At 44.7% G+C, this 115,343-nt stretch carries 105 protein-coding genes and 1 tRNA gene (2 of these 106 cut by a window edge); 48 read left to right on the top strand and 58 right to left on the bottom strand.

From position 1 onward, the window contains the following. On the top strand, nucleotides 1–465 hold the 3' end of the coding sequence (porN, locus tag B5X68_RS17705) for a type IX secretion system ring subunit PorN/GldN (RefSeq protein WP_170916673.1). 603 nt of this gene lie to the left of the window's left edge; 465 of the gene's 1,068 nt are visible here — the last part of the coding sequence; the start codon falls outside the window, past its left edge; its stop codon occupies nucleotides 463–465. Between the two features lie 66 nt (nucleotides 466–531). Here the strand turns inward: porN and B5X68_RS28650 are convergent, their stop codons facing one another. After that, nucleotides 532–1,161 carry a hypothetical protein gene (locus B5X68_RS28650; protein WP_141110329.1) on the bottom strand — a complete coding sequence of 210 codons (630 nt, stop codon included), beginning with the start codon at nucleotides 1,159–1,161 and terminating at the stop codon, nucleotides 532–534. Nucleotides 1,162–1,422: 261 nt separating this feature from the next. Here B5X68_RS28650 and miaA point away from each other — a divergent pair, with 261 nt between their 5' ends. Further along, complete coding sequence (gene miaA / locus B5X68_RS17690; RefSeq protein WP_082216071.1) at nucleotides 1,423–2,352, top strand: tRNA (adenosine(37)-N6)-dimethylallyltransferase MiaA; 930 nt, start codon at nucleotides 1,423–1,425, stop codon at nucleotides 2,350–2,352. A gap of 8 nt (nucleotides 2,353–2,360) precedes the next feature. On the opposite strand, the gene B5X68_RS17685 is transcribed toward miaA, so the two are convergent. The 4 genes from B5X68_RS17685 to B5X68_RS17670 form a co-directional block, all read right to left on the bottom strand. Then, complete coding sequence (locus tag B5X68_RS17685) at nucleotides 2,361–2,657, bottom strand: rhodanese-like domain-containing protein (protein WP_082216070.1); 297 nt, start codon at nucleotides 2,655–2,657, stop codon at nucleotides 2,361–2,363. Between the two features lie 27 nt (nucleotides 2,658–2,684). Further along, a complete protein-coding gene (locus tag B5X68_RS17680) occupies nucleotides 2,685–4,544 on the bottom strand; it encodes a T9SS type A sorting domain-containing protein (protein WP_082216069.1) in 1,860 nt (619 codons plus the stop codon). Next, on the bottom strand, nucleotides 4,519–5,316 hold the full coding sequence (locus B5X68_RS17675) for a PASTA domain-containing protein (RefSeq protein WP_082216068.1): 798 nt from the start codon (nucleotides 5,314–5,316) through the stop codon (nucleotides 4,519–4,521). Before B5X68_RS17675 ends, B5X68_RS17680 begins: the two co-directional genes overlap by 26 nt. A 66-nt stretch (nucleotides 5,317–5,382) precedes the next feature. Next, complete coding sequence (locus tag B5X68_RS17670; RefSeq protein WP_082216067.1) at nucleotides 5,383–5,976, bottom strand: riboflavin synthase; 594 nt, start codon at nucleotides 5,974–5,976, stop codon at nucleotides 5,383–5,385. Nucleotides 5,977–6,145: 169 nt separating this feature from the next. Between B5X68_RS17670 and hisB the strand changes: the two genes are divergently transcribed. The 4 genes from hisB to B5X68_RS17650 all read left to right on the top strand — a co-directional run bounded on the left by hisB (nucleotide 6,146) and on the right by B5X68_RS17650 (nucleotide 10,166). After that, nucleotides 6,146–7,270 (top strand): bifunctional histidinol-phosphatase/imidazoleglycerol-phosphate dehydratase HisB, encoded by a 1,125-nt coding sequence (hisB, locus tag B5X68_RS17665; RefSeq protein WP_082216066.1) that lies wholly within the window; start codon nucleotides 6,146–6,148, stop codon nucleotides 7,268–7,270. A 212-nt stretch (nucleotides 7,271–7,482) separates the two neighbouring features. Beyond that, nucleotides 7,483–7,779: a hypothetical protein gene (locus tag B5X68_RS17660; RefSeq protein WP_082216065.1), complete on the top strand. Its 297-nt coding sequence runs from the start codon at nucleotides 7,483–7,485 to the stop codon at nucleotides 7,777–7,779. Between the two features lie 116 nt (nucleotides 7,780–7,895). Then, the gene (gene can / locus B5X68_RS17655; protein ID WP_082216064.1) at nucleotides 7,896–8,543 is read left to right on the top strand and encodes a carbonate dehydratase; all 648 of its coding nucleotides are present in this window, start codon (nucleotides 7,896–7,898) and stop codon (nucleotides 8,541–8,543) included. Nucleotides 8,544–8,588: 45 nt separating this feature from the next. Then, on the top strand, nucleotides 8,589–10,166 hold the full coding sequence (locus tag B5X68_RS17650; protein WP_082216063.1) for a SulP family inorganic anion transporter: 1,578 nt from the start codon (nucleotides 8,589–8,591) through the stop codon (nucleotides 10,164–10,166). A gap of 150 nt (nucleotides 10,167–10,316) precedes the next feature. Here B5X68_RS17650 and B5X68_RS17645 read toward each other — a convergent pair whose 3' ends face one another. The 8 genes from B5X68_RS17645 to B5X68_RS17610 form a co-directional block, all read right to left on the bottom strand. Next, complete coding sequence (locus B5X68_RS17645; RefSeq protein ID WP_082216062.1) at nucleotides 10,317–10,772, bottom strand: hypothetical protein; 456 nt, start codon at nucleotides 10,770–10,772, stop codon at nucleotides 10,317–10,319. A gap of 19 nt (nucleotides 10,773–10,791) precedes the next feature. Next, nucleotides 10,792–11,232: a hypothetical protein gene (locus tag B5X68_RS17640; protein ID WP_082216061.1), complete on the bottom strand. Its 441-nt coding sequence runs from the start codon at nucleotides 11,230–11,232 to the stop codon at nucleotides 10,792–10,794. 54 nt (nucleotides 11,233–11,286) lie between these two features. Further along, complete coding sequence (locus B5X68_RS17635; protein WP_026628471.1) at nucleotides 11,287–11,829, bottom strand: RNA polymerase sigma factor; 543 nt, start codon at nucleotides 11,827–11,829, stop codon at nucleotides 11,287–11,289. Between the two features lie 161 nt (nucleotides 11,830–11,990). Continuing rightward, nucleotides 11,991–12,947 (bottom strand): transketolase family protein, encoded by a 957-nt coding sequence (locus tag B5X68_RS17630; RefSeq protein WP_082216060.1) that lies wholly within the window; start codon nucleotides 12,945–12,947, stop codon nucleotides 11,991–11,993. Nucleotides 12,948–12,956: 9 nt separating this feature from the next. Further along, nucleotides 12,957–13,814: a transketolase gene (locus B5X68_RS17625; protein ID WP_170916672.1), complete on the bottom strand. Its 858-nt coding sequence runs from the start codon at nucleotides 13,812–13,814 to the stop codon at nucleotides 12,957–12,959. A 95-nt stretch (nucleotides 13,815–13,909) separates the two neighbouring features. Next, a complete protein-coding gene (gene bcp, locus B5X68_RS17620; RefSeq protein ID WP_082216171.1) occupies nucleotides 13,910–14,368 on the bottom strand; it encodes a thioredoxin-dependent thiol peroxidase in 459 nt (152 codons plus the stop codon). 4 nt (nucleotides 14,369–14,372) lie between these two features. Further along, nucleotides 14,373–16,331 (bottom strand): M23 family metallopeptidase, encoded by a 1,959-nt coding sequence (locus B5X68_RS17615; RefSeq protein ID WP_082216059.1) that lies wholly within the window; start codon nucleotides 16,329–16,331, stop codon nucleotides 14,373–14,375. 48 nt (nucleotides 16,332–16,379) lie between these two features. Continuing rightward, nucleotides 16,380–16,991: a fumarylacetoacetate hydrolase family protein gene (locus B5X68_RS17610; protein ID WP_082216058.1), complete on the bottom strand. Its 612-nt coding sequence runs from the start codon at nucleotides 16,989–16,991 to the stop codon at nucleotides 16,380–16,382. A gap of 209 nt (nucleotides 16,992–17,200) precedes the next feature. Here B5X68_RS17610 and B5X68_RS17605 point away from each other — a divergent pair, with 209 nt between their 5' ends. From B5X68_RS17605 to B5X68_RS17595, 3 genes are all read left to right on the top strand, one after another. After that, nucleotides 17,201–17,836, top strand: coding sequence for a C40 family peptidase (locus B5X68_RS17605; protein ID WP_082216057.1), 636 nt, complete (start codon nucleotides 17,201–17,203; stop codon nucleotides 17,834–17,836). Between the two features lie 115 nt (nucleotides 17,837–17,951). Next, nucleotides 17,952–19,172: a hypothetical protein gene (locus B5X68_RS17600; protein WP_229208464.1), complete on the top strand. Its 1,221-nt coding sequence runs from the start codon at nucleotides 17,952–17,954 to the stop codon at nucleotides 19,170–19,172. Next, the gene (locus tag B5X68_RS17595; protein ID WP_082216055.1) at nucleotides 19,169–20,824 is read left to right on the top strand and encodes a DUF8832 domain-containing protein; all 1,656 of its coding nucleotides are present in this window, start codon (nucleotides 19,169–19,171) and stop codon (nucleotides 20,822–20,824) included. The genes B5X68_RS17600 and B5X68_RS17595 overlap by 4 nt, the downstream gene beginning before the upstream one ends. 5 nt (nucleotides 20,825–20,829) lie before the next feature. On the opposite strand, the gene B5X68_RS17590 is transcribed toward B5X68_RS17595, so the two are convergent. After that, nucleotides 20,830–21,486 carry an HAD family hydrolase gene (locus B5X68_RS17590; RefSeq protein ID WP_082216054.1) on the bottom strand — a complete coding sequence of 219 codons (657 nt, stop codon included), beginning with the start codon at nucleotides 21,484–21,486 and terminating at the stop codon, nucleotides 20,830–20,832. A gap of 311 nt (nucleotides 21,487–21,797) precedes the next feature. Between B5X68_RS17590 and B5X68_RS17585 the strand changes: the two genes are divergently transcribed. The 4 genes from B5X68_RS17585 to B5X68_RS17570 all read left to right on the top strand — a co-directional run bounded on the left by B5X68_RS17585 (nucleotide 21,798) and on the right by B5X68_RS17570 (nucleotide 24,599). Then, a complete protein-coding gene (locus B5X68_RS17585) occupies nucleotides 21,798–22,238 on the top strand; it encodes a hypothetical protein (RefSeq protein ID WP_082216053.1) in 441 nt (146 codons plus the stop codon). Between the two features lie 15 nt (nucleotides 22,239–22,253). Further along, a complete protein-coding gene (locus B5X68_RS17580) occupies nucleotides 22,254–22,724 on the top strand; it encodes a hypothetical protein (RefSeq protein ID WP_229208463.1) in 471 nt (156 codons plus the stop codon). Between the two features lie 208 nt (nucleotides 22,725–22,932). Then, complete coding sequence (ispF, locus tag B5X68_RS17575; RefSeq protein ID WP_082216169.1) at nucleotides 22,933–23,442, top strand: 2-C-methyl-D-erythritol 2,4-cyclodiphosphate synthase; 510 nt, start codon at nucleotides 22,933–22,935, stop codon at nucleotides 23,440–23,442. Nucleotides 23,443–23,465: 23 nt separating this feature from the next. Then, complete coding sequence (locus tag B5X68_RS17570; protein ID WP_082216052.1) at nucleotides 23,466–24,599, top strand: amidohydrolase family protein; 1,134 nt, start codon at nucleotides 23,466–23,468, stop codon at nucleotides 24,597–24,599. Nucleotides 24,600–24,604: 5 nt separating this feature from the next. On the opposite strand, the gene B5X68_RS17565 is transcribed toward B5X68_RS17570, so the two are convergent. Then, nucleotides 24,605–25,720, bottom strand: coding sequence for a tetratricopeptide repeat protein (locus tag B5X68_RS17565; protein ID WP_082216051.1), 1,116 nt, complete (start codon nucleotides 25,718–25,720; stop codon nucleotides 24,605–24,607). A gap of 144 nt (nucleotides 25,721–25,864) precedes the next feature. Here B5X68_RS17565 and B5X68_RS17560 point away from each other — a divergent pair, with 144 nt between their 5' ends. Beyond that, entirely contained in the window at nucleotides 25,865–27,121 is a 1,257-nt protein-coding gene (locus B5X68_RS17560) for a M16 family metallopeptidase (protein WP_082216050.1), read from the top strand. Nucleotides 27,122–27,123: 2 nt separating this feature from the next. Here B5X68_RS17560 and B5X68_RS17555 read toward each other — a convergent pair whose 3' ends face one another. Beyond that, nucleotides 27,124–28,056, bottom strand: coding sequence for a glycoside hydrolase family protein (locus B5X68_RS17555; RefSeq protein ID WP_229208462.1), 933 nt, complete (start codon nucleotides 28,054–28,056; stop codon nucleotides 27,124–27,126). A gap of 24 nt (nucleotides 28,057–28,080) precedes the next feature. Continuing rightward, nucleotides 28,081–29,373: a M16 family metallopeptidase gene (locus B5X68_RS17550; RefSeq protein WP_082216049.1), complete on the bottom strand. Its 1,293-nt coding sequence runs from the start codon at nucleotides 29,371–29,373 to the stop codon at nucleotides 28,081–28,083. A gap of 91 nt (nucleotides 29,374–29,464) precedes the next feature. Between B5X68_RS17550 and B5X68_RS17545 the strand changes: the two genes are divergently transcribed. Next, a complete protein-coding gene (locus B5X68_RS17545; RefSeq protein WP_082216048.1) occupies nucleotides 29,465–30,583 on the top strand; it encodes a glycosyltransferase family 4 protein in 1,119 nt (372 codons plus the stop codon). Here B5X68_RS17545 and B5X68_RS17540 read toward each other — a convergent pair whose 3' ends face one another. From B5X68_RS17540 to B5X68_RS29485, 5 genes are all read right to left on the bottom strand, one after another. After that, entirely contained in the window at nucleotides 30,584–31,990 is a 1,407-nt protein-coding gene (locus B5X68_RS17540) for a tetratricopeptide repeat protein (protein ID WP_082216047.1), read from the bottom strand. 77 nt (nucleotides 31,991–32,067) lie between these two features. Then, nucleotides 32,068–33,066: an SDR family NAD(P)-dependent oxidoreductase gene (locus B5X68_RS17535; RefSeq protein WP_082216046.1), complete on the bottom strand. Its 999-nt coding sequence runs from the start codon at nucleotides 33,064–33,066 to the stop codon at nucleotides 32,068–32,070. Between the two features lie 127 nt (nucleotides 33,067–33,193). Further along, nucleotides 33,194–33,949, bottom strand: coding sequence for a hypothetical protein (locus B5X68_RS17530; RefSeq protein WP_082216045.1), 756 nt, complete (start codon nucleotides 33,947–33,949; stop codon nucleotides 33,194–33,196). A 38-nt stretch (nucleotides 33,950–33,987) separates the two neighbouring features. Further along, on the bottom strand, nucleotides 33,988–34,281 hold the full coding sequence (locus B5X68_RS17525; protein WP_082216044.1) for a hypothetical protein: 294 nt from the start codon (nucleotides 34,279–34,281) through the stop codon (nucleotides 33,988–33,990). 125 nt (nucleotides 34,282–34,406) lie between these two features. Beyond that, entirely contained in the window at nucleotides 34,407–34,565 is a 159-nt protein-coding gene (locus tag B5X68_RS29485; protein WP_141110328.1) for a helix-turn-helix domain-containing protein, read from the bottom strand. A gap of 128 nt (nucleotides 34,566–34,693) precedes the next feature. Here B5X68_RS29485 and metG point away from each other — a divergent pair, with 128 nt between their 5' ends. After that, complete coding sequence (gene metG, locus B5X68_RS17520) at nucleotides 34,694–36,763, top strand: methionine--tRNA ligase (protein ID WP_082216043.1); 2,070 nt, start codon at nucleotides 34,694–34,696, stop codon at nucleotides 36,761–36,763. Nucleotides 36,764–36,826: 63 nt separating this feature from the next. Here metG and B5X68_RS17515 read toward each other — a convergent pair whose 3' ends face one another. From B5X68_RS17515 to B5X68_RS17505, 3 genes are all read right to left on the bottom strand, one after another. Next, nucleotides 36,827–37,162 carry a hypothetical protein gene (locus B5X68_RS17515; RefSeq protein ID WP_082216042.1) on the bottom strand — a complete coding sequence of 112 codons (336 nt, stop codon included), beginning with the start codon at nucleotides 37,160–37,162 and terminating at the stop codon, nucleotides 36,827–36,829. 269 nt (nucleotides 37,163–37,431) lie between these two features. Further along, on the bottom strand, nucleotides 37,432–37,854 hold the full coding sequence (locus B5X68_RS17510) for an Hsp20/alpha crystallin family protein (protein WP_082216041.1): 423 nt from the start codon (nucleotides 37,852–37,854) through the stop codon (nucleotides 37,432–37,434). Between the two features lie 255 nt (nucleotides 37,855–38,109). Next, the gene (locus B5X68_RS17505) at nucleotides 38,110–38,385 is read right to left on the bottom strand and encodes an Rdx family protein (RefSeq protein WP_082216040.1); all 276 of its coding nucleotides are present in this window, start codon (nucleotides 38,383–38,385) and stop codon (nucleotides 38,110–38,112) included. Nucleotides 38,386–38,789: 404 nt separating this feature from the next. On the opposite strand from B5X68_RS17505, the gene B5X68_RS17500 reads away from it, so the two are divergent. The 4 genes from B5X68_RS17500 (at nucleotide 38,790) to B5X68_RS17480 (ending at nucleotide 42,269) form a co-directional block, all read left to right on the top strand. Further along, nucleotides 38,790–39,203: a hypothetical protein gene (locus B5X68_RS17500; RefSeq protein ID WP_082216039.1), complete on the top strand. Its 414-nt coding sequence runs from the start codon at nucleotides 38,790–38,792 to the stop codon at nucleotides 39,201–39,203. A 732-nt stretch (nucleotides 39,204–39,935) separates the two neighbouring features. Next, complete coding sequence (locus B5X68_RS17490; protein ID WP_082216037.1) at nucleotides 39,936–40,799, top strand: sensor histidine kinase; 864 nt, start codon at nucleotides 39,936–39,938, stop codon at nucleotides 40,797–40,799. 6 nt (nucleotides 40,800–40,805) lie between these two features. Further along, the gene (locus B5X68_RS17485; RefSeq protein ID WP_082216036.1) at nucleotides 40,806–41,465 is read left to right on the top strand and encodes a response regulator transcription factor; all 660 of its coding nucleotides are present in this window, start codon (nucleotides 40,806–40,808) and stop codon (nucleotides 41,463–41,465) included. Between the two features lie 123 nt (nucleotides 41,466–41,588). Further along, nucleotides 41,589–42,269: a type 1 glutamine amidotransferase domain-containing protein gene (locus tag B5X68_RS17480; RefSeq protein ID WP_082216167.1), complete on the top strand. Its 681-nt coding sequence runs from the start codon at nucleotides 41,589–41,591 to the stop codon at nucleotides 42,267–42,269. Nucleotides 42,270–42,288: 19 nt separating this feature from the next. Here the strand turns inward: B5X68_RS17480 and rfbC are convergent, their stop codons facing one another. Beyond that, nucleotides 42,289–42,837: a dTDP-4-dehydrorhamnose 3,5-epimerase gene (gene rfbC / locus B5X68_RS17475; RefSeq protein WP_082216035.1), complete on the bottom strand. Its 549-nt coding sequence runs from the start codon at nucleotides 42,835–42,837 to the stop codon at nucleotides 42,289–42,291. 103 nt (nucleotides 42,838–42,940) lie between these two features. Between rfbC and pyrF the strand changes: the two genes are divergently transcribed. The 5 genes from pyrF (at nucleotide 42,941) to B5X68_RS17450 (ending at nucleotide 50,155) form a co-directional block, all read left to right on the top strand. After that, complete coding sequence (gene pyrF / locus B5X68_RS17470; RefSeq protein ID WP_082216034.1) at nucleotides 42,941–43,768, top strand: orotidine-5'-phosphate decarboxylase; 828 nt, start codon at nucleotides 42,941–42,943, stop codon at nucleotides 43,766–43,768. A gap of 51 nt (nucleotides 43,769–43,819) precedes the next feature. After that, entirely contained in the window at nucleotides 43,820–45,049 is a 1,230-nt protein-coding gene (gene lysA / locus B5X68_RS17465; RefSeq protein ID WP_082216033.1) for a diaminopimelate decarboxylase, read from the top strand. 120 nt (nucleotides 45,050–45,169) lie between these two features. Then, the gene (gene clpB / locus B5X68_RS17460) at nucleotides 45,170–47,773 is read left to right on the top strand and encodes an ATP-dependent chaperone ClpB (RefSeq protein ID WP_082216032.1); all 2,604 of its coding nucleotides are present in this window, start codon (nucleotides 45,170–45,172) and stop codon (nucleotides 47,771–47,773) included. 212 nt (nucleotides 47,774–47,985) lie between these two features. Beyond that, a complete protein-coding gene (locus B5X68_RS17455; protein ID WP_082216031.1) occupies nucleotides 47,986–48,537 on the top strand; it encodes a type 1 glutamine amidotransferase domain-containing protein in 552 nt (183 codons plus the stop codon). Nucleotides 48,538–48,658: 121 nt separating this feature from the next. Then, nucleotides 48,659–50,155, top strand: a complete 1,497-nt coding sequence (locus tag B5X68_RS17450; RefSeq protein ID WP_082216030.1) for an ATP-binding cassette domain-containing protein — start codon at nucleotides 48,659–48,661, stop codon at nucleotides 50,153–50,155. On the opposite strand, the gene B5X68_RS17445 is transcribed toward B5X68_RS17450, so the two are convergent. The 3 genes from B5X68_RS17445 to porQ all read right to left on the bottom strand — a co-directional run bounded on the left by B5X68_RS17445 (nucleotide 50,156) and on the right by porQ (nucleotide 54,650). After that, nucleotides 50,156–51,943, bottom strand: a complete 1,788-nt coding sequence (locus B5X68_RS17445; RefSeq protein ID WP_082216029.1) for a cytochrome-c peroxidase — start codon at nucleotides 51,941–51,943, stop codon at nucleotides 50,156–50,158. A gap of 59 nt (nucleotides 51,944–52,002) precedes the next feature. After that, nucleotides 52,003–53,469, bottom strand: a complete 1,467-nt coding sequence (locus B5X68_RS17440; RefSeq protein WP_212568014.1) for a PhoX family protein — start codon at nucleotides 53,467–53,469, stop codon at nucleotides 52,003–52,005. A gap of 107 nt (nucleotides 53,470–53,576) precedes the next feature. Next, nucleotides 53,577–54,650, bottom strand: a complete 1,074-nt coding sequence (gene porQ, locus B5X68_RS17435) for a type IX secretion system protein PorQ (RefSeq protein ID WP_082216027.1) — start codon at nucleotides 54,648–54,650, stop codon at nucleotides 53,577–53,579. An 85-nt stretch (nucleotides 54,651–54,735) separates the two neighbouring features. Here porQ and B5X68_RS17430 point away from each other — a divergent pair, with 85 nt between their 5' ends. The 7 genes from B5X68_RS17430 to rbp all read left to right on the top strand — a co-directional run bounded on the left by B5X68_RS17430 (nucleotide 54,736) and on the right by rbp (nucleotide 63,927). Next, complete coding sequence (locus B5X68_RS17430) at nucleotides 54,736–56,295, top strand: acyl-CoA carboxylase subunit beta (RefSeq protein ID WP_082216026.1); 1,560 nt, start codon at nucleotides 54,736–54,738, stop codon at nucleotides 56,293–56,295. Nucleotides 56,296–56,448: 153 nt separating this feature from the next. After that, nucleotides 56,449–57,723 (top strand): Gfo/Idh/MocA family oxidoreductase, encoded by a 1,275-nt coding sequence (locus B5X68_RS17425; protein WP_082216025.1) that lies wholly within the window; start codon nucleotides 56,449–56,451, stop codon nucleotides 57,721–57,723. 49 nt (nucleotides 57,724–57,772) lie between these two features. Continuing rightward, complete coding sequence (locus B5X68_RS17420) at nucleotides 57,773–61,210, top strand: DUF1080 domain-containing protein (protein WP_082216024.1); 3,438 nt, start codon at nucleotides 57,773–57,775, stop codon at nucleotides 61,208–61,210. Nucleotides 61,211–61,308: 98 nt separating this feature from the next. Next, complete coding sequence (locus B5X68_RS17415; protein ID WP_082216023.1) at nucleotides 61,309–61,821, top strand: Xre family toxin-antitoxin system antitoxin; 513 nt, start codon at nucleotides 61,309–61,311, stop codon at nucleotides 61,819–61,821. A gap of 6 nt (nucleotides 61,822–61,827) precedes the next feature. Then, entirely contained in the window at nucleotides 61,828–62,283 is a 456-nt protein-coding gene (locus B5X68_RS17410; protein WP_082216022.1) for an RES family NAD+ phosphorylase, read from the top strand. 146 nt (nucleotides 62,284–62,429) lie between these two features. Continuing rightward, nucleotides 62,430–63,260 carry a strictosidine synthase family protein gene (locus B5X68_RS17405; protein WP_082216021.1) on the top strand — a complete coding sequence of 277 codons (831 nt, stop codon included), beginning with the start codon at nucleotides 62,430–62,432 and terminating at the stop codon, nucleotides 63,258–63,260. Nucleotides 63,261–63,303: 43 nt separating this feature from the next. Next, nucleotides 63,304–63,927 carry an RNA-binding regulator gene (rbp, locus tag B5X68_RS17400; protein WP_082216020.1) on the top strand — a complete coding sequence of 208 codons (624 nt, stop codon included), beginning with the start codon at nucleotides 63,304–63,306 and terminating at the stop codon, nucleotides 63,925–63,927. A 66-nt stretch (nucleotides 63,928–63,993) separates the two neighbouring features. Here the strand turns inward: rbp and B5X68_RS17395 are convergent, their stop codons facing one another. The 7 genes from B5X68_RS17395 to B5X68_RS17365 form a co-directional block, all read right to left on the bottom strand. Beyond that, on the bottom strand, nucleotides 63,994–65,184 hold the full coding sequence (locus B5X68_RS17395; RefSeq protein WP_082216019.1) for an MFS transporter: 1,191 nt from the start codon (nucleotides 65,182–65,184) through the stop codon (nucleotides 63,994–63,996). A gap of 45 nt (nucleotides 65,185–65,229) precedes the next feature. Next, nucleotides 65,230–67,890, bottom strand: a complete 2,661-nt coding sequence (mutS, locus tag B5X68_RS17390; protein WP_082216018.1) for a DNA mismatch repair protein MutS — start codon at nucleotides 67,888–67,890, stop codon at nucleotides 65,230–65,232. A 97-nt stretch (nucleotides 67,891–67,987) separates the two neighbouring features. After that, entirely contained in the window at nucleotides 67,988–68,584 is a 597-nt protein-coding gene (locus B5X68_RS17385) for a pseudouridine synthase (protein ID WP_082216017.1), read from the bottom strand. A gap of 32 nt (nucleotides 68,585–68,616) precedes the next feature. Then, nucleotides 68,617–69,201, bottom strand: a complete 585-nt coding sequence (locus tag B5X68_RS17380) for a Uma2 family endonuclease (protein WP_082216016.1) — start codon at nucleotides 69,199–69,201, stop codon at nucleotides 68,617–68,619. Nucleotides 69,202–69,243: 42 nt separating this feature from the next. Then, a complete protein-coding gene (locus tag B5X68_RS17375) occupies nucleotides 69,244–70,032 on the bottom strand; it encodes an exodeoxyribonuclease III (protein WP_082216015.1) in 789 nt (262 codons plus the stop codon). Nucleotides 70,033–70,037: 5 nt separating this feature from the next. Continuing rightward, nucleotides 70,038–71,888: a hypothetical protein gene (locus B5X68_RS17370; RefSeq protein ID WP_229208461.1), complete on the bottom strand. Its 1,851-nt coding sequence runs from the start codon at nucleotides 71,886–71,888 to the stop codon at nucleotides 70,038–70,040. An 18-nt stretch (nucleotides 71,889–71,906) separates the two neighbouring features. Continuing rightward, nucleotides 71,907–72,533, bottom strand: a complete 627-nt coding sequence (locus tag B5X68_RS17365; protein WP_082216014.1) for a hypothetical protein — start codon at nucleotides 72,531–72,533, stop codon at nucleotides 71,907–71,909. Nucleotides 72,534–72,676: 143 nt separating this feature from the next. Between B5X68_RS17365 and B5X68_RS17360 the strand changes: the two genes are divergently transcribed. After that, nucleotides 72,677–73,189, top strand: a complete 513-nt coding sequence (locus tag B5X68_RS17360; RefSeq protein ID WP_082216013.1) for a DUF4494 domain-containing protein — start codon at nucleotides 72,677–72,679, stop codon at nucleotides 73,187–73,189. Nucleotides 73,190–73,230: 41 nt separating this feature from the next. On the opposite strand, the gene B5X68_RS17355 is transcribed toward B5X68_RS17360, so the two are convergent. Both B5X68_RS17355 and B5X68_RS17350 read right to left on the bottom strand, forming a co-directional pair. Beyond that, nucleotides 73,231–73,968, bottom strand: a complete 738-nt coding sequence (locus B5X68_RS17355; protein WP_082216012.1) for a hypothetical protein — start codon at nucleotides 73,966–73,968, stop codon at nucleotides 73,231–73,233. A 60-nt stretch (nucleotides 73,969–74,028) separates the two neighbouring features. Next, nucleotides 74,029–75,417 (bottom strand): OmpA family protein, encoded by a 1,389-nt coding sequence (locus B5X68_RS17350; protein ID WP_082216011.1) that lies wholly within the window; start codon nucleotides 75,415–75,417, stop codon nucleotides 74,029–74,031. Between the two features lie 159 nt (nucleotides 75,418–75,576). Between B5X68_RS17350 and B5X68_RS17345 the strand changes: the two genes are divergently transcribed. Next, the gene (locus tag B5X68_RS17345) at nucleotides 75,577–76,386 is read left to right on the top strand and encodes a UDP-2,3-diacylglucosamine diphosphatase (protein WP_082216010.1); all 810 of its coding nucleotides are present in this window, start codon (nucleotides 75,577–75,579) and stop codon (nucleotides 76,384–76,386) included. On the opposite strand, the gene B5X68_RS17340 is transcribed toward B5X68_RS17345, so the two are convergent. From B5X68_RS17340 to B5X68_RS17325, 4 genes are all read right to left on the bottom strand, one after another. After that, a complete protein-coding gene (locus tag B5X68_RS17340; RefSeq protein ID WP_082216009.1) occupies nucleotides 76,383–77,132 on the bottom strand; it encodes a carboxypeptidase-like regulatory domain-containing protein in 750 nt (249 codons plus the stop codon). The genes B5X68_RS17345 and B5X68_RS17340 overlap by 4 nt on opposite strands. A gap of 129 nt (nucleotides 77,133–77,261) precedes the next feature. Beyond that, the gene (locus B5X68_RS17335) at nucleotides 77,262–78,095 is read right to left on the bottom strand and encodes a phosphatidate cytidylyltransferase (protein WP_082216008.1); all 834 of its coding nucleotides are present in this window, start codon (nucleotides 78,093–78,095) and stop codon (nucleotides 77,262–77,264) included. Next, nucleotides 78,067–78,288, bottom strand: a complete 222-nt coding sequence (locus B5X68_RS17330; protein WP_082216007.1) for a putative signal transducing protein — start codon at nucleotides 78,286–78,288, stop codon at nucleotides 78,067–78,069. The genes B5X68_RS17335 and B5X68_RS17330 overlap by 29 nt, the downstream gene beginning before the upstream one ends. Nucleotides 78,289–78,309: 21 nt before the next feature. Beyond that, on the bottom strand, nucleotides 78,310–79,281 hold the full coding sequence (locus B5X68_RS17325; RefSeq protein ID WP_082216006.1) for a CPBP family intramembrane glutamic endopeptidase: 972 nt from the start codon (nucleotides 79,279–79,281) through the stop codon (nucleotides 78,310–78,312). Nucleotides 79,282–79,346: 65 nt separating this feature from the next. Between B5X68_RS17325 and dusB the strand changes: the two genes are divergently transcribed. The 4 genes from dusB to frr all read left to right on the top strand — a co-directional run bounded on the left by dusB (nucleotide 79,347) and on the right by frr (nucleotide 82,238). Next, entirely contained in the window at nucleotides 79,347–80,336 is a 990-nt protein-coding gene (dusB, locus tag B5X68_RS17320; protein ID WP_082216005.1) for a tRNA dihydrouridine synthase DusB, read from the top strand. Then, nucleotides 80,330–80,866 (top strand): acyl-CoA carboxylase biotin carboxyl carrier protein subunit, encoded by a 537-nt coding sequence (locus tag B5X68_RS17315; RefSeq protein ID WP_082216004.1) that lies wholly within the window; start codon nucleotides 80,330–80,332, stop codon nucleotides 80,864–80,866. The genes dusB and B5X68_RS17315 overlap by 7 nt, the downstream gene beginning before the upstream one ends. A gap of 63 nt (nucleotides 80,867–80,929) precedes the next feature. Continuing rightward, a complete protein-coding gene (gene pyrH, locus B5X68_RS17310) occupies nucleotides 80,930–81,649 on the top strand; it encodes a UMP kinase (protein ID WP_026628531.1) in 720 nt (239 codons plus the stop codon). A 28-nt stretch (nucleotides 81,650–81,677) separates the two neighbouring features. Further along, nucleotides 81,678–82,238 (top strand): ribosome recycling factor, encoded by a 561-nt coding sequence (gene frr / locus B5X68_RS17305; RefSeq protein ID WP_082216003.1) that lies wholly within the window; start codon nucleotides 81,678–81,680, stop codon nucleotides 82,236–82,238. Between the two features lie 83 nt (nucleotides 82,239–82,321). Here the strand turns inward: frr and B5X68_RS17300 are convergent, their stop codons facing one another. Both B5X68_RS17300 and B5X68_RS17295 read right to left on the bottom strand, forming a co-directional pair. Beyond that, complete coding sequence (locus tag B5X68_RS17300) at nucleotides 82,322–83,314, bottom strand: UDP-glucuronic acid decarboxylase family protein (protein WP_082216002.1); 993 nt, start codon at nucleotides 83,312–83,314, stop codon at nucleotides 82,322–82,324. Between the two features lie 40 nt (nucleotides 83,315–83,354). Continuing rightward, a complete protein-coding gene (locus tag B5X68_RS17295) occupies nucleotides 83,355–84,671 on the bottom strand; it encodes a UDP-glucose dehydrogenase family protein (RefSeq protein ID WP_082216001.1) in 1,317 nt (438 codons plus the stop codon). Between the two features lie 211 nt (nucleotides 84,672–84,882). Between B5X68_RS17295 and B5X68_RS17290 the strand changes: the two genes are divergently transcribed. The 3 genes from B5X68_RS17290 (at nucleotide 84,883) to B5X68_RS17280 (ending at nucleotide 87,522) form a co-directional block, all read left to right on the top strand. Further along, nucleotides 84,883–86,049 (top strand): acyl-CoA dehydrogenase family protein, encoded by a 1,167-nt coding sequence (locus tag B5X68_RS17290; RefSeq protein ID WP_082216000.1) that lies wholly within the window; start codon nucleotides 84,883–84,885, stop codon nucleotides 86,047–86,049. 125 nt (nucleotides 86,050–86,174) lie between these two features. Beyond that, nucleotides 86,175–87,086, top strand: coding sequence for an SPFH domain-containing protein (locus B5X68_RS17285; protein ID WP_082215999.1), 912 nt, complete (start codon nucleotides 86,175–86,177; stop codon nucleotides 87,084–87,086). A gap of 1 nt (nucleotide 87,087) precedes the next feature. Continuing rightward, nucleotides 87,088–87,522, top strand: coding sequence for an NfeD family protein (locus tag B5X68_RS17280; RefSeq protein ID WP_082215998.1), 435 nt, complete (start codon nucleotides 87,088–87,090; stop codon nucleotides 87,520–87,522). Nucleotides 87,523–87,590: 68 nt separating this feature from the next. On the opposite strand, the gene pafA (B5X68_RS17275) is transcribed toward B5X68_RS17280, so the two are convergent. From pafA (B5X68_RS17275) to B5X68_RS17265, 3 genes are all read right to left on the bottom strand, one after another. Next, entirely contained in the window at nucleotides 87,591–89,222 is a 1,632-nt protein-coding gene (gene pafA / locus B5X68_RS17275; protein WP_082215997.1) for an alkaline phosphatase PafA, read from the bottom strand. 83 nt (nucleotides 89,223–89,305) lie between these two features. After that, complete coding sequence (gene pafA, locus B5X68_RS17270) at nucleotides 89,306–90,982, bottom strand: alkaline phosphatase PafA (RefSeq protein WP_082215996.1); 1,677 nt, start codon at nucleotides 90,980–90,982, stop codon at nucleotides 89,306–89,308. Nucleotides 90,983–91,104: 122 nt separating this feature from the next. Next, nucleotides 91,105–93,915: a M16 family metallopeptidase gene (locus B5X68_RS17265; protein WP_082215995.1), complete on the bottom strand. Its 2,811-nt coding sequence runs from the start codon at nucleotides 93,913–93,915 to the stop codon at nucleotides 91,105–91,107. A gap of 214 nt (nucleotides 93,916–94,129) precedes the next feature. Between B5X68_RS17265 and B5X68_RS17260 the strand changes: the two genes are divergently transcribed. Continuing rightward, complete coding sequence (locus B5X68_RS17260; protein WP_082215994.1) at nucleotides 94,130–94,522, top strand: hypothetical protein; 393 nt, start codon at nucleotides 94,130–94,132, stop codon at nucleotides 94,520–94,522. Nucleotides 94,523–94,552: 30 nt separating this feature from the next. Here B5X68_RS17260 and B5X68_RS17255 read toward each other — a convergent pair whose 3' ends face one another. Next, entirely contained in the window at nucleotides 94,553–99,142 is a 4,590-nt protein-coding gene (locus B5X68_RS17255) for a translocation/assembly module TamB domain-containing protein (RefSeq protein WP_082215993.1), read from the bottom strand. A gap of 71 nt (nucleotides 99,143–99,213) precedes the next feature. On the opposite strand from B5X68_RS17255, the gene tsaD reads away from it, so the two are divergent. Together tsaD and B5X68_RS17245 are read left to right on the top strand one after the other, a co-directional pair. Next, a complete protein-coding gene (gene tsaD / locus B5X68_RS17250; protein ID WP_082215992.1) occupies nucleotides 99,214–100,212 on the top strand; it encodes a tRNA (adenosine(37)-N6)-threonylcarbamoyltransferase complex transferase subunit TsaD in 999 nt (332 codons plus the stop codon). 34 nt (nucleotides 100,213–100,246) lie between these two features. Then, nucleotides 100,247–101,044 carry an MOSC domain-containing protein gene (locus tag B5X68_RS17245; RefSeq protein ID WP_082215991.1) on the top strand — a complete coding sequence of 266 codons (798 nt, stop codon included), beginning with the start codon at nucleotides 100,247–100,249 and terminating at the stop codon, nucleotides 101,042–101,044. Nucleotides 101,045–101,118: 74 nt separating this feature from the next. On the opposite strand, the gene B5X68_RS17240 is transcribed toward B5X68_RS17245, so the two are convergent. The 5 genes from B5X68_RS17240 to B5X68_RS17220 all read right to left on the bottom strand — a co-directional run bounded on the left by B5X68_RS17240 (nucleotide 101,119) and on the right by B5X68_RS17220 (nucleotide 106,702). Next, nucleotides 101,119–101,892, bottom strand: a complete 774-nt coding sequence (locus tag B5X68_RS17240) for a hypothetical protein (protein ID WP_141110327.1) — start codon at nucleotides 101,890–101,892, stop codon at nucleotides 101,119–101,121. A gap of 212 nt (nucleotides 101,893–102,104) precedes the next feature. After that, entirely contained in the window at nucleotides 102,105–102,917 is an 813-nt protein-coding gene (lpxA, locus tag B5X68_RS17235; RefSeq protein ID WP_082215989.1) for an acyl-ACP--UDP-N-acetylglucosamine O-acyltransferase, read from the bottom strand. Next, nucleotides 102,914–104,305, bottom strand: a complete 1,392-nt coding sequence (locus tag B5X68_RS17230) for a bifunctional UDP-3-O-[3-hydroxymyristoyl] N-acetylglucosamine deacetylase/3-hydroxyacyl-ACP dehydratase (protein ID WP_082215988.1) — start codon at nucleotides 104,303–104,305, stop codon at nucleotides 102,914–102,916. Before B5X68_RS17230 ends, lpxA begins: the two co-directional genes overlap by 4 nt. 35 nt (nucleotides 104,306–104,340) lie before the next feature. Then, nucleotides 104,341–105,387: a UDP-3-O-(3-hydroxymyristoyl)glucosamine N-acyltransferase gene (lpxD, locus tag B5X68_RS17225; protein WP_082215987.1), complete on the bottom strand. Its 1,047-nt coding sequence runs from the start codon at nucleotides 105,385–105,387 to the stop codon at nucleotides 104,341–104,343. Between the two features lie 82 nt (nucleotides 105,388–105,469). Further along, nucleotides 105,470–106,702 (bottom strand): HD domain-containing protein, encoded by a 1,233-nt coding sequence (locus B5X68_RS17220; protein ID WP_170916671.1) that lies wholly within the window; start codon nucleotides 106,700–106,702, stop codon nucleotides 105,470–105,472. A 108-nt stretch (nucleotides 106,703–106,810) separates the two neighbouring features. Between B5X68_RS17220 and B5X68_RS17215 the strand changes: the two genes are divergently transcribed. The 4 genes from B5X68_RS17215 (at nucleotide 106,811) to B5X68_RS17200 (ending at nucleotide 109,746) form a co-directional block, all read left to right on the top strand. Next, a tRNA-Ile gene (locus tag B5X68_RS17215) sits at nucleotides 106,811–106,884 on the top strand. A gap of 133 nt (nucleotides 106,885–107,017) precedes the next feature. After that, nucleotides 107,018–108,598 carry a glycoside hydrolase family 43 protein gene (locus tag B5X68_RS17210; RefSeq protein WP_082215986.1) on the top strand — a complete coding sequence of 527 codons (1,581 nt, stop codon included), beginning with the start codon at nucleotides 107,018–107,020 and terminating at the stop codon, nucleotides 108,596–108,598. Nucleotides 108,599–108,663: 65 nt separating this feature from the next. After that, a complete protein-coding gene (locus tag B5X68_RS17205; protein ID WP_082215985.1) occupies nucleotides 108,664–109,125 on the top strand; it encodes a hypothetical protein in 462 nt (153 codons plus the stop codon). Between the two features lie 9 nt (nucleotides 109,126–109,134). Continuing rightward, entirely contained in the window at nucleotides 109,135–109,746 is a 612-nt protein-coding gene (locus tag B5X68_RS17200; RefSeq protein WP_082215984.1) for a TetR/AcrR family transcriptional regulator, read from the top strand. Between the two features lie 2 nt (nucleotides 109,747–109,748). Here the strand turns inward: B5X68_RS17200 and B5X68_RS17195 are convergent, their stop codons facing one another. The 5 genes from B5X68_RS17195 to B5X68_RS17175 form a co-directional block, all read right to left on the bottom strand. After that, on the bottom strand, nucleotides 109,749–110,789 hold the full coding sequence (locus tag B5X68_RS17195; protein ID WP_082215983.1) for an SDR family NAD(P)-dependent oxidoreductase: 1,041 nt from the start codon (nucleotides 110,787–110,789) through the stop codon (nucleotides 109,749–109,751). A 48-nt stretch (nucleotides 110,790–110,837) separates the two neighbouring features. Further along, nucleotides 110,838–112,010: a glucuronyl esterase domain-containing protein gene (locus tag B5X68_RS17190; RefSeq protein ID WP_082216165.1), complete on the bottom strand. Its 1,173-nt coding sequence runs from the start codon at nucleotides 112,008–112,010 to the stop codon at nucleotides 110,838–110,840. Nucleotides 112,011–112,075: 65 nt separating this feature from the next. Further along, nucleotides 112,076–112,492 (bottom strand): pyridoxamine 5'-phosphate oxidase family protein, encoded by a 417-nt coding sequence (locus B5X68_RS17185; RefSeq protein WP_082215982.1) that lies wholly within the window; start codon nucleotides 112,490–112,492, stop codon nucleotides 112,076–112,078. Between the two features lie 188 nt (nucleotides 112,493–112,680). Continuing rightward, on the bottom strand, nucleotides 112,681–114,894 hold the full coding sequence (locus B5X68_RS17180) for a TonB-dependent receptor family protein (protein ID WP_082215981.1): 2,214 nt from the start codon (nucleotides 114,892–114,894) through the stop codon (nucleotides 112,681–112,683). Between the two features lie 24 nt (nucleotides 114,895–114,918). After that, a protein-coding gene (locus tag B5X68_RS17175) for a DUF3179 domain-containing (seleno)protein (RefSeq protein WP_082215980.1) crosses the window boundary here: on the bottom strand, nucleotides 114,919–115,343 show its final stretch. 718 nt of this gene lie beyond the right edge of the window; only the last 425 of its 1,143 coding nucleotides appear in the window; its start codon lies beyond the right edge, outside the window; the stop codon is at nucleotides 114,919–114,921.

Raw genomic sequence — 115,343 nt, 5'->3', positions numbered from 1 at the left:
CAACCAAAAGTTGACAGCAGCTTTCAAACGCAGGTTGCATCTACCGAGGAAGAATATTTCCCTGATCAGTTAAGCATCCTTGAAGTTAAGGAAGATTGGACTTTTGACAAGAAGAGATCACGTTTGTACAATGACATTCAAACATTGACGATCATTCTTCCATCAGAACAAACTGCTACTGGTCTGGAATTGCCAGTTGCTTCATTCCGCTATAAAGATGTGGAAAGACTTTTCAGAAGTGATCCTAAGAAATATATCTGGTACAATACGCATAATACAGCTCAAAATAAGAACCTTGCTGATGCTTTCGATCTACGCCTTTTCTATGGCCGTATCACAAAGTTTTCCAATGCGAATGACAAAGCATTTTTGGACATTTACAACGGAGAAAAAGAAGCACTTATCAAGTCTCTGAACTACGAGCAGGAGTTAATGGAATTGGAACATGGACTTTGGGAATATTAATCTCAAATCTATTCCACAAAAAAAGGTTATCCGCATTGGATAACCTTTTTTGTGTCCATACTATTCCTATCTCCTGCCAATTTTAAATTTCAGCGGCTTCGACAACCTCGTTTTGTCTTCCGTCAGGCCCAATGCCGCAATAGTTCTCTCGTAGCTTTTAAGAATCTCCGCGTCCATTCTGCCGGCCATGATGCCTGGGATGATTACAACACGTACATCTTGAAAAGATCTGTCAGGTGCATTAGGAACATTCTCCTCAGACCATCCTCTTTGAAATATATCGACGAAAAATGTGCTTTCCTGAATTCCATGCACAAAAGTAAATTCACTCACTGCGCTAGTGGCACCAGATCCGAAAGCAACTACCCCAGGCAACGGCCAATATACATTTTGTGATTTGATATAAACTAATATCGCAGAAGATTGGAAAAGGCTGTCCTCAGCTGGTGTCAAATCGTTATAACCAAGGCTAAAGCTTCCGGAAGTATCTGTTTTAACAGCACCAGCAGATATTATAATGGCTCCCCCACCCGAGCCTGTTCCATCTTCACCAGCTGGTCCCGCAGGGCCTGCTGGTCCAGCTGGTCCGGCAACACCTGCATCACCTTTTGGTCCTACTTCACCCTGCTCGCCCTCGCAACCAACCAGAAAAGCCATCGATCCGATCCAGGCAAATAGTAATAATTTTTTGAACATAATGTTAATGGTTAAAATGTGAATTGATAATGTTTAGAAATTAGAAGAAAACTTTAAGAGTTAGTACGCTGGCCAATTCCAATTTGACGAGAACAAGGGCGTTTTTCCCATAAATTATGCAAAAAAATTTACTAATCCTTCTTGCTGCCAAAAGATTAAAAAGCCTGCACTGAGCGGCACCTTAAATATGAGAAAAAGTAGTGTGTTGAAATCTCTGATATGTAATTTCGCGACGAAATAAATTTGAAAGAAAAGCGCGGAATGTCTGAAAGACAAAAGAAATACCTAATCATCATTGCCGGGCCTACCGCGGTTGGAAAGACTGCGTTATCCATACAGATAGCCAAAGCGCTCAACACAGAAATCATATCTGCGGATTCCCGGCAATTTTTCAGGGAGCTGAACATTGGCACAGCTAAGCCCACGAATGAGGAGCTTGCGCATGTGAACCATCATTTTGTCAATTCGCATTCCATTTCGGAGATTTATAGCGCGGGTGACTTCGAGCGTGACGTTCTAAAACTGTTAGAGACGCTTTTTAAGGCCCACGATTACGTCGTAATGACAGGAGGTTCGGGATTTTACGTAAAAGCAGTTTCAGAGGGCCTGGATGAGCTTCCTGCGCCTTTGCCGGGCCTTAGAGAATCGTTGACTGAAAAGCTAAATGAAAAAGGGCTGGATGTTTTACAAGCCGAAATCCGTGACATCGATCCAACATTTGCCTCGACCCCTGAAATCAACAATCCGCAACGCGTAGTCAGGGCATTGGAAGTTTTTTATACAACCGGCACTCCAATCTCGCACTATCATTTAAAAAAAACGCAAAAACGGCCCTTTGAACAAATAATGATAGCGCTCGACCGGGATCGCTCGGAATTGTATAGCCGGATCGATCTTCGAATGGATATTATGCTGGGAAACGGGCTCGTTGCCGAGGCGAAAGACTTACTTCCTTACAGAGCACACCATGCGCTGCAAACCGTGGGTTATAAAGAAGTTTATGGCTTCTTAGACGACCAATATGACGAAAAGGAAATGATCAGGCTTCTGAAACAGAATTCACGGCGATATGCGAAGCGACAGCTGACCTGGTTTCGTCATCAGGGTAATTTCGAATGGTTCCAGGCCGATGAGTACGAAAAAATCCTGGCCTACATTCAGGCCAGGATTCATGACAATGCGGATCAGTAAGAAGTATTTTATTCCAACTCGCGATAGGCAAGAATTCCGCCTAACACGTTTCTGACATTATTAAAACCCTGCGACTCCAAAAAACGGGCTGCTTTTCCACTTCTGGCGCCTGAACGGCAATGAATGATGATTTCCTCGTCTTTCAAAGGTTCCAGTTCATCCAGATGATCCGGTAATTCTGCAAGCGGGATCAGCTTTGCGCCCAGGTTATCTTCTTCGTATTCGTGTTCTTCCCGAACGTCATAAAAATGCAGGTCTTCCCCTTTTTCAAGACGTTCTTTCAGTTCTTCCACGGTAATATCCATATTTTCTACTTTTTGTGATTGATAAAGTTATTGGACAAATAACATTTTTTGAGTGAATGATCGTTTCCCGTCAGACGATTTCACAATATAAATTCCTTCGTCTACATGAACTTCGGCAGAACGCTGACCCTTTTCCGGCACAATAGTCTTAACAAGATATCCTTGTATGGAATATATTTCAATTCGTTTTAGAGACGCATTATCCCAATTAATAATTCCTTTATTCGGGTTTGGAAAAAAATGACTTCCGGCGATGTCGACCAGCTCATTTCCGGTAACCACGCCCGCAGCTTTCTTTCCGAGATAAGGACGAATCATAATACTGCCATTCAGCGCCGTTTCCTTAGCCCACTCAGTTCCCAAATTATAAAAGACGGCATTCATGCCAAGCATAGAATTCCTGTCAAATCCAACAGTAACCGGCTGCTCGTTGAGTTGTAGCCAGCCGACGTAAAATGTATCCGGAACAGCAACAGGCGTGCTGAATGCATAATCAATAAAGCCGTTGCGCTGCGCGGGGTAACGGGCCCCAACAGATCTTTGCGCAATGACCCTGTCCGGCTTGCCATTTTTATTATCAAAAATCTGTATCGTAAACCCCTGCCCTGAAATGTCTTTATTGAACTGCACCATCGCCAGCCTGATCCCTCCGATCGTGTCCGGCTTTGCAAGTGCGAATTGCACAGCCACACGACCCAGCTTTTGATTAACCTGCACGCCATACTCTGCGCTGCCGTCATCGTAGGCATAATAATCGGTTAGGTCCACTCTCGAAGTGATAGAATCATTTGTCTTCAAATTAACACCGGGAATAGTGTCCGTTGTGGTCACAACAAATTTGGTGATCAGTTTTAAACTATCCAGATTGCTGCTAATGGTTAAAGGCGAAGTTCGGATCTGCAAAGACTTGGATTTCAGTGCTTCTACATAAATTGACCTTTGCACATTTCGGAACATTTCAGTGCCCCTGCCCGCTTCCCTGATCGTAAATGTGCTGGTTAATATGTTGAAGTTGTTGAAGTTGTTTACCACATCTGTTTTCACAGAATCAGAAAGTGCAGCCTGCGGGTTAGCTTGATATTGTCTGAGCGGCATGGCAGTATATTTTTTAAAAAATGGCGAAACAGCTTTGCGCACAGCAACATCAAAAATGTATGGCTGCTTTACCGATCGTTTTGCATTTAAATAAACGTAATCCAGATGCCAGGTGTCGTAATAGCCAGAATTGCGTCCATATGCACGGAATCTGAACTGAAACGCATCATGGAAGTAACCCGGATCAGCAATCTTTACAAACTGCATTTTATAAACCGTGTCCAGCTTGTAGCCAACCTGTTGCCAGGCTGTAACCCAGCCATTGGTCTTGCTAAAAAATTCCAGTTGAAAATAGTCACTTGAATCGGGCATCTCTCCCAAACCTTTCGCCATCCAGTGAAAACTAATGTAAAGCGAATCAGCGGCTTTTTTGCCAGCAAGATTGATCGGTTGTGAAGTTAATGTGTCTGTAAAATTTTGGGTAAGCGGATTTACAAGATTATAGGGCGTTCCGGTCCCGTTTAAACCATCGAAAGTGGCGATATTCAGTGATGGATGTGAATTGGAAAGCGTGTTGTTAATGTAAACGCCACTTCCGGGAAGCCAGTTTTTGGTATCTGGATTTGCCGTCTTCGTAGTAGAAAAATCATCAAAAAACGGCAGGTTTAATGTCGCTTCCGTGCGCAATGTGCTTTGCGTTTCGGCTTCTTCATCATTGTAATAACCGCTAATCGGAACGAGCCTTAACTGGGCATATAGCAACTGACACTGAAAAAGCGCGAACAGCAATGTCAGAATTATACGTTTTTTATTATAAAAATAAACTTTACTGTTCCGGTAATATATTCTCATTCCCAGTTGATTCAACTGCCTGTGGTGTGATCCAGAGATCGATTACATCTCCTATTCTTACATTATTTCCAGCGTCCGGATTTTGCCTGACCACCGTTCCTGCTGCTTGTCCTTCTTCTGCCGGAATCTCCATTTGCTGGCCTACTTTCAGCCCGGCGCCGATCAGCGCGATTTTGGCCTCATCCAATGGTAAGCCCAAAACAGAAGGAGCTTCAAATTGCGCAGTACCAAGCCCCTCACCCAATTCAAGATCTATTTTTGAGCCTTTCGCAATGGCTTGTCCCGGCAAAATCTCCTTACCGTTGTACATTTGCTTCAAAACCGCATTTTGCGCCATATCAGGCACATATGAAATATTTCCTTCTTCCAATCCTACGCTTTTTAGCAACATTTGCGCGCTGCGATGCGTCATATCCGTCAGCTTAGGCATTTTAATCAACGGAGCTGTGCGTGAGGAGACAGTAACATATATTTTGCGGCCTTCTTTTACCTTGGCACCCGGCAACGGATATTGTGAAATAATGGTCAGCGGAGGAACATTGGCCACGAAAGTACAATCCACCTCATAGCGCAGATCGCGGCTTTCGAGAAATTCTTCGAGTTCCGCCACATTCTTTTTCTTTAAATCCGGGATTGTCACGGCCTCCCCATGATTGGTCGTGAATGGCAGATAAACGAAAAAGAAACCCAGGAAAAGAACCAAAAGCAATGAGACTATAATTCCGATGTGTATAAAAAGATCCGTTCTGGACTGTGTACTTATTTTGGCCATGTATTATGAATGCTCGAAATGTATAGACGGGTAAAAATAAACGTAATATTTCAGGATGCCAATATACTACATTGTATAAGAGCCCAGAATTCTTTTAATGTATTTACCGAGGATATCAAATTCAAGATTGACCCGGTCACCTGCTTTCAGGCTATGAAAATTGGTAAATTCATAAGTATAAGGAATGATAGCAACCCGGAATGCATTCGTTTCAGAGTTAAAAACGGTGAGACTCACACCATTGATACATATAGAGCCTTTTTCAACGGTTAGGTTTCCGGTCGAAGCATCATATTCAAAATCAAAAAGCCAGCTTCCGTCACGTTCTTCGATGGCCGTGCACACGCCCGTTTGGTCCACATGCCCTTGCACAATGTGCCCGTCAAAACGACCATTCGCTGGCATACAGCGTTCTAAATTAATTTTATCTTTCACCGCCAGGTCGCCCAGGTTTGTCTTGATCAATGTTTCTTCAATGGCGGTCACTTGATAGGTGTCGCCTTCCACAGCCACCACAGTAAGGCAAACCCCATTATGATTTACACTCTGATCTATTTTGAGTTCGTTCGCAATCGGGGATTGAAACGAAAAAGTTTTATTGGTGCCTTCGGAATCTACTTTTAAAAGCGTTGCAACGGATTCTACTATTCCTGTAAACATTATCTTAGTCGAAATTTTAAGATACAAAGTTACAATTTATCATTACTCTTTTCTGTACAAAAGGTGCTATTGCTGTGGGTAAATCTTTTCAAATCCACATAGTTTGCGAACTTTGCAGGAACGCGGGAAACCAGCAAGCGCTTTGCCTACATATCTTTTATAACCATTAATGAAAAAAGTCTTATTTATTGATCGGGACGGAACGATCATCGTTGAACCTCCCACAGATTTTCAGGTAGACTCGTTAGAAAAACTCGAATTTTTACCAAAAGCGATATCCGCCCTGCGCAAAATTGCAGAAGAAACTGATTTCGAGCTGGTAATGGTGACAAATCAGGACGGCTTGGGAACAGATTCATTCCCTGAACCAACATTCTGGCCTGCACAAAACAAAATGTTGCAGACTCTGGCGGGAGAAAATATCCATTTTGCCAATATTCATGTGGACCGTAGCTTCCCCGAAGACAATCTCGCAACCCGCAAACCAGGCATTGGAATGCTTACCGAATATTTTTCGGAAGAATATGATCTGGCAAACAGTTACGTGATCGGCGACAGGCTTACAGATGTCCAATTGGCTGTAAATTTGGGTGCTAAGGCTATTTTATTTTTAGACCAAAAACCTGAAACAGGTTTGTCTGACAAAATGAATGAGGTTACCAGCTTCATTTCAAGGGACTGGGACGCGATTTATGAACATTTGAAGTTGCCGGCCAGAAAAGCATACGTAGAACGTAATACTAAGGAAACGCAGATAAGAGTTGAGCTGAACCTCGACGGAAGCGGCCGATCCGACATTCATACGGGCCTCGGATTTTTCGATCATATGTTGGACCAACTCGCAAGACATTCAGGCGCTGACCTCACCATTCACGTCGAAGGCGACCTGCACATTGATGAACACCACACCATCGAAGACACTGCACTGGCATTGGGCGAAGCTTACCGACAGGCGATCGGCGATAAGCGCGGCATCAGCAGATACGGGTTCCTGCTTCCTATGGACGAAGCGCTGGCTCAGGTTGCCATTGATTTCTCCGGTCGACCGTGGATTGTCTGGGATGCAGAGTTTAAAAGAGAGAAGATTGGTGAAATGCCTACGGAAATGTTTTTTCACTTTTTTAAATCTTTTTCGGACACCTCGCTATCTAATTTAAATATTCAGGTAAGCGGTGACAATGAGCACCATAAGATCGAATCGATATTTAAAGCCTTCGCGAAGGCAATAAAAATGGCCGTCAGACGTGATTTGAAGGCACTGGATTTCATGCCTTCGACCAAAGGAGTCCTTTAATTTTTCGATTAATTGAACTGGCTAAGACATTTTTTAGTTAATTTTGTTAACGTTAAGTAGTGTATTAATTGCTTTTTTATGGAAATGACAATCATAATGATCGTTTTTTATGTGGTTCTTCTCGGTTCTGCGTTCCTTGTCGGACGCTGGCTGGAAAACAATGAAAAACAATGGAAAGCTAAGTAAAAGCCTTTACCTAATCACATCTCAAGTTGCTTAAGTCACTCTGTCTCATATTACTTACGGCCTTCCTCATCTGTAAAGCCACAGATGTCGCCAGCCTCTTGCTGGCCAAGGAAAAGTCATCTGTGGTTTGCGATACCGGCACTTGCGATAATGAAAAAACAGAAGTTGAGAAAATCAACGACGACCAGTTGTTGATTTCTCATTCCCTACATTTTGATAAATACATTTTATCAATCCCGCTTAAAAAGACTTTCTCCTACTCTGCCGGATTTCAAAACGAAATCTCACTCAAGCTGCTCTCGCCGCCACCCGAATTGATCTGATTTTCTTGCATTATTTATTCTGTGAGCATGATGCTCCTGCGGATGTGTATTATTTCCATTCCGTCAGGCTCGTCGTCTAAGTTCTCCTATTCAATAAATTATCCTTAAAAGAAATCATGATCAGGTCATATAATCAACTTTTTGAAAACAATAAAAAATGGGTCGATGCAACAAACGAGCAGGATCCTGAATTCTTCAACAGACTGGCAAACGGGCAAAGTCCCAAATTTTTATGGATCGGCTGCTCTGATAGCCGCGTTCCTGCAAATGCCTTAACCGGCACAATGCCCGGCGATATTTTTGTACATCGCAACATTGCCAATATGGTCATTCATACGGATATGAGCATGCTAAGTGTGCTGGATTACTCTGTAAATGTGCTTGGTGTGCAACATATTATCGTTTGCGGACATTATGGTTGCGGAGGTGTTGCCGCTGCGATGGGCAACAAGCAAGTGGGCCTTATTGACAACTGGCTCAGACACATTAAAGATGTTTACCGTCTGCACCAGGATGAGCTTAACGGCATCGAAGACATGCAGAAAAGAACCGACCGGTTTGTTGAACTCAATGTGATAGAGCAGGTGATGGACCTGGCAAAAACGTCAATTGTACAAAATGCCTGGGCAAACAAAAAGCCTTTACAAGTTCACGGACTTGTTTATGCAGTTGGAACCGGCATTCTTCAGGATCTTGATGTAACCATGGACAGCGCAGACGACATGGAGAACGTATATAGGATGGATGTTCCTGTTATCGCCTGATATCGTATTCGTTTTTGATCACTAATTGATTTATTAGATAATCGTATGTCAGCAGATAAAAATAATTTGTTTTCCAACCTCAAGTATGATATCCCTGCCGGGCTGGTCGTTTATCTGGTTGCGTTACCATTGTGTCTCGGTGTAGCATTAGCCTCCACCGGGCGCTCCGACCTCCTTTTTTCAGGTATAATTGCTGGAATGATCGGCGGGATCGTCGTTGGTTCCATCAGCGGATCATCCCTTGGGGTTTCTGGTCCAGCGGCAGGGCTTGTTGTGATCGTACTCAATGCCCTCGATACACTGGGCAGTTTTGAGGCGTTTCTCCTGGCCGTCGTAATTGCAGGGATCATCCAGGTAATCGCCGGAGTGATGAAAGCCGGCATCATCGGCTATTACTTTCCTTCGTCCGTTATCAAAGGAATGCTGGCAGCCATTGGTATAACCCTCATTTTGAAGGAAATACCGCACGCATTCGGTTATGACGCGGATTTCATGGGTGATGAAGCATTTAGTCAGAAAGACGGTCAAAATACATTTACCGAGCTTTTCAATGCCGTAAAATACAGCAGCACCGGCGCTATTATTATATCTGTGTTTTCGCTCGGGTTGCTGATCCTTTTCGACAAGCCTTTTATGAAGAAAGTTCAGCTTTTCCGGTTTGTGCCAGGTGCATTGTTCGTGGTGATTTCCGGAATCCTGCTCAACCTGTTGTTTTCGAGAATAATGCCGAACTGGGCATTATCCGGCGATCATTTGGTGCAGTTACCAGTTGCTTCTTCGGCAAGCGAGTTTTTCAGCTTTTTCAAAACACCAGACTTCTCCGCTATCACCAGGGTCGAGACATATACGATCGGTTTAACATTAGCTATTGTTGCCAGCCTCGAAACATTGCTGTGCGTTGAAGCAACGGATAAACTTGATCCTTTCAAGCGCAGTACGCCAACGAATCGCGAGCTGGTTGCCCAGGGAATTGGTAACATTACTTCGGGGTTGATCGGCGGCTTGCCCATCACACAGGTAATTGTGCGGAGCTCTGCTAATATAGATTCAGGCGGAAGAACCAAAATGGCAACCATTACGCATGGCTCCATTTTGCTGCTTTCTGCCCTTTTTATTCCAACGTTCTTGAATTTTATCCCATTGGCATCGCTTGCTGCTGTGCTTTTAGTGGTAGGTTATAAATTGTCCAAATTCTCTCTTTACAAAGGAATGTACCAGTTGGGCAAAGAGCAGTTCATACCGTTTATAGTGACCATTATCGCCATCCTGAGCACGGATCTGCTCAAAGGAATAGGCATCGGAATGGTGGTTGCGATTTATTTTATTCTGAGAAAAAATTACAAGCATTCTTATCATTATGTGAAAGAAAAACACAGAGATGGCGATGTGATTACATTAATCCTGTCAGAGGAAGTGACATTCCTGAACAAAGGGAGTATTAGTGCAACATTGGACAATTTGCCTGACAATGCCACTGTGGTTATTGACGGCACCAAGTCCATGAACATTGATTATGACGTGCTTGAAATCATTCAGGACTTCAAAAAACACGCGGCGCCATTACGGAACATTGTTGTGGAAACGAAGGGCATCAATGGCGTAGAAGTGGTCGGCGGCCACTGATATTGCTGAGATCCCATTACTTAATATAACTAAAATAGCCGGGCATTCCCCGGCTATTTTTTTGCCATAAAAAATCCCACAACCAGCCGGAGCCAATGTGGGATAACGATTTGTAATAAGCCGATAGCCGGTCAAAAGTTCTTTAACGTTCTATTTATTTTTAAGGCGCTGGATAAGCATGTCATTGAATGTACGTTCCGCCTTGTATAATTCGATCACCTGACTCGCTGTGATGACTTTCAGGAAGCGGTTTTGATATTCTTTTTCAAGATCCAACTCTTTCTGACGCAATTCCTGCACTTCTTTCAGGTTGTTAAGCACTTGATCATCCGTCTGGCCTTCCGCTTTTTTATCATTAATGATCTTCCGCTGCGCCCTGTGGATCTCTTTCCTTTTTTGAGAATATTCATTGTAAACCGGCCAGAATCCCGTCGACTGTTCGGGTGTCAGGTTCAGACGGTTGGTAATAATGGCCACCTTCGCATCCTGAATCCGCTTTATCTCTTCCTCCGACTTCCTCTGCGCGCTCACTGCTGTAATCGAAAGCAACGCCACAAAGAGAATTATCAATAAATTTCGGTGTCTGGTAATAAGTTGTAAGTTCATTTTATAATTATTGTTAGGGTCAAATCGTCTCAGCACTCGAAACCGATTCCTGTAATTGCTGGCGAAGGATGTCATCTTCAAGTCCATCCAGGTAAAAAAGTACAGTGGAATCCGTGTCAAATGCCTTCTGAACAACTTTATGCTCACTTAAATCGTAATAACTCATGTCCTGGTCTTCCAGGTAACTAACGATGGACGCATTACTGATGCCACTTAACGGCTCCTGTCCGAGCGATCCCTGGCGTTCCGGAACGGTTACCCATACCAGCACTAAAATCAAAGCCATTGCCGACACAAGCGCCAGCGAACGCTGCCACGACCAGCCTATTACAGGCTTACGAACAGGTTCCGACGGAATTCTTGATTGGATCATCTGAGGCAGTTTGTCAAAATAGTCCTCCGGAACCTGGAAAGGAACTTCCTTTTTCAGATCATCCAGTCGTATGCGCTTATTATCCATGATTATTTATATTTCCAATCTTGTAAATGTTTGACCAAACTAGTTTGAAATGGTTTAATCCGTTTCGTTTAAATAATCCTCAATTTTTTTTGAAGCCCAATGATATGAAGCTTTTAGCGCGCCAACCGACGTCCCGGTAATCTCCGAAATCTCTTCGTAAGGAAGTTCTTCAAAATATTTCAGGTTAAAAACCAGCCTTTGCTTTTCTGGTAATTTTAATAATGCCTTCTGTAATTTGAGCTGAATGGCGTCACCGCTCACCAGCGGATCGGCTTCCAGCTTTTCGCTCAGCTCACTTTCTACATCATTAATAGAAATGAAAAAGCGTTTTCTTTTCTTGTTCAGGAAGTTGATAGCCTCATTACTCGCAATCCGGTAAAGCCAGGTGTAGAACTTGGAGTCGCCACGGAAATTTTCCAGCGCCGTCCAGGCTTTAATAAAAACATCCTGTGTAATGTCATTCGCATCATCATGGTCCACAACCATTTTCCTTACCAGCCAATATACTTTTTGCTGATACTTCCGCACCAGCTGACTGAAAGCGTTCCGCCGCGTTTCGGGATTTTCAAAAAGGGATAATAATTCTTCGTCAGACATTTAATCAATACTAATTCCCGAATCAACACAAGTCAATAATAGTTCATTTTTTGGTTCAGGGCAAATAAAATTTGAGTCTTGCAAAAAGTAAAACATAGTTTTAACCTTTCGCAAGACTCAACGTTTTCCGGCACCAAAAGCCGGTCAGTAACTTCAATAACCTATGCTTTTCTCTCGATAGCACGTTTTGCAGCTTCCACAATGTGCTTCGCTGTCAAGCCGTATTTTTCCATCAGTTGTGTAGGCGTTCCGCTTTCTCCAAAGCTGTCGTTCACCGCCACGTATTCCTGAGGAACCAGTTTGTTTTTAACCAAAACCTGCGCAACGCTGTCTCCCAAACCACCAATGCGGTTATGCTCCTCAGTGGTTACCACGCAACCTGTTTTCTCCACAGATTTCAGGATTGCCTCTTCATCCAAAGGCTTAATGGTGTGAATATTAATAATTTCTGCATTGATGCCTTCCGCTTCCAGAAGTTCACCCGCCTGGATCGCTTCCCAAACCATATGGCCCGTTGCGAAAATGCTCACATCCGTTCCTTCATTCACCATCCACGCTTTACCAATCTCAAATTTCTGATCCGCATCCGTGAAAACAGGGATTACCGGACGACCGAAACGCAGGTAAACAGGGCCTTCGTAATCAGCAATCGCAATGGTTGCTGCTTTTGTCTGGTTATAATCGCAAGGATTAATCACCGTCATGCCCGGCAACATTTTCATCATCCCAAGATCTTCCAGGATCTGGTGCGTTGCGCCATCTTCTCCTAATGTAAGTCCCGCGTGTGAAGCACAGATCTTCACATTTTTATTGGAATAAGCAACACTCTGACGGATCTGGTCATAAACACGGCCCGTTGCAAAGTTTGCAAATGTTGTAGCGAAAGGTATTTTACCGCCAATGGTCAAGCCGGCAGAAACGCCGATCATATTTGCTTCCGAAATACCGCATTGGATAAAACGGTCAGGATTTTCTTTTATAAATGCTTCGAGTTTCAGCGAACCAACCAAGTCAGCGCAAAGTGCCACGACATTTTCGTTCTGCTGTCCCAACACATGCATTCCGGCCCCAAAGCCCGAACGCGTATCTTTCTTCTCAGTGAAGGTGTATTTTTTCATTGTATATAATTAATAGTCTCCCATTGTTTCTTCCAACTGGCCGAGCGCTGCCGCAAGTTGCTCATCATTAGGCGCTACGCCGTGCCATTTGTGGCTGCCCATCATGAAATCAACACCAAAACCCATTCCTGTATGCAACAGAACCATTATAGGTCTGCCGTGACCCAGTCTGCTTTTTGCTTCGTAAAGGCCTTTCAGCACTGCTGCCATATCATTGCCTTCTTCGATAGAAATCACTTCCCATCCGAACGCTTCATATTTTTTACCCAAATCACGGTTGTTCATAACCTTAACTGTCGGGCCGTCAATTTGCTGACCATTCAAGTCAATGAATGCAACGAGGTTATCAACCTGGTGGTGCGGCGCAAATGTAGCTGCTTCCCAAACCTGTCCTTCCTGCTGCTCGCCATCGCCCATTAACACGTAAACATGACCTTTGTCATTGTTGAGTTTTTTGGCAAGCGCAGCACCGATCGCCACAGACATACCTTGTCCCAATGATCCAGATGCAATGCGAATTCCTTCCAAATGCTCGTGCGTAGTCGGGTGACCTTGCAAGCGCGAATCCAGCTTACGGAAAGTTGCCATTTCCTCCACAGGGAAATAGCCTTTACGCGCAAGCGTGCTGTACCAAACCGGCGAAATATGTCCATTAGAAAGAAAAAACAAGTCTTCATCCTTGCCATTCATGTCAAAAACCGGCTTTCCGTCCTGTTCTTTCAATTGCATACGCTCAAAATAAAGCGCCACAAGTAATTCTGTACAGCCCAAAGAACCTCCCGGGTGTCCCGACTGGCAGCCGTGCACCATACGCACAATGTCCCGGCGAACTTGTGAGGCTACTTTTTCTAATTGTTCAACTTCCATGTTTATCGATTTTCTATTTATCAAATACGTTCTTTGTGCGTACATTTTTCAGCCCGCAAATGTCCCATTATTACGGCTTTCCGAATGACTCATTATTACTCACTTTTGTTAAGAATTTGATCAGTGTGATTTTCAGTATCCACTTTCTGCACAACTTCTTCAATTACACCGTTTTCATCAATGACGAATGTTGTGCGGATGATTCCCATGTATTCGTGACCAAATAATTTCTTTTCGCCCCAAACGCCGTAATCATTTACCAATTTCTGGTCAGTATCAGCCAGTAACGGGAAAGGCAGGTTATATTTTTTTATAAATTTCCTGTGCGACTTTTCGTCATCCACACTCACGCCCAAAACTTTATAACCCCGCTTCAAAAGCAAATCGTAATTATCCCGAAGGTTACATGATTGCGCCGTGCAACCAGGTGTATCGTCCTTTGGATAAAAGTAGAGAATGACTTTTTCTCCTTTAAAATCAGAAAGTTTCACCTCTTTTCCATCCTGATCTTTTGCAGAAAATGCCGGGGCGGGATCGCCTACTTGAAGTCCCATACGTTTATCTTTTTCGTTTTTTTGTTTTTTTCCGCGCAACAGGCAGGTCTTTTAATTCGGTTTGCAAGATAGTACTATTTCCTGCCCTATCTGTCACTTCCAGCGTTAGTTCGCCTTCAAATGGCTGAGTAGGATCAAGCTTTTCAGACCAGATATAGCCTTTTTTTGAATCAAAATTCATCAGCACCCATTCCCCGTTGACCAATGCTTTATAATGATCAACCCCGGAAGTGGCGTCTCCAATAAATCCGCGGATTCTGTCTTTGCTATGCTCTACCAGCCGTATCTTGGGCGGCACCGTGTCAGCCTGGATAACAAACGTTCCAAGCTCCCGGGTTTCAAATTTGATCTCATTATCTGCCCAGGTTCCTCCTAAAAACCGATAATAGCCGTCTATATAGCGGTAAACGCGTGTTTTCTCCTTGTTTTCAGGAACATTCTCCGGAGTAAAGGCTACGGAAATATAATCTTTAAGCGCCGTTCCCCGGTTATTAATGGTTAATGCATTAAAATTCTGCTGCCCAGTGAGAAACAATGTGTCGAAGATGCTGGTGTTTTTAAAATCAACGGACCATTTCTCTGCCTTATAGCTGGATGCAACTGCCGGATAAATCTGACTTCTTAAATAAGTTTTAACCGTCGTTTTGCCTATTTTGACCGAATCCGGCATATATGTTCTTAGATCTGTCAGAAAAACTGCTGTCTCGCTTGCATAGAAATCGGGATCCTTTTTCACTTCCTTGCCATTAGAATAATAAGTCGCAAACGGAATGGTGCTCCGGTAATGTTTCGCCTTCACGACCAGTGTGTTCTCCTGCACGTCCGTTTGAATGTATTCAGGATTTATTTCTACATCATAAACTGGAAGCGGCGAATTTTTTGGCTCACCTTTGATCGTAAAAACCAGCTCAGAAGCATTCTCGAAAGAATCCGTGATTTTGACGCGCACTTCATGCAGCAACGTATCTGCAATATTCAGTTTACCATTGATTGCATTGGTTTTGTACAGATTGAAATTATTGCCGTCGGGAACGTAGCATTTCAGATAACGCTGCCCGGTTTTCTGTTCCGTTTCGTAGTCGATCAGGTTATTGTAATCCCTTGTGGCCGTGTTGGGAAAAATTTCAATGTTATAGGAAAACACTTCATCCCCATCCATTTTGATCTCAATACACTGCAAACCATAACGGAACCCGGTGCCTGTCATCTGGTCGTGCGCAACCATATCAATTCCGATGATCCCCGTTGCTGAAACCGTGTCAGGGAGTCTGTAAGAGCCATCTTTCAGCTTAACCGGCGCATAAACCTTCCGGTCAAACTGACCATTCACCCGACCATTAATGTCCAGCGGCCTGATTGCCAGATTGACAAATTTCGGTGGAGTCACGTCTTTAATCTCATTGAAACCAAAATACAGTGGATTAAGAAAATTATCCTTGGAATCGCGGATCTCAAAATGTAAATGCGGACCCGCAGATCCGCCTGTGTTCCCTGAAAGCGCTATAATTTCGCCCTTTTTGAAACTGAATTTTCCTGCTTCCGGAAAAAGATCAATTTCGAAAGTCTGCTTTTTATACTGCTCCTCGCGCACGTAGGTCGCCAGGGGATCGCTGAATTTTAGTAAATGTCCGTAAACCGTCGTCTGACCATTGGGATGGCGTAAATAAATCACATTGCCATAACCACTCCGCTGCACCGCCACTTTGTAAACATATCCCTCAGCTGCGGCATACACATTAAGTCCTTCGCGCTGTTCCGTACGAATGTCAAGACCAGCATGAAAATGGTTTGTGCGCAAGTCGCCCAGCCCGCCCGCAAGCGAGTTAGCAAGCCCCGGCCTGATCGGAAACTGGTAATAACCTTTTGGGTAAGTTTGTGTCTGAGCAAAAGAAAGCGAGCATAAGCCCATCAAGCCCGAAAATAACAAACCAATACGGACCATTGTCCGGGAATGATAACGCATGAAAACGAAGTGTATGAATGACTGGTCCTGCGACCGAAAAGATCAGGTTTACCTAACGAATAATTCAAGCATCTTCTTGCCTTCAATCGACGCCGTAAGCTTATCTCCGATCTGCACAGGCCCAACGCCCTTTGGCGTTCCTGTGAAAATCAGGTCACCTTTTTTGAGCATAAAATATTTGGAAACGAAAGAGATCAGGTAATTAATGCGGTAAAGCATCATGGAAGAATTTCCGTTCTGGCGCATCTCACCATTAACATCCAGACTGAAATTAATATTTTGAATGTCTTCGAAGTCAGAAACCGGAACAAATTCCGAAACCGGCGCAGAGCCGTTGAATGCTTTTGCCAATTCCCACGGCAGGCCTTTTGCTTTCAATTCAGATTGTAAATCCCTCGCCGTGAAATCAATGCCTACGCCAATCTCGTCGTAATATTTATGAGCAAAGCGCTCTTCAATGTTCTTCCCAACCCTGTTTATTTTTACAACAAGCTCCACTTCATAGTGCACATCCTTCGAAAAATTGGGATAAAAGAATGGTTCGCCTGTCCTGACCTGCGCCGTTTCCGGCTTCAAAAAAATTACGGGAGCATCCGGTTTTTCATTATTTAATTCAGCAATATGCTCGGTATAATTCCTGCCTACACAAATAATTTTCATTAGGAGCAAATAAAATTTGGATTCGATAAAAACACAACAAAACTACTTACAAAGCGGTCAGGGACATAATATTTAGCCTAATTTTTCATACAAAATCGTGCCCTCTTCGTTATAGCTCTGGCTAAGTAATCTGCGCTTATTCCTTCAATCTGCTTCATAAATCTTTATTATTTTTGATGAAAGTATCGTTACTAACAGAAAGCTTGCGCATGAAGAAGCAAATTACCCGGACTTTCCATTTCACAATCTGCACTCTGGCATTAACATTACTTCTTTTTGCATGCGATACCCTTCGCAAAACCCCGGAAAGATCGAACTCTTCAAGATACACTCCTTCAAGGTCATCCAAATCGCGAGGAACCGTTGCACGCAGACCACCTGCAAGGACGCCTGCCAGAAAGCCCGCAACCGCCTCAAAACCAACATATAGCAGACCGGGAGATATGCCCGCATCCGCAGTCCCGCAAGTGGTCCAGGTAGCCCGCACTTACGCCGGAACTCCATATCGCTCAGGAGGAAATGACAAAAACGGCATCGATTGCTCGGGCCTGATCTGCTCCGTCTATTCCGAAATCGGCGTAAAAGTCCCGCGCATTTCCTGGCAGCAATCGGAATTCGGTCAGGAAGTGAGCAGCATTAAAGACATTAAGCCGGGTGACTGGTTATTTTTTGTGCCCGAAGCAGGCAAAGAAGGCTATGTTTCCCATGCAGGAATTGTGACCGACGTCCGAAATCAGGACGAAATCATGTTCATTCATGCTTCAACCTCGCGTGGCGTACGGGAGGACAATCTTTTTTCCAATTATTTCAAAGGCAGGTTCGTCAAAGCAATGCGCCCGTTTTGAGCCGCTTGATCATTGCATAGCATTTTTTTCATGTAAAATAGGGGTAAAACACGCATCGACTGTCTGTTGTGCATGATAACTGTTATATTGAAGCATTAAATCCTTTCTCAACCTTATGGAAACTACTATGGGCCCTCCGCCAGAGGTCGGAGGCCGGGTTGTCCCGCTCAACGCAAGTCCGGACATTCCTATTTACATCTATGCGACTGTTTTTGCCTCTTTCTGTGTCATTACCGGCTTGATCTGGGACATATGCTGGCACATGAGCATTGGCCGTGATGGTCTTTTGTCGCCGCCTCACCTGGTGATCTATCTTGGCGCAGTCGTTGCCGGGCTGTTCTCCGGGTTCGAGATTCTGAGAAAAACATTTTGGGGCAATGATCTGGAAAAGTCTGCAAGCGTAAAGATCTGGGGCTTTTTTTACAGCTCATTAGGGTCTTTGTTCTGCGTTTGGGGGGCATTATCCATGCTCACTTCGGCACCATTCGACGACTGGTGGCATAACACTTACGGTTTGGACGTTACCATTCTTTCGCCGCCCCACACGGTGTTGATTTTAGGCATTATCGGCATTCAGTTTGGTGCTATGATCAGTGTGATCGCGGTTAAAAATCAGCTCAAACTTCGTTCAGCGCAATTTTTTGACAAGAAAAAAGCATTGGATAAAACATTGTTCTGGCTATTTGCATTATCTGCTGGCTTCCTGCTAACCATTTGGTATACATTACTTTCCGAAGAACTTGGCCGTATGCGCATGCATCGTTCCAGCCTTTACATTTTTTCCTCGGCTGCATTTCCAATTTTGTTAATGGCTGTTGGCAGAGCTGTTCGTCACAAATGGGCAATCACCGCTGCAACAGGCGTTTATACCTTATTAATGTTGCTTACGCTTTGGATTATCCCCTTGTTTCCTGCCGAGCCGAAATTAGGCCCCATTTTAAATCACATTGATCACTATCAGGGTTTTCAATTTCCACTTTTACTGATTATTCCTGCAATTGCTCTTGATTTTCTGCGTCATCGTTACGGCTATATGAACGACTGGAAACTGGCCGCGCTTTTAGGATCAGCGTTCTTATTGGTTTTCTTTTTATTCCAATGGTTTTTCGGATCATTCCTGATGGAGTCTCCCTATGCAAGAAACTGGTTTTTCGGAAGTCATTACTGGTATTTCGGCAACAGCCCCGACTGGGAATATCGTTACAAATTCGGCCCGTGGATGGTAGAAACAATGCCCGAATTACTGAAAGGATTAGGCATTGCATTGATCGCCAGCTTGATTTCAACGCGCATTGGCTTGGCTTGGGGCAATTGGATGCATAAAATTCAACGATGAAAAATTTTATCTTAATCATTATGCTTTTGGCTGTCAGTATGACGGCAAAAGCGCATGTAGGAAGCGCCGGCGTAAAAATGCAGGGGCAGGCCGGCCCGTATAAAGTGCTGGTGAGCGTGGAGCCGCCAGATGTAATTCCGGGAACCGCAAAAATTACGGTTTATATAGAAAATGGCATTGCCAGGAAAGTCCTGGCCAGGCCGATTTACTTCTATTCCGGTGACAAAGGCGCGCCGTCTCCCGACGAGCTTACACAAGTTGCGGGACAAACGGGCCAGTTTCAGGGGGTAGTTTGGCTAATGGAATGGGGCTCATCGAGCGCCCAGATCCAGATTGCGGGGGACAAAGGAAAAGGGGAGCTTATCGTCCCTATTGTTGCCGTTTCGACAGCCGAACGCGACATGCCGAAACATTTGGGCATTGGACTAAGCATTTTGGGCATATTGCTCTTCTTGTTAATGATCACGACCATCGGTGCAAGTGTCAGTGATGGAATATTAAGGCCTGGTGAAACATTAACACCTGCTCAAAAGAGAAAACGCTGGGTTAATATGGGCATTGCAACCGTGTTATGCTCACTCATTTTATATGGAGGAAGCAGCTGGTGGGATAGCTGGGCTGCTGAATATAAACAATGGCTTTACAGACCTGTGAAAGGAAGCGCGGCCATTTTGCAAACCAATAACCAAAGGGTTTTTCAATTAAAAATTGATACAACAGGCTGGAACGCACAACGTCGGGGCAGTATGCTAAGCACACTGATCCCGGACCACGGCAAGCTGATGCATACGTTCCTCGTGCGCACCCCGGGGCTGGACGCATTCGCGCACATTCATCCGGAACGTATAGACAGCACAACATTCGAAGCATTTTTACCCAAACTTCCAGCTGGTAAATATCTGGTTTACAATGACATTGTCCAACTCTCAGGTTTTGCCGAAACCATTGTAGACACCATTGATATTCCCGAACAAGCAGCCACTGCGAAACCTTTGAATGTTACCGCAGAAGAAGATACATATGTTGTAACTGACCCGATTAACGCTCCTGGCAATGTGCCGATGGATGAGAATGTCGTGATCTGTGGCAAGCCAGGAACAAAAACCGTTTTCAAAGACGGCTCATATGCGGTTTGGGAAGGAATGCCGAATAAGCCGCTGGATGCCGGAAAACCGTATCAGCTGACATTTGAATTTTTCAATCCGGATGGAAGCGCCTGCTATCCCGAACCATATTTGGGCATGACTGGCCACGTAGCAGTTGTGCGTACGGACGGCTCTGTATACATTCATTTGCACCCGACCGGAACATTTGCAATGGCTGCGGAACAAACATTCAAAGACCGCATGGCCGATACAGCCAAAGTTGCTAAAAGACCGCAACCAGTGATGTTCAGGGACAGCATCGACCGCTACCTCGCCAAATTGAAGGCCATGCCGATGGAAGAAAGAGAAGTGTTTCTTATGACCGAAATGGGCATGTACGACATGAAAGACGGCGCTATGACCGGCATGGATCACGGCAACCGCATCTCTTTCCCCTATTCATTCCCCAAAGAGGGCCGTTACCGGATCTTCCTGCAATTGAAACGGAATGCAAAAGTACTCACCGGTGTCTACGACGTGAAAGTGAAAGACGCAGTCACGTTATAACCGGTTCAGAACAACTTTTTAATTTTCTGGAAGGACATCTCCCTGTAATTTTCAATATAGAGATTGCAGGGAGGCAATTCTTCCTTCGTATGTGAGCTCAACACGCCTACTACACGCATTCCAGCATTGATCGCAGCTGAAACTCCCGAAAAAGAATCTTCAAATACAACACATTGATCCGGCTCCACACCTAGATTTCTGGCGCTGGTCAGATAAACTTCGGGATCTGGTTTGTGTTTTTTCACATTTTCACTCGCCATTATAGAGCCAAGATGTGACCGGATCGGAACTTTTGTCAGGATCAGGTCCAGATTTGCTTGCGGCGCGGATGTGGCCACACCCAGTTTCACACCATTGCTTTGAAGGTCATTAATAAAAGGCACGATGCCTTCAATCGGGTCAATGTAAGGTTCGTAGATCTGGCGAAACAGACTTTCCTTTTCATTTTCCATTTGCAAGAGTTCTTCCCCTTCAATCGCCCTTTGCAAGAAATGGCTCAGGATATAACTATTGCTTTTGCCAAACATATGCATAGCAAATTCTTCGTCCGTGGGTGACAGGTCACGTTTGGAGAAAAATTCGCGAAACGCCATAGAATGATAAGGATTGGTATGGCAAATCACACCATCCATGTCAAAAATTACTGCTATTACTTCTTTCATTGGGCAAAGTTAAACATTCAACATTTTCCCAACATGCATTCAGGGACTTTTCAGGCAGCACAAACAATTATTCTTTCCGTATTAGCTTGGTAAACCGCGCAACGAGCCCGATATTTAGAGCAATATAAAAGAGAAATTGTAGTTGGCACTGATATATAATTCTACTTTTCATGTAACCGATTGCAGTTTATAAGGTTATTATATTAAATTTACCATACTAACCCCGGCTATTTCCGGAAATAGCAAGCAGAACCTGCCAGATCCCGATTTCTGGAATTTCTTTGCAAACAATGATACGTCAATAACAATGTATGAGTGAATTAGAGCCCATCAAAAACGGAGTTGCCAGACCGAACGGTAATATAACTTCTCTTGAAGTTTATGACAAATACGGTGCAATGGCTTACGGGATAATTTTGCAGATTTTGCCGCAGGTCCATTTGGCTCAGGAAGTGTTGGTCAGTGTGTTTTCTTCACCTCAATTGCAGGCTTGTAACAGCTATCCTTTCAGTTTCGCAGCTTGCGTTATTAAGTTAGCGAGGGCAAAAGCCGTGGAGGCTAAGCGGAAGTTAATGGCCATCGCCCCGGTTGCCGATCCAGCAAATGCGTTGGACGCATCACCTGAGAAAATTTTTGACTTGTCGTTTTGTCAGGGCTTCACACCCGAAGAAGTTGCCGGGAAACTGAATATATCTAAATCCGAGGTTCTTCGTTCTTTTCATGAATATTTCAAATTATACCGTAACGCGTAACAATCAAGGCATATAGTGGAAACACAAAACTTTATAGAGAGCGGGATTTTAGAGGCGCATTTGTTGGGGTTGACCAATGAAGAGGAGAAGGAACTGGTAAAGCAAATGGTCGAAGAAAACGAGGAGATTAAAGATTACCTGGTTGATATTGAGTCTGATATAACCCGCTATTTTAATGGCTCCGCGGTTACGCCTCCGTCTGCACTACGCGAGATCATTCATTTAAGAAGCAACCAGGAAAATTTCAGGAAAGAGAAGCATACATTCAAAAAGAAGGCAGCGGAGGAAGATCAGAATACCAGGTTTCTCGATGTGGAGGTGAATGACACCCACATTAAAGTACATAAATTCTGGCGTCCTGCCTTCATAGCCGTATTTATTTTATCAAAAATTTTCCTGATCGCCGGGCTGTATTATTACTTTAAAGCAGTCAACCAGGAAGAGCAAATCCAGAAATTGAAGACAGAAATACAGCAGGTCAAATAGTCAGACAACATTCATAAAACAAGCCGGAAGTCACTCGTGATCTTCCGGCTTGTTTGTTTATATTTGAAAAAAATACACATTATAATTTATGGAGGAAAGAGAAGGTGAATGGAGTGAAGAACACACAAATCCTAATGACAAACTGGTCGAATTGCAGCGCAGCATAGCTGAATTGAAGGATTTTGTATTTAACAGTCGAACAAAATACATGTTTCCGTTTCGCGTTGGTCAGGGTTATGATGTGCATCAGTTGGTGGAAGGCAGGCCGTTTTGGCTTGGGGGGATTTCAATCCCGCATTCACATGGTGCAAAGGGTCACTCCGACGCCGATGTAGTCTGCCACGTAATGTGCGACGCGCTGCTGGGAGCAGCGAATATGCGCAACATTGGTTATCATTTTTCCGACAAAGATCCGCAGTGGAAAGGCGTCGATAGCAAAATCTTGTTAGCCAAAGTCCTGGAAATGATCCGCGAAAAAGGCTTCCAAGTGGGTAATGTTGACGTTACAATCGTTTTACAAAACCCAAAACTGAATCCGCACATTCCTGAAATGAAAGCATGCCTTTCTTCGGTTACGAACATTCCAGAACAAGATATTTCCATCAAAGCAACCACTTCCGAACATTTGGGATTTGTAGGCCGCGAGGAAGGAATCGCCGCTCATTGCGTAGCGCTGATATATTTACCTAATTTTTTTCCTATAAACAACGATCATTAAACCAACCCTTGAAAAACGCCTTCATGAAAAAAGTTCTCCTTGCCCTCACCGTTTCCATTGGTTTTACTTTTGCCGCTTGCGCCCAGGAAGGCGGACAGATTACTCAACCACTTGGTTTCGAAGAGTACGATCCGGTTTCAACTTTGAAGGTAGAGGAGCACATTACCAAGAAAGCCAAATTTCCTTTTATCGACGTTCATAACCACCAATATCAGATGCCGACCCAGGACCTGAAAGCGCTGACCAAGCAGATGGATGAGCTGAACATGGGCATTATGGTCAATTTGAGTGGCCGCGGATGGTCGCAGGAATGGGAAGAAGGGACGGCGACGCTGAAAGGTTCACTGGAAAATGTGGCGAAGAACCAGCCGAAACGCATTGCCATATTTACTAATCTTCAATTCAAAGGTTTTGGTGAAAAAGACTGGTCGGCGAAGGCGGTGGCGCAGTTGGAGGCGGATGTGAAAATGGGCGCAAAAGGACTTAAAATTTATAAGAGCCTGGGTTTTAGCGGAATTAAAGATGATAAGGGAAACCGCGTTGCCGTAAGCGATCCGCGTCTGCAGCCTGTTTGGAAAAAATGCGGGGAACTAGGCATTCCCGTTTTGATACACACTGCCGACGTCCCGTCATTCTGGGACCCGATGGACCGTTACAATGAACGCTGGCTGGAACTTAAAACCCACCCTAACCGCAGAAGGGGTGCAAAAGATCCTGTTCCTTTCGACTCTCTGATTGCAGAACAGCATCACATTTTCCGGAGCAACCCTAAAACAACATTTATCAATGCACATATGGGCTGGTATCCCAATAATTTGAAAAAACTGGACAGCTTGATGGTCGTTTTTCCAAATATGTATGTGGAAATAGGTGCGGTGATTGCTGAGCTTGGACGCCAGCCACGCGCTGCGAAGAAGTTTTTTGATAAATATCAGGACAGGGTTTTATTCGGAAAAGATAGCTGGGTGCCTGCTGAATATGCAACCTATTTCAGGGTTTTGGAAACGGAAGATGAATATTTTCCTTACCATAAAAAATACCACGCATTTTGGAGAATGTATGGAATGGGCCTTTCTGACGAGGTTTTGAAAAAGCTTTATTACAAAAATGCCCTGAAAATTATTCCCGGACTGGATAGGAGCCTATTCCCAAAATAACCAACTCATTTATAGGCTTTTGCCTCCTTAATCACAGATCTGTACTCCGCTTTGCCGAGGCATTTTTTGTAATAATCTTTCGCTTTTCCTTTGTTTCCGGCCCTTGCCGAAATCCTGGCTAAGCCTGCATATGCCATCGCATGATATTCCTTGGTATACTGATCGTCATGCGGTGTTTTCAAGGCAAGAAGATATTCCCGTTGCGCCGAAGCATCGTTTTTCTCATGTTTTTCGTCCATAAGACCCTGGAATGTTCGCCAGGCGACAGGATAAAATCCGTGATTTACCTTTTTCAATGAAGTAAGCTCCTTTCCAGCCTGATCGTATTTACCCGATAACAGCAGTGACTCAATGTTTTTCATCAGAAAAACCGGATTTCTTGGATATAACCCTGCTAGTTTATCCATATAAAAAACGGCCTTTTCGGGCCTCGATTCGTATTTCAGATAAATGTGTGAAATATAGAAATTCGCCTCTGCACGGGTTATTGTCCCGACTTTCGTAGCATTATCTATTTGTTTCAAACCCAACGCCTTATCTCCGCTTTTAAAGAAAACCAGCAATGGTTTTACAATGGGATGTTCTTCGGGATACACCTCAACATAATAGTTGTACATGCCCGAAGTGAAATAAAATTCAGGGTTTTTGTTGATTAGTTTCAAGCCTTCAACGAAGGCATTATACGCTTTTTTACCCTCCCCTGCCGCATTCATCATTTCGCCCTTATAATTGTACATCATGGCCATGTATCCGCGTGCAACCATCGTATAAAAAACAGCCTCAGGATCAAGGCTATTCTTCCCGAATTTCTTATTAATAGCATCCAGACACTGATCCAATTTATGAATGTACTCTTTCGACTTAGCAGGATTATCCTTTATGGGTAAATGCTTCCAAAAAAGAACAAAAGAGTCGAGAATGTACGAAACGGGGTGATTGGGATACTTTTTATCAACCTGATCCATGAAAACCTGGGCTTCGTCAAACTCATAATTATATATTTTGTCCAAACTGTTCTGAACGTTTTTTAATGACGCAGGATCATTTAAAAGTTGTGCGGGAGCCGGAATCGAACAAAATATCAGTGTAAAAAAGAAAAGGAATCGAAGCGTATTTTGCATAGCATTTACTATAAACTCAAAATGGTTTGGTGGAACCGCACCTGAACATTAGCTTTGTTAATAACCCTAAAACAACATTGCGGGTTTCTGTTCCAAACTTTTATTTGGCCGGTTTTATTAAAAATTATTTTACTCACTGATATTATGATTCGTTACGAGCAGTTTACCCTGGACAATGGCTTGAAAGTTTTTGTTCATGAAGATTTTTCCACTCCGATGGCTGCCGTAAACATCTTATATAATGTGGGTTCGCGGGATGAAGATGAAGAGCGCACGGGATTTGCACATTTGTTTGAACACCTGATGTTTGGCGGCTCCAAAAACATTCCCAGCTACGATATTCCCGTGCAGAATGTGGGCGGAGAAAACAATGCTTTTACTTCCCCGGACATCACCAATTACTACATTACATTACCCGCAGATAATATAGAAACGGCTTTTTGGCTGGAATCGGATAGGATGATGAGCCTTTCTTTTGATCCCAATGTGCTGGAAGTGCAGCGAAAAGTAGTGATTGAGGAGTTTAAACAACGTTATCTGAACCAGCCTTATGGTGACATGTGGCTGAAATTAAGGCCATTGGCTTATAAGCAACACCCATATCGCTGGGCGACGATCGGCAAGGACATTGATCATATTGAAAGGGCCACGATGGACGACGTTCAAAATTTCTTCTTCCGTTTTTACAGGCCCAACAATGCAGTCATGGTGGTTGCCGGAGCGATTAAAACGGCGCAGGTTCGTGAATTAACTAAAAAATGGTTTGGCGACATTCCAGCTGGCGCTCCGTATGTGCGCAATGTTCCCAAAGAGCCCGTGCAAAACGAGGCGAGGCATCTGGAAACTTCCGCAGCTGTGCCATTAAATTCGTTGATCAAAGTGTATCATATGCCCGGCAGGTACGAAAAAGGTTTTTACGCGACGGATTTGCTAAGCGACATTCTTGGACGCGGAAAATCCTCTCGTTTATATCAAAGCCTATTAAAAGAAAAGTCGATTTTCAACAGCATTAGCGCCAGCGTGACTTCTTCCCTTGACCCCGGCCTGCTTTTGATCAAAGGAAACCTCAATCCCAATGTCAGCCTTGAAGAAGCAGATGCTGCTGTGGCAGAAATATTGAGCGAAATGGTGGCAAAAGGAGCGCATGAAGATGAAGTAACCAAAGTCAAAAACCAGTCGGAAGCTTCACTGGCATTCTCGGAGGTGGAGTTACTGAATCGTGCAATGAACCTCGCTTTCGCAGCCAACGCCGGCAATGTGGATTGGGCGAATGAGGACGCGGAAATTATTCGAAACCTTACTTCCGACGACATTCACGCAGCAGCGAAATTGGTATTACGTCCTGAAAACGCTTCAACATTGTATTATCGGGCTGATGAAAAACAGGTTGCGCTTGCCTAATGTTACTGTTTGGCGGATTGTTTTGGAAAATATACATTAACCTCGGGATGCATGGTGTAAAGCCTGAATTTACCGCCATCGTTCACCACTATTCCGCTTGACTTATCATTGCCCAGGATAGGATTTTTTGCGTATTTTTTCCAATGCACCAAATCCGTTGAAACTGCGACATTCATCGTCCATTCCCGCCAGTCTTTGAAAGCCGATGCATGATAATAGGCGTAATAGAGGCCATTATATTTGATAATCTGGTTAAAAGCAACCGCAAACTGATCATATTTTTCAGGGCCGGTTTTGAGCACGGGCTCATCCTGAACATTGGTCCAAACCTTCAAATCAGTGGAAGTCGCCAGCCAGACAGCCGCATCATTGCGTTCGTAAAAAAGATACCAGGTTCCGTTCTCTTTCCACACAGCCGGTGTGCCATAAGCTCCCTTTCCGATCGGTTGCCCGTTTTTCAGGCGTATATCCAGTGCACCATTGTCTTTCCAATTAATCTTATCGGAAGATGTGAGCAAATGAGCGGTGTCGCCGCGACTTTCAGCAAACATATAATAAATGCTGTCCGATTTAACGACACACATATCCTCAATCCATAATGACGAGTGAATGGGCTTTTCACTTGACCGTTTCCATGCGATGCCGTCGTTTGAAGTTGCTAACCCGAGATATTTAATGGAATCGCCCGTGGCTTTGGTATATCCGGTGTACCAGAGATAATAAGTGCTGTCTTCTTTCAGAATATAGCCTCGCTCGCGGATTTTTTCATCCCAGGTCGTAGAATCACCTGTTCCTTTGAAAAGCGGATTGTCAGAATACGCTTCGAAACTAATCAGCTCATCTGGAAATTCAATGGTTTGTTCATCTGTCTGCTTGCGGTTACAAGCAAAAAACACTGTAAAAACAATGCAAAAAAGGCAGCTAAGGCGCATCATGGGTTGAGGGAAACAGTTTTTATACTAATCTTCAGGAAGAAAAGTAAGATAACTGAAATTCTCCTCTTTGAACATATCCTGCGCGATTTCCTGCAACTGTAACGCAGTGATCTGCTCGATTTCCGTGAAAATTTCGGGGAGAGAATCCACACGGCCGGTGTCCAGCAGACTTTTAGCCATCATAAGCATAAAACTCATGTTACTTTCCTCAGACATAGCAAGTTGCCCCATAAGCTGCACCTTGGTTTGATGGAGTTGCAGGACGGACAATGGCACTTCGCGGATTCTTTTTAGCTCTTTGTGGATGAGGGAAATACTTTTGGTCAGTTGTTTTTGTTCTGTTCCAAAGAAAATACCCATAAACCCTGTGTCCAGATAGGGTGTGTAATTTCCTTCAATAGAATAAACAAAGCCATATTTTTCGCGCAATGAAAGGTTAAATCGGGAATTCATTCCTGGTCCGCCAAGCAAATTAACCAGCATAAAGAAAGATAATCTCCTGTCGTCGAGTAATGGATAAGCCGGCTGGCCCATCGCACATTGCGCCTGAGAAATGGAGCGCTCTTTTTGCTGACTTACAGGCACATACGCCAACGGCGCTTGTCTGATCCTAGACGTCTTGCGATGCGGAATGTTGCCCAGATATTTCTCCGCAACACGAATGACTTTTGAAAATGGCAAACGACTTACAGACGAAACCACAATGCGCTCCGTATCAATGTTGTCATTAATGAATTTCATCAAATCCTCTTTACCAAAGGAATTAACTGTCTCGGCAATGCCTAATATGTTATTTCCCAACGCATGATCCGGGAAAATGAGCTGGTCAAAATCGTCCTGAATGGCATCCTCAGGAGAATCAATATACATTGACATTTCCTCCAAAATCACATTCCGCTCGCGTTCGATCTGCTTTTCAGGGAAAACAGAATGAAAAGTGATATCGGCCAACAGATCCATGGCTTTATCAAAATGATCGTCCAGGACCGAGGCGTGAAAACAAATTTTTTCTTTGGTGGTATAAGCATTCAGCTCCCCTCCTACATTCTCTAATCTATTGATAATGTGGTAAGAGCTGCGCTTTTCTGTCCCTTTGAATGCCATATGCTCCCAAAAATGGGCCAGCCCCTGCTGATGCGGCAATTCGTCGCGGCTTCCAATATCGAGCATAATTCCGCAATGCGCGATTTGCGTATAAGGAACCTGCTTGTGAGCAATGCGGATCCCGTTGGCAAGCGTATGTAAATGATAATCTTCTGTGACTGGTAGTGTGGTGGATTTGGGATTACCCTGTTTGCTAACGTTGTCTCTCTTCATTCCTTTTAAACACAAAATAGACACCAATAATTTTCGGTGGTATCCACAAAATTACAGACTTTTGCTCTGAAACCCTTGAAAAGCACCAGTTATGCGTATCGGATTTGATGCTAAGAGAGCTTTTGCCAATAAAACCGGACTTGGAAATTACAGCCGCTTTGTACTCGATGCACTCCTGACAAACGAAAAAGACCAAACTTGCCTCGCATATACGCCAAAAAACAATGCGAAACTTTTTACCAACTTCCCTGAAAATAACATTCGCCTTCCGCAGACTTTCCTGGACAGGAAACTGTCGGCTTACTGGCGGTATGCATCCATTACCAACCAGTTAGAAGCTGATGATGTTCATGTGTTTCATGGATTGAGCAACGAGCTTCCCCAAGGTTTGGAAAAAGCCGGGATCAAGTCGGTGGTAACCATTCATGATTTGATTTTTGAGCGGTTGCCGCATTTATTTAAACCAATTGACAGGATTATTTATAGACATAAATTCCAGTCTGCATGCCGCCGGGCAGACTCTGTTATCGCCATCAGCGAGCAAACAAAACGCGACCTGATTGAGCTTTATAATGTTAATAGTGACAAGGTCCAGGTCGTTTATCAAGATTGCAATCCGATTTTTAAACATCAAGTTGAACCCAGAGAAAAAGAGGAAGTAAGGCGTTTGTATAATATTCAGGGACCTTACATTTTGTGTGTGGGAACATTGGAAGAGCGTAAAAATCAGCACCGATTGGTAGAGGCATTTGCTGATGTTACCAACAATAATTTCCAGCTTATTCTGGTGGGGAAACCTACGAGTTACACGCCCAAAATTTTTGAATATATCAAAAAAAATAACCTTGACACTAAGGTAAAAATCCTCCGGGATGTCCCCACAGCTCATTTACCAGCGCTCTATCAGGAAGCCGAAATATTTGCCTATATCTCTATTTATGAGGGTTTTGGAATTCCAATTCTTGAAGCATTACATAGCGGGACACCTGTTCTGGCAGCAAAAGGATCTTGTCTGGAAGAGGCCGGCGGACCAGGAGGATTGTACGCGGACCCTTATCAAAAGGAAGACATCAGCCATCAGCTTAATAAACTGATCACTGATGCCGCATTAAGAAAACACCTTGTAGAAGCCGGAAAACTGCACATTCGTCAGTTTTCCGGTCAAAATATTGCTCGCCAGCTTGTGGACTTATACCAAAATCTCGGCTAGCTATTTCTCTCTGTACTGCTCGATAATCCTGAACAACGCTTTCTGTTTTTCAAGATCAGGGAAAAAGTCAAAAAGCTGCACGTGGGCATCGTAATCCAATGTCAAACCCGTTTCCAGGTTAAGCAATGCTTCGCGATATGTGCCGGCGTGGATCTGATAAACTGCCATGCGGTAATATAGATCCGCTTCTTCCGGCATTTCATCGATCGCAGCTTGTAAAAGGTCACAAGCCCGAACGTAATTTCCTTGCTCAAACAACACGTGAGACCATTTCAGCCAGATATCCGGATTAGACGGCTCGATTTCCGCCGCTTTTTCAAAAGCTTCAAATGCTGAAATGACATTCCCAACCTTGAATTCCGTTTCTGCAAGTGCTAGCCAGTAGTCAGGATTTAACTCTGTGATCTGAATGGCTTTACGTAGAAATCCAACAGCTTCATACCAGCGGCCAAGCTCGCTGAAACAAATTCCCAATCCATACCAGCCATCATCCCACTGCTTATCCAGCTTGACAGTCTGACGATAATACTTGATGGCTGTTTCAAATTCACCCAATTTCTCATAACAAGTGCCCAAGCAGCAGCAGGTTTCCGGCTGTTCGCCTTCCAGCTCAATCGCTCTCAGATATTGCTCTTTTGCATCCTCGTACTTTTCAAGGTTCATGTAGGAATTACCCAACTGGAAGAACGCCGAAGCAAAATCCTCCTTAACTAATGTGGCATATTCGTAAGCATTCACAGCATCCTCGTATCGTTCGAGTTTGCTGAATGCTATACCGAGATTATACCAGGCGTGATGCGAAAACGGGTCGCGATCAACGAGCTCATTATAATATTCCAGATGGCTTTCCAGCTGCCCGACAAGGTCCAGGCAATGTGCAAGTTCATACAGTGCACTTTCATTATTAAGGTTATTCCTAAGCGATTTTTTATAGAATTTAATCGCCTCATCGTATTTACCCCAATTCTGATAAGTCTGCCCTATTTGAAAATATATTTCATCCTGGTCTTCAACGCGTTGCAAAAGATTTTCCAAAACTTCGATGGCTTCTTCAAACTCACCGATCATATTGGAAATAGCAACTTGCATGAAAGAGATTTCAATGTCGCCGGGATGGAAAAGAGAAGCCCTTTCGAGGATTTCCTGCGCAAGCTCATGTTCACCACGGTTGGCATGAAGCTGCACCATATTCAGCAAAAGATCCAGCGAATACGGATAATCCGACAGTCCTAACTCACACGCTTTAAAAGCCTTATCCCAATCTCCTTTTTCAATGTAGTGAACCGTTACTTTTTCATAAGTATCCAAATCAAAAAAAACCGGCTCACTTGTTTTAAGCATTCTTTCAAACCTGAGCAATGTTTCTTTCATATAATCCTTTCTTTCCCCAAAATTTTTCTCCATCATACGAACTGTCAGGTTAGATTTGAGGGCTAACGCACCACTAATTAATTAAAGAAAGTTATAAAATAAATAATCGTAATTCAAATCTTGCCAAGCAAACTTTCACTCACTCTGGCAACCGTTCGCTCAATGGGCTGAAACTGAAAACCCAATGCTTTCCTGATCTTCGCATTGTCATAAGTGACCTTTCTGGCCGCAGACTTGGCCGTTTCTTTCGTAATCAAAGGTTTTGTTCCCAGCAACCACGTCCTTACTGCTTCAAACCGCCAGATAATTCCCGCCAGTCCGGCACCTACTTTAAATGATGGCCGCTTTTTATGCATGGCATCCGCAATAGTATTGAACAAATTCTGGTAAGAAATGCTCCCCGCATTCAGCAAAAATCTTTCTCCCGATATATCAGATAACAACAGTTGAAATATAACATCTGCGACGTCCCTGACGTCCACGTAATTGGCGATGCCTTCTGTATAAAATGGTTTTTCCTTGAATATGTAACCAAAAATCTGCGTACTGCTTTTACCCCAATCTCCTTCGCCCAAAATCAATGTTGGGTTGACAATTACTGCGTTAAGCCCTTCTGCAATCCCGCGCCAAACTTCCAGCTCCCCCAAATGTTTGGTTTTGGCATACTCCGAATTCTCGGGAGAATCCTCCCAGCGATGACTTTCATCCAGAACCACATCTTTTCCAGGAACGGCTTTCCGGGCATCTGGCCGACCAATTGCGGCAATGCTGCTCACATGGCAAAGCTTATCAATGCTATATTTCAGGCACACATTCACAACATTCGCAGTTCCTTCCACATTCACCTTATACATGGCTTTCCGCTCTTTTGGAATAAAGGAAACAACCGCAGCCGTATGTACGACCATGTCCATGCCTTCCAAAGCTTTTTCCAATGAGCTGATATCCAGAATGTCGCCTTCCACCCAATGTATTTTGGTCTCAACGTCTGCCAGCAGGCTTCGGTCAGAGTCAGGCCTGGCTAGTGCAAAGACTTCATGATTTTCGGAAAGAAACTTTTTCGCAGTTGCACTTCCAACCAAACCTGTCGCACCGGTAATTAGGATTTTCATATTTATTAGAACAAAATATCGAGACCAAAGTTGGTTGTAAAAATGTGAAATCTTGCATAACAACAAAAAACCCTTTCCGAATCGCGCGGATTCAGAAAGGGCAAAACACATTTACTTTGTTGAACGTCTATAAACTTCTCACATTTTGCAAATACTTTTCAAGCGTTGATATCCTGGGAGAAAGGTCATCCATTTCGTTTAGCTCGACTGCAAAATCTGCTTTTAATCCTCCCTGAACTGTCTCAGGCTTATCTTTCATCTTTTGAATCAATCCAGGCATTGCCGCTTTGGCTTGCTTATGCAAGTTCAAGCTTTGCGCAATTTGTGTTTCAAGCCCAAAGACTAGTGAATTGTATTGACTGTCGGGAACATGGCTTTTTACCTTATTGGTCCCGTCAAAAATAAGTGAAAAGCGACCACATTTCGAATCGATCAATTCTTTTGTCAAGAAGGAAATGAGCGCGTAATCATCTGACTTCATAACATCATAATCCAGCAGAATTACCTTGGCATACTTGTTTCGAAAATGCCTGATCAGTAGTGAGTCCTCATCGTGGCTTTGCAAAAAACGCTTGTATGTCTGGACAACCCCATCTTTCTGAGCGCTTGTCAATCGTGCATGCTTGGCCGGCAACGAAATCGGAGCCATTTCGTTGAGCCTTACTTTTACGTCACGTTCCGCGTCAATCAACTCTTTTGTTATCACTCCGTTCTTTGCAAGGAAATACGTGGGAAATAATTCATCGTCTTCGGTTACCGCCTTTTTAAAATTATAGCGTTTTTCCGCCTTTTTCAGATCACGTTCCTGATCGTCCGCGCATCCAAAAGCGACAAACAGAACAAAAGAAAGCATCATAAGCCTATTGTATGTGTATATTTTCATGTTTTAGGATTTTAAATAATAGATGATAAATTACCAAGTTATATATATTGACAGCCCATTGAATATTGGGCATCGGATATCGATATATAGTAAGAGCTGGTAGAAAAATACTGTCCGTTGACATAAAAAGTCTTCTGGACGAATGCAGATCCAGCAGTTGGAGAACAGCAGTCGCTTCCTCCGACACTCCAACTGAGTACGGCCCAAACAGACAAGGTGCCATCCGTTGTCGATCCCGTACCTTCACAAAACTTTTTCGCTTGAACGGCAAATGCTGTCGTGCAAATCAGGATCAAAGCGACAAGAGTCTTTTTAAAAAATTTGATTTTCATACTAATTGATTTAAGGTAAAAGTGTTGGCTGCGCAACCATCACAAACTTCACACAATTAATATGCAACCGCAATAGCATTAATTGGACAAAATTTGACAAAACTTGACGGGCCATGATACGCTCGTCAATCACGAAATTTTTCGACGACTTGCTGATATAATTTGGGAGAAATCAATCCTGGCGGAAGAACGATGCGAAGGCCTTGAAGCTTGCGGGACAATGTTCTCGGGGATATTCCCAGGTCATCAGCCAGTTGTTGGCGGGTTTTATGCTTTTCGCTCATAGTTGTGTGCGTAGATAGTGGGACAAGTTTAGAAAATTTTATTTACACTTTCTCAAAGTCCCGGTTCTGAAAGCGTTTTTGCTAATTTTACGTTTTAAAACCTTTTATAAATTACCTGAATTTCAAAGATGCCCATTCCCGATCCAAAACGATATACTGTTACCGCCGCGCTGATCTATGCCAATGGCCCTATCCATATTGGTCATTTGGCTGGATGCTACATACCGGCAGATATATACGTTCGTTACCTGCGCTCCAGAGGGAAAGAAGTTGCGTTCATCAGCGGAACCGATGAGCATGGCGTTCCGATCACCATTCGTGCCAAGAAAGAAGGGTTGACACCGCAGCAGGTCGTTGACAAATATTATGCTCAAATCGACACCGCCTTTAAAGAATTGGGTATTTCCTTTGATATATATTCCAGAACCAGTAAGGCAGTTCACCATGAAACGTCTCAGGAGATTTTCAAGGACCTGTACGATAAGAATGTGTTTGTTGAAGAGACAACTGAACAATATTTTGATGAAACGGCAGAGCAATTTCTGGCTGACCGATACATTGTAGGAACCTGCCCGGTTTGTGCCAATCCAAATGCTTACGGCGATCAGTGTGAGCGTTGCGGGTCCACATTAAGCCCATTGGAACTGAAAGATCCGCGGTCGATGCTTTCCGGCGCAAAACCCATTTTGAAGGCCACCAAAAACTGGTATCTGCCTCTGGATACCATGCAGCCTGACATTGAAAATTACATTAACAGCCATAACGAGTGGAAAACGAATGTTTTCGGGCAATGTCAGTCATGGTTGAAAGATGGCTTAAAGCCTCGCGCCATGACCCGCGACCTTGACTGGGGAATAAGCGTGCCGCTTCCCGATACAGATGGAAAAGTTTTATATGTGTGGTTTGAAGCGCCTATCGGCTACATTTCTGCGACAAAAGATTGGCTGATCCAAAAGAACGGAACGGACGAAGGATGGAAAAAGTGGTGGCAGCCAACTGCTCCCGATGAAGAAACGAAGCTGGTGCATTTTATAGGTAAAGACAACATTGTTTTCCATTGTATCATTTTCCCGGCGATGCTGATGGCGGAAGGCAATTATATTTTGCCCGACAATGTCCCTGCGAATGAGTTTATGAACCTGGAAGGCGATAAAATTTCCACTTCCAGAAACTGGGCCGTGTGGCTTCATGAATATCTTGAAGAGCTTCCCGACAAGCAGGACGTGCTCCGTTATGTACTCACTGCGAATGCGCCTGAAACAAAAGACAGCGAGTTCACCTGGAAGGATTTCCAGACCAGAAATAACAGTGAATTGGTCGGGATTTATGGAAATTTTATCAACCGCGCCATTGTTTTAACCCAAAAATTCTGCGAAAGCAAAGTGCCTGCAAGAGGAACATTACAGGAAATAGACGAGATCGCACTGAAAGATCTGGCCGAATTTCCGGCACGCATTGCGGAGTCACTGGAAACTTACCGCTTTCGGGAGGCGCTTACATTGATCATGGATTTGGCAAGATCAGGAAACAAATATCTTGCAGAAACGCAGCCCTGGCATGCCATTAAGACTGACCCAGAGAGGGTTAACACCATCTTAAACATTGCCCTGCAGATTTCAGCGACATTGTCCATTGTGTCTGAACCCGTGCTTCCGTTCACAGCTGCGAAAATCCAGGGGCAACTTGGAATGATTAATAAGACCTGGGAATACGCTGGTAATCAGGATCTTCTTTCTGCCGGACAACCGATTTTGGAAGCGAAACTGCTTTTCGAAAAGATTGAAGACCACGTGATTGAAAAACAGATTCAAAAACTGCACGACGCAAAACGAATGAATGAGCTGGAAGGAAAAACGGTCGCGGCCATCAAACCGGAGATTCAATATGATGATTTTGGAAAAATGGATATTCGCGTTGCGACAATTGTTGCGGCAGAGAATGTTCCCAAAAGCAAAAAGCTACTTAAACTGCTGGTAGACATTGGCTTGGAGCAGCGGACTGTGCTGAGCGGGATCTCGGAACATTTTTCAGCAGAGGAAGTGATTGGCAAGAAAGTATTATATCTGGCAAATTTGGCTCCGCGGAAAATGATGGGGCTGGAAAGCCACGGAATGATCCTGATGGCTGAGGACCGGGATGGAAGCCTGGCTTTTGTACAGCCCGGCAAAGAAGTCTGGAACGGCGGAACCGTAAATTAATATTATGAGCAAATACGAAAATGGCTCTTGGGAAACCAGGAGCCATTTTCGTTTAATTTAATATTATTGAAATTCCTGCTTCACCTGGTCATACAAAGAGTAAACCTTATGTACCAGCACCTCGCATTCTCTATCCGATAACTGGTCGATCGTATTGCTGACAGCGTTCGAAACAACCTTCCCTTCCTCGTTCACTTTCACGCCTTTTTGCTTGATAAGGCTGAGGATTCCTTCCCATTCATTGATGAGGTTGTCCGAAAAGTAACGCGGCTCTATGATGTTGAAATATGCGGACTGTGATTTTAACTTTTGTTTAAGTTGGCCGGACGCGTTGGAAACCCTAAGTTCTTCTACAAGTTTCGTAAGCTCAATATAAGCGAAGATATTTGATTTTTTCATAACGTTGAGATTGGAGGAGTAATATATAAAATATGGTTGCTAAGATACAGATATGGAACTCCTTTTTTTACTAAAACCCTAAATGTTTACTCTATGTTAATATAATCTATTGGAAGGGTACAATTTTAAATAAAACAAGTTCCATGTGCTTCATTAATAAGCTTCAACGTATAATAACGGGGCTTTTCGCTGCGCAATTTAATACACGACACATAAAAAAACCCGATAGTTGTAACTACCGGGTGACTTTATTTAATACAAATTGACTGTTACCAGCGCTCTATATTTACTTTTCTGTGGTAATCGCCTTGTTCATCTCCATATGGAAGAAAAAGGACAAGATGGCGCAAAGTATCGTCATATTTTGCTGTAATATTTTCCACGTCAACCCCGTCGGGAATAACGAATGTATTGATGAAACGTACTGTTCTCCACTGCTCTTCATCGGACAAATTCTCCTGAGAAAATATGGGCAACAAGTGAAATAGTTTGAGATTATTAGAATTTCTTTTTCCTTTTACTACTTCCAATTGAAGATCTTCAACCTCGATGCCTGGAACCTTCACAACAACTTCAAAACCGTCCGATCCTCTATCAAGCTTTATAGCGGGCTCACTCATTCCACCATTGATTGTGTTGATAAAATCAATATTCATCAACATCTCCTGGGGTATTTTTAGTTTGCTTTCCATAGCTATCGCGTTTAAGATTCACAAGTTTTATCTATTAACGAAAAACTACGTGCCAAAGATTATTTTTTGGTTAAAAATCGAAAATATATTGTCTCAGGATATTTGCACAATACCGCCTCACATCATTTAAAGCATTACTTTTCTCAAAAAGCACCAAATTATCCCACTTAAACCGGAAAAAGCCAAATGCCAAAATTGCAGTAACCACTCCACACAGGGCGACATAATGTCCTACTATGCTCAGATGTCGACAATTTATCTATCAGAATGGCCGAGACTGCGCTCCGGATCGATCTGGTCCCGGACTATTTTTTTGATTTCCTTCGGTTCCGGAAAGTGGCCTTCCCGCTTCCTATCCCATATAATCTGATCGCCCATACTGATAATATATCGTCCGGCAACTTCCGAAGGGATGAGCTGAACGGCATATAAATCATCAGTGAATGTGATGAGTAGTTCCTGCGCCATCCAGGCAGATCGCAGCAGCCAGCCGCATTTTGGACAGTATTCAATGTTAATAGTGGGTTTCATCTTATATAATGAGTGATAATGATTCGGAATTCCAAGATATCAAAAAAGCCGTGAAGGATATCCCTCACGGCTTTCTAAGTTAACCTAACCCTTAATCTTTTGCGAGAAATCGCTCAAAAATTTCTCCCATAACGCTTTACAAATGTCGTACTCAAGGCACTTTCATTTTAGCGCTATAACCCCTGATTTGTAAAATAGGTAACTGGCAAAGTGCCCTTGGTAATAATCCCCAATGTAGTAGGTAGAATTACGTGTTTTTACTTTTACAGCATTCAAAACCAACTGACATACAGCATTTTACTAAAAAACCGTTAACTCAATACACTAAAACTTGCTTGGTGTTGAGATGCTCGAGGGTTACATTTACATATATCAAGAAATTTTAAAAATCTTACATACCTTTTATGGATTCACGCAGATTTACAGGTAAAGAAGGAGAGCTGATCTCGGCTGAACAAGCATTAAGAATTACTGAACCTTTCCAGAAAAGAGAGCAGGAAATCACGCTTCGTGGTGAAAATTATGTGAAAGCAGAGTTTTTTGGGATACATACATTCAATGAATTAATGAGCATCCACGGCGAAACATGCGTAGGGTTCCGCGTTTACTACGGCATTACTGAGGAAGAGCAAACTGTAGCAGATCAGAAATCCGCTATCGGCAGAGGAACGAAAAGGCCAACATCCCGGCTCGTTCTCATCCCGGTGGACGCCTACGGAAACGACCTCACCACAACTGCCCGCCTGGGAGGCATGAAGGATATGCCTGCTAAAAAAGAAGCCATGAAAGGTGGACCGCTTTGCCCAAATGAATGTTAGTTTCGCGTTGATAAGATAAGTGTTAGATCATTGAATTGTTATTGAAAATGTTTGAAACACTTACAATCTACTTCGCAAAGAAACCAGTCCCTTGTTTTGCTGTAATTATAACTTTGCTACCTCTAACTTTGATTTTTGTCAGGAAAGCATATTTGGACCCTTCTTTTAAACTACTTGTATTTTATTTATTGTTGAAATTTGCAATAGATATTTTCATGGTCCACTCAGCTGCTTTACAGAAAAATAACATTATCTATTACAATTTGAGCATACCGCTATACTATTGTTTGATCAGTGGCATGTTCTACTATAAATTGAGTGGAACATATTCCAGAAAGATTGTAGTATACTCAATGTTAGTATTTTCTAGCTTTTGTATTTGGGAAATCTTCAATGCCAACTCCAATATCAGGGATCTGTATAATCATAGGGCAGTCCTTTATTCTAAAACTATCGAAGGTGTACTGATAAACTCCTGGATTTTACTTTACTTCTATGAACTGATTAAGTCTCTTAGAATTCCTAACTTATTAAATTTCCCATTTTTTTGGGTATGTTCCGGGCTACTGCTATATTATTCTAGTTTTATATTTATTGCACCAGCGTTACATTATACTGCAACTTGGAGTGGTTCTTTGGACTTGGGTGTGACGAGGATAATTCCATATATTTTCGAAATCCTTTCTGCCATAATGTTTAGCGTTGGTATTTATCATTTTTCGGCGGCCGATTATGCAAAACAGTGAAGAGTTGAAATGGGCTTTACTCATTGCCTCACTGGCAATGTTGACCATGGCATTTTGCATGATCTCATTCGTGATGTATTATCAAAAAAGACGGTTCGAGGAAGAAAAGCGGATCAGCGACATTGAAAAAAATTACAATCGCCTGTTACTCGACACCGCGTTGAATTCGGAAGAAACAGAAAGACGCCGCATTGCGCAGGATTTGCACGATGATATCGGAACAATGCTCTCTCTTACAAAGCTAAGCCTTAACCAACTTAGTAAAATGGTCGGAAATAGCGGAAATGAGAAAGAAGACCAGATTATGAAGAAATCGCAGACGCTTGTGGAAGAAACCATCCTACACGTAAGGCGCATCACGCGTGATCTGGTGCCAACAACATTGGAAAGGTTTGGCTTGATGGAGGCTATTGAAGAATTTATCCATAAATTAGAAGAAGATAACAACCTCGCCATTACTTTTCAGGCCAACACGGACGACTTTCCGCGCCAGGGCCAGAAACTTGAACTTACGCTTTACCGCATTATGCAGGAACTGGTCAATAATGCGATCAAGCATGCCAGCTGCTCGAAAATTGACATCAGGCTGGAAATCAATGACCAGATGATCGGCTTGAAAGTGACCGACAACGGCGTAGGGTTCGATCCCGAAAAAATTAAAGAAAACAATCTCGCCGGACTTGGATTACTTGGAATTGAAAGCCGGCTGGCTATTGTTAATGGAACAGTTCAATATGAAAAACCCGAAAAAGGCGGCGCAAGTGCATTTGCACAGATTCCTATGATGCCGGTTTCAGATAGCAAACCGGAACCTTTGCATCCATTCCGTCGTGAGCGCGTGAACATTTAAATCAATATGAAAACCTTAAAACTGGGAATAGCCGACGATCATGAATTGTTCCGGAAGGGATTTATTTCCATGCTGAGCGGCATTCCCGATTTCGAATTTGTACTGGAAGCGGCCAATGGCCAGGAATTACTAGATCGTTTGCCGGCTAATACACCTGATATCGTATTTATGGATCTGCAAATGCCGGTTATGGATGGCATTCAGGCCACTGAAGCCGCTTTCGAAAGATTTCCTAACATTAAAGTGATCGTGGTTTCGATGTATAATGAGGACCGTTTCGTGATCCACATGCTCGAAAAAGGTGTTCAGGGTTATCTGTTAAAGGATACAAGTCCGGACGAAGTTGAAAAAGCCATTCGCCGGGTTGATGAGGACGGTTTTTATTACAACGACTTCGTTTCCAAAGCCATGCACCGAAAAATGGTTACGAGGCAGGTTAACAAGCATCCATTCTTTCCGAACGCCTGCAACGTTGCCCTATCTTCAAGAGAAAAGGAAGTGCTTCAATTGATATGCGACGGCTTCTCAACGGCAGAAATCAGCGATAAGCTTTTCATCAGCGTAAGGACGGTTGAAGGTCACAGATTACGCGTTTTAGAAAAAACCGGCACCAAAAGCACAGCAGCAGCGGTTGCATTTGCTTATAAAAACCAACTATTGAATTAAAAACCCTTCTTCATATCGCAGTTCTTCAAAGATGACATGCATTCCAGTGCATGTCATTCTTTTTTTCAGCTGGAATCTCATTTGATTTTATTTATCTTTCAGCCAGTAACTTCGGAAGATCTTATGAAAGTCCTCATCGTTTGCACCAATCATGAAGCATTCCCTACCAAAGCCGGAAAAACAGGTTTGTGGTTGAGTGAACTGACCTATTTTTATGATGTAATGGCCAAACGCAGGGTTTTGATGGATATTGTGAGCCCTTTGGGCGGCAAAATTCCGATCGACGAACGCAGCCTGGAATTGAAAGATGAATGCAATGCAAAATACTGGGAAGACGCTTCTTTCAGGGCTAAGCTAGATAATTCCCTGTCCCCTACTCAAATTAATCCAGCCGATTACCGCCTCATTTATTTCGCTGGCGGGCATGGGGCCATGTGGGACCTGGCTGAGAACACAGTTTTACAAGACATTGTAAGAAATATCTACGAACGCAACGGAATGGTTTCCGCGGTGTGCCACGGCGTTTGCGGCCTGCTGAATGTGAAACTTTCCGATGGATCGTTTCTGATTCAAGACAAATATGTGACCGGCTTTTCCAATGTAGAAGAAGCCTTAATGAGCTTTGTAAGTGAAGTGCCGTTCTATTTAGAAGACAAATTGAAGGAACGCGGTGCACATTACACCAAATCAATGATCCCTTTTATGGAATTCATTGAAATGGATGAAAGGCTGATTACCGGACAAAATCCGAATTCAGCCAGGAAAGTTGCCTCAAAAGCACTGGAAGAACTATTTGAAAAATAAAGCCCGCATCTCTTCGGGATCAGCTCCTTTTAAGATCGCCGAAAATAGACCGGAACGTAGGCAGGATCGCGTCTTTATCCGAAACAATTGGATCCGCTATCCCCCAGTTGATCGCCAGGTCCTCATCATTCCATAAAATCCCTGACTCAGATTCCTTATTATAGATATTTGTGCATTTGTAAGAGAAAATCGAATCTTCCAATGCAACAAAACCGTGCGCAAAACCTTCGGGAACGTAAGCAATGTTGTTTTTCTCGCTGCTTAGTTCGAAAATTTCATATTTGCCGAATGTTGGCGACTCCGGGCGAATGTCCACTGCAACATCCAGCACCTTACCAGAAATAACACGAACAAGCTTGCCTTGCGCGAAAGGAGCTTTCTGAAAATGTAACCCCCTTACCACGCCTTTTTTAGAAAAGGATTGATTGTCCTGTACAAAATTGGTCGGCAAACCCAACTGCTTAAATATCTGTTCGTTATAAGATTCAAAAAACATTCCACGATCATCATGAAAAACACGTGGGGTAAGTTCAACTAATCCTGCAATGGAAGTTTCGCGAATCTGCATAAAATATTATTTCTGTTGGTTGGTAATGGGAACTCTGAATCTTGGAACAAATTTATGAATCTATTGATAGAGGTTGTAATTTCGGCGCATTATTTCCGAAATCATGACGTACGAAGCGCTGTTTGAACAAATTTCCCAGAAAAAATCCTATTTATGCATAGGCCTTGACACAGACATCAGGAAAATCCCTGCGCATCTGAGTAAAACGGCTGATCCTGTTTTCGAGTTTAATAAGCAGATCATTGACGCCACTGCGGACTTTTGCGTTTCCTATAAGCCCAATATTGCATTCTACGAAGCATCCGGTTCAAAAGGCTGGGAAAGTTTGCAAAAAACCATTGAATACATTCCCAAAAGTCACTTTACAATTGCAGACGCAAAACGGGGCGACATTGGAAACACTTCCGGCCTTTACGCCAGAACATTCTTTGACCCTTCGGCTTCCGGCCTTGAATTTGACGCGGTTACCGTTGCTCCCTACATGGGAAGCGACTCCGTGATCCCATTTCTCGAATTTGAAAACAAATGGGTGATCCTGCTCGCATTGACCTCCAATCCCGGCAGTGGCGACTTTCAACGGCTGCAAGCTGATGGCACGCATATATATGAACATGTTCTTAAAATTTCGCAAAACTGGGCCGGCGCCGATCGTATGATGTACGTCGTAGGCGCTACGCAAGCCGCTGAATTTGAAAAAATCAGGACCATAATTCCGGATCATTTTTTGCTCGTTCCGGGTGTGGGCGCGCAGGGTGGAAATCTCGAAGAGTTGTCCAGGTTTGGCATGAATGCACACTGCGGACTTCTTGTGAACGCGTCCCGCAGCATTATTTACGCCGGAAGCGGTGTTGATTTTGCACAAAAAGCGAAACACGAGGCGCAGCTTCTTCAACAGGAAATGGCCGTTTATCTCGACAAATACTGTAAGTAAGCCCTTTCAAAAACACATAAATCTTCTTTCGTCAATCCATTACATTGCTCCATGCAACTTTCCGATCAAAATACATATTCGATTCAAAACATTGATCCTCATCATTTCACAGAAAAATTCGGCAGCCCGCTTTATGTTTACGACGGTGCAACGATCCGGCGTAAAGTTCAGGAATTGCAACACGCTTTTCCAGGCATTAACATGAAGATTAAGTATGCTTGTAAAGCGAATACAAATCTGTCGATTTTGCGGTTAATGCGTGAAATTGGTGTGGAGCTGGATGTTGTGTCGCCGGGAGAGCTGGAAATGGGTTTAATAGCCGGATACTCAGCCAGTCAGATCACATTTACACCAAGCGGAGTTCCTTTTGAAGAAGTTCGGGAGGCAGTGGACGCGGGCGCGATTGTAAATGTGGACAGCATTCCGTTACTCGAATGGTTTGGACAAACTTATGGAAACACCAAGCCGTGCCTGATCAGAATAAAACCCAATGTTGCAGCGGGCGGCAATGCCAAAATCATGACGGCTCATGCTGATTCCAAGTTTGGAATTTCAGTTTTACTGTTGGATCAAATCCTCGAAGTTGTCAAAAAATACGATATCAAGATCATCGGTTTGCACCAGCATACGGGATCAGACATTAAGGATGCCGAGCCATTCCTGAAAGTCGCGGATATCCTTTTCGAAACAGCCAAACATTTCCCTGATCTTGAAATAGTGGATTTGGGAGGCGGCTTCAAGGTCTCCTATTTGCCAGGAGATCAAATCACGGACATGGATTTGTTGGGAAGAAAAATTTCTGAGCGTTTCAAAAAGTTTTGCAGTGAATACGGGAGGGAATTACAGCTTTGGTTTGAGCCAGGCAAATTTCTTGTTAGCGAATCGGGCTATTTATTGGTGAATGCAACCGTTGTAAAGGAAGATCCAGCCCGGAATTTTGTTCACGTTAATTCGGGATTAAATCACCTGATCCGGCCCATGATGTATGGCTCATATCATCACATTTTAAATGTTTCCAATCCCGCCGGTGAGCCAAAAACCTATAATGTTGTCGGTTATATCTGCGAAACGGACACATTCGCGACCGATCGCACATTGCCGGAAGTGAAGGCTGGGGACCTGCTTGCCTTTTTAAATGCAGGTGCTTATGGATTTACGATGAGCTCCAATTATAATGCAAGGCAAAGGCCCGCAGAGATATTGGTGGATCAGGCAGAGGCAAAACTCATCAGAAGACGTGAAACCCTGGAAGACCTGCTGAAAACGCAGACGGACCTCTGAATATAATGGACATTTTGTCCTGAAAATTTATTTTTCCAACCTTTTAATGCCAAAATTTCAGACTTTCTGATCAGGCATGTGATTTTTCATGAGATGATGTAGAACAAAGCAATCATCTCCATGAACTTCAACCAATATACAATTAAGGCGCAGGAGATTATACAACATGCTGCGCAAATGGCCCAGGGAAACCAGCAACAGGCCATTGAAACGGGTCATGTCCTGAAATCAATTCTTGAAGAAGACCCTAACACTTCGCTATTCTTACTTAACAAGCTCAATATCAGCCCGGACATTTTGAACAATCGTCTGGAAAAGATATTGGAGGGATATCCGCGCGTAAGCGGTGGCCAGCCCTATCTGGGCAATGATATGGCTGCTGCGAGTGCCAAAGCGCAACATTATACCAAAGAATTTAACGACGAATTTATAAGCATTGAACTACTTGTTCTTGGCATCCTGGCTGGAAAAGATTCCACAGCAACGCTGATGAAAGAAGTTGGCTTCAAGGAAAATGACCTGATTAATGCAATCAAAGAACTTAGAGGTAAAAATAATCCCGTGAAAGATCAAAATGCAGAAGCTAAGTATCGCTCACTGGAACGATACAGCAAAAATTTAAATGAATTGGCGAAAGCCGGTAAAATTGACCCTGTCATCGGCAGGGACGAGGAAATTCGCCGCGTCTTACAGATTTTGAGCAGGCGAACAAAAAATAACCCGATATTATTAGGTGAACCCGGTGTGGGTAAAACCGCTATTGTAGAAGGACTGGCACAACGCATTGTACAAGGCGACGTTCCCGAAAACCTCAAATCGAAGATCATTGTATCCCTGGATATGGGGCTTTTGATCGCGGGTGCCAAATATAAGGGTGAGTTTGAGGAACGGCTGAAAGCGGTTATCAAAGAAGTGACCGATTCAGAAGGCGAAATTGTCCTTTTCATTGATGAGATACATACTTTAATTGGCGCAGGCGGTGGTGGAGAAAGCGCAATGGATGCTGCTAACCTGCTCAAACCTGCACTTGCACGCGGTGAATTGCATGCAATCGGTGCCACAACATTAAAGGAATATCAGAAATATATGGAGAAAGACAAGGCTTTGGAACGTCGTTTCCAGGCTGTAATGGTCGATGAACCAGATATTCCCGACGCGATCAGCATTTTGAGGGGTATTAAGGAAAAATATGAGTTGCACCATGGCGTGCGGATACAGGATGACGCGGTCATTGCCGCTGTTGAACTGTCAAACCGTTACATTAGCGACCGTTTCTTGCCCGATAAGGCCATTGACTTAATGGACGAAGCGGCTTCAAAACTGCGCCTGGAAATGGACAGCGTTCCGGAGGAACTCGACGAGTTGAATCGCCGCATTATGCAGCTTGAAATTGAGCGCGAGGCGATCAGACGTGAGAATAATAAAGACAAGGAAACCGTGCTCAACAAAGAGATAGCGGATCTCAGTGACGAAAGGAATACGCTGAAAGCACAGTGGGAGAATGAAAAAGGCAAGGTAAACGAGGTTCGCACATTAAAAGAGCAAAGCGAACAATTACGCCTCGAAGCCGAACAGGCAGAGCGCGCAGGTGAATTTGGCAAAGTGGCCGAGATCCGTTATGGACGCATTCCTGAGGTGCAGAATAAACTAAATGAATTGCAGCAATCAGAAGATTCGGCGAGCCTGATGCAAGAGGAAATTACCCCGGAAGATATTGCAGAAGTGGTTGCCAAATGGACTGGCATTCCGGTCAGCAAAATGCTGCAGAGCGACAGGGAAAAACTGTTACAGCTTGAAGATCATTTGCATAACCGCGTTGCGGGACAAGACGAAGCTATTGAATTGGTTGCCGATGCCGTAAGGCGCAGCCGGGCTGGTTTACAAGATGCAAAACGCCCGATCGGCAGTTTCCTTTTCCTGGGACCAACCGGTGTGGGAAAAACCGAACTGGCCAAGACACTTGCGGAATATCTGTTTAACGACGAAAATGCGATCGTACGGATCGACATGAGTGAATATCAGGAACGCCACTCCGTAAGCAGGCTCGTAGGAGCGCCTCCGGGATATGTCGGTTATGATGAAGGCGGACAGTTAACCGAAGCCGTTCGTCGCAAACCTTACAGCGTGATCTTGCTGGATGAAATTGAGAAAGGCCATCCGGATGTCTGGAACATTCTTTTGCAAGTGCTGGACGAAGGTCGTTTAACTGATAATAAAGGCCGTGTTGCAAACTTTAAGAACACCATTATCATCATGACTTCCAACATTGGAAGCCACATTATTCAGGAGAAGTTTGCAGAAGACGAAGGCTGGAACCATACGCTGGTCGTAGAAGAAGCCAAACAAGCGGTTCTGGACTTGCTGAAAGCTTCGGTAAGACCTGAATTTTTAAACCGGATCGACGAGATCGTGCTTTTTGAACCGCTTACGTTGAAAAACATTCGCAAGATCGTTGACATTCAGTTTAAAGGAATTCAGAAAATGCTGCAAGAACAAGGCATCACACTCGACGCTACAGACGAAGCGCTGGCGAAACTGGGCGAGGATGGATTTGATCCCGCATTTGGCGCACGTCCTTTGAAACGTGTTATGCAGCGCAAGATCTTGAATGAGTTGTCCAAAGGCATATTAAGCGGACAAGTTGCCAGGGATTCGGTGATCATGATGGAGCTGAACTCAAAGGGTGACCTGATCTTCGAGAACGTCGGTAATGTAGAGATCTAATCACAGAATAATTATATTTGAACGAGCGGCAGCAATGCCGCTCGTTTTGTTTTAGGGCTGGGATCGCAATTTTTTAAATCCACACCACACCTGTTGCGCGATCTCAACATGGAAATATATAAATGCTGGCTAATGAAGGATTAACATTTTGGCATAATTTTTGTTCAATTTATTATCTGAATAATCTAACCCTTTAATTTTATATAAATCCCGTGGAACAGTCATTAAATTCATTCAAAGTAGCCATTCTGGTTGCCGATGGATTTGAGCAGGTCGAAATGACCTGTCCCAGAAAAGTCCTAAATCAGAAAGGTGCAACAACTCATCTCATTTCCCCTAATAAAAATGTTGTTAGAGGTTGGAGCCATCTGGACTGGGGTGAGAGACATAACGTGGACGTTCCGCTTACATTGGCACGGGCAGATTACTATGACGCATTATTGTTGCCTGGCGGTGTGCTAGGCCTGGATGCGCTCAGGATGAACTTCCGTGCGGTGGAATTCGTAAAATCGTTTTTTTCGTCCGGAAAACCTGTCGCTGCCATTTGTCACGGCCCGCAGATCCTGATCGATGCAGATGTTGTTCTGGGCCGCGTAATGACGTCCTATGCCTCAATCCGGCACGATCTTGAGAATGCAGGAGCAAGATGGATAGACCAGGAAGTGGTAACTGATAACGGCCTGATAACCAGCCGCACAACAGACGACCTATCTGCATTCACAACCGCAATGGTCAAGGAGTTCAATATGGAATTTCATCATTAATTAACCTTGAAGTTGCAGATTGAGCATTAAATTCAAATGCTTAATCTGCAAACTAAGTTTCGATAATCTACCCCAATAAGCGCCGACCCACTATCTTTGCCTGCTCATTGATTGGCATTTCATGACACTTATTTCTCTCGTGGGCGTTGCTGCCCGCAAATACGACACCACTGTTTTATCTGATATTAACTGGAACGTCGAGCCCGGCGCACATTGGGCAATTATTGGCCCTAATGGTTCTGGAAAGACAGTCCTCCTCGATGTGATTGCCGGGAAGTGGCCGGTTTCAAAAGGTGCGATCAGCTATAATTTGAAGGCGCCATTGCGGCAGGCCATCGAGTTCGTTTCCAATGACTATTCTTTTAACCGCATTGTAAGTGCCGGCGCGGAATATTACCAGCAGCGTTTTCATGCATACGAAAGCGAGCGCGCACCTTCCGTGCGAGCTATTTTGACGGATCAATTAAAACCTGTGGGGACGGTGAATGACAACTCCGTAACGCTTAGCCCTGCAACGGTGAGTAAGGAAGATTTAGATAAGGTCTCTGCGCTTTTATCCATCACACATCTGCTTGATCATCCATTTGTTACGCTGTCCAACGGAGAAACGAGGCGGATGCTTTTGGCAAAATCCCTATTGAAAAAACCTGAGATACTGATTCTTGATAATGCATTCAGCGGATTGGATGTTCATTCGAGGGAAGTGCTGCGCAATGCGCTGAGCGAGCTGGCTCAATCCGGTGTAACCATCGTTATGGCGACAACGGCCACAGAAATTCCGCCTTGCATTACGAATGTCCTTGAATTGAATAATGGCCGCGTTTCAGGAAGCTTTGATGTGGCAGATTACAGAGCAGAATTCGCAGTTCACGCATTTAACCCTAAACCCGATCCTGCGAAACTGGCCCATTTCGGACAGCCGCAACACATTGATTTTGAGTATGCCATTGATTTGCGAAATATCAATGTTCGTTATCATGAGCAGCCTATATTAGATAATGTCAGCTGGAAAATTGCCAAAGGCGAAAAATGGGCGCTTTCAGGTCCTAATGGTTCTGGAAAATCAACATTGCTGAGCATTATTACGGCCGACAATCCACAACGTTTTGCCAACGATTACGATTTATTTGATAAAAAGAGAGGCGGGATTGGTGCTTCTATTTGGGATATTAAACAAAAAATTGGGCACGTTTCTCCTGAATTACATCTTTACTTTCCGAGAAATACTACTGTTTTCAAAACAATCGCATCTGGTTTTTTCGATGCGACCGGCGTATTTTTCAAGAAGTTAACAGCGCCGCAAACGGAGCGAGTGCATGAAGTAGCAGCCTTATTGCATGTGGATCATTTGATTGACAAGAACTTTTCAGAACTCTCCAAAGGACAGCAGCGCATGGTTTTGCTGGCGAGGGCATTGGTAAAAAATCCACCCTTACTGATCCTCGACGAACCTTGCCAGGGCCTTGACACGGATTCGATTGAGTATTTCAAAGCAGTGGTCGATGCCATTTGCGACACGCCTGAGCGCACATTGATCTACGTTTCACATTACCCTCACGAAATTCCAAGCTGTGTTACCAAAACGTTGCGACTTGATCAGGGAAAAGTCATTGCGTGATCATTCGGGTGCATCCGTTAATGCTTCCATAAAAGAAATCACATTAGCGATCTCGTTTTCTGTCAGGTTTAGTTTGTCTGCTGCGAGCGTCTGATTCGGCACATTCAGCCCAAGTCCGGCTCCGCCGCCTTCATTGTAAAATTCCATCACTTCCTGCAAAGTAGCGAAGGCGCCATTGTGCATGTACGGAGCGGTTTTTGCGATATTTCGCACCGAGCTGGTTTTAAATGCATTTTTCCATTGCGGAAACTGATCATGCACGCCTCTTCCGGGATCAATATCCAACACGGGATTTTTCCAATTCGCATTAACTGTCACACCCAAAACCTCAGATTCTGTGCGCTGAAAATCAGGCGGAACGGTGCCATTGAATAGCGGCACAAAATGACAAGTGCCGCATTTGGCTTTGCCCATAAAAACATTAAAACCTGCAATTTGCTGGTCGGTTAGCGCCTTTTTATCGCCGCGCATGAATTTATCAAAAGGCGAATTGAACGGATTTAAAGACCTTACGAAAGCCGCCATTGCATTTTGAATGTATACGGGCTTAATAACAGTCAATTCAGGATATGCTTTTCTGAAATCACGCTTATAGTTTTCATCTGTCGCCACTAATTTAGCGACCTCATCCATAGAACCGTGCATTTCAAGCTTATTATGGATCACGTCCGCAGCCTGGTCTTCCAGTGAAGGTGCACGCAAATCGTAAAACAACGCCTGCTGCAACGAAGCATACATAATCGAAGGCGCATTGCGGCTAACAAACTTATTATCAAAACCTTTGCTCGTTTTTAAACCGTCCGCGTAAGCCTTATCCGGCTGATGGCAGGAGCCGCAATTTGTTTTCCCGTCACCCGAAATGCGGCTATCGTAGAACAATGCCTTCCCTAACGCAATGCGATCCGCCGTGGCGCTAAATTTTACGTCCGCAAGTAACGCCTCGGGATTAAAAGCATTCGTATCAAAAATTGTAGCCGCATTGCCATTCAGTAATTTGCGATCATTCATGAAAGGAATGGCCGCCAACTGCTGGTTCTTGTGCAAAGAGCGGCAAAGCGGATTGATATAGTCCACAATGAAAGCGGCGCGGTCAAAAGCATTAAAACTGTTGTTTTGTTTCAAAAAGGAACTGGCTCTGGTCGCAAGGCTGTCCAGCGTCACATACTCTGGCAAGGCCGGCTTATAAAATTGCGCATAATGCCGAAAAGATTGCATAACCACCTCGCTTTCCGCCAGAGCATTGCCCGAAGCAGGCGTATCAAAACCGGATATGCCAAGGCTGATCAGGCGAAACATTTCAAGTCGCAACGCATTCATCACATGCGAATCCGTGATGCGGATGTCTGCCCATAATGTCTTGATCCGCTTTACATTCACTTGCATTTTACGTGAATGCCGCACGAGTTCTTCCTGATCAACGGGCTCATCCGAATAAATTAACTCCTCGATCACCTGCAAGCCCCCCGGTTCAAAAACAGCATTCTCCTCGTCCTCAATCTCATCCAGCGGAGCGCCATTGATCATCCGGACGGTTGTCGGGAAAAAGTATTCTGCAAATGCCTCCACTTTCTTATACTGCAACCGAAGCTTTAAGAATTCCTTCTGCAATGTTTCAGCGCCGGGCTTGGACCGGACGGTTTTCAAGAATCCGTCATTCAGCAAAATCAGCGAATCCAGATCCGAGACAAATTTTTCATTCACCATTTCATGCGGCTGCTTTTCGGGCGCACAGGAATTAAGAATAGAAATGAGAATGCCCGCGAAAACCGCGAAGACAATATTTTTCATGGCTAAAAAATGATAGAAGGCCCTCCGAAAAAGGCCTTCTATAAGCTTGCTGAGATGTGTTATTGCTGAATTCCGCGAACGATCACTGTTTGTCCGCCTTCTTTATTTGTAGAAATGCCGCTGCCGTCAGCGCCTTTGTATTTTTCGTCCTGCCACGTGTGCGGGTGCAGGTTGATCATGAAGGTTTCCGGAATGCCGACAACGTCCGAAATATCGATCATTGCGCCGTATTCCCAGGTGCTCAATGAGTTGTTTGCCACAGAGTTGTATTTCGCATTGAACATTGGGTCTTCCCTGCGGTGGTGCATTTGAAGCATTGCCTTGCTCTGCTTGGTAGCCAGGTTATACTGCCATATCGTACCGTCGTGATCATTGTTTTTGTAGAATGAATCACCGTCTTCCTGCACATACACGAAGTTTTTGGTTACACAGATATTGTCAGGGTTCACGATGAAGCTGCCTGGCTTATCCTCTCCATCCATAATAATCTGCAACTTGCCCTTCAATGGGTTGGTTTCATCAAATTTCAGGTTGTAAACACGGCCCCACATGTTTTTCCCAGCCACAGGAGTAATTTTATCAGCCTGGCTCACACCTGTTGCTGTAAAATAAATGTCCCTTCCTACGCCATTTCCACCTTTACGGTAGTCGATGTCTTCAACACGCGCGAATTGGATCATTTTTTTGTCAACCGTCTGCATTTGCAATTCCGCGCCAGTGCTTGTTTTTACATTATCAAAAGGAACAAATTCAACGTCGTAAGTCTGGCCTTTTACCATATCCGTTTCCACACTTTCCTGGTTTGTGCGGCGCAGTGCATATAATTTACCATTGTTCAAATCTCCAACCACATCCGAAACGTACGCCACAAGCTGACCGTTCGTGTCATCTTCTCCAATAATGATTACCGTTTTTCCTGGAAACGCATCCTTAGGAAGCGGCACTGCATTCTCCGCGTTCCACTTTCCGAAAGCGCTTACAGTTCTTGTCTGGTTCTTCTTGTCTGCCGGTGCAAAAGGGTCGATGGCATGCGTCATCGACTCAGAATTACTTTCACCTGCTGTCAGGAATAACGGCCCGAAACCATGTTCCTGCGGCGTTGCCAATGTTGCCGAACACAATCTCCATTGTCCCCCTTCCGCGTCCACAATGTATTCGCCTTTAACAGGTTTCAATTCTTTGTCAAGAAAAACGCGGGACACCGAGAAGTGGATTTCGTGGTTGTTGATCATCACAAAACCTTCCCCATTTGGATTTTTCACAAATGCGCCGCCATCAGGCTGGGCGCCATAAATGAAACCGGGAGACTCAGGCAAAACGTCATCAGAGCTGATCAATGTTGTGATTTTCAGATCTTCAAAGCCAGGAAGCGAACGTAATAAGGAAGGGTTAACCGACCGGTTAACGAGTTTTGAAGAATCTACGGGCGGATCATTGTGATCCTTAATGCAGCCAGAAAAAGTCATTGCGCCGCAAACCAACGCGGTAAGGGCATTTTTGGGGATAGAGCTAAAATTCATCGCCATGGTGAGATAGTTTTTTAACAAAACTAGGCGAACCGCAGCTCTATGATTTTAACGGAAGGTTAAGCAATTATGAACAAAACTTAATATTGGAACAATGAGTAGGGAGGTTACTCTTTAATTTTGCCAACTTCTTTAACAAAACCATTTTTCAAATTCATAACAATTGATAATGAGCTGCTTCCGAAGCCGGGAACATACTGCGCGCGACCATAACCCACCTCAAATCGCTTGATCCGCAGCCACGCGCCAAAGGAAAATCCAGCCAATGCGCCTCTGTCGGAAAGTCGTAATTCCTGCCTGCGCAAATGGTCATAACCGAGTAAAATCCGGAAATTGGGATGAAGCAATGCTTCCGCTCCCAATGAAAGATGGCGTCCCAGTTTCTCTGCTATGCCGACTTTTCTCGGGATTTTATTGCCATTATCATCGTAAGTAAAGAAGAGGTTCGGATCATTATACACCATATCAAACCTGTTCAAATGATGCGCGGTAAGCGAAACCCGGACCGGCATATATTCAGGCTTGAATGTTAAGCCCAGCCTGACGTCCAGAGGCAATGTCGGATCGCTTGCGCCGGAATAGTTTTGCTTTGCAAACCCTACATTTTTGACAACAAATCCCACCGTCAAGTCCTGCTCCGGATGCTTGAAAACTCCGCCCCAATCCAGCGCCAGTCCGAACACATGATACGATTGCACCGATGAGCCTACCATTTTCAATGTTGCCCCAACGGTAAAAGCGCCGATGCTATGCCCATACCCGGCCGACAAACCGTAATCCGCCGCCCGGAACTCTCCTATCACATTGCCAATGTCGTCGGTTTCCACCATTGTGCCGTAATTAAGATATTGCAAGCCAACCGCCCAAACGCCAGCCGATTTGCGTGCCCGTCGCGCGTATGCAGCATTCACGAACCGCGTATCAGCCAGGTAAGGCATCAGATTGATGGAAACGTTATCCGCTTTGGAAGAGTCGAGCAGCGCGGGATTTTGGATAAATAGCGCAGGATCATTGCCCGAAATGGTGAGATGATGAGTGCCTAATGCATTGCTTTTTGCCTGGGCGGGCAATTGCAGAAAATCGAGTTTACTTCTCCCGCCGGTGGATTGCGCCTGTGCTGTTTGTTCAAAGCCATAGATAAGTCCCGCTAAAATGAACGCGCACAAGCCGATCTGCCTCATAAGCTGCAATAATTTCCCGAATCAGTAAATTGACCTATATTTATAATCTCTACAAGAACAAATGTAACCATATCGTCCGTATTACATGGGATCAGAATCTTCCGCGACTTCAAAAAAAGAACTTTTAGATCAGAAAAATGCCGAGGCCGATTTAGGTGGAGGCGCGCAAAGAATTGAAGCACAACATGCAAAAGGCAAGTTAACCGCCCGCGAGCGGATCATGGTGTTGATCGATAAGGGCACATTTGAGGAAATCGGGAAATTTGTAATGCACCGGAGCAAGGATTTTGGACTCGATAAGGAACATTATCTGGGCGATGGCGTGGTTACGGGGTATGGTAAGGTCAATGGCCGGTTGGTTTATGTTTTCGCACAGGATTTTACTGTTTTTGGCGGCTCACTTTCTGAAACGCACGCTGAAAAAATCTGCAAAATCATGGATCTGGCCATGAAAAACGGCGCTCCGGTGATTGGTTTGAATGATTCGGGCGGTGCGAGGATTCAGGAAGGTGTGCTTTCGCTGGCTGGATACGCGGATATTTTTTACAAAAACACATTGGCTTCCGGCGTCATTCCACAAATCTCAGCTGTGATGGGGCCTTGCGCGGGCGGTGCGGTTTATTCTCCCGCTATCACCGACTTTATTTTAATGGTCGAAAACACGAGCTACATGTTCGTGACCGGCCCTAATGTGGTCAAAACTGTAACCCATGAAACGGTTACCGCTGAGGAGCTGGGCGGTGCAATGACGCATGCGACCAAGTCGGGCATTACGCATTTTGTTTCACCCAATGAAGTAGAATGCCTGCTGAACATTAAAAAACTGTTGAGCTATATGCCTCAAAATTGCGAGGAAAACGCGCCCGGTGTTCCTTACGAGGCTCAAAATGAATCACGTCCTGTTTTAAACAACATTATTCCCGACAATGCCAATCAGCCTTACGATATGCGTGAAGTGATCGCGGAAATTGCCGATCCGGAAAGTTTTTTTGAAGTCCATCAGAATTTTGCAGAGAACATTGTGGTCGGTTTTGCGCGGATTGCGGGGCGAAGCATTGGCATTGTGGCCAATCAGCCCGCAGTGCTTGCGGGCGTGCTCGACATTCATTCAAGCCAAAAGGCGGCTCGTTTTGTACGTTTCTGCGATAGTTTTAACATTCCGCTGCTGGTTTTAGAGGACGTCCCCGGATTTTTACCAGGCACTGACCAGGAATGGAACGCGATCATTACCAACGGTGCCAAATTGCTGTATGCCTTTTGCGAAGCCACCGTTCCCCGCATTACGGTCATTACCAGGAAGGCTTACGGCGGCGCTTACGATGTGATGAATTCCAAACACATTGGCGCGGATTTGAACTTCGCGTGGCCTACGGCAGAAATTGCTGTGATGGGTGCAAGCGGTGCGGCAGAAATCATTTTCAAACGCGAAATCGCACAGGCAGAAGATCCAGCAGAAAAACTGAAAGAGAAAATTGAAGATTATACCGAAAAATTCACCAACCCCTATCGCGCTGCATTCCGGGGCTATATCGATGAAGTGATTTATCCCGACCAGACGCGTGAGAAGCTCATCCGGGCTTTTGAAATGCTGGAAAATAAAGTAGATGTCCTGCCAAGGAAAAAACATGGAAACATTCCGCTATAAGCAGTTATAGGAATGTTTAAGGAAATACTGGTCCATTATGAAGTAATCTGCCGGTAATGTTTCTGATCCAAATGGTTGCTTTGCTACATTCTGATTATTATCCTAAATTCACTCCCTACTTAACAAGTTCAATTTCCTAAACATCCTTAACTAATGAAAGAAAAGACGGGCACTTCTGCGTCCAGACGGACCTTTATCAAAGGCTCACTGGCGACGCTGGCCACTTTTTCCATTGTTCCCCGCCATGTTCTGGGCAAAGGTTTCATCGCCCCCAGCGACCAGCTTACCAAGGCTATCGTCGGCACCGGCTCCATGGGCCGCGGACACATTCCCTATGCTGGCACCAAAGTCGTTGCACTTTGCGATGTGGATAAAAAACACCTCGATATAGCCGTTGGAATGGTGGATAAAGGCGTAAAAACCTTCTCCGATTACCGTGAAGTGATCCAGCTTCCGGAAGTAGACATTGTGCATGTGGCTACGCCGCCGCATTGGCATGGGATCATTGCCGCGGATGCCGCCCGCGCCGGAAAAGATGTGTGGTGTGAGAAACCAATGACCCGTACAATCGGCGAAGGAAAAAGGCTTGTTGAGGCAGTACAGCAGCATGGCCGGATTTTTCGCTTGAACACCTGGTTTAGGTTTCAGGATAATTTTTACGGCATGAGAACGCCTGTAAAACCGATCAAAAAGTTGGTTCAAAGCGGCTTGCTGGGCTGGCCATTAAAAGTGACAGTAAGCAAGCACACCGGCTTCGACTGGAAATTTTACTGGGTGGGAAATACAAACAATGTTCCGCAGCCCGTTCCGGCGGAGCTGGATTATGAAATGTGGCTGGGACCTGCGCCCTACAAACCATATAGCGAGCATCGCGTGCACCAGACGTTCCGTGGTTACTGGGACTATGACGGTGGCGGACTGGGTGATATGGGGCAGCATTACATTGACCCGATCCAATATTTCCTGGGAAAAGATGATACAAGCCCGGTAAGCGTGGAGGTGGACGCTCCCCAGCAACATACAGAAGCCGTAGGAACCTGGCGACGAATCACTTACACTTATGCAGACGGCTGCCAGATCGTGCTGGATGGCGAAGCAAAAGACGAAAAAGTGGCTTACATTGAAGGTCCGAAGGGAAAGCTTTTTCCAAATTTCCAGTCCGACATTCCTGATCTTGAAAAGAAACTGGCCGCATTCCCAGATCCTGAACCGCAAGTGACCGACTTTGTGGATGCTGTCAAAAACCGCAAAAAATTTGCGCTGAATGAAGAAAACGGCCACCGCTCGTGCACCATCGTAAACATGGGATTAGCAGCGCTGAGGTTAGGACGCTCCCTGAAATTTGACCCCGAAAAGCAGGAATTTATCGATGATGAAGGTGCAAACCGATTGATTAACCAGCCCATGCGCGGCCCATGGACCATTTGATCCGTGTTATTTCAAACCTGCATCCATTTATTTCCATCCTTGACCATTCATGAAAAAACAATTATATAACATTCTTGCCCTCTGCATGTTGATCTCGCAGGCATGGGCTCAAACGGACGATGCTCTGGCAACCAAAGCCAAAGCACTGCTGTCCAAATTCCCTTCCCAGAACGAAGCTGCATTAAAGAAAAACATGGAAGAACTCGGCCAGCTCGGCAAACCGGGGCTGGTGCAGATCGCATCCATGCTGACACCGCTGGGGAAAGGGGATAATACCAAAATTCAGTATGCAATCGGCGGGTTCACTTATTATGTTTCACAGGCAGGCAAAGAAGATTTTCGCAAAATAGCAGCGGAGGCTTATGGAGAAGCGTTGTCCAAAGTAAGCGATCCCGACAGTAAGAATTTCCTGATATATCAATTACAGACTGTCGGAAAGGACGAATCTGTTGAAGTTTTAAAATCCTATTTAAAAGATGAAAGACTTGCTGGTCCGGCTTCAAGAACATTGGCAAGAATCGGTTCTCCTGCTGCCGGTGCTGCGTTGTTGCAAAGTTTAGAAGGCGCCCCTGAAAGCACGCAAATAGCGATTATTGAAGCATTGGGTGGTGCACGTTACAAGGAAGCAGCTTCGGTCATTGAAAAATCGGCAGTGAATGAAGATTTGCTTTTGCGCAAAGTAAGCTTGTTCGCGCTTTCGGAAATCGGCGCTCCCTCTTCTGAACAAATTTTACTGGCTGCCGCGCAAAAGGCAAATTTCGGTTATGATGAATCGGACGCAACGGCCGTTTATCTTAAATATCTGGCTCGGTTAGCTGAAAATGGAAACGCTGCTGCGGCAGAAAAGGCTGCATTGGCATTGCTCAAAACCACGCCGGACGTAAAGCAAACGCCTACACGGTCATCGGCTTTAAAAATTTATTCAGACATTAAAAAACGTGAATCCGTTCCCGCGCTGGTGAATGCATTGCAAAGCGCGGATCCCGAATATCGGATCGCGGCATTGAAATTAGGCCAAAAATACCTGATGGCAGACGGCACGACGCCATGGCTTAATGCCCTGAAAAAGGCCAAACCGGAAGTGCAGGCTGAAATTATTACAATGCTGGGCCACGCCAATTCCCTGGATGCTTTGCCCACAATCCAGAAATCGTTGACTTCCAAAGATAGCAAAGTAAAAATCGCCGCGATTTGGGCCGCTGGAAAAATTGGTCAGAAAAAAAGTCTTCCGGGTTTGATCAATGTGCTGAAAACTGCAAATGCGGATGAAGTTGCTGCGGTTAAAAGCAGCTTGTTAACCATTAAAGGAGATGCAGTTGTGAACCAATTGGCCACAGCATTACCCACTCTTCCAGCAGCGGCACAGTCAGCCGCCATTGACGTCCTGGCCGCACGCGAAGCCAGCTCTAAGCTGAGTAATGTGTTTGCATTGCTCAAAAGCCCGAATGCAGAGGTCTCTAAATCCGCTTACACGGCTTTAAAATCGCTGACTACTACGAATGATCTGTCGCAAATGTACACCCTGCTCAACACGGTGAGTGATGCAGATCAAATGGCCGCCATCCAAAAAGCGGTGGCTGCGGGCGTGAAAGGAAATGGCGACACAAAGGCGCAAACAGATGCGATCTTGAAACAAATGCAAGCTTCTCCGGCCGACAAACAGTCGAACTACCTGGCCGTTCTGGCGAGCATAGGAGGCAGAACAGCGGCAAATGCGGTAGTTTCTGCATATAATAGTGGCGATGCAAAATCGAAAAAGGCTGCCATTGCCGCATTGGCTTCGTGGTCTGATGCGAGTGTTGCGAATGAGCTTTTGGCAATTGCAAAAAAGACATCGGATGCGGATGAGTTTAACTCGGCATTGTCAGGTTATGTTTCTGCCGCTACAAAGTCAACCAAAACGCCTGCTAATAAGGTTCTTATGCTTCGGGAAGCGATGGCTTTGGCCAAAACGGATATGCAAAAAGAAATGATCCTCAAAGAGCTGCCCCGTTTGAGAACATTCAATGCATTACTTTTTGCAGGAAAATATCTCGATAATCCTGCGACAGAGCAAGCCGCTGCACAAGCTGTTATGTCCATTGCGCTTTCAAACAAGGGCTTTTACAGTGCAGAAATTCGTGAGCTGCTAGCGAAAACTTCGTCTGTGCTGAAAGGAAAAGATGCTGAGTATCAAAGAGAGTCGATCAAAAGGCATTTGTCTGAACTGCCAAAAGATGAAGGTTTCGTAGCATTGTTCAACGGAAAAGATCTTTCTGGCTGGAAAGGTTTGGTTGAAAACCCGATCGCACGCGGAAAAATGAGCGCCGACAGTTTGGCCTACAAACAAAAAAAGGCCGACGAAGCTGCGAATAAGGATTGGTATGCCAAAGACGGGGAACTGGTTTTCTCGGGACATGGCGATAACCTTGCAACCGTGAAGCAATATGGTGACTTTGAAATGTTTGTGGATTGGAAAATCCAAAAAGACGGCGACGCTGGCGTATATTTGCGCGGGACGCCTCAGGTGCAGATCTGGGATACGTCACGTGTGAGCGTAGGCGCGCAGGTGGGTTCCGGCGGATTATATAACAATCAGAAAAATCCAAGCAAACCTTCCAAACTGGCCGACAATGCCATTGGCGACTGGAACACTTTCCACATTACTATGATCGGCGACCGTGTTTCTGTTGACTTGAATGGTGAGAATGTAGTGGATAATGTGATCCTGGAAAATTACTGGGACCGCAACCTGCCTATTTTCGCAAAAGAGCAGATCGAATTGCAGGCACATGGAAATCAGATCAATTACCGGGATGTTTATGTGCGCGAAATTGCTCGTCCGGAACCATTTACATTGTCGGAAGCTGAGAAGAAAGAAGGCTTTAAAGTACTATTCGACGGAACAGATATGTTCAACTGGGTAGGAAACCGCACCGATTATTTTATTGAAAACGGCGCATTGGTTGTCGATCCAAAGAAAGGCGGAAAAGGAAATTTATATACCAAAGACGAATACAGCGATTTCGACTTCCGTTTCGAATTCCAATTGACACCAGGAGCCAATAACGGCTTGGGAATCAGGACACCTATGGAAGGCGACGCTGCTTATGTAGGAACTGAAATCCAAATCCTGGACAACGACGCCGACATATATAAAGATCTGCACGAATATCAATATCACGGTTCCGCATACGGCATTATCCCTGCGAAAAGAGGCTTTTTAAAGCCAATGGGAGAGTGGAATTATGAAGAAGTTCGCGTACAAGGTTCCAAGATCAAAGTAACTTTAAACGGCACCGTCATTCTGGACGGGGACTTGGCCGAAGCAAGCAAAAACGGAACAGTGGACCACAAAGAACATCCGGGATTGAAGCGCACAAGCGGACATTTAGGCTTCCTGGGCCACGGCTCTGAACTGAAATTCAGAAATATCAGAATCGCAGACCTTACCAAGTCAACCGCAGAACCAACCGTTTCCACTTCGAAAAAGAAGAGGAAGAAATAGTAATTTAATTAATTGATCAATGTAGAGAACTCCTGTCAACTGGCAGGAGTTTTTTATTTTGGTATAAATTTATACTTAAATTAGTGTAAATTTGTTTTATGAAGCGAGAGAAAGAGGCATACTACAATGAGGGAGATGCGAATCCCAAAATTTTATCTGATTTGCAGGTAACTTACGGGTCTAGCTTTGTGCCTGCGAGCATTATTTTTAATACACACATTCAAAAACCTGAAAGTAAAATGACAGCCATTGAGAAGATGCATGTTGTTAAGCGCGGAATCAGCAAAACCGACCTGGAAGGCTTTAAGGACAAAATCGGGATGGATTATGATCAGCTGGCGGCTACATTATCCGTCGCACGCGCAACGCTCATCAATAAAAAGGGGCCTGATAAATTCAACCCAACTGTTAGCGAGAAGATCGTTAGTCTTGCGGATATTTATTCTTATGGTTATGAGGTTTTTGAGGATGTGGATCGCTTTAATCGCTGGATATTTAGCCCCAACAGGGCCTTAGGAGGCGAAAGTCCTTATGATCTTTTGGATAACCAGTTTGGGCGCGAGGAAGTGAAAAACATCATTGGCCGCATTGATTATGGCGTTTATTCTTAATCCGCTATGATCGTTTACCGAGTAGGACGCACTAAATACGCACACGATCTGGAAGGAGAAGGCGCCAGGCTTTACGGCGGACGCTGGAACCACAAACTGACCCCATGCATTTACACTTCCGCAAGCCGGGCGTTGGCACTTTTGGAATACACGGCCAACATCAGCATTGATGACATTCCAAGAGCACTAAGTATCACCACTTTTGAGCTGGCACCATTGGAAATACATCAGATTGCTATTCCGGATCTTCCGGGGGACTGGCGAGATGGACCGGCTCCGGCATCCACCAAAGATTTTGGAACAAAATTATTGAAAAAGGCTTCTCACGCGTTTCTACAAATCCCCTCTGCAATCTTGCCGCAAGAATTCAATTATTTGCTTAACCCAACATTTCGTAACAAGGAAGCCTTCCGGATTTTGGAAATCAGGGACTTCGTTTATGATTTAAGGATTAAATTATAAAAAAATTTAAAAATGCCCGTAACGAACTGTTTTGGGCATTTTTATTTAGCTTTGAGTAAGCATAGAAAAATTTGGCAAATCAGAAAAGTATATCACCTTTAATCAATCTTTCCTATTAAGAAACATATCTACACAAACTGAATCACATGAAAATCAGTCAAATACTACTAACCGCATCGCTGCTCCTTGCCGCAGTATCTGCAAATGCTCAGCATTCCCTGACGCAGATCTGGTCAACTGAGGCGTCTCTTCCTGTTCCGGAATCTGTATTTTATAGCGCACAAGACAAGCTTTTATATGTGGCGCAGATTGATGGCAAACCAGGCGAACAGGATGGCAAAGGAGCAATCGGCAAAGTTGGATTGGATGGCAAAATCATTGAAAAAGACTGGATTACAGGCCTGAATGCGCCAAAAGGCATGGGTATCATTGGAAATAAGCTTTTTGTTGCGGACGTGACGGAGGTTGTTGAAATTGATATTAAGGCCGGAAAAATCTTGAAGAAACATGCAGTTGAAGGCTCAAAATTCCTGAATGACCTGACTGTTGATTCCAAAGGCAACATTTACGTTTCTGATACGGAAACGAAGAAGGTCCACCTGATCAAGGATGGCAAAATTTCGACGTATTTTGAAGATTTGACCAGGCCAAACGGCTTACTAGCAGTTGGTTCGGATCTGCTGATTGCGGATGCGGGCACCTTGAAAAGACTTAGCACCGACAAGAAGGTAACCGTTGTTGCCGAAGGAATGGATAAAAGCACGGATGGAATCGAACAGGTAATTCCGGGTGAATACATCGTTTCTTGCTGGGCTGGCGTAGTTTATTATGTAAAATCGGACGGAACTACGCAAAAGTTGCTGGATACAATGGCTGACAAAACGAATTCGGCCGACATTGGTTATGATTCGGTTAAAAAAATCGTCTACGTGCCGACATTCGCCAAAAATGGTGTTGTAGCTTATCAGTTAAAATAAATATATTTATAACCTAAAAATTAAATTAAAACAAGTCGTTTCCATGGACATTTTTGTTGGGAGTCTTTCTTTTAAATTGAAAGAAAGCGAATTGCGTGAAGCTTTCGAAAAATTTGGAACAGTGAGCTCCGCGAAAATTATCATTGACAAGATCACTCGTCAAAGCAAAGGTTTCGGCTTTGTTGAAATGCCGGACGAGGAAGAAGCAAGGTTGGCAATTAGCAATTTGAACGGTGCAGAAATGTACGGACGACCGCTGGTAGTAAACGAATCGCAGAAAAAAGAAGCACGGGGAGATGCACCTGCACCGAGAAGAGAAGGAGGTTTTAACCGACCTTCACGCCCGGAAAGCGGCAGCAGCAGCACAGACAGACCCAGCAGTGTGGGTGGCGGCGGAAGCAGCACAGGAAGTGGATTCAGCGGAGGCGGTGGTTATTCCGGCGGCGGAGGCTACTCGGGAGGTGACAGAAGTTCAGGAGGTGGAAGTAATGATCGATATAGAAGCAGTGACCGCGGCCACAGCGGCGGTTATGGAGATAAAGGCGGATTTGGAGGCAAGTCAAGATCTGACGATCGTTTTGGAAAAGGCGGCGGAGATTACAAGAAAGGGGGCGGAGGCTCCAAAAATTACAGCCGCAACATTGACGACGACGACGATGACTATTGATTATTCATAAAATCAAAAAAACCCTGTAAGATCAACTTACAGGGCTTTTTATTGGGCAAATTCCTGCTAAGAAGTTGCTTTAATTTTATTGTCTTTAAAAAACAGGACGAAAAGCACCAAGACAACGGCTGCAATGCCCGCTGGCACCATCCAGATACTTGTCCAGTCTTTCACACCATTAACGGTGTACATATCGGCCACTATGCCGGCTAGCCACGAGCCAATGCCCATTCCAATTCCGTAAGTTGCAATAGAAATGAGTCCCTGTGCAGAAGAACGGTATTTTTCACCCGCTTTGCTGTCTGTATAAATCTGGCCGGTTACGAAGAAGAAGTCGTAGCAAACACCGTGCAGCACGATTGCGAGATAAAGCAGCCATTCGTTGTTTACATCGCCATAACCAAAACCAATAAAGCGGATGATCCAGGCGATGAGGCCTACTACCAACATCCATTTAACACCCAGACGGGTAAAAGCGAGTGGAATCAGAAGCATGAAAATAACCTCAGAAGCCTGGCCCAGTGACATTTTGTTCTCCACATTGGTCATTCCTGAATCCGTGAGCGAAGGGTTTGCCATAGCGTAGTAGAATGACAATGGAATACAGATCAACAGTGACGAGATAAAAAATATCGCGAAAGAACGGTCTTTGAAAAGGGTGAATGCATCCAATCCCAGAATGTCCGAAAAGGATGTTTTTGTGCTCGGTTTCGGTGGGGTATCCGGTAAAAAGAATGAATAAACGCCCAGGAATGCAGAAGCGACCATTGAGATTTTGAAGATCATCACGTTATCCCCAAATCCATAATAACCAATAATGTTGGAAACCACGATCCAGGAAACTGTTCCCATCACACGAATTGCAGGAAAATCCTTTTCCGAATTAGTCACCTGCTGCATGGCGATTGAAGTCGTAAGTGACATCATGGGCGCGAAAGAAATGCAGTAGGCCAGGATAATCCAGAAGAAGTTATCCGGATCGTCAACGCCCGTCAGAACAAAAAGAAGTGCTGCACCCGCAAGGCTCAAAACACCAAGCACTTTCTGTGCGGCAAAATAACGGTCGGCGATCATTCCGACGAAGAAAGGAGCGATGATCTGCGCAATTGAAAAAGCAGCATAAGCATTCCCAACCTGCGCCCCGGTTGCCCCGAGTGCAGTGAACAGGTATTTACTCATTTGCCCGTACCATGATCCCCATATAAAATAGAGCAGGAACATCATGGCCATCAATTGAAAACGCGTTGAGTTTTTCATAAAAGGGATAGGAGATTAAATTGGTAAATTATAAAGTGCATTCGGTTATTTTTTGACAATTTTCTGGAACTCGTTCAGTTTTAAAAGTGCTTCAATCGGCGATAATGTGTTGACGTCCACGAGCGACAATTTTTCTTTGAGCTCTTCCATGCGCGGGTCGGCTGGTTCGAAAATGCTGAGCTGAAAGTTGTTCTTAGGGATCTCTTTGACCCTTTTTTTATGCTCGTGCGTCACATGGTCTTTCTCCAAATGCTGCATAATCTCGCTGGCCCTCAGTACAATTAGCTGCGGCATGCCGGCGATTTGAGCAACGTGAATCCCAAAACTGTGCGCGCTTCCGCCCGGTTTTAACTTGCGCAGGAAAATCACTTTGTTATCCACTTCTTTTACGGCAACATTGAAATTTTTGATGCGTGGAAAATCTTCCGTAAGCTGATTTAATTCGTGATAATGTGTGGCAAAAAGCGTTTTTGGCCTGCAATCGGCCTGGTTATGAAGATATTCCGCAATAGCCCAGGCGATCGAAACGCCGTCATAAGTGCTGGTTCCCCGCCCGATCTCGTCCATTAAAATCAGGCTCCGATTGCTCAGATTATTCAGAATGCTGGCCGTTTCAGTCATTTCCACCATGAATGTACTTTCGCCGCGGCTTAAATTGTCGCTCGCTCCTACCCTGGTAAAAATCTTGTCGACCAAGCCAATCGAAGCGGACTTGGCCGGCACGTAACATCCCATTTGCGCCATCAGCACGATTAATGCCGTTTGCCTTAGAAGCGCAGATTTACCAGCCATGTTGGGGCCGGTAATGATGATAATTTGTTGCACCATATCATCCAGGAACAGGTCATTAGGCACATAACTTTCGCCTACCGGAAGCTGCTGTTCAATAACCGGATGGCGCCCATCTTTGATATCCAGCTCGTTGCCTTCACTGATAACAGGTTTGGTATATTTATTTTTCCGTGCAACCGTAGCAAATGAGCTTAATGCATCCAGCGTGGAAATTACAAGCGCATTCTGCTGCACAGTGCCCACATATTCAGCTGCCATTAACATGAGTTCACTGAAAATCCGATATTCGATCGCTGAAATTTTATCCTCGGCATTGAGAATTTTCTCTTCGTATTCTTTCAGTTCCGGCGTAATGTAGCGTTCCGCATTGACCAATGTTTGTTTCCTGATCCAATCGGCCGGGACTTTGTTCTGATGCGCGTGAGTGACCTCTAAATAATAGCCAAATACCTTATTATAAGCTATTTTTAACGATCCGATCCCTGTGCGCTCAATTTCTCTGTTTTGCAGTTTGATCAGGAAATCCTTTCCTTCATAAGAAATCGCATGCAACTCGTCCAGCTCAGGATCGACGCCGCTTTTTACAATGCGGCCCTGGTTTGTGAGGATCGGCGCGTCGTCGCGGATTTCGTTTTCAATTTTATCCACTAAAAAACTACAAGGATTGAGCTGGTCCGCGTATTTTTTTAGTATTTCAACAGCCTGGGTGGAAATCTGTTTCTTGCCGGCCTTCCTGGATTTTTCTTCTTCCTGATTAATTATCCCGGAAATCAGCTCCTTAACGGGGCCGATTTGTTTCAGCGATTTTTTCAGCTGAACAAGCTCACGGGGATTTATTCTTTTTACCGCAACTTTTGAAATGAGCCTTTCCAAATCACCGATTTGTTTCAAATGCTGCGTAATCGTATCATGCAGATCCTCGTTTTCAAGGAAATGTTCAACTGTATTGAGGCGATCTTCGATCGATAATTTCTCTTTTAAAGGCAAAACGATCCATTTTCGAAGCAAACGTGCGCCCATAGGAGTTACTGTCTGATCCAGAATTTGTATCAATGGTACGCCGCCTTCCTGCTGGGGATAAACCAGTTCGAGGTTCCTTACCGTGAAGCGGTCGAGCCACACATATTTTTCCTCCTCCAAGCGCGTAATGCGGCCAATGTGCCCGACTTCCTTATGCTCGGTTTCACGCAAATAATGCAGGATCACGCCCGCTGCGATGATACCCATCGGCAGCGCTTCGATCCCAAAACCCTTTAAAGTTGTTGTCTGAAAATGACCTATTAGTTGATCATAGCCATACTCGTAGCCAAAACACCAGTCTTCCAGCTGAAAAGTATGATACTTCCCGCCAAAGAGCTGATTGAATTCCTGTTTATGTCTTTTGCAAAAAAGCACTTCGGCCGGGCTGAAACCTTGGAGCATTTTATCAATATAGGCTGCATTGCCCTGCGCCGTCATGAATTCGCCCGTAGAAATATCTAAGAACGCAATTCCGTAAAGATTATCCGGCCCAATGTGAACCGCAGCCAGATAGTTATTCTTGCGGATATCGAGCACATTGTCATTCAGCGAAACGCCAGGAGTCACCAGTTCAGTAACACCTCTTTTAACAATGCCTTTTGCGGCGGCGGGATCTTCCAACTGATCGCAAATGGCAACGCGTTCGCCTGCACGAACCAACTTTGGGAGATAATTATCAAGCGAATGATGCGGAAATCCGGCGAGTTCTTCGTGCGCACCTCCATTGTTTCGGCGGGTAAGCACGATGCCCAGGATCTTGGAAGCGCGTATGGCATCTTCTCCGAAGGTCTCGTAAAAATCCCCTACACGAAAAAGCAGAAGCGCCCCCGGATACTTGGCCTTAATCTCATTGTATTGTTTATTAAGCGGAGTCTCTTTTTGTGCCTTTGCCAACTATCAGCCTTATTTTAAGAAAAGGATATGTACAAAATTAAGCCTTCTCTCCGGTTTGGCAACATTGCACAAAGGTTTTGTGAAAGCAGCAGTAATCTCAATCGTAAACGCGGCGCACGTCTTTGGCCGTAACTTCCCATACGTCCCCTGGTTTAGGAAAATCGCCGATTTTGTCCGCAAGAGAAATTTTTCCAATGGACCACCGCACGAGTCGTAATGTGGGGAAACCAGCGGCGGCGGTCATGCGTCTTACCTGTCTGTTTTTACCCTCGCCTATGGAAATAGAAACCCAGGAAACCGGAATGTTCTGTCGGAAGCGTATCGGTGGGTTGCGTTCGGGAAGCAATGGTTCTTCAATCGGGGAAACTTTTGCGGGAAGCGTTAAGTGTTTTTTGCCATTGAGTGAAATTTGCACGCCGGTGCGAAGCATTGCGCAGGCCTCCTCTGTTATGATACCCTCAACCTGAGCATAGTAAGTTTTGGAATGCCTATTTTTTGGATCTAAAACCTTTGTTTTGAGAAAATTATCATTGGTAAGCAGCAACAAACCCTCGCTATCGGCATCCAGGCGGCCGACAGGATAAATGTCTTTGGGAAACGCAAAATCCAGATCAGCAAGCGTCAAATGATCACCTTCACGAGTAAACTGCGAAAGCATTCCAAACGGCTTGTAAATGAAGAAGTAACGAAACAAATTTTCTTAGATTAGATCGGAATGCAGGCTGGCTATTTTAGCAGCGCAGCTGGGTTCAAAGAAAAGCCGGGCAAAATTTCTTCGCCGGAAAGCATTACATTCAATGAGTCGTGAATAAAAATGGATTGATCTGCACTGTAAATGTGGATTTTATTATCAAACCGGTCAATCAGCCAACCGAGTTGTGTTCCGTTTGCAATATATTCCTTCATCTTATCTTGCAAATAGCTCAGACCATCAGACTTAGAGCGGATTTCGATCACAAAATCAGGGCAAACATGACCAAAAGTTTCCAGCTCGTCTTCGGGAAGTGCATCCCATTTTTCGCTTAAAACGAATGAAACATCCGGTGATCTTACAGCGCCGTTGGGTAATGTAAAGCCCGTTGAAGAGTCAAAAACTTCGCCCAGTTGATTTTCTTTATTCCAAATTCCTAACTCCGTTGTAACTCTGGAATTGAATCCTCCTGTAAATAATCCTGTTGGAGACATAAGTATAATATTTCCTTGCGAGTCCCTTTCGAACTCTAGTGTGTCGTTCATTTGGCAAAACTGGAAGAATTCTTTTTCACTCATCAGGTCCCCCATCTTCATTGTCACCGGCATTGGCATGTCCATAACGCTTTTGTTTGAATTTCGCTTTATTCAAAAATACAAAATTTATGAGTAGCTCCGTGAATATGGCGATTCAATTTCTAACCATACAGGACAATGATCCGAATGGACGGCATCATTTATTTGCCGGCTCGAAATGATCCGATCTTTGATGCTATCGGCAACCGAAATGTAATCGATGCGCCAGCCTTTGTTGTTACCGCGGGCGCCTGCACGGTAAGTCCACCAGGAATATTCGCGTAGTTCGGGATTTTTGAAGCGAAAAGCGTCTGTATAGCCATTGCTGAACCATTTGGTCATCCATTCTCTTTCCTCGGGCAGGAAACCGGACATTTTCTTGTTTCGGACCGGATCATGAATGTCAATTTCATTATGAGCAATGTTGTAATCACCGCAAATAATCAGGTTAGGACGTTCTTTTCTCAACTCAATGACCCAATCGAAAAAGTCACTTAAAAACTGAATCTTAACGCCCTGACGGATTTCGCCGCTCGTTCCGGAAGGGAAATAACAATTCAAAACGGTGATATCACCAAAATCAGCACGTAAAATTCTCCCTTCTGCGTCGTACGAAGGAATTGCGCAGCCTGCTGAGACCATATCCGGTTGGATCTTGGAGAACATGGCCACACCGCTGTAACCCTTTTTTTCGGCCGCATGCCAGCCAATAAGCTCGTAACCAAGAGATTCCAAACCCGATAGATCCACCACATCGGGCGTTGCTTTCACTTCCTGGAAACATAAAACATCTGCTGAAATGGTGCTTAACCATTCAACCAGGCCATTTCGTAATGCGGCCCTAATCCCATTTAGATTATACGTAAGTATTTTCATATCAGCTATTTATTAGCCAGTGCACTGTCAGATAAGGAAATGCTTTTGCCTGTGAAATAAGATTTCCATTTTCCAGCTCCGGAAGGATCCTTTTCCATCATCCAAACTTCGAATAACCCTGCCGGAAGCTTTGTCCTGTATAACGAATATTGATAATGGGAGCTATAATAGGTTCGTTTTTCAATCAAATCTCCCACTGAGTTGGGCACAGGAAGCGCAGGCAGCAAAATGGTGCGATCGGCGGAAGCAAGCACAAAATACGCTGGCTTAGATTCTCCGCTACCAGTTGCCTCAAAGCGTAAAAACTTAGAGGGAACATTATTAAGATCATTCAAATAACTGATTTTCAAATCAAATTTTCCCTTATAGCCAGTCTTTTTATCTCTTGTTTCTGCAATGATGCGATGATGCGCAGGAAGTGCTTTATACTGATCGAAATCAAGTAAGCCGTTCGCATTCAAAGTATCGATCAGGTTGCTCATGCGGGTTGGATGGTTCCAAAATGGAATGTCACCGAAGTTATCGCCGGTTGTGAGGAAGGTTTTGTGATTTTTCCAATAAAAACTGTCGATTACGAGATCTTCGTGGAATTTCCGAATGCTGGTAACGGACAAGTAATAGCTCACAAAGTTCAGTGCTAAGAAAACAAGCAAGCCAGCTCCCGCTATAATGTGCTTTATATTCTTAAAATTTCTGACCAGAATCACAACACACACATAGACTGTTGCCAGCAAAGCCACCCCGAAAATCATGTAACGCCGGGAAAATATATTACCGCCATACATGACATAGGTGTTAATTGGCCTGCTGATGACGAACATAGCGCCCGTTCCCATCGCAAACATCATGGCTCCCCATAGAAACCAATCGCTCCAAACTGTTTTTTTTCTCAGGAGAAGCCGCAGCACCCAGATGCAGAAAACCACCAAAACGCCTGCTCCGAGCAAAACACACCAGATCATATCTGCATAAAATGTGTTGGTGATCGGGTGTATGAAGTCCAGATAAAACGCATTGCCCCAGAAAGCGAACACGAAAATGAGGTTGAATACCGGATGTGGCCATACCGAGCCCGTGTGTGATGGGATAACCTGATAATCAAACAAAAAGTAGAAAAGCACAATGGCCAGCGCAATTGCGAGCCAAATGAAAAGCAATTTGAACCGCTTTTGCAAAAGCAAGATCAATGTGCCAATGATCCAGGTGAGAATGCCGCTTCCGCTCGTGAATGTTGTCAAGAGCGCAGCCGCAATTCCCAAATACCAGCCTTTCTTATCATTCCTGCCCATTCCATAAGCGGAAAGAAATGCAAAAAAGATTAGCGGTGTATTTTGAATGGCAGCGATCCCCCAGATTGCATTTTCAAAATAAACCAGGTTGAAAAGCACATAGGGAACTGGAATGAAGTAATACCAGGAGATCTGCTCTTTCTTGAATGTTAGAAACAACAAATAAAAAATGCCCAGCAACGCGAGGTTACCGAGCAAAATTTGCGTTTTAATGTTGACCGTACCCGTGAAAAAGTACATGATCAGCATGACAGTTCTTTCAAATGCGAATCGATGCTGGTTGACCTGCTCAAAGAGCACTTCAATTTTACCTACAAAGCCATTGGCAACATGAAAATTATGGATCGTTTCCAGCAGATTGAAATCATCCGTGTAAGGAATGTTCAATGTGTAGGCTTCCAGAATGAGATAAAAATAGACAACCGGCGTAACGATCAGCCCTATTCCCGACCATTTTCTTAATGTATCCTGACCTTTTAATACAAAGCTTATTCCAAACAAAACAAGCAGAATAAGGACCAGGCTGAAATATTGAAAGAGATAAGGGTTGTCTACAAGTATTCTCAAAACTGTGTAATTTAAATTTTAGCGTGTTAGCATTTTGCTGGTGACTTCTTTTTCAAATGTGATGTAACCCGGATAATTAACCTGCTTTCCAGCCACGTCAAGCGTTGGCCTGATCTTCACCTGGAATTTCGTGGGTTTCGCATCAGCCTTCCCCGTCAATGCAAGGATCATATTGACGAACTCGTCACGCGTTTTGTCGTTGGAAAGCAACTGGTAAGCATTCGTGTTCAGCCTAACCGGAACTCTTGTTGGACTGGTTCCCGGCAATACTTCTATGAGCTGGCTCAGGAAACCATTGAAAATCTCATTATTGCTAAGCAAGACCTTGTATTCCAACTGGTTGATCGCGGCGCGCTTTTTGGTTGGATTGGTAATATCAATGTTAACCCTTAAATCCAAAGGCACATTTTTACGCAAAAGTCCCATCGCTAGTCCCGGATATCTTGCCAGATCAAAATCACTGAAACTGCGAATATTGCGGAATTCCCTGATGTCTATTCCAGCGAGATAGACGCTGTCAACCGAGGCAATGTCGTATTTGCAATCTCCAAAAGCCTTAGCATCCGCTACCTGGCGGCCAACTCCGCAACTGGAAGCCACACCGGCTACAATCATGAGTACAAGGACCCAAATGTTCTTTTTCATTATCAAAATATTTTTCGCAAGTTAAACAGTAGGTATCAGAACGCATGCACCGTACATCGATTATTAGTTTGTGACTATATTTTTTGCACGCCTTCACCCAAGCGTTTACATTTGCCTACTTTTAAGAAAACAAAACTACAAATATGGCGAGCTGGTATTTAGGGAAAATTCGGTATCAAAAAGAGGATGAGGCAGGGAGTCTTAAAACAATTAATGAGGTTTATCTGGTAGACGCCGTTTCTTATACAGAGTCTGAGGCCAGGCTTTATAAGCAAATCGTTACGGGTGCGAGCGAGTTCAGCGTCATGAGCATCTCGCGCATGCGGCTTGCAGATCTGTTCGCATTTGAGGAAGGTGAGCAGTGGTTTAAAGCGAAGGTGATCTACTTTTCAGTGGATGAAAAGAGCGGTAAAGAGAAGAAAATCGTGAATTATATGCTTGTGAACGCCGATGGCATTCAGCAAGCGCTTGACAGGATCAACGAAAGCATGCGCAATTTCCTGATCCCTTACGAGACTACGGATATTGTATTAACACCAATTCTGGACGTTTTCCCATACACGGCGGAAGAGGATGAGCAGGAAATCCCGGCAAATATGCGCCCGTTATCAGAAGTAAAAGCGGAAAGAGCGGAAGCGGAAGCAATTTCGGAATAATAAAAACGTTTTCCGTCCCTTTAAAGGGACGGAAATGTTTTTTATTCTGTTTTGAATTCTGTGTAGCCTTTGGTGGAGACCGTTTGCGGATCGCGGCCGAAGCTTTTCAGTTTTAAGATAATGTCTTTGGAATTAATTTCAGCCACCAGCTGATTAGGCTCCAAAAGATGCATATAATCGAAAGTAATCGGCATAGCCACTGCGCTTTCGACAAATTCCAGCCCATACAGGGGATAAACATTAAACGGCGTTTTGGCCAGCCAAACCGTATCCTTATTCTCGGAAGTAGCAAAACTTACATTATACTCGAGACTTTCAAAACCGAAATCATCCCGCTTGTTTCCGGTCGCAGCCCAGTAAGTCGCGAAATCTTCCCGTGCCTGCGCCTTCGTATCAGGTCCCGGCTTTAATGCACCGACGGCTTCATTGATCTTGATCTTTTTCCCATTATCATCGGCACCGCAGAAAATGTATTTTCCATCCGGAAAGCCTATCACGAAATCGAAATCTTTACCGCCATTTCCAAAGCTGCTTTCTTTCTTAAAACACATGCCGCCACTCACCGGATCAATATAAATGGTTATTGTTCCTTTGGTTTGGTCTGCTTTATTTTCAAAATCATAAACCAGGGAATGGCTGAAATAATACTGGCCTTTGGCAGGTTGCCACTGGGCAGCACGCTGCTTGTCGGCCGGGATTTTTTTGGGAGCCTGGGCAAAAATGGGAGCACTGTAAATCAGTGCGCAAACGATCATCAAGGAAGCGAAATATCTTTTCATTATCAAGAGTTGTAAAAGGTGCGCAATCTAGAAAGAGACTGCTAAAAAACCACGCCCCGACTACAATTTCACAAATTCCACACGCCTGTTATTGGCTTTTCCTTCTGACGTGGTGTTAGGAGTGGCAGGCTCATTTTCCCCTTTCCCATCCGTCTCCAATCGGGCCTTATCAATCGCAAAATCTTTGGATAATGCTTCCTTCACAGCCTCAGATCGCTTCTTGGATAACGCCAGGTTACTGCCGTCGTCACCATCACTATCAGTATGACCGATAATTTTAACTTTCACCGTCCCATTTTCAGTCAGCACATTGGCGATGTCTTTTAACACACCATAGGATTCAGGTTTTATATTGGCAGAATTCACATCGAACAAAATGCCTGTTGTAGAAAACTTACCTTCCGTGATCAGCTTGCTCCTCGTATCCGGCGCACCGACTGCGATCCTTAGATCAGAAATAAAATAGCGATTAGCCTCTTCGTGATAACCTTGGTTGGAGAATGCGATGAAGTTGTAATTTTTCTCAGGATTGAATGCGCGTGGCAAATCCCAAACCTTATAATCATCCACATACAGCCGCATCCGGCCTTTTTGCCGCCAAACCGACACTTTTACGACATTATGCTCGGGAACGTGAAATGCAGGGAAGCTTTTTTCATTTTTCATGATTGACGATGCATCCTCATCGCCAAAGACATTGAACATAGCAAGTCCCTGGCTTCCGCCTGCATTGTTAGGATGCAAACCGAGCTCAATTCCATTCTTTTTGCCGCCATCAAATCCTTTCCAATTGGCAAAATCCTTGGCCGGGCTGGCTACCTCCGCGATAATTGTCCTCAAATAGCCGGAGTAGAAGCTGAATTCTGAGGTTGTGGCCAGATTAAATTCCAGGGTAAAGTTTTCAGGAAGTTTGTTCACAAATTCAGGATAAAAAACGCCTTCCGGACCCAGCATCAGCCATTTTCCTTCGGTTCCTTCAATGGTAACCACCTCGCCCGATGAATTGGTGTTCCATTTGGCCGGAAAATCACCGACAGCGTCCTGCGCAAAATCTTCCACCGCCACGACTTTTTCCCCGGGAATAAAATCAAACTTGCTATAAGACTTTAAACTGGCCTTTCCGGCTTTGACTGGCGTCCCATTCTCAGCATTTGCCTCATTACCAGCATCATTAGAAGCGCCACTTTCCGAGTTCATATCTCCATTCGCAGCAGGTTTGGCAGTTTCTGTTTCCTTCGCTTTCTTATCCTTCTTTTTAAAGAGATTTCCAATCCCCTCTTCCACCGAATCAAAACCCTTGTCTACCGCCTGATCGATTTTTCTGTTAGCTCTGTTCTCGGCCTGCCTTTCAACAACCCGTCCGGGTTCGTTAATGCGTATCTGCGCAAATGTTGTCCCTGATAAAAAAAAGATAACCACTGCGACCAACATTACATACAATCCTTTCATAATGTGCTGATTTTTAGTTGGATGAATACTATATTAAATATACACATTTAGCGATCCGGTCTAAAACTATTTGAGTTAGCGGCTTGGAACGGATTCGAAGCCCTATTCCCGTGTCAATTAAAAGGAAGATTGTAAATTGCAGCGCATTTAAAGATCCGCATGAACTTTCATTTTGAGAAAAAGACGATTCAATTGCAAGATGGCCGCCGGGCCTATTTTTCATCTGATTATCATCTTGGCGTTCCCTCCCCCATACAAAGTCGCGAACGTGAAAAACGCGTTGTCAGCTGGCTGGAATCCATCCAGCACGATGCACAGGTCATATTTTTGGTTGGCGATATTTTTGATTTTTGGTTTGAATATAAAAAGGCGGTTCCCAAAGGTTTTGTGCGGTTACTGGGCAAGCTCGCGGAGCTTTCAGACAAAGGAATTAAACTGGTCATTTTCACCGGAAACCACGACATGTGGATGTCGGGTTACCTGACGGATGAAGTGGGCGCGGTGATTTACCGGAATCCGGTTTCATTTACATTCACTGCAAAAGGTAATTCCAAAATGATATTAGTAGGTCACGGCGATGGATTAGGGCCGGGTGACAGCACTTACAAGTTTCTGAAAAAGGTTTTTGAAAACAGTTTTTTTCAAATGATTTTCAGGATTGTGCATCCCGATGTAGGTATGTGGATCGCGATGGAATGGTCGAAAAGGAGCCGGATTGCCAATGTTAACAAAGGCGAAGAGCGTTTCTTAGGAGCGGATAATGAGTGGCTATTCCAATATTGCCGCGAAGTGGAGCAAACGCAGCACCACGATTTTTACATTTTCGGGCATCGTCATCTCGTCCTGGATATGCAGGTCAATGCGCGGTCGCGTTATATTAATTTAGGCGAATGGGTTTCCCAGCAGCATTTTGCCACTTTTGATGGCAGCAACGTGATTTTGAAGAGATTTGATCCGGCAGCGATCTAGTTGCTGCCGTTTTTCTTAATGTCGTTCTCAGGCATTGGCGGGATAAAATCCTGCTTGGTAATATTCTCCCGGGGAGCCGCATTCAGCTCTTTTCGCCAATCCTTTTGTTTCAAATCACCTTTCTTGACAGATTTGATAAAGTTGGCCCAGGCAAATGGGTTCAGGAAGGGAAATGTGGTTGCAAAACCCTTGTTAGCTGATGATTCACGCCCAAAAAGCAGCTGGTCCATAGAATAACGATAATTCGTCTGGGCATTATTAGGGACCTGAGCGGCCATCCTGTTAATGTAATCAGGATCGGTGCTTCTTGCCAACGCATCCCGGTCCGCCTGATCGGGCAGCTTCAATTCCAGGAATGCCTTCTTGAATTCTTCTTCTGTAGAATATGGGTAAATGGTTACACCGGAAAGCGTCACCACATCTTCGCGCAAGGCAACGATTGCAGAATAAATGTCTGAATTATAGTTTCTTGGGATTACGTGATATTGCTTTTTGAAACCCACATAACCAAAAACAATGCTGTCGCCCGGAAAAACCTTTATTGTAAAAGAACCGTCGCTTCTGGATAATGTTCCTCTTCCCGCATTCACGATGAAGATTGTTGCGCCAGGCAGGATTTCGGTGGTTTTACCGCCTACAACCATCCCTGAAAATACAATCGCACTTTGTTCACCCTGCGCATACGAATCCCGGAATCCAGTTACACCTGCAAGTATCAATAAAAATATAAAAAGACTCCGTTTCATTTCCAGATCGTTATTCCAAAATCAATGTTAAACCAAATGCATTTGTAATCATCGCTAAAATTCTGTTCCTAATTTAAAAACGACTTAGTCCCGAAGGCATTGCCTTCCGCCCGGACTAATGCCTGGGGCTCAGGAAAAGAGCTTCAAAAAAGTGACGATAAACGGAGCAGAAAGAAGCAGACCGTCAAACCGATCTAAAAAGCCCCCATGACCGGGAATACTACTTCCCGAGTCCTTAATGGCAATGCTCCGCTTAAAAAGTGACTCTACAAGATCGCCGTAAGTGCCTACCACAACGATAATGGCCCCGATACAATACCATTTCCAAGGTTCGAAGGTACGGAAATAATAACCGAGCGCAAACGCGATGAACGCCGCAAAAACCGCACTTCCAATGGCACCTTCCCATGATTTCTTGGGCGAAATGCGCTCAAACAGCTTTCTTTTACCAAATTTCGTTCCTGCAAAGTATCCGCCAATGTCGGAAGCCCAAAGCAAAAGCAAGCTTCCCAGCACGATTTCATAATTATAATTCCCGCCCCGCATAGCCATCACAATGATGAGCGCGAAAGGGAGCGCTACATATATAATGCCCAGGAAAGTAAAACCAATGTTTGTAAATGGTTTCAGATCATTCTTTTTGTAGAGCTTGATAAAGAATATCATCGATAGCAACGGGCTGATTATGAAGTAATTTTCAAATGGCACAATGTCTTGCTCTATCAGATACGCAAGTAACATCATGACTGTGCCACAGAATGTTCCATAATATGTCAGCGGCTGGTTTCCATCCAGGCCCAGGAGCTTGTAAAATTCCAGTTGGGTAAGCGAGCTGATGGTGCAAAAAAGGAGCAGGAAGGTCAATTCATTGTAAAGAATGCAACTAATGATCACAAATACCCCCGCCAGCGCGGTGATTGTCCTTTGCTGTAAATTATTCAGATTCGTTAAGCGCTCCTTCATTCGTTATTATTGTTTGGGCCTGCGAAAGATCACTTGCCGGCACATGCACTTCATACATTCCAAAGATTGGATAACTACTATCCTTTTTGTCTACGATGACGGCCGCAATTCCGTTTTGCTCTAAAATTTCACGGGCAATTTCCGCGCGGATCATTTGTGCGCTCTGAAAAGCCTTCACCCAATTATCAGCCATATTATTTGTTAAAATATTGATTTAAAACTCCTTATCTATGACAACCGCCTCATGTTGCATTGCACTTGTTTTCCTGATAGAAAACAATATGCCAGCAGAAACCAGCAACGAAGATAAGATCAGCATCAGCGGCATCGACTTTGTTTCCTCAATGTTAATGTTGACAACACCAATATTATTAAGATACATCATCACCAGCACAAAGCCATTATTTACAAAATGTGCAAGTATAGCCACCCAAATGTTTCCGGTCCAGTAATATAGGTAACCAAACACTGCCCCCAACATCATCCGCGGCAAAAATCCATAAAACTGGAAATGTATGGCACTGAAAATGGCCGCTGCAACCCAGATTCCTACGTGAGGATTCCCCCACAATTTAATGAGCTTTGTCTGGATAACCCCGCGAAAAAGCACTTCTTCTCCCAATGCAGGCAATAAAACGACAACGAACAATGCGATCAGCAATTGGCCGAACTGTGTATACTCGGTCATAAACGCAGTCATGACCGACAGTTGGTTCTCTTTTTCCTTCATCCATAATTCCACGCCGGACAACGCATCAGGGAGTTTCATAGCCGCGTTCCATTCAATAAACTTGCTATTAACAGGAATGAAAGCCAAAACAAGCAAAAAAGCGAGTAACCAGATCCGAAAGGCAGGTTTTGGCCTGAAATCGAATTCTGAGATGGTCTTACGATCTATATAAATCCAGAATATAAGCGAAGGAAGCAGATAGGAAAAAAAGTGGACTGTGCCTTGGAGCATCATCAATGCGTACCAGCCATTGCGCACGTCGCCGGGATCGCTCAGCAGTTGGTTCAAAACGGTGGTGATGCTGTTTGTATCAACCTGCAAATAAAGCGCCAGCACCATTACCGCCAGAATATTACCCACGGCCATACCAATGAGCACGAAACCAATGAGGACCAACAAACTGCCTCCTATGCCGGGTACACGGGAAACTAACTGAATAGGGTTACTATTTTGCATAATTGATGTAAATTTACAGTTAATTATGAATTTAAAAATAAGGCTTAGGGGTCTTCCCTTTTGAAATGGTAAAAATCGGAAACATAGCGTTAGGTGATTTCCCACTGCTTCTCGCACCTATGGAGGACGTAAGCGATCCTCCGTTCAGGGCGGTTTGCAAGGAAAATGGGGCGGATCTGATGTACACGGAATTTGTGTCGTCAGAAGGACTGATTCGCGATGCAGCGAAAAGTGTGCAGAAACTTGACATATTCGAGTACGAAAGACCTGTTGGCATTCAGCTTTTTGGCAGCGACATTGAAACAATGGGTTCCTGTGCAGAAATCGCATCGCGCGTTAACCCCGACCTGATTGATATAAATTATGGTTGTCCGGTCAAAAATGTAGCTTGCCGCGGAGCAGGGGCTGCATTATTGCAGGATATTCCTAAAATGGTCAAAATGACGGACGCAGTTGTAAAATCGACACATCTGCCTGTGACGGTTAAGACGCGCCTGGGCTGGGACGAAAGCACCAAAAACGTGCAGGAAGTGGCCGAACGCTTGCAGGATATCGGCATTAAGGCATTGTCTGTACATGGCCGCACGCGCGTGCAAATGTACAAGGGCTCTGCAGACTGGACATTGATCGCCATGATCAAGGACAACCCCCGCATTAACATTCCGATTTTTGGAAACGGGGATGTGGATACACCTGAAAAAGCATTGGAATACAAAAACAGGTTCGGCGTGGACGGCATTATGATTGGCCGGGCCACAATTGGAAATCCCTGGATCTTTAATGAGATCAAGCATTACATGAAAACAGGTGAAAAGCTGGCGCCGCCTACTATGGAACAGCGCGTGGCCGTTTGCCGCAAACACCTTGAATTCTCGATCCGCTGGAAAGGCCCGGTTGCAGGAGTTTTTGAAATGCGCAGACATTATACCAATTATTTCAAAGGACTCGATCATTTCAAACCATTCCGCATGAGGCTCGTGGAAGGAATGACTTATGAAGAGCTTGACGGGATTTTACAGGAAGTTGTTCACGAATACAGCGAAGTGGTATGCTAAAAATCGCTGTATCCGATTCCCCGGCAACTGAAAATGATGACCACAAGTCAGCTGATAATGGTTTTGAGATTGATAACGAGAAGAACAACTTGTCCATAAGCGGGCAGTTATTCGACGGAGACGTTGTGCCTGTTGGTACAAACCAGTTTCACGCCATTTGGGAAAACAAATCCTACAATATCGAAGTGCTTGATCACAACGTTGCGGAAAAGACATTTCATCTTTTGATCAATGGTCAGCATTTTTATACCAAAGCAAAAGACGAGCTTGACTTGCTTCTGGAAGGAATGGGATTGCAAAACAGCGCCAGCACGAAGATCAACAATGTAAAAGCGCCTATGCCTGGACTCATCCAATCCGTTGCGGTTTCCGAAGGTGATACAATCAACAAAGGCGACACATTGCTGGTGCTCGTCGCCATGAAAATGGAAAACACAATCAAATCATCAGGAAATGGAGTGGTTAAGACATTGAAGGTCGCGGCTGGGGAAATCGTTGAAAAAAACCAGGTATTGCTCGAGTTTCAATAAATTACTTGTTAATCTTAACTTCCTACGCTTATTTTTACGGTCGAAAACACCTACATCACAATCATGCCCGAACCAAAATATAAACGTTTATTACTGAAACTGAGCGGAGAAGCACTTAATGGCGGCGACAAAGGCCAGGTTATTGACTTTAACATTCTTGATAATTACGCCCGGGAGATTAAAAGAATTGCCGAAGTAGGCGTTCAGATTGCAATCGTTATCGGGGGAGGAAATATTTTTCGGGGCGCATCAGTCGAAAAATCGGGCATCGACAGAGTTCAGGGCGACCATATGGGGATGCTGGCAACCGTTATCAATGGTATGGCCATTCAAAGTTCTCTTGAAAAGCATGGCGTAAACACGCGTTTGATGTCTGCCATTAAAATGGAGCAGGTTTGCGAGCCGCTTATCCGCCGCCGCGCGATCCGCCATTTGGAAAAAGGACGTGTAGTGATTTTCGGTGCCGGAACGGGAAACCCATATTTCACAACGGATACAACTGCCGGACTTCGTGCGATTGAATCGGAATCAGAAGTGGTTTTGAAAGGCACGCGCGTTGATGGCGTTTACACGGCGGATCCTGAAAAAGACCCGCTTGCTACAAAATACACCCAACTGACATTCGACGAAGCATTGTCTAAAAATCTAAAAATCATGGATTTGACGGCTTTTACGCTTTGCAAGGAGAATAATGTTCCGATCATCGTTTTCGATATGAACAAGCCGGGAAACCTGTATGATCTCGTTATGGGTGAAGAAGTTGGAACATTGATATCTAACTAGCAGTAATACAATATCTTACTACAAAATAATGGAAGAAATAGAATTATATCTGGATGACGCCAAGGACACCATGGAAGGCGCCATTAAGCACCTTATCATTGAACTGGGTAAAATACGCGCCGGAAAAGCAACTCCTCAAATGCTCGAAGGACTTCAGATTGAATATTACGGCTCAATGACCCCATTGCAAAATGTGGCCACGATCAACACGCCCGACGCCCGGACGATCGCGATCCGACCGTTTGAGAAAAAGATCATTAATGATATTGAAAAGGCGATCCGTAATGGTAACCTGGGTTTCGCTCCTTCCAACGATGGTGAAATGATCCGCATCTCGGTTCCGCCCTTGAACGAAGAACGCAGAAGAGAGCTGGTAAAACGTGCGAAAAACGAAATTGAAACGGCGAAAATTAACATTCGCAACATTCGTCAGGATGCCAATAATTCTTTGCGTAAACTAACTAAGGAAGGCGTTGCAGAGGATTTGATTAAACTAAGCGAAGACCGTGTTCAGAAATTGACAGACGGTTATGTTTCAAAAGTAGAACAGATCTTCAATGCGAAGGAAAAAGAGATAATGGAGGTTTAGTGATTTTTATATCACTGGCTTACCAACAAAAAAATCCCGCTTCGGCGGGATTTTTTTGTGCTTTATCTTTTCTAAAAGTATTTTTATTTCGAACCACTGAAACTTTCGAAGCCGCGGTGATTTGATTCTTCATAGAGCCTTTCTTTCGGCAGGCTGCGGAAGTAATCATATGTAATGCGCAAGCCTTCCTCGCGGGAAACCTTTGGCTCCCAGCCCAGAATCTCTTTCGCCAATGTAATGTCCGGCTGACGTTGTTTCGGATCGTCCTGTGGAAGCGGTTGGTAAATTACTTTCTGATCGGTTCCGGTCAGTTTGATAATTTCCTCAGCAAATTCACCAATCGTGATTTCAGATGGGTTACCAATGTTGACAGGCAAAGAATAATCACTCATTAACAGACGATAAATTCCTTCAACCAAATCATCCACGTAACAGAAAGCGCGGGTTTGTGTTCCATCACCAAAAACGGTAATGTCCTCACCTCTAAGTGCTTGCCCGATGAATGCCGGCAGTACACGCCCGTCATTGAGGCGCATTCTGGGACCGTAAGTGTTAAAAATCCTGACAATGCGTGTTTCCAGCTCATGGTAACGATGGTAAGCCATCGTGATCGCTTCCTGGTAACGTTTTGCCTCGTCATAGCAGCCACGCGGCCCGATCGGGTTTACGTGGCCCCAGTAATCTTCGGTTTGCGGGTGAACCAATGGATCTCCGTAAACTTCGGATGTAGAAGCAATGATGAAACGTGCTTTTTTAACACGGGCAAGTCCTAGCAGGTTATGCGTTCCCATCGCGCCCACTTTAAGTGTTTGGATTGGGATTTTTAAATAGTCAATCGGGCTGGCAGGCGATGCGAAGTGCATGATGTAATCCAGTTCCCCAGGCACGTGTACAAATTTTGTAACATCATGGTGGTTGAACTCGAAGTTTGGATCCGGCATCAGATGCTCGATATTCCGCATGTCGCCTGTGATCAGGTTATCCATCCCGATCACATACATTCCCTCTTTCAGGAAGCGCTCGCAAAGGTGTGAGCCCAGGAAACCCGCCGCTCCGGTTATTAATACACGTTTCATTTAAAATGAGATAGGTTTAATGTTGATATTGGACTTCCCCTCAGGCTGGAACTACTTTTTCTCTTCCAATGCTGAAATAAGTGTAGCCCATCTCGCGCATTGTTTCCAGTTCATAGAGGTTTCTTCCGTCAAAAACTACTTTATTTTTAAGCAGTTTACCCATTTTTTCAAATTCAGGTGTACGGAACTGTGGCCATTCGGTAAAGATCATTAATGCATCCGCATCGTCCAAAGCTGCATATGGCGTGTGGCAGAAAGTCACTTTGTCTCCCAGGATGCTTTTGACATTCGTCATCGCTTCAGGATCGTAAACGGTCACTTTTGCTCCGCCTTCCAGCAATGCATTAATATTCTCCAGAGCCGGTGCTTCACGGATATCGTCTGTATATGGCTTAAATGCCAATCCCCAAACGGCGATCGTTTTATCTTTTAGACTTCCACCAAAATAGTTGTCGACCATTGGCAACAGCTTTTTCTTCTGGTCATCATTCACATCCATAACCGATTGCAGGATACGGAAATCGTAATTGTAGTCTTTTGACGTTTTGGCAAGTGCCTGCACGTCTTTTGGGAAACAGCTTCCGCCGTAACCAATTCCTGCAAACAAGAAGCGCTTTCCGATACGGCTGTCCGTTCCGATACCGCGACGGATATCGTCCACATTCGCACCCACTTTTTCGCAAAGGTTTGCGATCTCGTTCATGAAAGTGATTTTCATGGCCAGGAATGAGTTGGCAGCATATTTTGTCATTTCAGCAGAACGCTCGTCCATGAAAATAACAGGGTTACCTTGTCTCACCAACGGTGCATACAATTTCTCCATTACTTTCTTAGCCTTTTCAGAGGAAGTTCCAACCACAACGCGGTCCGGCTTCATAAAATCTTCTACTGCAACACCCTCACGCAAAAATTCGGGGTTGGAAACCACGTCGAACTTCACTTTTGCATTGGCAGCGATGGCAGCATTTACTTTTTCGGCAGTCCCTACGGGCACCGTGCTTTTATCAATGATAACCGCGTATTTGTCCAGGATGTGTCCCAGATCGTCGGCTACTTTAAGAATATATTTCAAATCCGCAGAACCATCTTCTCCCGGAGGAGTCGGAAGCGCAAGGAAAATAACCTCAGCGTCTTTAATTCCCTCAGCAAGATTGGTTGTAAACACCAAACGGCCTTCTGCAACATTGCGATCAAAAAGGACATCGAGACCAGGCTCGTAGATCGGAATCTCTCCTTTTTGCAAACGTTCAACTTTTCTGACATCAATGTCAACGCAGGTTACCTGGTTGCCCGTCTCGGCGAAGCATGTTCCCGTAACCAAACCAACGTACCCTGTTCCTACAACTGCAATTTTCATAAAATGTGATAATTATTATATAGCTGTTATGACACTTATTAATTAACGTTAAAATATTGTACTTAACCAAGACGGTAAATCTTCGTGGTATGCAAAAGTAATTTTTTTATACGAATCTTCACCGCATGATGTAGGATTTGTTCGTTTACGGATGGTGATTTTTATACAAATCTTGCTAACATTGGATATCACTATATAATCATCAACAAAAATGGACTTGATCAAAGAGGATTCTATTGAAAGCCAGCGTGAACAAACCTGTGACCTGATCCGGGAAACGGTTAAAGACTTCGCGACTATCCATATAAAGCCTAATATAAGGGAGTGGGATGAAGCCCAGCAATTCCCCAAAACATTGTTTCACAGCCTGGGTGAACTGGGCCTGATGGGCATGCTGGTGCCGGAATCGTACGGAGGGTCGGGATTAGGATATAAAGAATATGTTACCGCGATCATAGAGCTCTCGAAAACGGATCCTTCTGTTGGATTATCTATGGCTGCACACAATTCCCTTTGCACAAATCACATATTAATGTTTGGCAATGAGGAACAAAAACAAACCTATCTTCCCAAGCTGGCTTCCGGGCAGAATGTGGGCGCCTGGGGACTCACCGAACCCAATACAGGCTCAGACGCGGGTAATATGCGAACAGTTGCAGTGCGCGATGGAAACGACTGGATCATTAACGGTTCCAAGAACTTTATAACAAACGGAAAATCGGGAGACGTCGCCGTCATTATTACCAGAACCGGCGAGCCCGGCGACAAGCACGGAGCAACCGCATTCATTATTGAGCAAGGCACACCCGGTTTTACTTCCGGACGAAAAGAGGATAAACTCGGCATGCGCGCTTCGGAGACGGTGGAGCTTATTTTTCAGGATTGCCGTGTTTCGGACAGCCAGAGGCTAGGCGAAGTGGGTGATGGTTTTATACAATCCTTAAAGGTGCTGGATGGTGGCCGGATCTCTATTGCAGCATTGGGTGTGGGCACGGCATTAGGCGCATATGAAGCCGCTCTGGCTTACTCCAAGGAACGTAAGCAGTTTGGTAAAGCAATCTGTGATTTCCAGGCGATTGCTTTTAAGCTCGCCGATATGTACACGGATGTGCAGGCTTCTTCATTATTAACATTTCATGCCGCAGCATTGAAGGATGCGGGGCAAAAAGTGACGCTGCCGAGCGCTGTGGCTAAATATCATTCTTCGGAAACCGCCGTCAGAGTGGCCAATGAGGCTGTTCAGATCTTTGGTGGATATGGTTTTGTGAAAGATTACCCCGCCGAAAAATTCTATCGCGACAGCAAACTCTGCACCATTGGCGAGGGGACAAGTGAAATTCAAAAAATGGTAATATCAAAAGAAATATTGAAAAATTGATATACCAATAACCATCCATCCCCATCTTAAACCGACGAGCAAGTTTCCGTCGCACTGATGCAAGAAGGAGTAGGAAGGAAGTCGTGTTATGGTTATTTTCGCAATAGACCATTACCTGACTTGATATGACCCCACTATTAGTATTATTAGTTCTCGTTGTATTCACGATCCTGATGACCGTGAAAGTGATCCCCCAGCAAACCGCCTACATTATGGAGCGGCTTGGTAAATTTTACGCCGTCCTGCAACCGGGCATCAACTTCATTATCCCGTTTTTCGACCGCATTGCCTACAAATACACACTTAAAGAAACTGCCATTGACATTCCCGAACAGATATGCATTACGCGCGACAACGTGCAGGTGCGCATGGACGGCGTTATATTTATACAGGTTATTGATCCCAAAAAAGCCGCTTACGGGATTGCAGACTACACATTTGCAGTAATCCAGCTCGCCCAAACCACCATGCGCAGCGAAATCGGCAAGCTTGATCTTGATAAAACATTTGAAGAACGCATGACCGTTAACCGTGCTGTAGTAGAGTCGGTTGACGAAGCTGCTACGGGATGGGGCGTGAAAGTTTTACGCTACGAGATTAAGAATATCACACCGCCGCAAAGCGTTCTGATTGCTATGGAAAAACAAATGCAGGCAGAAAGGGAAAGAAGGGCTGTGATTTTGCAGTCTGACGGTGAAAAACAGGCAGCGATCAATGTTGCCGAAGGACAAAAGCAAAAGGTCGTTCTAGAATCGGAAGGTCTTAGATTGAGACAAATTAATGAGGCAGAAGGCGAAGCAGCAGCTTTAAGGTCTGTTGCGGAGGCAACTGCGGAAAGTATCAGGCTCGTGGCGCAGGCCATTCAGATGGATGGAGGCTCGGAAGCTGTTCAGCTAAAAGTTGCAGAAAATTATGTGGAACAATTTGGCAAGCTGGCCAAAGCGGGCAATACGCTTATTTTACCAGCTAACCTTGCTGATATAGGCTCTTTGATAGCCACGGCGCTCACTGTTGTTAAATCCGAACCGAAAAAATAGTATGGATTTATCGTTGCCGCAAATATGGCTTATCGTCGGGTTGATCATGCTCATCGCAGAATTGGTCAGTGTTTTACTTGTTTTTGTTTTTTTTGCGATCGGGGCGCTTTTTACCTCATTACTCGCGGCCGTAGGTTTACTTAACAGCACGGAAAGTCAGATTATAGCCTTTTCCGTTATTTCGCTCGTTTCCATGCTCGTTTTACGCAAACATGCACGCAGGTTGCTGGATCGCAAGGGTGCTTCGGAATATAATGAGTTTGTGGGTGAAACAGCTATGGTTATCAAGGACATTCCGGCAGAAGGAGAAGGAAAAATTTACTACCGCGGCGCAGAATGGAAAGCAAACTCCATCAACCACACCTCCATAGCGGCCGGAAGCAAAGTCGTAATCAAGCAAGCGGATGGCATTCTGCTGATTGTTGAAGAATCCTGAACATTAAAATAAAAAAGAGGCTGCATAGCAAGGATGGATCCCGCTATGCACTCTCTTTCTCGGATAGTTTACTTCTTTATAGCCTCTTCCACCGGATTTCCAATGTTACCGCTGGCAGGCAAAATGTGCAGCAATGAAGCAATGGTCGGCGCAATGTCTGAGACGGAGGTTCTGCGTAATGTTTCGCCTTTATTAATTCCCCAGCCAAACATCACAAAAGGAACCTGCGTGTCGTAATTGTAAGGCGTGCCGTGTGATGTTCCGGTTGGCGTTCCGTAAAACCATCCTGGCTCTGCGAGGATCTGCACATCTCCGCTGCGCTTGGCATTCACATTGTTCTTGTATAATTCCAGCTGGTAAGTGTTCAAAGGCGCTTTTCCCATATCCGCCAGGTTCAGCACGTCCGCTACGCCAGGAACTTTCAGCAATGCTTCACGGATCACTTCTGTCGCCATTGCAACGGTTATTTTCTTTTTTTGCAAAAGATCGTGGTCAAAATAAAGCTGGTTGTTTTCTCTGCTCAGCACATATTTTTCTTTTCCAAAGGCATCATCCAACGCTTTATCAACAGTCGCATTCACAACGCGGCGTTCCACTAACCCGGAAGGAAGCTTATGCGCTGCCGCAAAGCCCGGAACATCCACTACGCCATGATCGGCTGTCAGGAACACGGTATATTCGCCTTTTCCAGCCCAGCCATCAAGGAACCCGAAAAGCTCTGCAAATTCACGGTCGAGGCGCAAAAAATCGTCTTGTTGCTCTATGGAATTGGGCCCTACTCTATGCCCGATTTTATCTGTTGATGAAAAACTGATCGCCAGGAAATCCGTGTCTTTTCCTTTACCCAGATTCTCTCCTTTAATCGCCTCAATGGCCATTTCTTTTGTAATCGTATTTCCCCAGGGCGTGTCGGTTACCACACCAAATGCATCACCAGCCAGACCAGCCAGCTCATACGGAAATACCGGTCTTTTTGCGCCAGGAAGCTTCCCCTCCCAATCCACATCATCCGCAGAACTTTGTCCGTAATTGTCCGCGGACAATAGCAACTGCCAGCCCTTTTTCAAATATTCAGAAGGCATTTTTTTAGCATTATAATCCTTTACCCATTGTGGAAGCTCGTCCATATAATAGGTGCTGGTAACCCAGTTGCCTGTTTTGGAATCGAACCAGTAAGAACCATTGGCCGTGTGTCCGCCTGGCAAAATCGATCCTCTGTCCTTAATTGCAACGGCAACCGTTTTATTACGAAAGTTGGTTGCTATCCTTAGTTGATCAGAAACCGTGCTGGTTAACAAGTTTTTGGGCGACATTTTACCAACTGTTGGATTATTACTCCCTACCGTTTTCACTGTGCTGTCTTCCACACAATAAACACTCTGCTTTTTGATCGGGTCAAACCATTCATTGCCCACAATGCCATTGATTGCAGGCACGGAGCCAGTGTAAGCTGATGCATGCCCGGCGGCAGTGACGGTTAATGCATAACTGTAATGGTTATTCCGGCAATTGAAACCTTCATTCATCATTCTTTTAAAACCACCTTCCTGATAGAGATCGTAATAGCGATACAAATAATCATAGCGCATCTGATCCACCACAATACCGACAACAAGTTTGGGACGGGCGAGGGAAGAAGATTTAGGGGTTACTTTTTTAGACGTTTGGGCAAATGCAGACATGGAAAGCAGTACAAGCATTGCTTTTAAGCAAATTTTTCTCACGGTTCAGGAATATTAATTAAATAAAAGACCTTGCAGACAGCACCTGCAAGGGACTATAATCATTTTTTCAAAGCCTCTTCCACTGCATTTCCTACATTTCCGCTCGGTGGCAGAATGTGCAGCAGTGCGGAAATCGTGGGGGCAATGTCGGCAATGGTGGTCCGGCGTAACGTTTCGCCCTTGTTCACACCCCATCCGTAAAGCAGGAACGGAACGTGTGTGTCGTAGTTATAAGGGGTTCCGTGGTCGGTGCCGGTGGAGTAGGAAGCTGCAAACCAGCCCGGCTGAACAATCAGCTGAATATCACCGCTGCGTTTTGCATTAATATTATTCTTATACATTTCTAACTGATACGTATTCAGAGGAGCGCGGCCAATGTCTGTCAGGTTCAGCACGTCTGCAACGCCTTCCATCGGAAGCAATGCCGTCCGCAACACCTGGTAGGCATCTGAAACGGTTACTTTCTTTTCTTTTAAAAGCTTTTTATTGAGATAGATCTGATAATTTTCAAAAGCCGCCACGTAATCACCTTCGCCATAAGCATCGTTCAAGGATTTCACTACCGCACGAGTTAATGCGGTTGCGCTCATCAGGCCAGCGGGCAGCTTGTTTTCTTTCCAGAATGCCGGAACGTCCATTGCTCCGTGATCCGCTGTGAGGAAAACAGTGTAATTGCCTTTGCCTGTCCATGTATCGAGGAAATTGAACAGATCAGCAAATTCCATGTCCAGTTTTAAATAATTGTCCTCTTGCTCAACGGAATTAGGCCCGAATGCATGTCCGATGCGGTCCGGTGTAGAGAAACTCACGGCCAGAAAGTCCGTGTCAGCTCCTTTGCCCAAATTTTCACCCTTAATGGCCGCAATAGCCATATCTTTTGTCATAGTATTACCCCATGGGGAAGTTGTAATTACCGTGTAAGCATCGCCAGCAGTCCCAATCAGTTCGTGCGGAAATACAGATTTTGGCTCACCCGAAATTTTCCCTTCCCAAACTACGTCGTCTGCGGTGCTTTGTGTGTATTGATCAGCTGGCAGCAATAATTTCCAGCCTGCTTTTGAATACTCAGAGGGCATTTTGCGGTTGTTATAGGCAGTCACCCAATCCGGCAAATTATCCCGGTAATAAGTGCTGGTTACAAAGTTTCCTGTTTTTGCATCAAACCAGTAAGCACCTGATGCGGCATGTCCCGCAGGCAAAATTGAGGCGCGGTCTTTGATCGCTACGCCGATGGTTTTGGAACGGAAATTGGTCGCAATGCGTAGCTGATCCGTCACGGTGCTGGTGAGCAAATTTCTTGGCGACATTTTGCCGACTGCACCATTATTGCTTCCTACCGTTGCTACTGTGCTGTCATCGGTGCAGTAAACCGTTTTTGCGGCCTGACTGTCATACCAATCATTTCCTACAATGCCGTTAATGGCTGGCAATGACCCGGTGTAAACGGCCGAATGTCCTGCTGCGGTAACGGTTAATGCGTAGTGATAATGATTGTTCCGGCAGTTGAAACCCTCATTCATCAATCTTTTCAAACCACCTTCCTTGTATTTGTCGTAATAGCGATACAAATAATCATAGCGCATCTGATCCACAACAATACCCACAACAAGCTTGGGACGAGCCAGTTTGCCTGAGTTAGCTGTGGCTGTTTTTGTTTTTGACTGACTGAAAACGGATGGGCTAATGATGAGTCCTGCAATCAGGCATCTCAGTATCAGATTGGGTATCAATTTCATTGGAGAGGCATGTAGCGTAAAGGTTTCCTTATATACTCGGCAAAGATAAAGATGTACTGCTTTAAAAGCAGAAACCGGTGGCAAATTGCCACCGGTTTAATTCTTTATTAATATTCAGGACGCTATTTTTTCTCACTTCCACCCAACGGTGCAGGCGCAGCGGCTGCAGGGGCGCCTTTTTTGGCTTTTGCAAAATCTCCTGCCTTAATGATCACAAGCTTATTATAATCAATGTGCTTGTTAAAGGCGGCTTTGATCTGCTCAGGGGTTAATGCTTCAATTTTTTTCTCAAAATCCGCGTCCCACTGCATTGTTCTGTTCAGATACAGGTTGTTGGTCAACGTGTTAGCCAGCGATGCATCTTGCGACCTTCCCACCTGTCTCGATTGCAGATAACCGGATTTCGCAGCTTTCAATTCCTCCGCTGTGAAACCTTCCTTCATTGTTTTCTCAATCTCCTCTTTAAAAGCAGCTTCCAGTTTTTCAGCATTCTGAGGTGCATAGATCGCATAGGACATGAATGTGCCGTTTTTATCCAGCGAACTAGCTGAGAATTGCGAACCAACGCCATAGCTCAATCCTTCTTTCTGGCGAATGCGCGTGGCAAGGCGCGAGTTCAGGAAACCTCCGCCCAGCAGATAATTGCCAATTACCAATGCCGGATAATCCGGGTCTGTGTCCTGTAAAGGCATATTAAGACCTGCTATAAACATGGCATTCGCTTTGTCCGGCGTTTCCAGCATTTTGCTTTCTGCCTTCACTGCAACATAAGGCGAAGCAATGCGGGTGAATGGCTTCACACTCTTCCAGGTTCCAAATTCATCATTAATGATTTTTTGAAGCGCTGCTTTGTCAAAATCCCCTACAACCGTTGCAGAAGCATTATTTGCACCATAAAAATCCTTGTGAAATTGCTTGATCTGGTCAATGGTCGTTGCCTTGATGCTCTCCACATCTTCATCGAATGTGGCTACGTAACGAATGTCCCCTTTTGGATAAGGCGTAACGATCCGGCGATATTGGTTGAATGCAATCGCTTGCGGTTCACTGCGTTGCGATTCTATCCCTGCCAATTCTTCCTGTTTCAGCTTTTCAAATTCTGTCTCGTCGAATGCAGGATTTTTCAGAACTTCTGCCACCAGCTTCATAACGGCAGGGAGGTTTTCCTTTGTAGTTTCAATGTTCGCGCCAGCCTGATTGTTAATCCCAAAGAAGCTAACCCTCGCTTTCAGCTTATCAAATTCGTCTTTTAATTGCTGCCTGGTTTTAGTTTTTGTGCCTTTGTCCAACATTGATCCGGTAAGGTCGGAAATGGTTGCTTTGTTTGCCAGACTCTTTTCGTCGCCATAACGCAATGTAATTTTTGCGGCTACGACATTTCCTCTTGTTGTTTTAGGGAGCAATGCCGTCTCAATAGCGTTGGGCTTTTCAATGCGCGTCGTGCGGCTTTCCACATTCATTGGCGACGGATCAAAAGCTTCGCCTTCCGCTACAACTGCCTCACCTTTATAGTCTTTAACCAGATCCGCCACATTCGGTGCTTCCGGAATTTCGGCTCTCACCGGGTTTGACTCGGGCACAAAGGTCCCTAATGTCCGGTTAGAAGGGCGGAAATAATATTGTGCAACACGGAACACATCTTCGGGGGAAACTTTCCGGATGTTATCGCGGAACAGGAACGCCAGCCGCCAGTCGCCCGTTGCAATCGCTTCGCTGATGCTCAAACCTACCCTTTCAGAATTACGGAATTCGAGGTCCCAGTTTTTCAGAATGGTCGTTTTTGCACGCTCAATGTCTTCTTTTGAAGGTTTCAGAACAGCCGCTGAATCCAATGTGGCTGTAAATGCCTTTTTAGCCTCATCCAAAGATTTCTCTTTCAAAACTTCTGCACCAAAAAGCACAAATCCAGGATCAAACAACTGAAAGCTGAAACCGAATTCAGAAGATGCCTTCTTGGTATTAACCAGATTTTTATAAAGCCTGCCGTTTGGTTCAGCCGTTAAAAGCTCGGTCAATACTTCCATTGCGGGATAATCCGCGTGCGAACCTGGCATAATGTGGTAAGCTGCCATCAGCATTTGCACATCGCCGGTTCTTTTCAATTCCACAAAACGCTCACCATCCTGCGTCGGCTCGGAGGTGTACGATTTCGGCAACACCCGCGCTGGTTTTGCGATTTTACCAAAATAATCATTGATCATCGCCAATGTTTTGGCTTCATCGATCTTTCCGGCAACCGTGAGCACTGCATTATCAGGCTGATAATATTTTTTATAGAAAGCCTGTAAATTGTCAATCGGCACCCTCTCAATGTCGGAACGGTTCCCAATGGTCGATTTGCCATAGTTATGCCATAAAAAAGCTCCGGAAATCACGCGCTCCATCAAAACCCGGAAGGGACTGTTTTCACCGGATTCAAACTCATTGCGCACAACGCTGAATTCACTGTCCAGGTCTTTTTTGGCAATAAAAGAATTCACCATCCGGTCGGATTCCAGATCCAAAGCCCATTTGAGGTTTTCCTCAGTGGCTGAAAATGTTTCAAAATAGTTGGTTCTGTCATACCAGGTCGTTCCGTTTGGTCTGGCGCCGTGCTCGGTAAGTTCCTGCGGAATGTTCGGGTGCTTGGGCGTGCCTTTGAAAACCATATGTTCCAGCAAATGCGCCATACCCGTTTCGCCATAACCTTCATGACGGGAACCCACCAGATAAGTCACATTGACGGTGATCGTCGGCTTGGAAGGATCCGGAAACATAAGCACCTTAAGGCCGTTTTCGAGATTATATTCGGTAATTCCTTCCACCGAAGTAACTTTTTTTACACCTTTTGGCAGATCCTGCGAAAAGGAAGGAGCGGCGATCAGGGAGGTTAGCAGCAGACCGATAACAGCTTTGCCACGGAATGCATTTCTTCTTTTAAAATTCATGACCATATCCAGAAGATTATGTGAGATTTACAATGCATGAAAATAACTTAGATTATCGCATTTCGCAATGACTTAGGGATAAATGGCGAAATAAAATCCGGTGCAACAGATTGGCAACGTTTTGGTGTATAGGTTTTAACTGCATTACATATTTTCCGACCTCAGTAGGAATTCTGGTAGAAGAATAGCAGTTTTAACATATATGATTTAACCAGAATAAATGACGCCGCTTAAAAATTTCACCCGCCTGCTTTTCGTATCCACCATCATTATCCTGGCTGGCTGCGCCTCAGGCATCCCTATTTCAACAAATACAAAATATCCGATCGAATTGCTTTATGATAATCAGCCGCTGGACAGGCCTTATTCGGAGATCGGGATCGTGGAAATAACCAGTGAAGATTCGCTTACAGCTCGCCAGACGCAGGATAAGCGCATGATGTATCGCGGTAATGATGCCAAAACCAAGGAGTTACTAACTGCCAGACTGGTTATTAAGGCGCAAAAAATTGGTGCTGATGCCATTATCAATGTCAAATACAAGTATTACACCAGCGTAAAAAGTGAAGGTTATATGCTCAGCGGGCTGGCTGTGAGATATCGCGGCGAATAATGTTGACGCGATCAGGCTTTGCTTATCAAACTAACGGGTAGGATCCTTCTTGGAGATCATTTTGTTTGCCGTTGTGTCCTGCCTGGTTGTATCAGCGGGTACATAAGGGATTTTTACCGAAGGTTTTGGCATTAACGAAATGCGGTTGAAACTGTGTGTAAACTGCATGCTCACACCACCGGTTGTCACGGAATTTAACACAAGCGAGTTCAGCACATTGCGGTTGTAAGCTTTCACGCGCACCGAGCCGCTGGGGTTGAGCCAGTATTCCAAAGTCCATTCGCCCAATAAACTAGCCGCATCGTATTGGGAAGCGCCGCTGGCACTTTGCGTTCCCGAAGTGAAACGTCCGTCCCTTGTTACGCGGAAGCGATCATTTAGGAAACGATATGAAAACCTCAATTGCAGGTTATTGAGTGCATTTTGATCCAAGGAAAGTCCAGAAACGCCCACTTCCAGGTTCTCATTTATCCCCGAAGCCCAGCGGCTGATCTGATTGGAAACCAGCTCACTAATGCTGCTGCCGAGGAAATTCTGGCTCCCCACCGCTGCAAGACTCGCCTCAGGAAGCAGCTGATTTACCAGCAATAAGCTACTCACTTGCCTGCTCAATTCCTGTTCATCTGATTTCAATTTGTTCTGAAAGGCTTCGAGTTGCCCGCGATAAGTGCTTAATGAAGGATTGTCGAGCACTTTAAGATCATATCGGATCTGCGGTGACATTAATTGTTCAGAAAGCGCTATGGTCACTTCCACAGGATAGCGGCGGGAAAGTGCATCATTGCCAGTCTCCGTTGTACTCGTGTTTGGTAACACACCGGCCAGGGAAACCATTTGGGTATAACCCGCTTTTACGTCCAGTTGCGCGCCATAAGGATCGCCAGACCATATAATCCGGCTTCCGGGTTTAATGTTAAATTTCTTATTGATGACATTTTGCAGTGTGAAATTGTATTCTCCTCTTTCAATTTCATACGTGCCGGCCATTGTAAAATCACCTTTCGTGTCAATGTTCAGGTTGAGCCTGCCGCTGCCGTTTCCGCGGATAATGTCGCCGGTTTGTCTGTCAAAAATAATCTCGCAGGTCGCGTCGGGCGTCAGGTTGAAATTAAAATCCATTTTAATTCCGCCTACAACCTGGCTTCTTGCTGCGGAGTCCCCGGTGCCGGCAGTACTGTCGGGCGGAGGCATTTTGCTTACAAACTGGATGTAATCTTGCGTAGCCACTTCCGTTGCACCATCGAGCGGAATGTGGATTTTTGTGCCTTTGTTGCTGGTTACGTTCGCCTCAATGTTGAGGTTATCAATAGGCCCGAACACCGCAACAGGCCCGGTAACATAAGCAGTTCCGTAGAAAGTGGTGTTATCTTTCGCGGTTGTATTGAGTATTTTAAAATTCTTTAAATCTGCATTAAAACCGAGCGAGAAATATTTGAAACTATCGTGAAAAACCCCTCCTCTCAGATTGGCAGTATTGCCGTCTGCATCCGTGATAAGCATGTTATCTGATGTGATCTCACTTTCAGTAAAATTGATTTTATCGCTAAAAGTGAAGATCGATTGCAGATAATCGAATTTCATCCGGCCTTTATCAACCATTAAAGAACCATCCAAAACCGGCGCATTAACCACGCCCTTAATCGTTACCACTCCTTTTGCGGTGCCGCTAATGTCCGAAACCAGGCCTGTCGCAAAGGGTTCCAATGCCTTGAAATCAAAGTTGTTGAAAATGGCTTTCAGATCCAGCGTGTTAGCATTCAATTTTGGGCGGTAAACGCCGGTGAGATTGAAAACCCTACGCGCGTTTTTATTAAGCTGCGCATCGATTTCCAGCTCGCTCCTGGCCTGGTCCCACTCGCCTGTTCCGGAAAGGTTACCAAATTCATATTGACCGTAACCCAGGCTTTCAATGTTAACATTTGCATCCAGCACAACACTGTTATAAACGTCTTTCACCCTGGCAGAACCGTCCATTATTCCAGCCAACTGTGTCGTTAAAACAGGATTTAAACTCGCCAGCTTAAAATTTTTGATATCCAGCATCAAACTTTTATCAGGGTCCTCCGACGCCGTGCCATTTACGAAAATGCGCTGCTTGCCGCTTACCAAACCCAGATTGGACATCGTAATATCCCTCCCAACGATGGAAATAAAGCTTTCCGAAGGAACATTCCATGTTTCCTCCAACAAATTGAGTTTTGAATTTTTGAAAACAATGTCCAAACCAGCCGGAAGAAACCGGATTTCGCCCGCAAGATTGGCATCATTCGTGCTGCTCACCTGATGAAGGGCACCATTAAAATCAATGTGGTCAACGTCCCAGGTTCCTTCAATTTCCAGTTTCTCAGTGGGGACCAAGGCACTAATTTTTTGCCTTTCCGAGGTTACAAGCATTGAAGCAAGCACTTCTGCTGAGTTTACAAACTTGGAAGTCGTAACATCCACTTCCGCTTTTACAAACTCGTTTGTTCCATATCGAACCGTATCCGCAACCGCATCGAGCGTTAGAAAAGCCGTGTTATCCATCTTGAAAACCCCCTCGGCTTTCGCGCCCCTGGAAACGTAAACGTCTGGGCTTAAAAATGCAAGAAAACGTGACAAGTTCCTCGTTTCAACGGCATAATCGATCTGATACCGGCTAAACAATGGCTTAACTGGCTTTTTGGCATAATATTCAGACCTGTTCGCTTCGTTTTCAAAAAAGTAAAGTTTATACTCTTCCAAAATGCTGCTAATGTCTTTATAGGCGGCTGTGGGGAGGAAATTGCCGTCCATTTCGGCGGTTAAGAACTCACTTTCCAGTTTTAAAATACGTCTTTCCGCGATCTGACGCGACGAGAAAACCAATGTATCCATTACAAGGTTTCTGTCTTTTTCGGCCATTAACAAATACGTGTTAAGCAGCTTCGCATCGCCCGTGAGCGCATCGAATGTGTTGCCCGACAGATTGATATTGAGTTGTGTGCGCAATGTAATGCCCTCTTTTACAAAACCCAGTTCTTTCAGATTGGCTTTTTCCACAACTCCCTGCACATCAAATGCATTCTGCGCCTTGGAAAGGTCAAATTCCCCCTCAATGTTGGCAACCAGGTTGCTATCCCGCGCAATGACCTGCCCATTGAAATACTGGTTCTGAATATTCCCTTTGAGCTGTATGTTTTTGTAGTTATAATGCTGAAAGCCAACGCGTCCGACGGTCGCGTTCATATCCGTGGAAGCGAATTTCAATTCTGTCCCTTTTCCAAAAACCTTCCCGTCGAAGTCCAGTTCCTGCCAGGTTTCTTCGTCATCCAGCAATTTACCCAGCTTAAATGCGGCTGTTTTGATCGTGCCTGAATAAGTGGTTGACTGCGCATCCGCGATGTGAAAAACAAGATCGCCAGCCACTTCGCCCATATCCGATGACGCAGACGCATTCACCGCAAAGTCTTCGAGCGTCCCTTTAAACGTGCCATCAAGCAAAGTAAGGCCAAATTTTGAAAGTTCGGGGTGCATATCCCATTCAGGATAATACTGGACAATGTCTATTGGCTCCACTTTGGAAAGTGACAGCTGAATGTCCATTTTTACACCTTCAATTGTCGGAAGTCCCTGAAAGCCAACGTTACCTACCAAACGGCTACCTCTCCCGAAATGCAGGTCCATGTCGGACACCATGAAATCGTCCACCTTGCCGTTGAAGTCTCCGGATATGCGCCAGGTTTCGCTCAGTTTGTCAACATAGCTTGAAAAAAGGCCCAGATCTTTAGAATCAACGCGGCTGCCAACCAAATGTCCCTTCATCCGGACCTTATGATTAAAATCACCCAGCTCGCCCGATCTGTTATAGTAGAAAATGACTTCGTCTTTCAAATGGGAATTGCCTATATGCGCATCCAGCTCCTTCAATTCCATCTTTTTTTGACAAAACAAAAAGCGCGTTTCGAGATCGTGCATCGTCAGGCCGGTCTGTTTATCCACCGTTGCCAGGTTTCTGGCCAGAAAAGAAATTGTATCTCCCTGAACCAGGAAATTCCGCAGGTCACCATTCAACTTATTCAGTTCAAAATGGGAGTAGTCAAAAGTTCTCGCACCTTTATCCCGAGGCTGTCGCGGGTCATCATATCGGAATGTCCCGTCTATGACTTTTGATTTGCCAATGATAAAGGGCGTATTGTTTTCAGGGGCATTTTTAGGTCGCGGGACAGCCGGGGCAGTGAGCTCATTGATGCGTTCAATAAAGCCATCGATGTTCAATGAGCCGGATTTAGGCAACACAACCAGATGCACATTGGGCTGGAAAACATTGACCTCGTCAAGATAAATTTCCTTTGCTGAATTTTCAATGATGTTGTTCAGATCCAGGTTGACATCAATCCTGCCGACATCGATCATATCCTTCTGGCTCGTATCTTTCACCGAAATTCCTTCCAGGGAAACAACGTCAAACCACTTAATATTGACTTTTTGAATGGTGATAGGATAACCCAGTTTTCCGGAAATGTCGCTGGTAACGCGCTGAACTGCCCAAGTCTGGACGGAAGGAAGTTGAAGCGCAATGGTAATAATTCCCAACGCCAGCAGCGCGAAGATGATAACTACGATCAGACCATTACCAAACGCCTTCAGGAATTTTAACATATACAGCTTCGCGGCGGGATACCGCTTATCTTATTGTTAATGCTTAATTTTGCGACTATAGTTCAATAAATATGAATATCCTCGCCATTGAATCGTCTTGTGACGAAACCTCCGCAGCCGTAATCACTAACGGGAAAATCTGCTCCAATGTTGTTGCTACGCAACTGATTCACACACAATACGGCGGTGTTGTTCCCGAACTGGCTTCGCGGGCACACCAGCAACACATTCTGCCAGTCGTGAATAATGCACTGAATGATGCAAAAGTAACAAAAAAAGACCTGGATGCCATTGCTTTCACCAAAGGACCGGGGTTATTAGGCGCTTTACTTGTAGGGACTTCTTTTGCCAAATCCATGGCGTTGGGGCTCCATATTCCGCTTATTGAAATTAACCACATGCAAGCGCACGTGCTTGCGCATTTTATAGATGACCCGAAACCTGCGTTTCCGTTCCTCTGCCTGACTGTCAGCGGCGGCCATACGCAAATCGTGAAGGTCACCGGACCTCTGGAAATGGAGATTATTGGTGAAACAAAGGATGATGCAGTGGGTGAAGCATTCGATAAAACGGCCAAACTGCTTGACCTGCCCTATCCTGGCGGACCATTGATTGATAAATATGCCGCATTAGGAAATCCTAATGCTTATCCGTTTCCCCTGCCCGAAATGCCCGGTTTGGATTTTTCATTTAGTGGGATCAAAACTTCGTTTATGTATTTCTTACAAAAACAGGTGCGTGAAAATCCAGATTTTATCAGTGAAAACATCAATGATATCTGCGCGAGCATTCAGTTTACGCTGGTAGACATTCTTTTGAAAAAACTTAAAAAAGCGTCGCGGGAAACAGGGATTAGAGAAATAGCAATAGCTGGCGGTGTGTCTGCTAACTCAGGATTAAGGAAATCGCTGCTCGAATTAGGGGAAAAACTTGGCTGGAAAGTATACATTCCAGCATTTGAATATTGCACAGATAACGCGGCTATGATTGCTATGGCGGCACATTACAAGTTTGAGGCCGAAGATTTCACCGACCAGACTGTCAGTCCGATGGCCCGGATGGAATTTTGAAAACCGATTAGTCATGAAATAAACATATAGAAGAATGCGCTTATCAGAAATTTGGATCTATCCCGTCAAATCATTGGGTGGGATCAGGTTAAAAGAGGCAAAAACCGAAGAAAGGGGCCTGCAATATGACCGTCGCTGGCTGATCATTGATGAAGAAAACACCTTCATTACACAACGCGTTTTCCAGCAAATGGCATTGATCGATGTTGCACTGGAACAGAATGGCCTGAAAATATATGAGCGAAACAACCCTGAGAACAGCATTAAGGTGCCATATGAGCCAGTTTCTGCTCAAAAGTTGTCTGTAAAGATCTGGGACGACCTTGCGGAAGCGGTAACCGTTATGAATGAGGCGGATGCATGGCTTTCGGCACAACTGGAAAAAAATGTAAGACTGGTGATGATGCCGGAATCCACCGAGCGAAAAGCGGATCCAAAATATGCCAAGAATGGGGAGATCGTGAGTTTTGCGGATGGATATCCTTTTCTGGTAATCTCTCAGGCGTCCCTGGACGAACTGAATTCCCGCCTGGAAGAGCCCATTTCCATGGTTCGTTTCCGTCCCAATTTCGTGATCAGCGACACAATGCCCTTTGAGGAAGATGAATGGAAGCGAATCAGAATCGGCGAACTGGATTTTGAAATCGTCAAACCCTGCGCCCGCTGTGTGCTTACCACTGTTGATCCTACCACGGGTCAAAAAGCCCCGGAACCCCTGAAAACGCTCGCCAGTTACCGGCGGGTTAATAATAAGGTTTTGTTCGGGCAGAATATGGTGGCTAGTAACTTTGGGGTTGTTCGGGAGGGGGATGAATTGGAAGTTATTGAATAATCAAAACGCCTTGAAGGATTGCTTCAAGGCGTTTAGTAAACCTTTAAAGTTTTAAGAACTTACCGCCATTTGCATTAAAGATTTTGAACGCTTCCATAATAGTATTTTCCGCTTGGATATTTTAAGAATGGTCGGGCATATAGTTTATCAAAAATTCCCCCTTCAATCGGAAGGTTCACAAAATGCGCACTTACGGAAAATGCTCCCACATAAAACGCTTTTTTATCATTGATTGTAGGATCCGAATTGACGACACCATTTGGAGTTGTTCTATACGAGTAAGCAACACCATATTCCGCAATTGGTGTATTTCCAAGTGACATAACATCCAATTTTGCAGTAACGGTACCATTTTGGTTCTTTGTTAAAATCAAAGAATTAAATGCGGGAATTGTGCCGGGCCTGAAATCAAAAACCTCGCCATAAACCACTGTTCCGTTCGCCTGTCTTGCGTAAGCACGAAAATAAAGTTTATCGAAGTCGTCGAATCCGACTGCCTTTTTGAGAATTGAATGCTCACCTTGTGAAGGAACCTTATCAAACTTCAAGGCACTTGTAAACGCATTGTTTAATGTTGGGACCGTTGTAAACTCATCACTCCCTTCTGACTCAAATGATAATAAAACACCGAACTCGGTGATAGAACGTGTCCCCAGTTTTTCTATTGACATTCTAAAGGTCAAGTCATTGATGGCCTGTCCTGAATTATCGATTTGCAATGTTGTCACTTTTGCATCCTCAGCGACAGGCTCCGGCTTTGGGTCCGGTGTAACGTGGTCCTGACAGGAAAAGGCGAAGAGAAAGAGCGTTGCAAGCAGGGATGAAAATTGAAGTGTGATTCGTTTCATGATTGAAAATTGTTTTTTCTTATTTTGTTCAATCACAATATTAGCGCAAACAAATATGGGCAAAACTACGTCGGCACTGCCCATTGAATTAACGGTGGGTTTCAATTATTGAAAGGAGAAATTATGAGTTAACGGTAAGATAAAAGCGTAAAAAAAGCCCGGAAAATCCCGGGCTTTTTGCATTTTATAAGGAAAATCTTGCTAAGTACACCTTATGGCTGTGCTTCTGTCTCCGTTGTTCCGTTTGTCTGGAAAGGACTTTTCATGATCCCTCTTTCCGAATTACGGATAAAGTTAATGACCACATCGCGCTCGTTGGATGGCGGTAATTCAAGTTCTATTTTCTGCAAAGCCTCAGCGTTATTTAGGCCTCTCATGTAAATGTAGCGGTAAATATTCTGGATTTCGTTGATCTTCTCATTGCTGTAACCACGCCTTCTCAATCCGACTGAATTAATCCCTGCATAGGAAATTGGCTCACGGGCAGCTTTTGTAAACGGCGGCACATCCTTGCGAACCAGTGTTGCTCCCGAAACGAAAGCGTGCGATCCGATTTTAACGAATTGATGTACAGCACTTAACGCACTCACAATCGCCCAGTCACCTACATGTACGTGACCTGCCATTTGCACATTATTGCCAATGATACAGCTGTTCCCCACGCGGCAATCATGCGCCACGTGCGCATAAGCCATAATCAGGCAGTCGGAACCCACCACCGTTTTCCAATGCTCCTCTGTTCCGCGGCTGATTGTCGCGTACTCGCGGATGGTGGTGTTATCACCGATTATAGTAAATGTGTATTCGTTGTTATATTTAAGATCTTGGGGCGTTGAAGCGATTACTGCTCCCGGGAAAATCCGGCAGTTCTTCCCTATTCTCGCGCCTGAATTAATAACAGCGTGTGATCCGATCCATGAGCCTTCACCAATTTCAACATCGGAATGTATCATTGCGAATGGTTCAATTTCCACATTCTGAGCGATCTTAGCGCCAGGATGAATATATGCTAATGATTGAGTCATTTTTTCTTTACCAGGCTTGCTATCATATCCGCTTCACACACCAACTGTCCGGCTACATATCCCCGGCCACTCATTTTCACAATCCCCCTTTTCATCGGAGACGTAAATTCACATTTAAAAATTACCGTATCTCCCGGAAACACATTGCGGCGGAAGCGGCAAGCATCAATACCAATCAGATATGGCCAATAATTATCCGGATCCGGCACACTTGTCAAAACCAGGATACCACCTGTCTGCGCCATTGCCTCCAACTGCAAAACACCCGGCATAACAGGGTTTCCGGGGAAATGGCCCAAGAAAAACTGCTCGTTGATCGTCACATTCTTCACGCCTACCACGCTATTTTCGTCCAATGCAATGATCTTGTCGATCATTTGGAAAGGATAACGGTGCGCAAGCAGCTGTCCGATCTGATTAATGTCAAAAACCGGCGCCTTATGCGGATCGTATTGCGGAATATCGCCTTTGCCGGATTTAATCAGTTTCTTAATTTTCTTTGCCAAAGCCACATTGGCCGCGTGTCCGGGACGGGCCGCTAATATCTGCGCCTTGATCGGACGGCCTACCAGCGCAAGATCCCCGATCAGGTCCAGCAGCTTGTGCCGCGCCATTTCGTTCGGATAATGCAGGTCAACATTGTTCAAAATGCCTTTGGACTTATTAACGCTCACTTTTGGCTTGCTCAAAAGCTGAGAAAGATGATCCAGTTCACCATCCTGCACTTCTCTGTCCACGATCACGATCGCGTTGGTCAGATCACCACCTTTGATGAGGTTTTGCCTGTATAACGCTTCAAGTTCGTGTAAGAATACAAATGTGCGGCATTCTGCGATATCGTCTTTGAATAATGTGATATCATTCAGGGAAGCGTGCTGGCTGCTGATCACCGTCGAATTATAGTCAACCATAACCGTCAGGCGATAATCAGAAAGCGGCAGCGCTACGAGTTCTGTGTCTTTTTCTTTGTTGATATAATGCACATATTCAGGCACTTCAAAGTAATTCCTGTATGCATTTTGCTCTTCAATGCCAGCATCGAGCAGCGCATCTACAAACTTGATAGAACTTCCGTCCATAATTGGCGGCTCGGGGCCGTCAAGCTGTATAAGCACATTGTCAATTTGTAAACCAACTAATGCTGCTAATGTATGCTCAACTGTATGGATCCTTGCTCCGTTTTGTTCAATGGTTGTTCCGCGCGATAGATCGACAACGTTGTCGACATCTGCATCTACGATTGGCTGGTCGGGTAAATCAATGCGTTGAAACTTGTATCCGTGGTTGGCAGGGGCTGGTACAAATGTCATTGTAGCCACCACACCAGTATGTAAACCCACTCCTGTTACGGATACAGACTTGGAAATGGTTTGTTGTTTTTCGTTCATTATAAATTTCCTTTTCTTCTTAAAGGCGCGTTGTACTATTGACCCTGAAAATCCGACGTTTCATGTTTATTTTCCAGATCTTTCAGCCTTTCTTCTATTTCGGGCAGCCTCCTGACAAGGGCCATGGACCTCAAATGTTCGTTCAAATCCCTTGCTGGCGAACCGGAAAGCGAAAGTCCTTCTTTTTTAATCGATTTCCCCAATCCGCTCTGGGCACCTATTTTGGTTTTATTGGCAATCGTGATATGTCCTACAATTCCAACCTGTCCGGCAACGACACACTGCTCGCCGACCGTGGTGGATCCTGAGATTCCGGATTGGGCTGCAATTACGGTATTTTTTCCAATCTCTACATTATGTGCGATTTGCACGAGATTATCTATTTTGACCCCTTTTCTAATAATCGTGGAACCCATTGTCGCACAGTCGATTGTGGAATTGGACCCAATGCTTACATCGTCTTCAATGATCACATTACCCAGCTGGGGAATCGTTTTATACGTTCCGTCGGCCTGTGGGGCAAAACCAAAACCATCGCTTCCAATGACCGTGTTCGCAAAAATCACACAATTTTTACCAATGATCGTATTGTCATAAATACGCACACCTGGATGAATTACAGAGTTATCACCTATTTCAATGTTATCACCCAGATAGGTGTTTGGATAGATTTTAACGCTGTTCCCGATCACGCAATTTTTGCCAATGTAGGAAAATGCGCCGCGGTAACAATCTTCACCAATCTGGCTGTTATCTCCGATAAAACTGGGTTGTTCTATTCCGGATTTGCCGCTGGCAATGCGCTTTTGATATTCTTCGAGCAGGATCGTAAATGCAGTGTAGGCGTTCTCGACATATATAAGTGTCGCCGAAATTTCTTTTTTGGGAACAAAGTCCTTGCTGACAATTACTGCGGAAGATTGTGTTGAATATATGTAAGGTTCGTATTTGCTGTTGGCTAAAAAGGAAATACAGCCCGGACGCCCTTCTTCAATTTTAGCAGCCGAATCAATTGTAATTTTTTCATTTCCAACAATGGTTCCATCAAGCATTTGAGCAATCTCGCTGACAGTAAATTTCATATTTTTTCGGCTAATTTCGGGTAACGAATATCGAGTACTAATTATGGATTTTTAAAAAGGCTTTTTCTAATTATGATCCTGACTAACCACGCAAAGATACATTTTTAGCCCAACATACATAGTACTTGCGTACAATCTTAGTGAGTGCCTTTATGGTAGGGATATCGGACGCATCGGCAATGTCCAGCAGCGCGCCGTTCTTCATTTTTACCCGTATCGGATCCAGTTCTTTTGCATAAGCCCAGTTGGTTGTTTCGCCCTTCACCAGAAAATAATCCGTCTGCTCTTTCGCAATGCCCGATGCAGTAAGCTGGCTTCGCAAATCGGCCAGCAATGCTTCATCCGGTGGCGAATCGTAAAAGCTGATCTTGAATAATTTACGGTTCAGAAGCATTGTACAAAGGGTCGACAGCACCGGATCAGGATGTGTGCGCCAGCCCTTTACAGAAGCCCATACGTCGTTATCATCCAAACCGTTGAACGATTCAAGTAAATCCTGGTGTATATCAAAGTCTTCGAGGCTGAAATTATTGTGCAGGAACCTAGCAAAATCTGGCGTGGCAAATAATGTTGTGCCGCTTTCCGACAACTCGCGGGCTCTTTGCAAAATCTGAGTGAGCATTGCCTGTGCGCTCAATAAGGTTTTATGCAAATAGACCTGCCAGTACATGAGCCTGCGCGCATGAAGGAAATTTTCAATACTAAGCAATCCCTTTTCCTCAACCACAAGCTGGTCATCACTTACGTCGAGCATTTTAATAAGCCTGTCTGCACCAATGGAGCCCTCGATCACGCCTGTGTAAAAGCTGTCACGGTTCAGGTAATCCATCCGGTCCATATCGAGCTGACTGGAAACCATTTGATGGAAAAATTTCCTCGGATAAGTCCCCTCAAACATCTGGATCGCCAGATCAAGCCGGCCGTCCATTTGCCTGTTAAGCGCTTTCATCATCACCAGTGTAATGGATTCATGCGCTACGTGCTGTAAAAGAACGCTCTCCAAAACATGTGAAAATGGCCCGTGCCCCAGATCATGCAAGAGAATAGCCGCCTGTGCCGCTTCAAACTCGGATTCAGAAATAGAATGGCCTTTTTCCTGTAGTACTTTGAGCGCCTGGCTCATGAGATGCATGGCACCCAATGCATGGTGGAAACGGGTATGCAATGCGCCGGGATAAACTACATCCGCCAGACCCAGCTGCTTAATCCGCCTCAAACGCTGAAAATAGGGATGATCGACCAGGTCGTAAAGTAAATCGGAAGAAATGGATATAAACCCATAAACAGGGTCGTTGATGATTTTCCTTTTATTCAAAGCTCGATTTTTTGGCAAAAGTAATAAACAAGCAACGGACAAAAGAACTTATTCTTATGAATAAGATTTGGAGAATTGCCGCTATTGCGTAATTTTGCGCTTCATAACGGGCCTATAGCTCATTCGGTTAGAGCAACTGACTCATAATCAGTAGGTGCCTGGTTCGATTCCAGGTGGGCCCACAATAGAGCAACTGACTCATAATCAGTAGGTGCCTGCCGGGCCGCCGGGCGGTTCGATTCCAGGTGGGCCCACAATAAAAAGCTTAGCAGACGTCTGTTAAGCCTTTTTTATGCCTAAACCAACGTTTAAGTCATGAGATCCATAGCCTTTCTTTTCTCCTTCACACTCCTACTCACAACCAACGCTTTCGCACAGAAACCGAAGCCAAAACCTGCCCCGGGCCTGGTTGTTACTTATAGGAACCCTGTTATTGCAGGTGACTTTGCAGATCCTTCGGTGATCCGTGTAGGTGATACTTACTATGCGGCAGCGACCTCGTCGGAATGGGGGCCGGCTTATCCTATATACAGTTCAAAAAATCTGGTCGATTGGGAGTATGTCGGGCCTGTCTTTGCCGAATTGCCGGAATGGACCATGGGCAGTTTCTGGGCACCTGAATTGTATTTCCGCAACGGCACTTTTTATTGTTATTACACTGCCCGACGCAAATCCGACAAGCAATCTTTCATCGGCGTGGCCAGTACAAAGGATTTGAAAAAAGGCTTTAAAGATCACGGCGTCATTATTGAATGGACTAAGGAAGCGATCGACGCATTCGTGGTTGAAGATAATGGCAAGCTATTCATCACCTGGAAAGCATACGGACTGGATAAAGACCGAGGAATCGAAATTCTCGGGGCGGAACTGTCTTCCGATGGTTTGAAAGTGATCGGTAAAGAATTTGGCCTGATCAAAGCAGAACTTACCGGCTGGGAATCTGGCGGGGCAGAAGGACAATCCATTTTTAAGCGGGGAAATTACTGGTATATGCTTTATTCAGGTAATGCTTGCTGTGGAGCGGGTTGCGATTATCAGGTTGGCTTTGCACGGGCCGAAAAGCTGGAAGGGCCGTGGACAAAGTATGCGGGGAACCCGGCGCTTTTCGGTGACGAGTCCTGGAAATGTCCCGGGCATGGAACCGTGGTGGTAACGCCGGATAATCGCTATTTTTATTTGCACCATGCTTATAACGGTGTCGATTTCACATTTTCGGGAAGGCAGGGCGTCCTCAGCGAACTGGTTTGGGATGAAGTTTCTAAATGGCCGGCTTTTCGATATGGAAAAACCACGCCCGCGCAGGCAGAAGCACCCATTGCTATCGGTGCGGTGATCAATCACAATTTTTCTATCAATTATAACAAGGATACGCTGAAAGCGCCGTGGGTTTATGATGTAAGTTTCTCAAAACCAAATTTCGAGGTGCAAAACGGATCGCTTGAAATCGAAAATACCAACCACAATAACACTGGAAATTTTCTTGGTATAACCGTTAAGAAAGGAAGCTACACCTTCTCCGCGGAAGTCACTGCAAAAAAGGATTTATCACAAAATATCATTGTTTATGGCGATGCCAGAAATGCCATTGGCTATGGCGTTCGTGACAATCACATTTCTTTGTGGCAGATTAAGGAAGGCGTTCACGAGGTGATCAAAACGCAGGAGATTCCTGATAAATACAAAGACATTAAACTTAGCCTGCAAAGCCGTTATGGCCGCTTTTATGAGTTCCGCTGGGATGTGAAGGGGCAGAAAATCGATTCTCTGACCAGCTCCGTCCAGATAGAAACGCCCTGGCTGCCGCGCTGGGACCGTGCTCCGAGAGTTGGTGTTAATGTTTCCGGCAATGGCTCCGGCAAAAGCGAGATTAAGGCGGTGCAGATGAAATATGATTAATGCGATATATGAGCTACATTTGCAAAACATACTATTCAGTATGTTTTGCAAAAAGCGCTTTTAGAATGTTTCCAACGCTCCTTTTCCTGCATTCCATTTTCAGATGGCTGGTCCTTCTCGGTCTTATTTACGCCATTTTTATTGCATTCAGAGGTTATTCTAAAAATCTGAACTTTACCAAAAAATCCGATTCGATCCGGCATTGGACCGCAACCATTGCCCATATACAACTCATGATCGGGTTTACGCTTTATACACAAAGCCCTTTGGTTAAATATTATTTTACCAATCCAAAGACATTTGATCTAACCGGCATTTCTTTTTTCAGCATCATTCATGGCAGCCTGATGCTGGTTGCGATCATTTTTGTGACAGTTGGCTCGGCACTGGCGAAGCGAAAAGTGGCTGATCGCGATAAGTTCAAAACCATTGCCATTTATTACAGCATTGCGCTATTAATCATTTTAATCGCAATCCCATGGCCGTTTTCTCCATTTTCGCAGCGTCCTTTTATCAGGTTTTTTTAATATAAAAATATGAATAAATCTGCCGGGACACGCCTGCATATCCTGCAAAAATCATTTGAACTGATCTATAAAAATGGTTTTCAGGCAACCAGCATTGATGCGATCATCGCCTCTACAAATGTGACTAAGGGCGCTTTTTTTTATCATTTCAAAAATAAAGAAGAAATGGGACTGGCCCTGATCTCAGAAGTTTTATCGCCCGGAATGCATGACGCAATGATCAGCCCGTTACAGGCTGCTACTGAGCCATTGGAAGCAATTTATCAGATGATGGAACGCCTTTTATTGCATGATCCGCTTTTCAAAATCGAATATGGATGCCCGGCTGTTAACCTGATCGAAGAAATGGGACCGCTTAATGAATTATTCGGAAATGCACTAAGGGACTTGCTTCTAGCGTGGCAAAATGCCATTCAGCTTGTTCTTAAAAATGCTAAAATATCAGGAAAAGTCGAAGCGCATACAGAGCCGGAACAGGTTGCGATTTTCATAACAGCCGGCTATGGAGGAATACGGAATATGGGGAAAATTTTGGGAAAGGATTGTTATGTTACGTTTTTAACTCAATTCAGGACCTATCTGAACTCGTTGCAACCACGCAATCCTTCCCTAATGCATTAACATTATATCTCATTGTTTTCCAATGCAGCACGGTCGCTGATAGACGCTACTTTGCCCGCTGTTTTTTCGGATTCGCTTTCATGACCTTTCCTGATCACAGCTCTTTCCGGGCCTGATTTTGGCAAAAACCGGTTTGCAATGGAAGTTGCGAAGGATACCAAAGCCGGGTTGGCGCCTTGCAATGCAACGGCCAATTTCGCAGTTTTGGTCAATACAACCTCCGTTTCCCGGTAAGCGATCGCATTAACGATGTCAGTCGCGGCTTGCGCGGCATCCTGTGAAAGCAGCGGTGAAGAGCCTGCAATCTTAAACCAGGCATATTCTGCCTCATGATCTCCTTTAACCGACACATTTCTTGGACTTCCCGTCCGCATCAGGTTTGGGATCACAGTTGTCACGTGGATATTATCCTTTTTTAATTCTGCATGAAGCCCTTCCGACAATGCTACCATCGCAAATTTGCTCACGCTGTAAGGCAAGAGATGCGGCACCGCAACCTTTCCACCAATGGAACAAATGTTGGCGATCCTGCCCTCCTTCTCGTCATGAAAATGGGGCAGCGCGGCTTTGATCATGTACAATGCCGCCCAGAAATTAGTATCCATGGCTGTTTTGTAATCCTCCACATCCATCACATTCTCCGGACCTACGAGCATTACACCTGCGTTATTGATCAGCACATCTATTTTTCCAAACTGAGAAACAGCAGCTTCTATCACACGGGCTGCATCGCGCGGATCGCTTACATCCGCTTTCAGACCCAGCACAATGGAGCCCATTTGCCGGAGTTCCTGCTCGGCGACTTCGATCTGCTCTGCATTCCTCGAACATATCACCAAATTGGCCCCTTTTGCCGCTAACTCTCTGGCCAGCAACAGTCCTAACCCACGCGCTCCACCCGTGATGACGACTACTTTATCCTGAAAATCAAATTTGATCATCTCCCTGTAAAGATGTCTGACAGCAGCAAACACGCCTAAGCCCGCCGCTGCCCATAAAGCTGTCTTCCCTGAAAAGAGTCCTTGATTGCTGTTATTTTTCATAATCAGTAGTTGTTATGATGATTATGAAAGGCTAAAAATTTTATGCCCTTAACGACGGGATCTTACGAGCCTGATAAAATTGCCCCAGTCGTAAGCCGTCAGATCGTGTTCGCCTTCGCGGTTATGGTAAGCCAGCGGCGCATAAGGAACAGGCGCATTGATGGCGGGTGGGTTTGCCGGTAATTTTGATCTCATTCCGTACAGCGCGTACACTTCCTCGGCCTTTTTGAGAGCCAGAAATGTCCCGGTCGGATCGGCCCAAAGATCCTTGGAAGCGTTGGTTGCGTATAAAGGCCGCGGCGCGATTAACGCGATAAGCATATGCTGATCAACGGGTAATTGGTTTTCGTTGGCATTGAATTTCTTGTAATTGTTATTAAACCAATGCGGAAACGTGGTATTGATACGGGTAATTCTCTCACCAAACTGCCGCCTGGCCAATGCTGCGCCCGTGTTCCCGGAGCAATTGGTAACACAAACGGCGAAACGCTGGTCCTGCGCCGCTGCCCATAATGAAGCTTTTCCGCCCCGTGAGTGTCCCACAACAATCACATTTTTCGGATCAATATCTTTATCATTTTCAAAATAATCCATCACCCGCGACGCGCCCCAAGCCCACGCACCAATGGCCTTCATACCATTATCCGCTTCCAGCTGCTCAGGATAAAGCTGCAAAACGCCGTTTATAAATGTGTCCTTATTGTCCGGAGCGAGGTCGCTCACGTGGAAAGCCGCCACGGCATAACCGCTGTCAATGACCATTTCGGCGGGCCAGAAACCGCTTTTTACTTTTCTCGTCGGATCTGTATTTTCCCTTCCGCGGTTATTAATTAAAACAAAAACAGGCGCCGGCTTTTTTGCATGATTAGGAACGAACATTACCACATTAATCTGAACTGACTTCCGGTTCCGGTAAACCTGCACGGCCACTTCCTTGAGCGTTGCTTTGCCATTCATCGCAGCCCTATCCCCGTTTTTCAATGTATAGCGAATGCTATCATAGTCTTTCGGCATTTGCCCGTAAATGTTGTCTTCAAAAAGCCTGAGAATTTCAGGACGCCGCACATCTTCCCACATTTTTTTGCTTTTCACTTCCTGACCCGCGGTCGTTTTCAGCAACGGAGGAAGCACGTAAGCAGGGACTTTCGCCTCGTCATAATTCTGCGCCACGGAAGTTGTAAGGCAAATGAGTAAGAGCAATGCAGTCAGAAGTGAGTTCATAGGAATAAAAAAAAGGATCACATCGAAAACCGACGTGATCCACAAATTAAAGCATTTATATAAAATTATAGCTTTACTTCTCCCTCTTCCTCACCCTGCCAGTATTTTATTCTTTTGGCCTTTACAATAATCATCGCAATGCCGGGTGTATCAAGACCCTCTTCAAACCATTGATCCAGGTCGCTTACCCAATGTTCTTCCATATCTGCACGCTCACGGGTGACTTCGGCTTTTCCCGAAACGGAGATCCAAATGGCCTTTTCCCCCTGGAATGTAAGGTTAACCCCGCTATCCAGCTCAATGTCGCTTACCATCCGGGAGCCTTCCCAGGTGAAGAAATAGGAATTTCCATCGTATTCCACTTCCCCGTTGTTGCTCATCGGCCGCGAAGCCAGTGCTCCGTCGGAGGTTGTGGTGGTAAGCATGCAAAGATCTATATCCTTCATTACTTCGCTTACATCTTTCAAAGTCTTATCTGCCATGATAGTTTGTTGTTTTTGCAATAGCAGATATTAAAATAATGCCAGGCAGATTTGCCCCAGGTTTGGCCTCAGCGGCTCAGGCCCTACCTGGTTTAAAGTGGTTACGAAAGAAGGGATTGAAATGGCTATTATCGTTATGCAGGTTAGGATATTTTTCCAGTCTATATAATTTCGATCCTGTGCTGTAATCAAATCTTAATCCCAAACGAAAGCCCGAAACTGCGACCATCGGAAGTCCATACGCCTGCGCCGGGATACATGGTCGGTCGTTTGGTGAAATATTGTTTGTCGGTAATGTTGTTAATGCCAGCACGCAATGTATAATTTCCGCTGATATGCCATGTTGCATTCAAGTCGAGGAGTCCATAGCCAGGAACTTTGCCTATTGTGCCGTTTGCGGAAGGCTCAACGGTGTTCAGTGGATTGGCGAAGTTGGCGCTTACGTAGCTGTATTGGCAGGTTAGGGATAATTTTTTATACAAAAGCTGCACACCATTGCGGGAAATCCAGGTTGGAACGCCTTCTACTTTATTGCCTGCTACGCTTGTATTTTCACCGTTTACAACCGCATTCCCCTTGATATAACTTGCGTCAAAGTAAGAGGTTGAGGTAAAAATAGAAAGCTCGGTGGGCGTTGTCGATGTGTTGATACGGAATGGTATATATTCAATGTATGCTTCTACGCCGCGTGTACGCGTATCGCCTGTTACGGTGCGCAGAATGTATGCGTTTGCACCTTCCCGCATGGAAACAGTTCCCATTCTGTTGTTGATCAAAACCTGGAAAACACCAATGTCGTAATGCAGATTTTTAGTGCCGCCGCTAATGCCTGCTTCTACATTATAACCGTATGCGTCTTTCAGATTTTTATCCACTTTTTCCAAAACAGATCCGGGGATAATGTCTTTGAACACAACAGGCCGGTATGCCTGTGAAATGCCGCCGTAAATGCGGTTTTGGGCATCCAGCCTGTATTGCGAGCTGATCCCGAAAAGTGGAAAATTGTGTTTGATCTTGTTGGGAAGGTCGCCCGGATCGTAATAACTGATCTTTCCGGTCATGTCCGTTGCCCCGTTCTCATATCGCAATCCCGGTGAAATGGTCCATTTGGGCGTCAGGTAAATCAAGTTTTCTAAAAACAGCGCCACGTTTTTTGTCTTCATATAAAGGTCCCTGCCAAAAGCTGGGTCTGTTAATGTCAGATCAAAATCACTGCCGGTTGTGCCTTTGCCGAGCTGTCTTCTTCGCAGCCTATTTTGCATGATCTGTACACCGCCGGAAAGAACGTTTTTGAAACCGGCAATGTCATAATGGTGTAAAATCCGCAGCTCGGAAGTGAAGCTTTTGAAATTATCAATGTCCACCTGACGCGATTTGTAAGATTTTGTCAACGAGCTGATCGTGTCCGGAACATTGGCGAAAGCATCGAACATGACGCTGTTTCTGGCTCCGTAAACACCCGAATTGGTAAATTTCAGTTGCGTGTCACGGCTAACCTGCCAATCCACAACAACAGATGGAATGTAAATGTCGGGGTTAAAATAGTTTCTCGAACGCGTCGACTGTCGCGGATCGGCGGCGAACATCGCGTCGGTCAGCGGGCCGGGAATCTGGTAAACGTAGGATGAACGCCCCAGCTCCGCTTTGATACGCAACGACTTATTGAATTCATAAGCCAGGCTTGCAAATTGCGATTGTGCATCGGATTTGGCATTTTTTCGGTAACCATCTGAATGTCTTCTTTGGTAATAAGCAGAGTAGACCAATTTCCCAATCTTGCCTCCAACGGCATTGTACGAGCTAAAAAGCCCGAAAGATCCCACGGAATTAATGCTTTCAAAAGAGAATGCTTTGGTTGTATCCGGGCCTTTGGTCACGTAATTGATCATTCCGCCAAATTGGGCGCCATACTGCAATGATGACGTTCCCCTTACCAGCTCAATGCGCTCGATGGATTCCATGGCCGGACTATAATGACTGGCCGGATAACCATACATATCGGAATTGGTAATAACACCATTCTGGCGAATGTTATATTCCCAGGACCGGTGCGGATCAAGACCGCGTGTTGAAATGTTGATCTGATTGCCGCTTCCATCCATATCATAAACAAACACGCCGGGGATTTTTGCAAAGATCTGTCGGCCCGTTTTCTCGGCAATGTTGCCATTAACACCTCCCATTTGAATCACTTCGCTCTTTTTCCCCGCATGAATGTAAGTATTATGCACATCAGGAAGCCGCTCGGTGTGAATTACATTTTTGCGTTCTTCAATGGTCACTTCATTCAGGTCGAGCACTTTTTCGGCGTCCTGTTTTTTGTCTTGATTTTCCTGCGCATATGCGACTCCCAAAGCCCCCAAAAACACAAGCGGCGTAATAAGCGTAGATTTAATGTTCATAATTTAATGTAACTGATTCAAAATTCAATATTGCTGAGTATCAGGATGGAATGTACGCCAACTGTGCCAAAATTCCTGATATGCATTGATACGCAGCAAATTTGCTCCATCGCCTGAAACGGGTTTTCCCAACAGATTATAGGCTCCGTTTTGTGCAAATAATGTATCATTCCGAATGGTAAACTCCTGGCCGAGTTCTTTCTGAAATGCGAAAAAACTCTTGTTATCCGCCGCAATAACGACTGCAACCGGAGTCGACCCAATGCGATCATTAATAACCCGCTCTTTAACCAGCTTATTCCAGTCAAATGCTTTGCTGCTTTTGCCGGCCTGCACGCCTACGATCCACGATTTTTCCTTCCATGCAGTTGTGTCTGTTTTTGTTAATGTTGATTTGCCTTTCCCGGATTCATAGCGGCTCATGGAATCGTATTTGGCCTGATAGATTG

Source organism: Dyadobacter psychrophilus (genome assembly GCF_900167945.1).
GTDB classification, from domain to species: Bacteria; Bacteroidota; Bacteroidia; order Cytophagales; family Spirosomataceae; genus Dyadobacter; species Dyadobacter psychrophilus.
The sequence above is the reverse complement of the archived record's forward strand: the minus strand, read 5'-3'. Positions and strand labels throughout refer to the sequence as shown.

Bases quoted from the DNA above. Each gene is read 5' to 3' on its own strand.
- B5X68_RS17550 (WP_082216049.1), bottom strand. From the start codon at position 29,373: ATGAAGAGAGACAACGTTAGCAAACAGGGTAATCCCAAATCCACCACA.
- B5X68_RS17395 (WP_082216019.1), bottom strand. From the start codon at position 65,184: ATGAAAAACTCAACGCGTTTTCAATTGATGGCCATGATGTTCCTGCTC.
- B5X68_RS17240 (WP_141110327.1), bottom strand. From the start codon at position 101,892: ATGAAACGAATCACACTTCAATTTTCATCCCTGCTTGCAACGCTCTTT.
- B5X68_RS17425 (WP_082216025.1), top strand. From the start codon at position 56,449: ATGAAAGAAAAGACGGGCACTTCTGCGTCCAGACGGACCTTTATCAAA.
- B5X68_RS17230 (WP_082215988.1), bottom strand. From the start codon at position 104,305: ATGAACGAAAAACAACAAACCATTTCCAAGTCTGTATCCGTAACAGGA.
- B5X68_RS17615 (WP_082216059.1), bottom strand. From the start codon at position 16,331: ATGCGTTATCATTCCCGGACAATGGTCCGTATTGGTTTGTTATTTTCG.
- B5X68_RS17535 (WP_082216046.1), bottom strand. From the start codon at position 33,066: ATGAAAATCCTAATTACCGGTGCGACAGGTTTGGTTGGAAGTGCAACT.
- B5X68_RS17300 (WP_082216002.1), bottom strand. From the start codon at position 83,314: ATGAAACGTGTATTAATAACCGGAGCGGCGGGTTTCCTGGGCTCACAC.
- pafA (WP_082215996.1), bottom strand. From the start codon at position 90,982: ATGAAATTGATACCCAATCTGATACTGAGATGCCTGATTGCAGGACTC.
- B5X68_RS17375 (WP_082216015.1), bottom strand. From the start codon at position 70,032: ATGAAAATACTTACGTATAATCTAAATGGGATTAGGGCCGCATTACGA.
- B5X68_RS17680 (WP_082216069.1), bottom strand. From the start codon at position 4,544: ATGAGAATATATTACCGGAACAGTAAAGTTTATTTTTATAATAAAAAA.
- B5X68_RS17540 (WP_082216047.1), bottom strand. From the start codon at position 31,990: ATGATGGAGAAAAATTTTGGGGAAAGAAAGGATTATATGAAAGAAACA.
- B5X68_RS17185 (WP_082215982.1), bottom strand. From the start codon at position 112,492: ATGGCAGATAAGACTTTGAAAGATGTAAGCGAAGTAATGAAGGATATA.
- B5X68_RS17685 (WP_082216070.1), bottom strand. From the start codon at position 2,657: ATGGATATTACCGTGGAAGAACTGAAAGAACGTCTTGAAAAAGGGGAA.
- pafA (WP_082215997.1), bottom strand. From the start codon at position 89,222: ATGCTTGTACTGCTTTCCATGTCTGCATTTGCCCAAACGTCTAAAAAA.
- B5X68_RS17595 (WP_082216055.1), top strand. From the start codon at position 19,169: ATGAAAAATTTTATCTTAATCATTATGCTTTTGGCTGTCAGTATGACG.
- dusB (WP_082216005.1), top strand. From the start codon at position 79,347: ATGGTAAAAATCGGAAACATAGCGTTAGGTGATTTCCCACTGCTTCTC.
- B5X68_RS17480 (WP_082216167.1), top strand. From the start codon at position 41,589: ATGAAAGTCCTCATCGTTTGCACCAATCATGAAGCATTCCCTACCAAA.
- B5X68_RS17450 (WP_082216030.1), top strand. From the start codon at position 48,659: ATGACACTTATTTCTCTCGTGGGCGTTGCTGCCCGCAAATACGACACC.
- B5X68_RS17670 (WP_082216067.1), bottom strand. From the start codon at position 5,976: ATGTTTACAGGAATAGTAGAATCCGTTGCAACGCTTTTAAAAGTAGAT.
- B5X68_RS17570 (WP_082216052.1), top strand. From the start codon at position 23,466: ATGAAAAAAGTTCTCCTTGCCCTCACCGTTTCCATTGGTTTTACTTTT.
- B5X68_RS17610 (WP_082216058.1), bottom strand. From the start codon at position 16,991: ATGAAAATTATTTGTGTAGGCAGGAATTATACCGAGCATATTGCTGAA.
- B5X68_RS17440 (WP_212568014.1), bottom strand. From the start codon at position 53,469: ATGGCGATGAATTTTAGCTCTATCCCCAAAAATGCCCTTACCGCGTTG.
- B5X68_RS17335 (WP_082216008.1), bottom strand. From the start codon at position 78,095: ATGAAGGAGCGCTTAACGAATCTGAATAATTTACAGCAAAGGACAATC.
- miaA (WP_082216071.1), top strand. From the start codon at position 1,423: ATGTCTGAAAGACAAAAGAAATACCTAATCATCATTGCCGGGCCTACC.
- B5X68_RS17315 (WP_082216004.1), top strand. From the start codon at position 80,330: ATGCTAAAAATCGCTGTATCCGATTCCCCGGCAACTGAAAATGATGAC.
- B5X68_RS17645 (WP_082216062.1), bottom strand. From the start codon at position 10,772: ATGAACTTACAACTTATTACCAGACACCGAAATTTATTGATAATTCTC.
- pyrF (WP_082216034.1), top strand. From the start codon at position 42,941: ATGACGTACGAAGCGCTGTTTGAACAAATTTCCCAGAAAAAATCCTAT.
- B5X68_RS17630 (WP_082216060.1), bottom strand. From the start codon at position 12,947: ATGAAAAAATACACCTTCACTGAGAAGAAAGATACGCGTTCGGGCTTT.
- B5X68_RS17490 (WP_082216037.1), top strand. From the start codon at position 39,936: ATGCAAAACAGTGAAGAGTTGAAATGGGCTTTACTCATTGCCTCACTG.
- B5X68_RS17555 (WP_229208462.1), bottom strand. From the start codon at position 28,056: ATGATGCGCCTTAGCTGCCTTTTTTGCATTGTTTTTACAGTGTTTTTT.
- B5X68_RS17290 (WP_082216000.1), top strand. From the start codon at position 84,883: ATGGACTTGATCAAAGAGGATTCTATTGAAAGCCAGCGTGAACAAACC.
- B5X68_RS17285 (WP_082215999.1), top strand. From the start codon at position 86,175: ATGACCCCACTATTAGTATTATTAGTTCTCGTTGTATTCACGATCCTG.
- B5X68_RS17485 (WP_082216036.1), top strand. From the start codon at position 40,806: ATGAAAACCTTAAAACTGGGAATAGCCGACGATCATGAATTGTTCCGG.
- B5X68_RS17355 (WP_082216012.1), bottom strand. From the start codon at position 73,968: ATGAAAAGATATTTCGCTTCCTTGATGATCGTTTGCGCACTGATTTAC.
- B5X68_RS17650 (WP_082216063.1), top strand. From the start codon at position 8,589: ATGTCAGCAGATAAAAATAATTTGTTTTCCAACCTCAAGTATGATATC.
- B5X68_RS17380 (WP_082216016.1), bottom strand. From the start codon at position 69,201: ATGGACATGCCAATGCCGGTGACAATGAAGATGGGGGACCTGATGAGT.
- B5X68_RS17500 (WP_082216039.1), top strand. From the start codon at position 38,790: ATGGATTCACGCAGATTTACAGGTAAAGAAGGAGAGCTGATCTCGGCT.
- B5X68_RS17340 (WP_082216009.1), bottom strand. From the start codon at position 77,132: ATGAAACGGAGTCTTTTTATATTTTTATTGATACTTGCAGGTGTAACT.
- tsaD (WP_082215992.1), top strand. From the start codon at position 99,214: ATGAATATCCTCGCCATTGAATCGTCTTGTGACGAAACCTCCGCAGCC.
- B5X68_RS17420 (WP_082216024.1), top strand. From the start codon at position 57,773: ATGAAAAAACAATTATATAACATTCTTGCCCTCTGCATGTTGATCTCG.
- pyrH (WP_026628531.1), top strand. From the start codon at position 80,930: ATGCCCGAACCAAAATATAAACGTTTATTACTGAAACTGAGCGGAGAA.
- clpB (WP_082216032.1), top strand. From the start codon at position 45,170: ATGAACTTCAACCAATATACAATTAAGGCGCAGGAGATTATACAACAT.
- B5X68_RS17295 (WP_082216001.1), bottom strand. From the start codon at position 84,671: ATGAAAATTGCAGTTGTAGGAACAGGGTACGTTGGTTTGGTTACGGGA.
- B5X68_RS17180 (WP_082215981.1), bottom strand. From the start codon at position 114,894: ATGAACATTAAATCTACGCTTATTACGCCGCTTGTGTTTTTGGGGGCT.
- B5X68_RS17585 (WP_082216053.1), top strand. From the start codon at position 21,798: ATGAGTGAATTAGAGCCCATCAAAAACGGAGTTGCCAGACCGAACGGT.
- B5X68_RS29485 (WP_141110328.1), bottom strand. From the start codon at position 34,565: ATGAGCGAAAAGCATAAAACCCGCCAACAACTGGCTGATGACCTGGGA.
- hisB (WP_082216066.1), top strand. From the start codon at position 6,146: ATGAAAAAAGTCTTATTTATTGATCGGGACGGAACGATCATCGTTGAA.
- B5X68_RS17430 (WP_082216026.1), top strand. From the start codon at position 54,736: ATGGGATCAGAATCTTCCGCGACTTCAAAAAAAGAACTTTTAGATCAG.
- B5X68_RS17635 (WP_026628471.1), bottom strand. From the start codon at position 11,829: ATGTCTGACGAAGAATTATTATCCCTTTTTGAAAATCCCGAAACGCGG.
- rfbC (WP_082216035.1), bottom strand. From the start codon at position 42,837: ATGCAGATTCGCGAAACTTCCATTGCAGGATTAGTTGAACTTACCCCA.
- B5X68_RS17525 (WP_082216044.1), bottom strand. From the start codon at position 34,281: ATGAAAATCAAATTTTTTAAAAAGACTCTTGTCGCTTTGATCCTGATT.
- rbp (WP_082216020.1), top strand. From the start codon at position 63,304: ATGGACATTTTTGTTGGGAGTCTTTCTTTTAAATTGAAAGAAAGCGAA.
- B5X68_RS17210 (WP_082215986.1), top strand. From the start codon at position 107,018: ATGAGATCCATAGCCTTTCTTTTCTCCTTCACACTCCTACTCACAACC.
- B5X68_RS17565 (WP_082216051.1), bottom strand. From the start codon at position 25,720: ATGCAAAATACGCTTCGATTCCTTTTCTTTTTTACACTGATATTTTGT.
- B5X68_RS17605 (WP_082216057.1), top strand. From the start codon at position 17,201: ATGAAGAAGCAAATTACCCGGACTTTCCATTTCACAATCTGCACTCTG.
- B5X68_RS17195 (WP_082215983.1), bottom strand. From the start codon at position 110,789: ATGAAAAATAACAGCAATCAAGGACTCTTTTCAGGGAAGACAGCTTTA.
- B5X68_RS17445 (WP_082216029.1), bottom strand. From the start codon at position 51,943: ATGAAAAATATTGTCTTCGCGGTTTTCGCGGGCATTCTCATTTCTATT.
- B5X68_RS17365 (WP_082216014.1), bottom strand. From the start codon at position 72,533: ATGAAAAAGAACATTTGGGTCCTTGTACTCATGATTGTAGCCGGTGTG.
- B5X68_RS28650 (WP_141110329.1), bottom strand. From the start codon at position 1,161: ATGTTCAAAAAATTATTACTATTTGCCTGGATCGGATCGATGGCTTTT.
- lpxA (WP_082215989.1), bottom strand. From the start codon at position 102,917: ATGACTCAATCATTAGCATATATTCATCCTGGCGCTAAGATCGCTCAG.
- B5X68_RS17280 (WP_082215998.1), top strand. From the start codon at position 87,088: ATGGATTTATCGTTGCCGCAAATATGGCTTATCGTCGGGTTGATCATG.
- B5X68_RS17410 (WP_082216022.1), top strand. From the start codon at position 61,828: ATGATCGTTTACCGAGTAGGACGCACTAAATACGCACACGATCTGGAA.
- B5X68_RS17515 (WP_082216042.1), bottom strand. From the start codon at position 37,162: ATGAAAAAATCAAATATCTTCGCTTATATTGAGCTTACGAAACTTGTA.
- lpxD (WP_082215987.1), bottom strand. From the start codon at position 105,387: ATGAAATTTACTGTCAGCGAGATTGCTCAAATGCTTGATGGAACCATT.
- B5X68_RS17330 (WP_082216007.1), bottom strand. From the start codon at position 78,288: ATGGCTGATAATTGGGTGAAGGCTTTTCAGAGCGCACAAATGATCCGC.
- B5X68_RS17405 (WP_082216021.1), top strand. From the start codon at position 62,430: ATGAAAATCAGTCAAATACTACTAACCGCATCGCTGCTCCTTGCCGCA.
- B5X68_RS17510 (WP_082216041.1), bottom strand. From the start codon at position 37,854: ATGGAAAGCAAACTAAAAATACCCCAGGAGATGTTGATGAATATTGAT.
- metG (WP_082216043.1), top strand. From the start codon at position 34,694: ATGCCCATTCCCGATCCAAAACGATATACTGTTACCGCCGCGCTGATC.
- B5X68_RS17505 (WP_082216040.1), bottom strand. From the start codon at position 38,385: ATGAAACCCACTATTAACATTGAATACTGTCCAAAATGCGGCTGGCTG.
- B5X68_RS17205 (WP_082215985.1), top strand. From the start codon at position 108,664: ATGTTTCCAACGCTCCTTTTCCTGCATTCCATTTTCAGATGGCTGGTC.
- B5X68_RS17675 (WP_082216068.1), bottom strand. From the start codon at position 5,316: ATGGCCAAAATAAGTACACAGTCCAGAACGGATCTTTTTATACACATC.
- B5X68_RS17560 (WP_082216050.1), top strand. From the start codon at position 25,865: ATGATTCGTTACGAGCAGTTTACCCTGGACAATGGCTTGAAAGTTTTT.
- can (WP_082216064.1), top strand. From the start codon at position 7,896: ATGATCAGGTCATATAATCAACTTTTTGAAAACAATAAAAAATGGGTC.
- porQ (WP_082216027.1), bottom strand. From the start codon at position 54,650: ATGAGGCAGATCGGCTTGTGCGCGTTCATTTTAGCGGGACTTATCTAT.
- B5X68_RS17255 (WP_082215993.1), bottom strand. From the start codon at position 99,142: ATGTTAAAATTCCTGAAGGCGTTTGGTAATGGTCTGATCGTAGTTATC.
- B5X68_RS17360 (WP_082216013.1), top strand. From the start codon at position 72,677: ATGGCGAGCTGGTATTTAGGGAAAATTCGGTATCAAAAAGAGGATGAG.
- B5X68_RS17190 (WP_082216165.1), bottom strand. From the start codon at position 112,010: ATGAACTCACTTCTGACTGCATTGCTCTTACTCATTTGCCTTACAACT.
- B5X68_RS17600 (WP_229208464.1), top strand. From the start codon at position 17,952: ATGGAAACTACTATGGGCCCTCCGCCAGAGGTCGGAGGCCGGGTTGTC.
- bcp (WP_082216171.1), bottom strand. From the start codon at position 14,368: ATGGGACTTCAAGTAGGCGATCCCGCCCCGGCATTTTCTGCAAAAGAT.
- B5X68_RS17325 (WP_082216006.1), bottom strand. From the start codon at position 79,281: ATGCAAAATAGTAACCCTATTCAGTTAGTTTCCCGTGTACCCGGCATA.
- ispF (WP_082216169.1), top strand. From the start codon at position 22,933: ATGTTTCCGTTTCGCGTTGGTCAGGGTTATGATGTGCATCAGTTGGTG.
- B5X68_RS17530 (WP_082216045.1), bottom strand. From the start codon at position 33,949: ATGAAAATATACACATACAATAGGCTTATGATGCTTTCTTTTGTTCTG.
- B5X68_RS17590 (WP_082216054.1), bottom strand. From the start codon at position 21,486: ATGAAAGAAGTAATAGCAGTAATTTTTGACATGGATGGTGTGATTTGC.
- B5X68_RS17415 (WP_082216023.1), top strand. From the start codon at position 61,309: ATGAAGCGAGAGAAAGAGGCATACTACAATGAGGGAGATGCGAATCCC.
- B5X68_RS17545 (WP_082216048.1), top strand. From the start codon at position 29,465: ATGCGTATCGGATTTGATGCTAAGAGAGCTTTTGCCAATAAAACCGGA.
- B5X68_RS17265 (WP_082215995.1), bottom strand. From the start codon at position 93,915: ATGGTCATGAATTTTAAAAGAAGAAATGCATTCCGTGGCAAAGCTGTT.
- B5X68_RS17640 (WP_082216061.1), bottom strand. From the start codon at position 11,232: ATGGATAATAAGCGCATACGACTGGATGATCTGAAAAAGGAAGTTCCT.
- B5X68_RS17245 (WP_082215991.1), top strand. From the start codon at position 100,247: ATGCGCTTATCAGAAATTTGGATCTATCCCGTCAAATCATTGGGTGGG.
- B5X68_RS17345 (WP_082216010.1), top strand. From the start codon at position 75,577: ATGAACTTTCATTTTGAGAAAAAGACGATTCAATTGCAAGATGGCCGC.
- lysA (WP_082216033.1), top strand. From the start codon at position 43,820: ATGCAACTTTCCGATCAAAATACATATTCGATTCAAAACATTGATCCT.
- B5X68_RS17200 (WP_082215984.1), top strand. From the start codon at position 109,135: ATGAATAAATCTGCCGGGACACGCCTGCATATCCTGCAAAAATCATTT.
- frr (WP_082216003.1), top strand. From the start codon at position 81,678: ATGGAAGAAATAGAATTATATCTGGATGACGCCAAGGACACCATGGAA.
- B5X68_RS17260 (WP_082215994.1), top strand. From the start codon at position 94,130: ATGACGCCGCTTAAAAATTTCACCCGCCTGCTTTTCGTATCCACCATC.
- B5X68_RS17625 (WP_170916672.1), bottom strand. From the start codon at position 13,814: ATGGAAGTTGAACAATTAGAAAAAGTAGCCTCACAAGTTCGCCGGGAC.
- B5X68_RS17350 (WP_082216011.1), bottom strand. From the start codon at position 75,417: ATGAAAGGATTGTATGTAATGTTGGTCGCAGTGGTTATCTTTTTTTTA.